At 39.5% G+C, this 104,871-nt stretch carries 96 protein-coding genes (1 of these 96 running past the window's edge); 68 read left to right on the forward strand and 28 right to left on the reverse strand.

The features are described 5' to 3' along the window. Positions 1-2,721, reverse strand: the 5' portion of a protein-coding gene (rne, locus tag PSH41_RS10325; RefSeq protein WP_273589728.1) for a ribonuclease E. 564 nt of this gene lie to the left of the window's left edge; only the first 2,721 of its 3,285 coding nucleotides appear in the window; the start codon lies at positions 2,719-2,721; the stop codon falls past the left edge of the window. Between the two features lie 756 nt (positions 2,722-3,477). On the opposite strand from rne, the gene rluC reads away from it, so the two are divergent. Together rluC and PSH41_RS10335 are read left to right on the forward strand one after the other, a co-directional pair. Continuing rightward, positions 3,478-4,437: a 23S rRNA pseudouridine(955/2504/2580) synthase RluC gene (gene rluC / locus PSH41_RS10330; protein WP_004587682.1), complete on the forward strand. Its 960-nt coding sequence runs from the start codon at positions 3,478-3,480 to the stop codon at positions 4,435-4,437. Beyond that, positions 4,437-5,096, forward strand: a complete 660-nt coding sequence (locus tag PSH41_RS10335; protein WP_273589727.1) for an HAD-IA family hydrolase — start codon at positions 4,437-4,439, stop codon at positions 5,094-5,096. The genes rluC and PSH41_RS10335 overlap by 1 nt, the downstream gene beginning before the upstream one ends. Here the strand turns inward: PSH41_RS10335 and PSH41_RS10340 are convergent. Beyond that, complete coding sequence (locus tag PSH41_RS10340; protein WP_273589726.1) at positions 5,093-5,686, reverse strand: Maf family protein; 594 nt, start codon at positions 5,684-5,686, stop codon at positions 5,093-5,095. The two genes, PSH41_RS10335 and PSH41_RS10340, sit on opposite strands and share 4 nt — an antisense overlap. A 131-nt stretch (positions 5,687-5,817) precedes the next feature. Here PSH41_RS10340 and yceD point away from each other — a divergent pair, with 131 nt between their 5' ends. The 14 genes from yceD (at position 5,818) to PSH41_RS10410 (ending at position 18,060) form a co-directional block, all read left to right on the forward strand. Then, positions 5,818-6,342: a 23S rRNA accumulation protein YceD gene (gene yceD / locus PSH41_RS10345; protein WP_004587685.1), complete on the forward strand. Its 525-nt coding sequence runs from the start codon at positions 5,818-5,820 to the stop codon at positions 6,340-6,342. Between the two features lie 10 nt (positions 6,343-6,352). After that, entirely contained in the window at positions 6,353-6,523 is a 171-nt protein-coding gene (gene rpmF / locus PSH41_RS10350) for a 50S ribosomal protein L32 (protein ID WP_004587686.1), read from the forward strand. 11 nt (positions 6,524-6,534) lie between these two features. Continuing rightward, complete coding sequence (gene plsX / locus PSH41_RS10355; RefSeq protein ID WP_273589725.1) at positions 6,535-7,572, forward strand: phosphate acyltransferase PlsX; 1,038 nt, start codon at positions 6,535-6,537, stop codon at positions 7,570-7,572. A gap of 53 nt (positions 7,573-7,625) precedes the next feature. After that, the gene (gene fabD / locus PSH41_RS10360) at positions 7,626-8,552 is read left to right on the forward strand and encodes an ACP S-malonyltransferase (RefSeq protein ID WP_054982359.1); all 927 of its coding nucleotides are present in this window, start codon (positions 7,626-7,628) and stop codon (positions 8,550-8,552) included. Positions 8,553-8,563: 11 nt separating this feature from the next. Beyond that, a complete protein-coding gene (gene fabG, locus PSH41_RS10365; RefSeq protein ID WP_004587689.1) occupies positions 8,564-9,310 on the forward strand; it encodes a 3-oxoacyl-ACP reductase FabG in 747 nt (248 codons plus the stop codon). A gap of 250 nt (positions 9,311-9,560) precedes the next feature. After that, positions 9,561-9,797: an acyl carrier protein gene (gene acpP, locus PSH41_RS10370; protein WP_004587690.1), complete on the forward strand. Its 237-nt coding sequence runs from the start codon at positions 9,561-9,563 to the stop codon at positions 9,795-9,797. A gap of 272 nt (positions 9,798-10,069) precedes the next feature. Continuing rightward, positions 10,070-11,308, forward strand: a complete 1,239-nt coding sequence (gene fabF, locus PSH41_RS10375; protein ID WP_273589724.1) for a beta-ketoacyl-ACP synthase II — start codon at positions 10,070-10,072, stop codon at positions 11,306-11,308. Positions 11,309-11,381: 73 nt separating this feature from the next. Next, positions 11,382-12,185, forward strand: coding sequence for an aminodeoxychorismate lyase (pabC, locus tag PSH41_RS10380; RefSeq protein WP_273589723.1), 804 nt, complete (start codon positions 11,382-11,384; stop codon positions 12,183-12,185). Then, positions 12,179-13,165: an endolytic transglycosylase MltG gene (gene mltG / locus PSH41_RS10385; protein ID WP_273589722.1), complete on the forward strand. Its 987-nt coding sequence runs from the start codon at positions 12,179-12,181 to the stop codon at positions 13,163-13,165. The genes pabC and mltG overlap by 7 nt, the downstream gene beginning before the upstream one ends. Before the next feature lie 7 nt (positions 13,166-13,172). Next, positions 13,173-13,799, forward strand: coding sequence for a dTMP kinase (gene tmk, locus PSH41_RS10390; RefSeq protein ID WP_004587694.1), 627 nt, complete (start codon positions 13,173-13,175; stop codon positions 13,797-13,799). A 1-nt stretch (position 13,800) separates the two neighbouring features. Then, positions 13,801-14,715: a DNA polymerase III subunit gene (locus tag PSH41_RS10395; protein ID WP_273589721.1), complete on the forward strand. Its 915-nt coding sequence runs from the start codon at positions 13,801-13,803 to the stop codon at positions 14,713-14,715. A gap of 11 nt (positions 14,716-14,726) precedes the next feature. Beyond that, entirely contained in the window at positions 14,727-15,053 is a 327-nt protein-coding gene (locus PSH41_RS10400) for a PilZ domain-containing protein (protein ID WP_004587696.1), read from the forward strand. Between the two features lie 364 nt (positions 15,054-15,417). Continuing rightward, complete coding sequence (locus PSH41_RS10405; RefSeq protein WP_273589720.1) at positions 15,418-16,197, forward strand: TatD family hydrolase; 780 nt, start codon at positions 15,418-15,420, stop codon at positions 16,195-16,197. Positions 16,198-16,200: 3 nt separating this feature from the next. Next, positions 16,201-18,060, forward strand: coding sequence for an alkaline phosphatase D family protein (locus tag PSH41_RS10410; protein ID WP_273589719.1), 1,860 nt, complete (start codon positions 16,201-16,203; stop codon positions 18,058-18,060). 160 nt (positions 18,061-18,220) lie between these two features. On the opposite strand, the gene PSH41_RS10415 is transcribed toward PSH41_RS10410, so the two are convergent. The 4 genes from PSH41_RS10415 to PSH41_RS10430 all read right to left on the reverse strand — a co-directional run bounded on the left by PSH41_RS10415 (position 18,221) and on the right by PSH41_RS10430 (position 22,842). Further along, positions 18,221-19,528: an O-antigen ligase family protein gene (locus PSH41_RS10415; protein ID WP_273589718.1), complete on the reverse strand. Its 1,308-nt coding sequence runs from the start codon at positions 19,526-19,528 to the stop codon at positions 18,221-18,223. Positions 19,529-19,624: 96 nt separating this feature from the next. Beyond that, on the reverse strand, positions 19,625-20,134 hold the full coding sequence (locus PSH41_RS10420; protein ID WP_273589717.1) for a hypothetical protein: 510 nt from the start codon (positions 20,132-20,134) through the stop codon (positions 19,625-19,627). A 22-nt stretch (positions 20,135-20,156) separates the two neighbouring features. Then, entirely contained in the window at positions 20,157-22,160 is a 2,004-nt protein-coding gene (locus PSH41_RS10425; protein ID WP_273589716.1) for a bifunctional diguanylate cyclase/phosphodiesterase, read from the reverse strand. 25 nt (positions 22,161-22,185) lie between these two features. Beyond that, positions 22,186-22,842: a transglutaminase-like cysteine peptidase gene (locus PSH41_RS10430; protein ID WP_273589715.1), complete on the reverse strand. Its 657-nt coding sequence runs from the start codon at positions 22,840-22,842 to the stop codon at positions 22,186-22,188. A 299-nt stretch (positions 22,843-23,141) separates the two neighbouring features. Here PSH41_RS10430 and galU point away from each other — a divergent pair, with 299 nt between their 5' ends. The 18 genes from galU to PSH41_RS10520 all read left to right on the forward strand — a co-directional run bounded on the left by galU (position 23,142) and on the right by PSH41_RS10520 (position 43,929). Next, positions 23,142-24,032 carry a UTP--glucose-1-phosphate uridylyltransferase GalU gene (gene galU, locus PSH41_RS10435; RefSeq protein ID WP_273589714.1) on the forward strand — a complete coding sequence of 297 codons (891 nt, stop codon included), beginning with the start codon at positions 23,142-23,144 and terminating at the stop codon, positions 24,030-24,032. A 41-nt stretch (positions 24,033-24,073) separates the two neighbouring features. Next, the gene (locus PSH41_RS10440) at positions 24,074-25,126 is read left to right on the forward strand and encodes a glycosyltransferase (protein ID WP_273589713.1); all 1,053 of its coding nucleotides are present in this window, start codon (positions 24,074-24,076) and stop codon (positions 25,124-25,126) included. Positions 25,127-25,410: 284 nt separating this feature from the next. Continuing rightward, a complete protein-coding gene (locus PSH41_RS10445) occupies positions 25,411-26,631 on the forward strand; it encodes an O-antigen ligase family protein (protein ID WP_273589712.1) in 1,221 nt (406 codons plus the stop codon). Further along, a complete protein-coding gene (locus PSH41_RS10450; protein WP_273589711.1) occupies positions 26,624-27,682 on the forward strand; it encodes an acyltransferase family protein in 1,059 nt (352 codons plus the stop codon). The genes PSH41_RS10445 and PSH41_RS10450 overlap by 8 nt, the downstream gene beginning before the upstream one ends. Further along, a complete protein-coding gene (locus PSH41_RS10455; protein ID WP_273589710.1) occupies positions 27,679-28,791 on the forward strand; it encodes a glycosyltransferase family 4 protein in 1,113 nt (370 codons plus the stop codon). The genes PSH41_RS10450 and PSH41_RS10455 overlap by 4 nt, the downstream gene beginning before the upstream one ends. Beyond that, positions 28,791-29,954 (forward strand): glycosyltransferase, encoded by a 1,164-nt coding sequence (locus PSH41_RS10460; protein ID WP_273589709.1) that lies wholly within the window; start codon positions 28,791-28,793, stop codon positions 29,952-29,954. Before PSH41_RS10455 ends, PSH41_RS10460 begins: the two co-directional genes overlap by 1 nt. Further along, positions 29,951-31,000, forward strand: a complete 1,050-nt coding sequence (locus tag PSH41_RS10465; RefSeq protein ID WP_273589708.1) for an acyltransferase family protein — start codon at positions 29,951-29,953, stop codon at positions 30,998-31,000. The genes PSH41_RS10460 and PSH41_RS10465 overlap by 4 nt, the downstream gene beginning before the upstream one ends. A gap of 212 nt (positions 31,001-31,212) precedes the next feature. Next, positions 31,213-32,208, forward strand: a complete 996-nt coding sequence (locus PSH41_RS10470) for a glycosyltransferase (protein WP_273589707.1) — start codon at positions 31,213-31,215, stop codon at positions 32,206-32,208. Positions 32,209-32,211: 3 nt separating this feature from the next. Continuing rightward, on the forward strand, positions 32,212-33,669 hold the full coding sequence (locus PSH41_RS10475; RefSeq protein ID WP_273589706.1) for an oligosaccharide flippase family protein: 1,458 nt from the start codon (positions 32,212-32,214) through the stop codon (positions 33,667-33,669). A 1-nt stretch (position 33,670) separates the two neighbouring features. Continuing rightward, positions 33,671-35,074 carry a mannose-1-phosphate guanylyltransferase/mannose-6-phosphate isomerase gene (locus PSH41_RS10480; RefSeq protein WP_273589705.1) on the forward strand — a complete coding sequence of 468 codons (1,404 nt, stop codon included), beginning with the start codon at positions 33,671-33,673 and terminating at the stop codon, positions 35,072-35,074. Positions 35,075-35,109: 35 nt separating this feature from the next. Next, positions 35,110-36,522, forward strand: coding sequence for a phosphomannomutase (locus tag PSH41_RS10485; protein ID WP_337940110.1), 1,413 nt, complete (start codon positions 35,110-35,112; stop codon positions 36,520-36,522). Between the two features lie 26 nt (positions 36,523-36,548). Then, entirely contained in the window at positions 36,549-36,947 is a 399-nt protein-coding gene (locus PSH41_RS10490; RefSeq protein ID WP_273589704.1) for a 3-phosphoshikimate 1-carboxyvinyltransferase, read from the forward strand. 202 nt (positions 36,948-37,149) lie between these two features. After that, positions 37,150-38,553, forward strand: a complete 1,404-nt coding sequence (locus tag PSH41_RS10495) for an undecaprenyl-phosphate glucose phosphotransferase (RefSeq protein ID WP_273589703.1) — start codon at positions 37,150-37,152, stop codon at positions 38,551-38,553. After that, positions 38,537-39,751, forward strand: coding sequence for an outer membrane beta-barrel protein (locus PSH41_RS10500; RefSeq protein ID WP_273589702.1), 1,215 nt, complete (start codon positions 38,537-38,539; stop codon positions 39,749-39,751). The genes PSH41_RS10495 and PSH41_RS10500 overlap by 17 nt, the downstream gene beginning before the upstream one ends. Next, positions 39,751-40,269, forward strand: coding sequence for a polysaccharide biosynthesis/export family protein (locus PSH41_RS10505; RefSeq protein ID WP_138685184.1), 519 nt, complete (start codon positions 39,751-39,753; stop codon positions 40,267-40,269). Before PSH41_RS10500 ends, PSH41_RS10505 begins: the two co-directional genes overlap by 1 nt. A gap of 22 nt (positions 40,270-40,291) precedes the next feature. Beyond that, positions 40,292-42,499, forward strand: a complete 2,208-nt coding sequence (locus PSH41_RS10510; RefSeq protein ID WP_273589701.1) for a GumC family protein — start codon at positions 40,292-40,294, stop codon at positions 42,497-42,499. A 13-nt stretch (positions 42,500-42,512) separates the two neighbouring features. Next, positions 42,513-43,241: a tyrosine-protein phosphatase gene (locus PSH41_RS10515; protein WP_273589700.1), complete on the forward strand. Its 729-nt coding sequence runs from the start codon at positions 42,513-42,515 to the stop codon at positions 43,239-43,241. Beyond that, positions 43,234-43,929, forward strand: a complete 696-nt coding sequence (locus PSH41_RS10520; protein WP_273589699.1) for a VpsP family polysaccharide biosynthesis protein — start codon at positions 43,234-43,236, stop codon at positions 43,927-43,929. The genes PSH41_RS10515 and PSH41_RS10520 overlap by 8 nt, the downstream gene beginning before the upstream one ends. A 695-nt stretch (positions 43,930-44,624) precedes the next feature. Here PSH41_RS10520 and rsmF read toward each other — a convergent pair. Then, positions 44,625-46,076: a 16S rRNA (cytosine(1407)-C(5))-methyltransferase RsmF gene (gene rsmF / locus PSH41_RS10525; RefSeq protein WP_273589698.1), complete on the reverse strand. Its 1,452-nt coding sequence runs from the start codon at positions 46,074-46,076 to the stop codon at positions 44,625-44,627. Between the two features lie 265 nt (positions 46,077-46,341). On the opposite strand from rsmF, the gene PSH41_RS10530 reads away from it, so the two are divergent. From PSH41_RS10530 to PSH41_RS10565, 8 genes are all read left to right on the forward strand, one after another. Continuing rightward, entirely contained in the window at positions 46,342-47,028 is a 687-nt protein-coding gene (locus tag PSH41_RS10530; RefSeq protein WP_024032638.1) for a GntR family transcriptional regulator, read from the forward strand. A gap of 269 nt (positions 47,029-47,297) precedes the next feature. Beyond that, on the forward strand, positions 47,298-48,176 hold the full coding sequence (gene prpB / locus PSH41_RS10535; protein ID WP_004587734.1) for a methylisocitrate lyase: 879 nt from the start codon (positions 47,298-47,300) through the stop codon (positions 48,174-48,176). Between the two features lie 47 nt (positions 48,177-48,223). Further along, the gene (gene prpC, locus PSH41_RS10540; protein WP_273589697.1) at positions 48,224-49,351 is read left to right on the forward strand and encodes a bifunctional 2-methylcitrate synthase/citrate synthase; all 1,128 of its coding nucleotides are present in this window, start codon (positions 48,224-48,226) and stop codon (positions 49,349-49,351) included. A gap of 116 nt (positions 49,352-49,467) precedes the next feature. Further along, positions 49,468-52,077: a Fe/S-dependent 2-methylisocitrate dehydratase AcnD gene (gene acnD, locus PSH41_RS10545; protein WP_273589696.1), complete on the forward strand. Its 2,610-nt coding sequence runs from the start codon at positions 49,468-49,470 to the stop codon at positions 52,075-52,077. A gap of 12 nt (positions 52,078-52,089) precedes the next feature. Next, on the forward strand, positions 52,090-53,256 hold the full coding sequence (gene prpF / locus PSH41_RS10550; protein WP_273589695.1) for a 2-methylaconitate cis-trans isomerase PrpF: 1,167 nt from the start codon (positions 52,090-52,092) through the stop codon (positions 53,254-53,256). Between the two features lie 524 nt (positions 53,257-53,780). Next, complete coding sequence (locus tag PSH41_RS10555) at positions 53,781-56,804, forward strand: hypothetical protein (protein WP_273589694.1); 3,024 nt, start codon at positions 53,781-53,783, stop codon at positions 56,802-56,804. Positions 56,805-56,868: 64 nt separating this feature from the next. Next, complete coding sequence (locus PSH41_RS10560) at positions 56,869-57,960, forward strand: hypothetical protein (protein ID WP_273589693.1); 1,092 nt, start codon at positions 56,869-56,871, stop codon at positions 57,958-57,960. A gap of 9 nt (positions 57,961-57,969) precedes the next feature. Continuing rightward, a complete protein-coding gene (locus tag PSH41_RS10565) occupies positions 57,970-59,847 on the forward strand; it encodes a hypothetical protein (protein ID WP_273589692.1) in 1,878 nt (625 codons plus the stop codon). A 103-nt stretch (positions 59,848-59,950) separates the two neighbouring features. On the opposite strand, the gene moeA is transcribed toward PSH41_RS10565, so the two are convergent. After that, entirely contained in the window at positions 59,951-61,165 is a 1,215-nt protein-coding gene (moeA, locus tag PSH41_RS10570; protein ID WP_273589691.1) for a molybdopterin molybdotransferase MoeA, read from the reverse strand. Positions 61,166-61,212: 47 nt separating this feature from the next. On the opposite strand from moeA, the gene modA reads away from it, so the two are divergent. From modA to PSH41_RS10585, 3 genes are read left to right on the forward strand one after another with little or no spacing between them, the layout of a single operon-like run. Next, positions 61,213-61,965 carry a molybdate ABC transporter substrate-binding protein gene (gene modA, locus PSH41_RS10575; protein WP_273589690.1) on the forward strand — a complete coding sequence of 251 codons (753 nt, stop codon included), beginning with the start codon at positions 61,213-61,215 and terminating at the stop codon, positions 61,963-61,965. Next, positions 61,952-62,638: a molybdate ABC transporter permease subunit gene (gene modB / locus PSH41_RS10580; protein WP_273589689.1), complete on the forward strand. Its 687-nt coding sequence runs from the start codon at positions 61,952-61,954 to the stop codon at positions 62,636-62,638. The genes modA and modB overlap by 14 nt, the downstream gene beginning before the upstream one ends. Continuing rightward, complete coding sequence (locus tag PSH41_RS10585; RefSeq protein WP_273589688.1) at positions 62,631-63,668, forward strand: ATP-binding cassette domain-containing protein; 1,038 nt, start codon at positions 62,631-62,633, stop codon at positions 63,666-63,668. The genes modB and PSH41_RS10585 overlap by 8 nt, the downstream gene beginning before the upstream one ends. 37 nt (positions 63,669-63,705) lie before the next feature. Here PSH41_RS10585 and PSH41_RS10590 read toward each other — a convergent pair whose 3' ends face one another. Beyond that, positions 63,706-64,464: a HesA/MoeB/ThiF family protein gene (locus tag PSH41_RS10590; protein ID WP_273589687.1), complete on the reverse strand. Its 759-nt coding sequence runs from the start codon at positions 64,462-64,464 to the stop codon at positions 63,706-63,708. A 286-nt stretch (positions 64,465-64,750) separates the two neighbouring features. Between PSH41_RS10590 and PSH41_RS10595 the strand changes: the two genes are divergently transcribed. From PSH41_RS10595 to PSH41_RS10655, 13 genes are all read left to right on the forward strand, one after another. After that, positions 64,751-66,220 (forward strand): NarK family nitrate/nitrite MFS transporter, encoded by a 1,470-nt coding sequence (locus PSH41_RS10595; protein ID WP_273589686.1) that lies wholly within the window; start codon positions 64,751-64,753, stop codon positions 66,218-66,220. A 13-nt stretch (positions 66,221-66,233) separates the two neighbouring features. Further along, complete coding sequence (locus tag PSH41_RS10600) at positions 66,234-67,973, forward strand: bifunctional protein-serine/threonine kinase/phosphatase (protein ID WP_273589685.1); 1,740 nt, start codon at positions 66,234-66,236, stop codon at positions 67,971-67,973. 9 nt (positions 67,974-67,982) lie between these two features. Continuing rightward, entirely contained in the window at positions 67,983-69,176 is a 1,194-nt protein-coding gene (locus PSH41_RS10605; RefSeq protein ID WP_273589684.1) for an alginate export family protein, read from the forward strand. A 228-nt stretch (positions 69,177-69,404) separates the two neighbouring features. Then, positions 69,405-70,931, forward strand: a complete 1,527-nt coding sequence (locus PSH41_RS10610; protein WP_273589683.1) for an FAD-dependent oxidoreductase — start codon at positions 69,405-69,407, stop codon at positions 70,929-70,931. A 21-nt stretch (positions 70,932-70,952) separates the two neighbouring features. Beyond that, entirely contained in the window at positions 70,953-73,643 is a 2,691-nt protein-coding gene (locus tag PSH41_RS10615; RefSeq protein WP_273589682.1) for a nitrate reductase, read from the forward strand. Between the two features lie 16 nt (positions 73,644-73,659). Continuing rightward, positions 73,660-74,631, forward strand: coding sequence for a GTP 3',8-cyclase MoaA (moaA, locus tag PSH41_RS10620; protein ID WP_273589681.1), 972 nt, complete (start codon positions 73,660-73,662; stop codon positions 74,629-74,631). A 2-nt stretch (positions 74,632-74,633) separates the two neighbouring features. Continuing rightward, positions 74,634-75,260, forward strand: coding sequence for a molybdenum cofactor guanylyltransferase (locus tag PSH41_RS10625; RefSeq protein WP_273589680.1), 627 nt, complete (start codon positions 74,634-74,636; stop codon positions 75,258-75,260). Further along, the gene (gene moaB, locus PSH41_RS10630; RefSeq protein ID WP_004587753.1) at positions 75,257-75,796 is read left to right on the forward strand and encodes a molybdenum cofactor biosynthesis protein B; all 540 of its coding nucleotides are present in this window, start codon (positions 75,257-75,259) and stop codon (positions 75,794-75,796) included. The genes PSH41_RS10625 and moaB overlap by 4 nt, the downstream gene beginning before the upstream one ends. A 1-nt stretch (position 75,797) precedes the next feature. Beyond that, complete coding sequence (gene moaC, locus PSH41_RS10635; protein ID WP_273589679.1) at positions 75,798-76,268, forward strand: cyclic pyranopterin monophosphate synthase MoaC; 471 nt, start codon at positions 75,798-75,800, stop codon at positions 76,266-76,268. Next, positions 76,246-76,545, forward strand: a complete 300-nt coding sequence (locus PSH41_RS10640; RefSeq protein ID WP_273589678.1) for a MoaD/ThiS family protein — start codon at positions 76,246-76,248, stop codon at positions 76,543-76,545. Before moaC ends, PSH41_RS10640 begins: the two co-directional genes overlap by 23 nt. Further along, positions 76,545-77,003 (forward strand): molybdopterin synthase catalytic subunit MoaE, encoded by a 459-nt coding sequence (moaE, locus tag PSH41_RS10645; protein WP_055253242.1) that lies wholly within the window; start codon positions 76,545-76,547, stop codon positions 77,001-77,003. Before PSH41_RS10640 ends, moaE begins: the two co-directional genes overlap by 1 nt. Positions 77,004-77,042: 39 nt before the next feature. Continuing rightward, a complete protein-coding gene (locus PSH41_RS10650; protein WP_055253245.1) occupies positions 77,043-77,408 on the forward strand; it encodes a hypothetical protein in 366 nt (121 codons plus the stop codon). 76 nt (positions 77,409-77,484) lie between these two features. After that, on the forward strand, positions 77,485-78,129 hold the full coding sequence (locus tag PSH41_RS10655) for an MOSC domain-containing protein (protein ID WP_273589677.1): 645 nt from the start codon (positions 77,485-77,487) through the stop codon (positions 78,127-78,129). Between the two features lie 57 nt (positions 78,130-78,186). Here the strand turns inward: PSH41_RS10655 and PSH41_RS10660 are convergent, their stop codons facing one another. Both PSH41_RS10660 and metG read right to left on the reverse strand, forming a co-directional pair. Next, on the reverse strand, positions 78,187-78,843 hold the full coding sequence (locus PSH41_RS10660) for a bifunctional 4-hydroxy-2-oxoglutarate aldolase/2-dehydro-3-deoxy-phosphogluconate aldolase (RefSeq protein WP_273589676.1): 657 nt from the start codon (positions 78,841-78,843) through the stop codon (positions 78,187-78,189). Positions 78,844-79,100: 257 nt separating this feature from the next. Beyond that, entirely contained in the window at positions 79,101-81,122 is a 2,022-nt protein-coding gene (gene metG, locus PSH41_RS10665; RefSeq protein ID WP_064385641.1) for a methionine--tRNA ligase, read from the reverse strand. 187 nt (positions 81,123-81,309) lie between these two features. On the opposite strand from metG, the gene apbC reads away from it, so the two are divergent. Both apbC and dcd read left to right on the forward strand, forming a co-directional pair. Then, positions 81,310-82,386, forward strand: a complete 1,077-nt coding sequence (gene apbC / locus PSH41_RS10670) for an iron-sulfur cluster carrier protein ApbC (protein ID WP_273589675.1) — start codon at positions 81,310-81,312, stop codon at positions 82,384-82,386. Positions 82,387-82,392: 6 nt separating this feature from the next. After that, positions 82,393-82,980, forward strand: a complete 588-nt coding sequence (gene dcd / locus PSH41_RS10675) for a dCTP deaminase (RefSeq protein WP_004587761.1) — start codon at positions 82,393-82,395, stop codon at positions 82,978-82,980. Positions 82,981-83,073: 93 nt separating this feature from the next. On the opposite strand, the gene PSH41_RS10680 is transcribed toward dcd, so the two are convergent. From PSH41_RS10680 to PSH41_RS10690, 3 genes are all read right to left on the reverse strand, one after another. Next, a complete protein-coding gene (locus PSH41_RS10680) occupies positions 83,074-83,733 on the reverse strand; it encodes a type IV pili methyl-accepting chemotaxis transducer N-terminal domain-containing protein (RefSeq protein WP_273589674.1) in 660 nt (219 codons plus the stop codon). Between the two features lie 98 nt (positions 83,734-83,831). Continuing rightward, a complete protein-coding gene (locus tag PSH41_RS10685) occupies positions 83,832-84,614 on the reverse strand; it encodes a CLCA_X family protein (protein ID WP_055253256.1) in 783 nt (260 codons plus the stop codon). A 16-nt stretch (positions 84,615-84,630) separates the two neighbouring features. Continuing rightward, positions 84,631-85,227, reverse strand: a complete 597-nt coding sequence (locus PSH41_RS10690; protein WP_273589673.1) for a tRNA-uridine aminocarboxypropyltransferase — start codon at positions 85,225-85,227, stop codon at positions 84,631-84,633. A gap of 137 nt (positions 85,228-85,364) precedes the next feature. Between PSH41_RS10690 and PSH41_RS10695 the strand changes: the two genes are divergently transcribed. Next, complete coding sequence (locus PSH41_RS10695; RefSeq protein ID WP_004587765.1) at positions 85,365-85,709, forward strand: Hpt domain-containing protein; 345 nt, start codon at positions 85,365-85,367, stop codon at positions 85,707-85,709. A 264-nt stretch (positions 85,710-85,973) separates the two neighbouring features. Then, complete coding sequence (locus PSH41_RS10700; RefSeq protein WP_004587766.1) at positions 85,974-87,191, forward strand: pyridoxal phosphate-dependent aminotransferase; 1,218 nt, start codon at positions 85,974-85,976, stop codon at positions 87,189-87,191. Between the two features lie 82 nt (positions 87,192-87,273). On the opposite strand, the gene PSH41_RS10705 is transcribed toward PSH41_RS10700, so the two are convergent. The 4 genes from PSH41_RS10705 to PSH41_RS10720 form a co-directional block, all read right to left on the reverse strand. Then, positions 87,274-87,741 (reverse strand): glycine zipper 2TM domain-containing protein, encoded by a 468-nt coding sequence (locus PSH41_RS10705; RefSeq protein WP_004587767.1) that lies wholly within the window; start codon positions 87,739-87,741, stop codon positions 87,274-87,276. Positions 87,742-87,958: 217 nt separating this feature from the next. Beyond that, entirely contained in the window at positions 87,959-88,576 is a 618-nt protein-coding gene (gene lpoB, locus PSH41_RS10710; protein ID WP_024032666.1) for a penicillin-binding protein activator LpoB, read from the reverse strand. Positions 88,577-88,587: 11 nt separating this feature from the next. After that, complete coding sequence (locus tag PSH41_RS10715; protein WP_024032667.1) at positions 88,588-89,013, reverse strand: YcfL family protein; 426 nt, start codon at positions 89,011-89,013, stop codon at positions 88,588-88,590. An 8-nt stretch (positions 89,014-89,021) separates the two neighbouring features. Next, entirely contained in the window at positions 89,022-90,386 is a 1,365-nt protein-coding gene (locus PSH41_RS10720) for a COG3014 family protein (protein WP_273589672.1), read from the reverse strand. 383 nt (positions 90,387-90,769) lie between these two features. On the opposite strand from PSH41_RS10720, the gene PSH41_RS10725 reads away from it, so the two are divergent. Beyond that, entirely contained in the window at positions 90,770-91,642 is an 873-nt protein-coding gene (locus tag PSH41_RS10725; protein WP_138611151.1) for a DMT family transporter, read from the forward strand. A 64-nt stretch (positions 91,643-91,706) separates the two neighbouring features. Here PSH41_RS10725 and PSH41_RS10730 read toward each other — a convergent pair whose 3' ends face one another. The 7 genes from PSH41_RS10730 to PSH41_RS10760 form a co-directional block, all read right to left on the reverse strand. Then, positions 91,707-92,393 (reverse strand): M15 family metallopeptidase, encoded by a 687-nt coding sequence (locus PSH41_RS10730; protein WP_273589671.1) that lies wholly within the window; start codon positions 92,391-92,393, stop codon positions 91,707-91,709. After that, positions 92,393-93,523 (reverse strand): succinyl-diaminopimelate desuccinylase, encoded by a 1,131-nt coding sequence (dapE, locus tag PSH41_RS10735; protein ID WP_273589670.1) that lies wholly within the window; start codon positions 93,521-93,523, stop codon positions 92,393-92,395. Before dapE ends, PSH41_RS10730 begins: the two co-directional genes overlap by 1 nt. Next, on the reverse strand, positions 93,523-93,867 hold the full coding sequence (locus PSH41_RS10740; protein WP_054982397.1) for an ArsC family reductase: 345 nt from the start codon (positions 93,865-93,867) through the stop codon (positions 93,523-93,525). Before PSH41_RS10740 ends, dapE begins: the two co-directional genes overlap by 1 nt. Before the next feature lie 4 nt (positions 93,868-93,871). Beyond that, positions 93,872-94,369, reverse strand: coding sequence for a PTS glucose transporter subunit IIA (locus PSH41_RS10745; RefSeq protein ID WP_273589669.1), 498 nt, complete (start codon positions 94,367-94,369; stop codon positions 93,872-93,874). Then, the gene (locus tag PSH41_RS10750) at positions 94,370-94,759 is read right to left on the reverse strand and encodes an ACT domain-containing protein (RefSeq protein ID WP_004587776.1); all 390 of its coding nucleotides are present in this window, start codon (positions 94,757-94,759) and stop codon (positions 94,370-94,372) included. 226 nt (positions 94,760-94,985) lie between these two features. Further along, the gene (pta, locus tag PSH41_RS10755; protein ID WP_004587777.1) at positions 94,986-97,145 is read right to left on the reverse strand and encodes a phosphate acetyltransferase; all 2,160 of its coding nucleotides are present in this window, start codon (positions 97,143-97,145) and stop codon (positions 94,986-94,988) included. 2 nt (positions 97,146-97,147) lie between these two features. Next, complete coding sequence (locus PSH41_RS10760) at positions 97,148-98,362, reverse strand: acetate kinase (RefSeq protein ID WP_273589730.1); 1,215 nt, start codon at positions 98,360-98,362, stop codon at positions 97,148-97,150. Between the two features lie 300 nt (positions 98,363-98,662). Here PSH41_RS10760 and yfbV point away from each other — a divergent pair, with 300 nt between their 5' ends. After that, complete coding sequence (gene yfbV / locus PSH41_RS10765; protein ID WP_273589729.1) at positions 98,663-99,109, forward strand: terminus macrodomain insulation protein YfbV; 447 nt, start codon at positions 98,663-98,665, stop codon at positions 99,107-99,109. A gap of 132 nt (positions 99,110-99,241) precedes the next feature. On the opposite strand, the gene PSH41_RS10770 is transcribed toward yfbV, so the two are convergent. The 3 genes from PSH41_RS10770 to xthA are packed head-to-tail and all read right to left on the reverse strand — an operon-like array spanning position 99,242 to position 101,498. Next, entirely contained in the window at positions 99,242-100,042 is an 801-nt protein-coding gene (locus PSH41_RS10770; RefSeq protein WP_121637386.1) for a putative RNA methyltransferase, read from the reverse strand. Further along, entirely contained in the window at positions 100,039-100,686 is a 648-nt protein-coding gene (locus PSH41_RS10775) for an energy-coupling factor ABC transporter permease (RefSeq protein WP_273589668.1), read from the reverse strand. The genes PSH41_RS10770 and PSH41_RS10775 overlap by 4 nt, the downstream gene beginning before the upstream one ends. A 5-nt stretch (positions 100,687-100,691) precedes the next feature. Continuing rightward, complete coding sequence (gene xthA / locus PSH41_RS10780; protein WP_024034029.1) at positions 100,692-101,498, reverse strand: exodeoxyribonuclease III; 807 nt, start codon at positions 101,496-101,498, stop codon at positions 100,692-100,694. 241 nt (positions 101,499-101,739) lie between these two features. Here xthA and PSH41_RS10785 point away from each other — a divergent pair, with 241 nt between their 5' ends. The 4 genes from PSH41_RS10785 to rluB all read left to right on the forward strand — a co-directional run bounded on the left by PSH41_RS10785 (position 101,740) and on the right by rluB (position 104,522). After that, positions 101,740-102,171, forward strand: coding sequence for a hypothetical protein (locus tag PSH41_RS10785; protein WP_004587783.1), 432 nt, complete (start codon positions 101,740-101,742; stop codon positions 102,169-102,171). A 221-nt stretch (positions 102,172-102,392) separates the two neighbouring features. Continuing rightward, positions 102,393-102,914, forward strand: coding sequence for an EF-hand domain-containing protein (locus PSH41_RS10790; protein WP_004587784.1), 522 nt, complete (start codon positions 102,393-102,395; stop codon positions 102,912-102,914). Positions 102,915-103,065: 151 nt separating this feature from the next. Continuing rightward, on the forward strand, positions 103,066-103,656 hold the full coding sequence (gene scpB, locus PSH41_RS10795; RefSeq protein WP_273589667.1) for an SMC-Scp complex subunit ScpB: 591 nt from the start codon (positions 103,066-103,068) through the stop codon (positions 103,654-103,656). Beyond that, positions 103,653-104,522 (forward strand): 23S rRNA pseudouridine(2605) synthase RluB, encoded by an 870-nt coding sequence (gene rluB / locus PSH41_RS10800; RefSeq protein ID WP_004587786.1) that lies wholly within the window; start codon positions 103,653-103,655, stop codon positions 104,520-104,522. The genes scpB and rluB overlap by 4 nt, the downstream gene beginning before the upstream one ends. The last annotated feature ends 349 nt before the right edge of the window (positions 104,523-104,871 follow it).

The raw sequence follows: 104,871 nt of genomic DNA on the forward strand, positions 1-104,871 counted from the left end.
AACAACAACTGGCTCTTCAGCTGTTTCAGGATCAACAGTTTGTACTGCATCGTCATTGGCTGTTGGTTGCTCTGCTTTAGGAGCAGCTTCAACTTTAGCTAAGTCTTCTACAGCTAACGCTTGCTCAACATTTTCTGATGCATCGTTTGAGGTTGGCTGTTCAGCTTTTGCTTTTAGCTCTGCCTCATACTCAGCGGCAGCTTGATCTGCTACTGGCACAAATGCCGGAGCTTCATCTGCTTTTTCTTCTGTAGCTTCACCTTGTTCAGGACGACGGCGACGCTGGCCCGAAGCACGAAGGTGACGAGGAGAACGGCGTGAACGCGTACGTGTTTGCCCTTGCTCATCTTCAGAGTTTGCTTCGTCAGTTGACGCTGCAGCTATTGGCTTTTCTTCTTGCTCAGGTTGTGCCTTAGGCGCTTGCTCTTTCACAGGTGCAGGTTTTGTTTGCTCTGACTTTTGCTCATTTGCAGTTTGCTTTGCTGCTGGCGCTTGCTCTTGCGCTTTAGGCTGCTCTACTTTAGCTGTTTCAGTGCTTTGTTGCGCTTGCTCAGTAGTATCAGATGCTTTTACTTGCTCGGTATTTTCATCTTGGATACGTACTTTTTTGCGAACATTACGACGTTGACGGCGAACTTTTGGCTTTTGCTCTTTAGGCTCAGTGCTTTGCTTAGCCTCAGTTTCATTCGCTTTTACGTCTGTTTTAACTTGCTCTTTGTCTGCAGTACGACTGTCGTTATTACGGTTATCGTTACGCTTACGCGAGTTAGGATTGCGACGGCGCTTATTGCGGTTCTCGTTTTTCTCTTGGCTTTCGTTCGCGGTAGATTCAGTTTTCACTTCTTCTTCAGCAGGGCGTTCACCACGAGGTTTAGAGCGTGAGTTATTACGACGACGCTGGTTGTTATTGCGGCGACGGTTGTCACTGTTACCACGGCGATTGTTATTACGTGTTTGCTGTTGCTTTTCTTGCTCAGCTTTTTCTTTTGCTTGCTTTTCTTCTTCGCTTTCACCAGCAAATAACGACTTAAACCAATTACCAATAGCAGCCAATAGGCCACCTTCTACCTTAGGTACAGCAACAGGCGCTGCTGGTTTGTCTACTTTAGCTTGTGGCGCTGGCGTTGAAGGCATAACAACACCTTTAAGCATCGGCTCTTCACGAACAGGCGCAGCTGCTGGTTTAGCCATTTCGAACGATTCTGGCTCAGGTGCAACAACTTGCTCGTAACTTACTGTTTCTAGTGTTTCGTCTTTACGTAAACGCATCACTTCGTAGTGCGGTGTTTCCATGTGTTGATTAGGAATAATAACCACATCACATTTATGATGTTTTTCAATACGATGAACGCTTCTGCGCTGCTCGTTTAATAAATAAGCGGCAACCGCTACAGGCACTTGTGCATTTACTTGTGCTGTGTTGTCTTTAATTGCTTCTTCTTCAATTAAACGCAAAATAGACAAGGCGATAGACTCGTTAGAACGAATAGTACCTTGGCCACTACAACGCGGACATGGGCCTTGGCTTGCTTCACCTAGTGAAGGACGCAAACGCTGGCGCGACATTTCAAGTAAACCAAAGCGCGAAATTTTACCAATTTGTACACGCGCACGATCTGGACGAGCGGCATCTTTTAAGCGGTTTTCTACTTCACGCTGATGGCGTGGTGGAGTCATATCGATAAAGTCGATAACAATTAAGCCACCTAAGTCGCGAAGACGTAATTGACGGGCAATTTCATCAGCCGCTTCTAAGTTAGTATTCAGTGCTGTTTCTTCGATATCTCCGCCTTTTGTTGCTTTAGACGAGTTGATATCAATAGAGGTAAGCGCTTCTGTTGGGTCAATTACAATTGAACCACCTGAAGGCAAACGTACTTCACGTTGGAACGCAGACTCAATTTGGCTTTCAATTTGGTAATGCGTAAATAATGGCGTGTCGCCTTGATAAAGCTTTACGCGGCTCATAAAGTCAGGGCGAAAACGCTCAATGTGCGCTTTAGCTTCTTCAAATACACGTGGTTTATCAATTAATATTTCACCAATATCACGACGTAAATAATCGCGAATAGCGCGGAAAATCACATTGCTTTCTTGGTGAATCAAAAACGGTGCTTTAGCACTGTCGGCTGCTTGTTGAATTGCATCCCAATGGACTAAAAGTGCTTTTAAATCGTAGTTTAATTCTTCAAACGATTTGCCAACACCTGCTGTACGTACAATTAAGCCCATACCTTTAGGAAGTTCTAATCGGCTAAGTGCTTCTTTAAGGTCTGTACGCTCATCGCCTTCAATACGACGAGAAATACCGCCTGCACGAGGGTTGTTTGGCATTAGCACTAAGTAGCTACCCGCTACGCTGATAAAGGTAGTAAGTGCTGCGCCTTTTTGGCCGCGCTCTTCTTTATCAACTTGTACAATTACTTCTTGGCCTTCTTTAATCACGTCGCGAATATTTGGGCGTCCATGAAAAGTGTAACCTTGTGGGAAGTAAGTACGGGCAATTTCTTTTAAAGGAAGGAAACCATGACGATCGGCGCCGTAATCTACGAAAGCCGCTTCTAAAGAGGGTTCAATGCGTGTGATTTTGCCTTTATAAATATTGGCTTTTTTCTGTTCGTGACCTGGGCTTTCTATATCTAAATCATATAGGCGCTGGCCGTCAACCAGTGCTACGCGCATTTCTTCTTGCTGCGTTGCATTGATTAGCATACGTTTCATATTGTTACTCTACTTATTTTTTGTCGCTGACATGACGAAACGTGTTCGCCTGTTCAGTTGTTCCTTTTTTTAGAATGTGCAGCCTCACGACTGGGTCTGTAACGGAACGCTCTGTAATGTGTATGCAGTATTTTTTAAATGCTGGCTAACAATAACGTACGCTTACGTTATTAAATTCTTTATGGTGCTAAAACTGTCGGCTCTTACGCTCTTTACAAGTTTTACCCAGAAGTTGGCCTGTCATATCAATCTTTTTAGTACGTTTATGTTAGGCGCGTAGGGCTCGTTAAGTAACTTAAATACGATGAGTATTTTCTAAGTACTTGCGAGCAAAGTTCGCTGCCGAATGTTAATAAACGCTTATTTGCTAGATTTTTAGTTCTAAATAAGCTGCTATACGGTACTACGTGTGAGCAAATGCTGAACAACGTTTTTACGTCGTCACTATCAAGCAAATTATTTGTTCATTGCTTTTATTTTTACATTAAATGTAAATTCATGTTCAAACTTAACCAGTAATATATTACGCGCATTACTGTTGGTTGATCGCACGTGTTAACTGAGTAGGCATAAAAGCTTTGGAAAACTTAACTCGGATCTGTATGATCGGCTACCCAGAATGTGCATCACGAATGTTTTAATGTGTTAAAAAGCACCGTTGTTATTTGCAAATACTAAATATTTGCGCTGCTGATTATCCCACTATTATAACCGTGTTAGCAACTAAATTATTTTACTTAAATCAGTGATTAGGCAATGTCAGAAAAAACCGGCTTACAAGTAACTTTTGTCACAATCAACGAAGACCATTTAGGTCAGCGAATTGATAACTTTCTTATTACCCATTTAAAAGGGGTGCCTAAAAGCGCTGTTTATAAAATTTTACGCAAAGGCGAGGTGCGCGTTAATAAAAAGCGTATTAAGCCAGTTTACAAGTTACAGCTTGATGATGTAGTGCGTATCCCGCCAATTAAAGTAGCAGAGCGCGAAGAGTTTGTGCCTAAAAAGCTCGATAAAGTAAAGCAATTAGAAGACGCAATACTCTTTGAAGATAAATACCTTATTGTAATTAATAAGCCCTCGGGTATGGCTGTACATGGCGGCAGTGGCTTAAGCTACGGTTTAATAGAAGCACTACGCGTATTACGCCCAGATGAGCGCAGTTTAGAGCTAGTACACAGGCTTGATAGAGACACATCGGGGTGTTTATTAATTTCAAAGCGTCGCTCGGTACTTACCGCATTGCATGAGCAGCTGCGTGAAAAAACAATGGAAAAAAATTACTGGGCGTTGGTAACAGGGCAGTGGGATTCGTCGGTTAAAAATGTGACCGAAGGGCTGCGTAAAAACACCCTCAAGTCGGGCGAGCGAGTAGTGCGTGTAGACAATAACGAAGGTAAACCTTCACATACTCGCTTTAGAGTACTTGAGCGTTTTAACGAGTGTTCGTTAGTGCAAGCCTCACCTGTGACTGGACGTACTCACCAAATTCGTGTTCATACACAGTGTAAAGGCCACCCTATTGCATGCGATGATAAATACGGCGACCAAGGATTTGATGTATCAATGCGCAAAATAGGCTTAAACCGCTTATTTTTACACGCCCACGATTTAAGCTTTTATCACCCTAAAAACGAAACTACCATGCGCGTAGAGGCGCCGCTTGATAACGCACTTAAAAGTTGTATTTTAAAATTAAGAGATGCTAAAGCGTAATGACCACCGCTGTTTTAAAAAAATATAAACTGGTTATTTTTGATTGGGATGGCACTGTAATGGACTCAATTAGCAAAATTGTTAATTGTATTCGTCACAGTGCGCTGGCGCTTAATATTGAGCCGCCGAGCGACACTGCAATTAAAAATATTATTGGTATGTCGCTTGAACTTGCTATTGAGGTGCTATTTCCTGACGATATAGCGCACCATCCCGCATTAGTTAACGGCTATAAACAGCAATACCGTGTTGATACGACTGCCACCCCTGTATTTGATAATGTAGAAAATGTACTAAGTGCGTTAAAAGCACAAGGGGTTATTTTAGCGATTGCCACCGGTAAAGGGCGTGCTGGTTTAATGCGTTTATTAGAGCAAACTCAGTTAGGGCATTATTTTAGTGCCACGCGCACAAGTGATGAAGCACGCTCTAAACCTTCTCCCGATATGCTTGAACAACTATTAGCTGAATTAGCAATAAATGCCGACGAAGCACTCATGATTGGGGATACCAAAATAGATATGGCCATGGCACAGACAGCCAACATAGATAGAATTGGCGTTACCATGGGCGTACACAGTGCAGCGCAGTTAAGTGAGTTTAGCCCCGTTGCAACCGTTAATAATTACCAGCAGCTGCAACGCATACTACTTGGCTAAGGTTGAGCGGCGAGTATGTCGAGATTAAACTCAGCCAATAGCTGGCTGAGTTTAATAAGAGGCAAGCCTATTAAGCTATTAGGATCGTCTCCGTTTAATTTTTCAAATAAGCAAATCCCTAATCCTTCACTTTTAAAACTCCCAGCACAGTTATAAGGCTGCTCTGCATCGCAGTAGGCTTCTATTTGCTCTTTGGTGAGTGTTCTAAATACTACTTCAAAAGGCTCTATTAACGTTTTTGCTTTATCGTTAGCAATATCGTAAACACATAGGCCAGTTAAAAACGTAACAGTTTGGCCGCTAAACATAGAAAGCTGCTTTATGGCGTTTTCTTTATTATGAGGTTTACCAAGTATTTGCCCATCAAATACGGCCACTTGGTCGGAGCCGATTGCAAGGCCTTTAACAAAATGATCGCAAGCGGCACGCGCTTTACGCTCGCTTAGGCGCTTCACAAGTTGCTCTGGGGTTTCATTTGGTATGGCGGTTTCGTCAATATCAGGCGAAAAAGTCCTAAATGGCAGATTAAATTTTTGCAATAAAGACTGCCTAAATGGCGAGCTTGACGCTAATATAAGCGGGTGCTTCATAAATTATTATCCTAATTAAAATTAGTTTGAGTTAGGATAAATCAGATCCGTAATGAAAACACGTGAAAAACCATGTAAAAATGCTTTTTTGCTTTGACTAACCAATTAACTATCTATATGATGCAGCCCCTATGCAAAAGGTAAAAATTCCCATCACTCTTCATCCTGGGAAAGCAGCGCAACACCGTTTAACTTACGATGGTATTGTACCGCTTGAAAAACTTGCTCGTTTACGAGGTGTTGTACAGGAAGAAGTAGGTGAAATAGCGGTAAAAATTCAGTGCAAAACCGATGAGCAAGGTTTAGTTGTGATTAGTGGCAATTTGTCTACACACGTAACTGTAACTTGTCAGCGTTGTAATGATGATTTAGGGTTGGATTTGGATCAAGACTTTATGTATTCGCCTGTTGGTTTGGATGCTGAGTCAGATGATCTTCCTGAAGTCTACGATGAAGTAGCGCTTGATGAAAACGGTGAAATTAACGTGTTTGAGTTAATCGAAGACGAGCTAATTTTAGCAGTGCCATTAGTGCCTACACACAACGAAGCTTCGTGCAATTACTCATCAAAGCCTGCTAGCTTTGGTGTACTAAAGGCGGAAGATGATAAACCAAATCCATTTGATATTTTGAAACAACTTAAGAAAGATTCTTAGGAGAAGACTAATGGCTGTACAAAAAAGCAAAAAGTCTCGTGCAAGACGCGGCATGCGCCGTTCACACGATGCGATCAACGGTCCAACTTTAACAGTTGACCAAACTTCAGGTGAGACTCATCGTCGTCACCATGTAACTGCTGACGGTTACTACAAAGGCGTTCAAGTAATTTCTAACTAAGAGATTGCTTTATGCCGACTAATCTAACCATAGCGTTAGATATGATGGGGGGCGATTATGGCCCCCGTTCATCTATCCCCGCTGCCGTTTGCGCAGTAAATGCTCATGCCAATTTAACACTCATTTTATGTGGCAACGAGCAAGTAATTACTAATCAATTAGAATCCCTCGATTCACTTTCACACCCACGTTTAATTATTCGCCATTGCAGCGAAGTTGTCACTAATGCTTGCGAACCCGCTTTAGCTGTGCGTTCAAAAAAAGACTCCTCTATGCGTGTCGCCCTTGATTTAGTTAAATCGGGTGAAGCACAAGCCTGTGTAAGCTCGGGTAACACCGGCGCTTTATTTTTTATGGCTCATTACGTATTAAAAATGCTGCCTGGCGTTAAACGCCCCGCATTAATATCGGCCGTTCCTACAGAGCGAAAAAATCCAGTTTATCTGCTTGATTTAGGCGCTAATGTGCATTGTGATTCAGAAATACTTTATCAATTTGGCATTATGGGCTCGGTAGTAGCAGGCCAAGCTCTTGGCTGCGACAACCCTAAAGTGAGCTTACTTAATATTGGCTCTGAAGACATAAAAGGCCATGAAGGCATAAAGCAAGCAGCGCAGCTTATGCAGCAAAGCCCTTATATTAATTACACGGGTTACAGTGAAGGCAGTGATATTTTTTCGGGGAAAGCCGATGTCATTGTGTGTGAAGGGTTTGTCGGAAACGTTGCATTAAAAACCTGCGAAGGCATTGCTAAACTGATCATGAAAAAGTTTACAAGCGCCCTAGAAAAGCACTTAATTTACAAATGCATGGCGTTTATTTTAAGTCCTATCATAAAAAAACTCTATAATCGGGTGAACCCCGACCAGTATAACGGCGCTTCTCTGGTAGGATTGCGCGGTATTGTCGTTAAAAGCCATGGAAATGCATCAGCAAAAGCATTTCAAGCAGCAATCGATGAAGCGGTAAAAGAGGTTGAACGTCAACTTCCAGATAAAATAGCCGCTATTTTCGAAAAAACACATTCTAAAAACTCGGCGGCCGAATAACGTTTAGGTGCCGTAGTTACACTAAATTTTTGTTTAATTAAAAAGAGCAAAGTATGGCACAAAAAATTGCACTTCTATTTCCTGGTCAGGGCTCACAAAGCGTTGGCATGTTAAGCGAGCTACTAGAGAGCTCTGACATTGTAAAAGCAACCTTTAGCGAAGCGTCAAGCGCACTTGGCTACGATTTAGCAGCGCTTGTACTAAATGGCCCAGAAGAAGAACTTAATCAAACTCACCGCACTCAACCTGCTTTATTAACAGCAAGCGTGGCAATTTACCGCCACTGGTTAGCTGCAAACCCAGATGTGGATGTGGTTATGGCAGGTCACAGCTTAGGTGAATACTCTGCATTGGTATGTAGTGAGGTTATTAGCCTAGGTGAAGCGGTAAAACTTGTTGAAAACCGTGGCTTATACATGCAAGAAGCTGTGCCTGCGGGCGTAGGCTCTATGGCTGCCATTATTGGTTTAGGCGATGAGCAAATAAAAACAGCATGTGAAGAGTCTGCACAAGGCGAGGTTGTTTCACCGGTAAATTATAACTCACCAGGGCAAGTTGTTATTGCTGGGCATAAAGCTGCTGTTGATAGAGCTTCACAAGCGTGTAAAGATGCCGGCGCAAAACGTGCCTTACCACTGAGTGTAAGCGTGCCTTCACATTGTGAACTAATGAAACCAGCGGCTGAAAAACTTGCCAACGATTTAGCCGCTTTAACATTTAATACACCTAAGTGTGATGTAATTAATAATGTTGATGTAAAAGCACAAAGCTCGGCTGATGCAATTAAAGATGCATTGGTACGTCAACTATACAGCCCAGTTCGTTGGACAGAAACAGTACAGGCTTTAGTTGCTCAAGGCATTACGCAAAGCTACGAATTTGGCCCAGGTAAAGTATTAACTGGACTTGCAAAACGAATTGATAAAGCAATGGTATGTGGCTCAGTAAATGACGCTGCCGCTATCGACGCTGCAAAATAAGAGAATATAAAATGACTAATTTATTTTCATTAGAGGGCAAAGTTGTCCTAATTACTGGCGCAAGCCGTGGTATTGGTAAAGCAATTGCAAACACTTTAGTAGCGCAAGGCGCAAAAGTAGCAGGTACTGCTACGAGTGAGTCAGGCGCGGCTAAAATTAGCGATTACTTAGGTGATAACGGTAAGGGTTATGCTTTAAACGTAACCGATCCTGCATCGATTGAGGCTACATTAGCAGCAATAAAAGCCGACTTAGGCGATGTTGACGTACTTGTAAATAACGCAGGTATTACCCGTGATAATTTATTAATGCGTATGAAAGACGGTGAGTGGGACGATATTATCGACACTAACTTAAGCTCTATCTTCCGTTTATCTAAAGCGGTATTACGCCCAATGATGAAGAAAAAGAACGGCCGTATTATTAATATTGGCTCAGTTGTGGGCACTATGGGTAATGCAGGCCAAGCTAACTACGCGGCGGCTAAAGCGGGTGTTATTGGCTTTTCTAAATCGCTTGCACGCGAAGTTGCATCACGCGGCATTACAGTAAATGTAGTAGCCCCTGGTTTTATTCAAACTGATATGACCGATGAGCTAACAGAAGATCAAAAAGCGGCCACCCTTGCTAATGTACCAGCAGGTCGATTAGGTCAGCCTGACGAAATAGCAGCGGCAGTGTGTTATTTAGCATCTGACGCGGCTGCGTATGTATCTGGCGAGACTTTGCATGTAAATGGCGCGATGTACATGGTTTAACCGCCATTGTTATAAGCAAATGCTAAAAATAACTTAAGTAAGTGACCTCAAAAACATTGAAATTTTTATGATCTTGCTTTAAACATACTTGAAATCGCTGTGAAAATAAGCGATAAAAGACAAAACAAACACTCAGAGGTTTGACCAGACAATTATTTATGGTCAAATCATTGAATCAGAGAATTATGCGGCGTAAACTACGCCGCAATCTGAAAATAACGCATTGGCGTTTTTAATAAAGGAAAGAAGAATGAGCGATATCCAAGAACGCGTAAAAAAAATTATCATCGAACAGCTAGGTGTTAAAGAAGAAGAAGTTAAAAACGAAGCTTCTTTCGTAGACGACCTAGGTGCAGATTCTCTTGATACTGTTGAACTAGTTATGGCTCTTGAAGAAGAGTTTGATACTGAGATCCCAGATGAAGAAGCTGAAAAGATCACTACAGTACAATCTGCAATCGATTACGTATCAGCTCACGCTGAGTAATTAATCGCATATTAAAGGCAGCATTCGCTGCCTTTAATCTATATATCCAAACCACCTCAAAGTTCATGATTCAAATTCACCCGCTTTTACTCTCTACTGCATTCATTTGTAATAGCACATCTTTAGTTGAATTTGAGACTCGCACTTTGAGGTCGCTTGGGTATGAATTCCCTTTGTAATGCCAATAGATTTAAACTTAGTGAGTTAAACGGCTTACTAAAATAATACTATTTTAATCAATTGGTTTAAATATCCCTTATTGGAGGCAAACCGTGGCTAAACGTCGAGTCGTCGTAACTGGCTTAGGAATGTTGACGCCGCTAGGTAATGATGTGCAATCTACCTGGCAAGGCTTATTAGATGGTAAAAGTGGTATACAAAATATAACCCACTTTGATACCTCAAAATTTGGTACTAAATTCGCTGGACTCATAAATGACTTTGATGCAACTGCATACATGTCAGCGAAAGATACTAAAAAAATGGACTTATTTATTCAGTACGGCATTGCAGCGGGTGTTCAAGCCTTTCAAGACTCAGGTCTTGAAGTTACTGAACAAAACGCAACACGTATTGGTGTTGCTGTAGGCTCAGGCATTGGTGGATTGACCTTAATTGAAGAAAACCACATAAAGCTACTTAACAGTGGCCCACGTAAGCTTTCTCCATTTTATGTGCCATCAACCATTATTAATATGATCTCGGGCCATTTATCAATGATGCATGGTTTACGTGGTCCTAATATTTCTATTGTGACGGCATGTACTACAGGCCTGCACAATATTGGCCATGCAGCGCGTATGATTGCTTACGGCGATGCCGATGCGATGGTTGCCGGTGGCGCAGAAAAAGCCTGTACACCTATTGGTATGGGTGGCTTTAATGCTGCACGTGCGCTTTCTACCCGTAACGACGACCCACAAGCTGCGTCGCGTCCGTGGGATAAAGACCGCGATGGTTTTGTACTATCTGATGGAGCAGGTGTTGTTGTAGTAGAAGAGTATGAACATGCTAAAGCCCGTGGCGCTAAAATTTATGCTGAGCTTGTTGGCTTTGGTATGAGCGGTGATGCGTATCACATGACCTCGCCACCGGAAGACGGTACAGGTGCGGCACTTGCTATGCAAAATGCATTAAACGATGCACAAGTAAATGCAGACCAAGTTGGTTACATTAACGCACACGGTACATCAACTAATGCAGGCGACAAAGCCGAAACGCAAGCTGTTAAAACTATTTTTGGCAGTGCAGCGCAAGATGTAATGGTAGGCTCGTCTAAATCGATGATGGGTCACCTATTAGGTGCAGCGGGTTCAGTAGAGTCTATTATTTCTATTTTATCGCTGGCCGATCAAAAAGTATCGCCCACCATTAACCTAGACAACCCAGATGAAGGATGCGACTTAGATTACATAGCCCACACTGCACGTGATGCAAAACTCGATTTTGCACTGTGTAACTCATTTGGTTTTGGTGGGACTAATGGCTCGTTGCTATTTAAAAAGGTATAATCCTTTTTAACAACGAACCACATTATAAGAGCTCAGTTGTTTAACTGGGCTTTTTTTATGCAAGCCATTCAATATGCAAACAATAATAACAACCGATGATACAAGTTCGATTAATACACGCGATAGAGGCCTTAACTACGGTGATGGTTTTTTTACCACAGCCAAAGTAATTGCTGGGCAGGTAGAGCATTGGCAGTACCATAAAGCACGTTTGGTAGAATGCGCAGAACGCTTAGCGTTTCCTGCTATTAACTTTACTGAGCTTGAGCAACATATTGCAAAAGCGATTACTGGCTTCCAATTAAATGTGATTAAAATAGTGATCACCCGCGGAGAAGGTGGGCGAGGCTATGGGTTGCCGCAACACACCCATTTAACCATTTTAATTACCGTGTTAGGGTTTCCACAAAGCTACCCAGCATTATCTAAAACAGGGGTGAGTTTAGCCCTAAGCCCAATAAAATTAGCAGCCCAACCTTTATTAGCCGGTTTAAAAACACTTAACCGACTAGAACAAGTGCTGATTAAAAATGCCATGGCAAAACAGCAATGTGACGATGTTTTAGTACTCGATCATCAAAACAATGTGATTGAAGCCTCGGCAGCTAATATTTTTGCTATTCGTGATAATAAGGTATATACGCCAAGCCTTGAGCAATGCGGTATTAAAGGGGTTTATCTGCAATCGTTATGTGATAAATTAGCGGTTGAATTTAAGCAAGTAAGCCTAAATGAATTAACCCAAGCTAGTGCTGTATTTATTTGTAATAGCTTAATGGGCGCTGTGCCCGTTAGTAGTATAGAACAACATACATTTAATGTTGAGCAAAGCATGTGTTTATTAAATGAATTATTAGCCAAGGAGGCTAAGTGTTAAAAGTTATTTTATCGGTATTATTGTTAGCTTTAGTTACAACGCTAGTAGGGTATCAGCAATTACAAGCAACAATAACTAGCCCGCTAAATATAACAACGCCTACCCAGTTTGAAGTTAAAAAAGGCATGGGCTTTAACCAGCTATGTAAACAATGGCAAGCTAATAATTGGTTAAAAAGCTGCTGGCGTTACCAAGTAATTGCAAAGCTTGACCCAACACTAACCGACTTAAAAGCCGGCTTGTACGAGCTAACGAATACAAGCGTTATTAATAATATAAAAAAAATAAACAACGGCGAGCAAATCAGTTTTAGCTTTACTATTATTGAAGGGCAAAACTTACGCGAAGTGATAGCAGCCATTAGTAGTGCGCCGCATTTAACTAATAACTTAAATACAGAGCAACTGGCGCAGCAAATAGTAGGTGAAGAAAGCCATTTAGAAGGGTGGCTGTTTCCAGATACGTATCATTATCACAGCGGTGATACTGCCAGTAGTTTATTAAAACGTGCAGCCGTTAAAATGCAGCAAACACTTGAGCAAGCATGGCCACAACGTGCAGAAAACCTACCATATAAAAACGCATATGACGCACTTATCATGGCCTCTATTATCGAAAAAGAAACAGGCCTTGCCAGTGAGCGCCCCTTAATAGCCGCCGTATTTATAAATAGATTAAACGCAAATATGCGCCTACAAACCGATCCCACCGTAATATATGGCCTAGGGGAGAGTTTTGACGGTGACATTAAACGAAAAGATTTACGCGATTACACACCTTATAATACGTATCGCATTAAAGGGCTGCCGCCAACACCCATTGCCATGCCCTCAAAAGCGGCTATTTTAGCAGCGCTTAATCCGCCTAAAACACAGTATGTTTATTTTGTGGCGAAGGGCGATGGCAGTCACCAATTTTCAACCACGTTAAAGCAACACAACGCGGCAGTTAAAACGTATATATTAAATAAAACGAATTAAACTTTATATGAAACCAAAATTTATTGTTATTGAAGGCCTTGAAGGCGCAGGTAAATCAACGGCTATTTCGTTATGCCAAGACTTTTTAAATAAAAAACAAATAGACTTTATTAACGTACGCGAGCCCGGCGGGACACCGCTTGCCGAGTCTTTACGTACTTTAGTAAAAGCCGAGCATGAAGAAGACATAGCCTTTGAAACCGAACTACTTATTATGTACGCAGCTCGCTCGCAGCTTATGCATAATGTAATTAATCCGGCGCTTGATAAAGGGCAGTGGGTATTAGCAGATCGCCACGATTTATCATCTCAAGCGTATCAAGGTGGCGGGCGCGGCATAAGCGCTAATACGTTATCGTCTTTGTCGTCTATGGTATTAAAAGGGTTAAAACCTGATTTAACCATTTACCTAGATATAGACCCCGTAATAGGCCTTGAGCGTGCTAAAGGCCGTGGAGAGCTTGATAGAATTGAGCAAGAAGCCATTGAGTTTTTTCAGCGCACGCGCATGCGTTATGTTGAGCTGGCAAATGACGATAGCTCAATTAAAACCGTAGATGCCAACCAAAGTATTGATAAAGTACACCGCGATATAACCAATGTACTACGCACCTTTTTTGAAGGGTTAAAATAACATGGCATTGCCGTGGCTTAATAACGTAGAGCAACAGCTTGCGCAAAGTTATAAAGCGCAGCGTTTTCATCATGCGCAGTTGTTATGCGGGGCAAAAGGCGTTGGTAAGTTTGAGCTAAGCGAGCAATTAGCTAATAGCTTATTATGTCAAAATATTAATACCCATATGCAAAGCGAAGGTAGCAAGTTAGCCCCGTGCGGCCAGTGTAAAAGTTGCTCATTAACACTTGCGGGTAACCACCCTGATAAACGGCTAACGCAAGTTGAAGGGCAAAGCATTGGTGTTGACGATATTCGTGCGATAAGCGATTTTATGAACCACTCTGCTGCACAAAATGGCAATAAAGTGGCCATTATTGAAAACTGCGAAAAAATGACCACGGCAGCAGCAAACGCGTTATTAAAAACCTTAGAAGAGCCCAGCAATAGCCGCTTTTTAATTTTAACCACAAGCCACACTGCGCAGTTACCTGCCACCATTTTAAGCCGCTGTGCCAAAACAGACATTAAAGTCGCAAACCCAGAAGCGGCTAAAACCTGGTTAGCCGATTTAAATATTAGTGACTATGTGTGGCTGCCTTTGTTTTATACGCAACCACTTTTAATTAAACAGTGGCAAGCGCAAGAGCAGCTGCAACATATTGATACTTTATATAAATTTGCAACTGAGTTTAAACAAAGCCATAATTTTAGTCCGCTTGTAAATATTATAAACAAACAACCTGAGCTAATACGCATTTTTACATTATTTTTAAGCGAGCAGTTAAAACAGCAGCTTATAATGGGTTTAAGTTTTGACGCGTACCAAAGTGCTCAGCAAGCGTTAAATGAATTTTTACAAAATAGCACAGAGGTACTCGGGCTAAATTTACCTCTAGCAGTGTCGCGTTTAGCGCATGCCCTGCGTAACATTTAATAGGAATACATATGCAAGAGCTTTTAGTTGATGTAGATAACCTTGACGAACTTTATCGCTGCTACATGCCTTATTTAAAAAAGGGCGGTCTATTTGTACGTACCAATATGCGTTACGAAATCGGCTACTCTTTAGCGCTTAGAGTGACTTTACCTGATGCGCTAGAAGATGACGTGGTAACGGGTAAAGTTGCCTGGATCACACCACAAGGCGCACAAAGCTCTAACCCACCAGGTATAGGCATTAGCTTTTTAGATGATAAAACAAATTTAAACGCTAAAATCGAAAAGCTATTAGGCACTATGTTAAACTCTGGTAATCCTACATATACCATGTAGTTTTAAACGCATTTGCTTAATAGTGATATGCATAAAGCAGCCGGTTAGCGAGCGCTTAGCTCTCGTTAACTTGCAATACTAACTTGTTTATATCAACTCGTTTAATACCCATTCGCTTACTTAAGTGATTTACTTTAAGGCTGGAAAAACGTGTTGATAGCTAGGTAAAAAATTCGCTATTTAGTTATGCTCGGCAATTGCTCCTGCATTGCTCTGAATCCATGCAGTCGTAAATAAGAATTTTTTAACGCAGGTAGCGACACGTTTAGCCCCGCAAAATGATTAGGTATTATTGCAAATTGGTACAACTAGGTATTTTTGCAGGTTAGTATAATTTAACACCCAAAACCATACAGGCCGTATAGTGATTGTAGATTCTCATTGCCATTTAGATCGTCTTGATTTTGACAAACTAGATTTAAACCTAGATCAAGTACTCGACAACGCCCGCGCAAAGCAAGTAGAGCACTTTTTATGTGTAAGTGTAACGCTTGATCAATTCCCAAGCATGCTTGAAAAAATTAAACATTACGACGATGTATCGGCATCGTGTGGCGTGCATCCGCTTGATCAAAAAGACGCCCTTAATAAACAGCAACTCATTGATTTAGCGTCGCATGAAAAAGTAGTCGCGATTGGCGAGACAGGCCTAGATTACTATTATTCAAAAGACACGCACGCAGTACAACAAGCCAGTTTTGTTGGCCATATTGAAGTAGCAAACGAACTACAAAAGCCACTGATTATTCATACTCGTGATGCCAGAGCCGATACCATTAACTTGATGCGTGAGCACAAAGCAGAAAACTGCGGTGGCGTACTGCATTGTTTTACCGAAGATTGGGATATGGCCAAAAAAGCGATTGATATGGGATTTTATATCTCTATTTCAGGCATTGTTACCTTTAAAAATGCCGTAGAGCTTAAAGAAGTTGTAAAACAAATCCCACTTGATAAATTACTCATCGAAACAGATTCGCCTTATTTAGCACCTGTGCCGTACCGTGGAAAAACAAATCAGCCTGCGTATGTAGAAGATGTTGCCTACTATATTAGTGAGCTTAAAGGCATAAGCTTTAACGAGCTTGCAAAAGCAACGACTGATAACTTTTATTCACTTTTTAAATTAGCAGCAAAAGGCTAACACATGACTACTCAATCGGCGCAACTCCCACTTTTATTAATGGGGCCTATGGTGCGCCGAGCTGAGCAAAGTGGTATATGTATACAGTTTGCTACTTCACGCCCTGGCAATTGCCAAATCACACTTGAAAACCAACAAAGCTACAGCGAGCAGCAAAGCATTGCATTAGGTAAACACCTTTACCTGCATTTTATAATTATAAAACCTGTTGATAGCCAGTTTCCGCTCGACACATTATTAGCGTATACATTGCATATTAACGAGCAAAAAATTGACTTAACTCCTTGGTGCTTTGAAGGGCAAACGGCGCCTTCGTTTGCAATTGCCAATAAGCTTACGCATATTTTGCATGGCTCGTGTCGCAACGCCCATCACCCAGCAAAAGACAGCTTAGTATCAGCAAGTGAATGGCAAAACACCCAGCGCAGTAATAAACTGCAGGGCGCACAGCTTTTACTCCTTAGCGGAGACCAAGTTTACGCCGATGATGTAGCCGGCCCTATGCTACTGGCTATTCATCAGCTAATAGATGCATTGGGTATTTATAAAGAGCAACCGCTTGAGCTCAATTTACCAGCAGATATAAATGAGCAGCTTTTTAACCGCCATCATTACTTACCAAAAACGCCATGGCAAAAGCGTTCAAAATTGGGCGTTGGATACTGGCTAAAAAAAGACGAGCCTCATTTTTCTAGCGTAAAAGCGCATAATCATTTAATTCACTTTGAAGAATTTATAGCGCTGTATTTACTTAACTTTAGTGCCGCCGCGTGGCAATGCGTTGATATTAAAAATTGCCATTACACACAAGGCAATGAAAAAAATAACACCATTTTTAACGCCGAAAAAAAGGCCTTAATTGACTACGCAAAAGGCTTAAACAGCGTAGAGCGTTTATTTGCTAATGTATCTACCTTGATGATGTTTGACGATCACGATGTTACCGATGATTGGAACTTAACAGCAGGGTGGGAGCAAGCTATAAATCAAAACCCAAGTAGTAAACGCATCATTAATAATGGGCTAATAAGCTATTGGCTATTTCAAGGGCTCGGTAACGACGCGCTACATAAAACCGGCGCGCTTATAGATGATTTTAAACAAAGCCGTAGCGCCAATAATATTTGGCAGTTTAAAGCCTTTGATAAGCCTCTGAACGAATTTAACTATTGGCATTATGAGCTTACCACCACGCCTAAAGTAGTTGTGCTTGATACCCGCACGCACCGCTGGCGTAACGAAAGTAACTTTAATGAACCCTCAGGCTTACTTGATTGGGAGCGCTTAACAGAGCTTGAAGAAAGCCTGCTGAGCCACAGCAAAGTAATTATTGTATCGCCAGCGCCAGTGTTTGGCGTTAAATCAATAGAAGCAATACAGGCGGCGTTTAATATGTGCGGCCAGCCGCTTATGGTTGATGTAGAAAACTGGATGGCACACGAAGGCTCGGCCAAAAAACTGCTTGATACCTTTAGGCGTACAGACACACCTAACGAAACGCTTATTCTATCGGGTGATGTGCATTATTCTTTTTGTTTTTCGGTGCAAAAGCGTTTTGGCGATCACCCAAACCGAATATGGCAGCTCACCGCCAGCGGGATCAAAAACGAATTTCCGCGTAAGCTAATTAATGTACTCGATAAGCTAGACTCAATATTATACGGCCCCAAAAGCCCGCTTAACTTTTTCACCAAACGCTGGCACATGGAAGTAGATAAACACCAAACCAAAGGTGAAGGCCAAAAGTACCTAGTAAGCGACTCCGCAATAAGCCTAATAACGTTAGATAGCGGCGACCTATCCCGCTACCAACTCATCCACGGCGACGGCCACACCACCGAGTTTGATTTAGAAGAGCAGTAAAGCCGCGAAAAATTTGTTGAGTGAATTAAAACCTTAATTGCACAAAGAGAAGAAAATGAGGAGTAAATGAGAAGACATAACCAATCTTGGCATTTTATTTATCACTACTCTAAAGCGCAGCGTCTCTAAACCTCTTTGTGCAAATATTTTTAACAAGTAGCTATTTAAAATCACGCCCTCGCTTAACAACTATTTTATTACTTAAAATCGCCAAACATAATATAGCCATAAACAACATTGAGTTAGCGCCAGCTTGGAGCGAGTAATCTACAGAAGAATGCAATAACATATCTATAATCGCAATTGCACAGCCGAATGCGACTCCTTGATATAAGGCTGTTTTACGTTTTCGCATTGTCTGAATACATAACCATAAGCAATATAAAATAAGCGCTCCTAAAGCTGATGTTACGGGTATACCTAGCTCTACAGCAAATTGAATATAGTCGTTATGAGCATTATCGTAATAACCAGAGTATGGCTCAGATTGATACGCAGGGAAGGCTGTATAAAACGTACCGCCACCTGAACCCAATAAAGGCTTGTCGAGTATTAACGGAATTGAATCACGAACTACTTCATCACGTGTTTCAGATTGAATACTGGTTTCGCTTATACGTTGCTTTACTTTTTCTACATCAAATATTGCACCAATAATGATCAAATCAATTATAAAAAAACTAATAATAAGTAACTTAAACGCTTTAGGTTTTTTATTGTAAACAAACAAAGCCAACAAGCTAACAGCCATCAGTGCTATAAAAAAGGCTGAATTACCCATTCGACTGCGCGTTAAAATTAGCGCAATAATTATAATAATTAACGATATACGCAAAATTATTTTTGAGCTTAATAGTATTTCTGTCCAAGCGCGCAAAGTTTGTTTAAATGTAAGGTCACTTGCATGATTACCTCGCTTTAATTCACTCACTAATACACCAATACCCAAACATAAACATAGCGCTAAATAGTTAGCTAAAAAGTTAGAGTAAGTAAACGTACCTATGGCGCGTTGCGTGTGCCTATATCCAAAAATAGGGCTGAGCATGTCAGGCGACAGATTTAGGTAAGTTGCATACAAAGCCTGAAAAACACCCGCTGCAATAATGGTATAAATAAGCTTTTTTATACGCTCACTATTATTGCAATAAATAAATATAAGCCAACAAAAGCAAACCATAAAGCTCGTTTTCAACAGCATTTGTTTTGTTTGAAAGGGGTCTAAACTCACAGTAAAAAATTGCAAAGTACACATAGTGCATACTAATAATAAAGCAGAAATAATGGGTAAAGAATAGCGAGGAGGGTACAACGTTTGGTTATTTACAGCGCTATTAAACAGGTGAAAAACAAAGGTTATACAAATTAAAATACCCATTGCCATAATGGCCCAGGGTCGGTAGCTACCTAAAGGAAGGGGCAGCAAAAAAACAATTGCACACAGCAAAAAAAATATAAGACGATTCACAGCTTTCTCAAAAAAACGAGCTAATAGTTAAACAATAGTGTTTAAAGTAAAAACGCAGCCATTAGGCTGCGTTTGTATTATAAAACTAATTATTATTTAGTTGCCAACTTCAGAAATACCAGCGTCACCACCGGTACCGCCAGCGCCTTGAGGAACGGTTGTTGTAGGCAAGGTTACAATTACAGGGCCAGCTGGTGAGGTAGGCTCTGTAGGACCAGCTGCTGTTGCTTCTGATGCAATAGTTGCATCGACCCCAGCTGTTATTGCAGCAAGCGTTACAGCATCGCTATCAACACCTGCAGCAACAAGCGCAGCTAAAAAGTCAGCAATTAGCGGGCTTTCTGCACCAATTGCATCTACAACTACCGTCATCATAGAATCAACTTGTGCGGGGGTACAGTCGGTACATACACCGTTTATAGCAGTAACTAAGTTGGCTTTTAATTGTTCAGGCGCTGTTTCCGCAGTGGCATTATTTAAAACGTTAACTAAATTAGCCATGCCTTCAGTTTGAACTACTGCATCTGTGTCCGTTTGTGCATAAGCAGGTAAAACTGTAAGTGCTGATGCGCCAGCAAATAAGCTAGCTAAAATAAGTGATTTCATCTCTGATCCCTTGGTTGAATATCTAATTACAAAATTTTAGCGTATCGGTGCAAAAAGTAAACTCTTTATTTGCGCCATTATTACTAGTTTTAATGACTTTAGAAGGCGGCATAATTAAATTGCCTTGTACACCATCGCAGCCCAAGCTTTCAAGTACCTTTAATGTTTCAGGTTTTTCTATTAAACAGGCTAAAACTTTAATACCAAAGCCATGGCAAATATTATTAACTGTTTGAATAAAAAATTGGCTTTGGCTGTTATCTAATAAGTCTTGTATGTAGCTACCGTCTATTTTTACATACTCAATATCTAGCCCTTGTAAATACCTAAAGGAGGTAAGGCTAGTACCAAAATGTTCAATACACACATTAATGCCTATGTCTTTTATTATGTCTATATGTTGCGAGGCAATATGAACATTATAAAGCAAGCTAATCTCGTGTAGTTCTAATAACAAGTTAGTTTTTATAACAGGCTTTGTATGTGAATAAAGCGTTAGCCATTCAATAAAATCAGTTGAATACAAAGACGCCTTACTCAAGTTAAGTGCAAATACATCGTTTGGGTGTTGTTCTTTTACATTAACAAAATTACGTATTATTTTTTTATCAAGCTCTTCAGTTAAATTTAGCTTTTCAGCCATAGCAAATAAATGCCCATTATTAACTTTTTCTCCTTCAAAAATAAAATGAGCAAACACCTCAAAATAACATTGTTTATTTTGTGAGTTAGCACGCTTCACTGGTTGGACTGAAAAACTCACCTCGCCAGAGGCCAAAATAGACTGAATAAGTGAGCGCCACTGATTAACACTAAATAAAGTGTCTTTATCTATTTTATTATTGTTTGTGTCACCAATTGTACAGCCCGTGTCTAACGCTGATAATACGCGACCTACAGGCATTCCTTTTTCTACACTTACTAACGCAAAGTTAGCAAAGCCATTAACATGCAAACTATTTTTTTGCTGGCTAAATGCATCAGTAATTTCAAGGCGAGTTCTATTTAAAAAATCACTATCGTAGGGCGCAAGGGCAATAAAAGTACTGCCATTTAACCTAAACACTTTTGCATTAGTAAGCTCGCCAAACGTGGTTTTGAGTATGTTTGCCACTTCGTTTACGTGCTCATCACCGTCTTGGTAGCTTACCGTTTTATTAATGTTTGCAAGCGAGGGCAGGGTAATCATCATTGCGGTAATGGGAGTTTCATCGCTAATAGAATCAACTACCGAGCTAAAATGGTTATCAAATGACTTTCGGTTACCTAAACCAGTTAAAGGGTCTATATATACTTCTTCGGTAAGGGCTTGTGTTTGCTTAGTAAGTGAGTCAAACGTACTTTGCAGGTTCATAACCATATTATTAATTGCTTTTGTAACGGTGCGCAGCTCGCGGGCAACAGGTATTTCATCGTTGAGTGTAAAGCGTTTACGTGTAACTAAGTGGGCTTGGTTTTCTACAGCTTTTAATGGTTTAAACACCGCGCGTAGTATTAAAAATGCAACAGCCAGTGATGCTATTAATAACAAAAACGACCCATAAAAACTGCGTTTAGTATGTTCCCAAAGGGTTAGATACGATTGCCCAACATGGCTTGTTACTTCAAGCGTACCTGCCATGATCCAACCATTGTTTAACTCAGATTGCCTCGTTGGCGCGTTTAGTTTAACTGCACTTATAAACCAATTAGGCACCGATTCAACACGCTTAGGGTTTACAAGTTCAAAAATTACCTCTGCTTGGGCATTAGTAAACTTTATTTGCTTATAATAACCCGAATCAAAAATGGCCGTTGCCATTGTTTGAGCAATCATTATGCTGTCTTCTTCAAGGTAGGGGGAAATAGAAAGCCCTAAACTTGTAGCAGTGTCTTGGGCATGGCTGCCCATTTGCGTTTGTAAATACTGGCGAGTGGTATCTACATCGGTAAGTACCCGAACACAAAATGAAATCAATGAAATGACTATAATTAACCCATAAACTTGCGTTTTTAAGCTCAAGCCATTTTTAAAAAAAGACGACATAACTAATAATTCCTTTAACGTTATTCTATATGGGAGCAAGCTCACCTTGTTCAATTCGCTCTAGCATGGTGTTCCAAGCTGATACACCACGGCTGTTTTTTACTTTATTACCCAGGCCTTTCGATTTTGCTAGCCACAAACCTTGGCCATTAAAGCTATAAATAGGGGTTAAATCGCGGCGTTTGTTGGCGGGCAGTAGTTTAGTATTAAAGTTACCTAAAACATAAGGAATTTGATTGGGGTTTTCAATGTATATAAGAACCATATGAGGTTGATTAACCGTTTTTTGCCTAACATACATTAATCGTATTTTATCCTCAGGAACACCCAATGCCATTAAAGTAAAATATTTGGCTATTACGTAGTCTTCACAATCACCCATGCCAATACCCAAACTTTCGAGCGGGGTCGCCCAATAGTCTTTTTGATGCCATAGGTCGTCGTCGGTTTTATACTTAATATGTTTATTAAAAAAATCATTAACTAAATGAATTTTTTGCCATTCACTTTTTTCTGCAGATTCATCTATAAAATTTAACCAATTTTTTATACGTGTATGGCCTTCACTGCCATATTGTTTTTGCGCACGAGCAATTATATCGCTGTTGCGTAAATACATAAGCATATCTTGCGCGCATACAAAAAACGAAATCACTAATACTATGCAAAGCCCTAAACGCACACACGTTCCTTTAATTAAGTATTCCCTGATAATAAAACAAGCCTAGTATAGTATTGTTAGCATTAAAAAGGTAGATCACATAAAAGCATGAGAAGCACTAAAATAGTGCGATTCAGGCTAACTTGGTGCAACATAAATTTAACAAAAAAACAATATTAAAGGACGCTTTTTTTATTGAGTACATTGTTGTGGTGTGTATAATAATAAACTCACACGGTAAGTGAAGTACGCTAAACGGAATTAGGCTTTTTCTTGTTCTTTTTTACGTATTTTACAAAATAATTAAAAAAGGACTTAAAGTGAAAGTTTTAAAAGCAGTATTACCTGTTGCTGGCCTTGGTACGCGTATGCTACCAGCCACAAAAGCTATTCCTAAAGAAATGCTACCTTTGGTAGACAAGCCTCTCATTCAATACGTAGTCAACGAAGCCGTTGCGGCAGGTATTAAAGAAATAGTACTGGTTACTCACGCCTCTAAAAATTCAATAGAAAACCACTTTGATACCAGCTTTGAGCTAGAAGCCACGTTAGAAGCACGTGTTAAGCGTAGTCTCTTAGAGGAAGTACGCTCAATAGTACCAAAAGATGTTACTGTTATTTCTGTTCGCCAATCAGCACCACTAGGTTTAGGGCACGCAGTACTTGCAGCGCGCCCTATAGTCGGCAATAACCCGTTTGCGGTAATGTTACCCGACGTAATAATTGATAAATATAAGTCAAATCCAAAAACCGACAATTTAAGCCAAATGATCGAACGCTTTGATAAAACAGGCCATAACCAGGTGATGGTAGAGCCCGTTCCGCAAGAGCAGGTGCATCAATACGGTGTAGTAGATTTAGCCGGTAAAAAAATTAACGCAGGCGAAAATGCGGCCATTACAAACATGGTCGAGAAACCAAATAACGATGAAGCACCAAGCAATTTAGCCATAACTGGCCGCTATGTGGTGTCTCCAACTATCTGGGATTTGCTTGAATACACACCACCAGGTGCAGGCGGCGAAATACAGCTAACCGACGCGCTACTTCAACTTCGTCACCTAGAAACACTCGAAGCTTACCACTTAAAAGGTAAATCTCACGACTGTGGCTCTAAATTAGGTTACATGCTAGCAAATGTTGAATACGCAATGCAGTCTAGCCAAATGGGCGAAGAATTTAAATCCCGTGTAGTTAAAATGCTTTCTTAATTAATTTAACTTAATTCTAATCATATATTATAGGGTGTAAATTGAAAGTATTAGCATTCCCAGCATTTAAAAATAAGAAATCAAATCCTTACAATTACCTATTATATACGGGTATGAAGGGAGCTGATGTTTCTGAGTTTAGCTTTAGTGAAGCACTAAAATTAAATTATGATGTTATACATATACATTGGCCTGAGTGGTATTTAAATAGTAATTTTTTAATAAAGGCTTTTTTTTATTCTTTTACATTAATATTTGTACTTTCATATGCGAAATTATTTGGGAAAAAAATAATCTGGACTGTTCATAATTTAAAGCCTCATAAAGTAAAATATAAGGTTTTAAATAGAGTTTTTTGGAAGTTGTACATACCTCTTGTAGATGGGATTGTTTCTTTATCAAATACAAATGAAATTGTTGCAACCGAACATTTTGCACTGCCTAAAAAAATTAAAAAAACAGTGGTATACCATGGCTTGTATAGTAAAATTTATGAAAACGAATCGTCAAAATATGAAGCAAGAAATAAGTTAGGGATTTGTGAAGATAAGAGAGTTTTTCTTTTTTTAGGGCAGATCAAAAAATACAAAAATTTGACTGAGTTAATTAATGTATTTAACGAGTCAGATAAATTAAAAAACGACGTGTTATTAATTGCCGGTAAATTCGAATCAGAAAGTTATTATCAAGAGGTTTTAACCCTTAAAGGCAGTAATGAAAATATAATTATTTATAATAAGTTTATAGAAGATAGTGATTTACAGTATTTTTTTAATGCATCAGATTTGTCTATATTGCCATTCAAAGAGATCTTTAACTCAGGGAGTGCTTTACTATCTATAACCTTTAATACACCTGTTATTTTACCTGAAAGTAATAATTTTTTAGAGTATGGGGAGCTGTTTAATAAAAGTATCATTCATACATACAAAAATAAAATTACCGCTGACTTTATAATAGAAGCATCTGATCTGTATCATCTTTATTTTAAAAAAGGCGGAAAATATGAATTACCTGAAAAACTTGATTGGTCTATCTCGCAAAATAAGCTCGTAGAGTTTTATTTCGAAGTGAAACAAGTCAAAAAATTGTAAACTCATTTTTTGAATAGGTTTTATAGTGGTGGGATAGAAATTGAATGAAAGATTTTTGATGAAAATAGCTTAAAACTCACTATACAGATATGCAATAAGATAAGGTTAAGTCAAAAAAGTTATGTTTACAAATAAAGCCAGTCTTAGAATGTTTTTTCTTTATTCATTACTAATCTGTCTGTAAAGGGAAATTTATATTAAAATATTATTAATGATGTTAGATAAAATCAAAGTGTTTTCTTATTTAATTAACACTTATAATGTTGATTTATCCGGGGAAAGTTGTGAATAATTTTATTGATTTTGTTAATAAGTACGGTTTTTTATTAGTTCTCATTTTTTGTTTTGGTGGTTTTTCTCCCGCGCTATATCCTAAAGTAGGAATGATGGATTTAGATTTAACTAGTCGTATAGATAGTAAGTCTGGAAACAATATGTTCAAGCAGCTTTTTTGGATTTCACTATTTTTCGTTTATCTTCTAAATTTTTATTATGATAAACGTAGAATATTTATAAAAAAACATTTTAATAATGCTGTAATAGTATTTAGTTTGATTATATCAATTTCATTTGTTTCAATGCTTTGGTCATCGTTTCCTAGTTACGTTTTTAAACGTACTTTTTTTCAGCTGATTTTTATAACTGTGTGTATACTTTCTTTTTATTTTAGTTATAAGAAAAACAATGTTGGTCAGTGTATAGAGTTATGCCTATATTACATGTTATTTCTTATCCTGTTGACTTTAATAATGGGCTGGGGATTAACAGCTGATCTCTCGTTAGCCGGATATGAGAAAGGTAAAAATATATTAGGTATAAACTTAGTTGTTATTTTTATTTTGTACACTTATTTTTGCAATGCTAAGTCAGCTAAAAATAGATTTGTTATTTTTTCTACTTTATTGACACTAGTAATTCTAACTCAAAGCAAGACATGTTTATTATTGCTTATTGTTTTTTTTATATTTACTCAAATAAAGAAAAAATATATAAGAATAATTAATCTTTCACTATTATGTTTACTCGCTTTTATTTTTATAGTTGTTCCATGCGTGACTTATTATGCAAATTCTTATATGCATATAGGGCTTTATGTAGAGCCAGAATTTATTACTGGTAGGGGGTATATATGGGATACTATCTACTATGATTTAAAATTTTATAAAAATATATTTTTAGGTTATGGATATGCAAGTTATTTTGGTACTCCAGAAATCCCATATTTTTTTGATGACTCTCATAGTTTTCTTAGGTATATAACTTCTTCACATAACGGCTACTTGGATTTGCTTATTCAGTTTGGGGTTCTATCTATTCCGGTCACTTTATTATTTGCTTATATAGCTAAATATATTGAGGGACGAGTGGGGAATGCTGCGATAACAATAATTATTTTTCACAATGTTACAGAAGCATCATTTTATAGAGATAATACGGTTGTTTGGATGCTTTTTTTGATAGTAGTAGCCTTCTCTATGGTTAAAAAGGTAAAAATAAGTGAATAGAATAACATGGTTAGATACATCCAGAGGTTTAGCAATTGTTTTGTTAATACTTGTTCATTACGTGGGTGCATTGGAAACCCGTGGTTTTATATCTTATGAAGCTATGAATCTAGTAAAAGCTTTTCTGAGAGTTGCGACGCCATACTTTATAATGATTTTTGGGTTTACTTTTGCAGTTGCATATAAAACAAAAATTAATAACTTCAGAGATGTATTAGTTATACAAAAGAGGTTAAGAAAAAATTTATTGTTGGTATTTATAGCAAGAGAAATTATTGCTGTGACTGCGGTTTTTAGATATGGAGACTATAAAACAGATCTAATTGATGTGCTCTTATACAAAAACTTTTCACAATCAGGAGAAATCTTAACTTTTTATTTTTTTGCTATATTACTAGCTCCATTAGCAATGCTGCTTATTAATAAAGTAAAGAGTTCAATATTTTTATTCAGTGCATTCTCTTTATATATAATTAGTTATACTATCGGTTATAACTTTAGTAGCTCTGAGAGTGGCTTATTATTTAGGTTTCTATTTTTCGATGTATATGCATTTTTCCCTTTTTTCTCTTTAGCAATGGTTTCAATGTATTTATATACTTTGTACTCTTCTTTGAATAACAATTATCAACGTGTTAAAACGTTTTTAATAATTGGTTCTACGTTATTTACAATTAGTGTCATTTTATTATTTGGACTATATGAAGATGTAGTAGTTGCATTAGCTACAGCAAAACTGAAGTCACCACCTCAAATCTTGTATATGGCTTTATATTCAGGAGAAGCAATATTATTAACGATTTTTGTTTGTGCTTTAAAGTATAACAACCTTCTATCAATTATAAATAACCGTTTATTGCCGTTATTAGGCAGAAACTCTCTTTTAGCTTACGTAGGGCATTATTTTTTGTTTTTAGCAGGTCCTATCGCTATTACAGTTTTAGATGAGCGATCAGCTATAGGTGAGCTAATAATTTTCTTATCTCTTGTTACTTTACTTATAACCGTTATAACAACCAGAGATAATTTTAAAACTAAAGGATTAAAATGAAAGTTGCAATAATACATGATTGGTTAGTCGTAAACGGTGGAGCTGAAAAAGTTCTAAAGGAGTTAATAGATATATACCCACAAGCTAATATTTATACTTTGGTTGACTTTTTACCTGAAGAAGATAGAGATTGGCTTGGCAATACTAATGTTACGACATCATTTATTCAGCGCCTACCATTTGCTCACAAAAGGTATAGAAACTATTTCCCTTTGTTTCCAATTGCTATTGAGCAGTTTGATTTATCGGGTTATGACTTGGTTATTTCTTCTAGTTACTCTGCTGCAAAAGGTGTGATTACCGGGCCTGAACAGCTACACGTTAGTTATTGCCACTCTCCAGCTCGCTATGCGTGGGATATGCAAGAGCAGTATTTAAGAGAAAGTGGTATGAGTAGTGGTGTTAAGTCTATTATTGCACGTTATTTTTTGCATAAATTTAGAATTTGGGATGTGAGAACAGCGAATGGCGTTGATAAATTTGTAGCCAATTCATCATTTATAAAAAAGCGTATTAATAAATGCTACAGAAGAGAAGCTGATGTTATTTATCCCCCAGTAGATATTAAAAAGTTTACACTAGAAAAAAATAAAGAGGATTTTTATTTAGCCGCTTCACGTTTAGTACCTTATAAGCGCTTGGATTTAATTGCAGAAGCTTTCGTTAAAATGCCATCAAAAAAATTAAGAATTATTGGCGATGGTCCACAAATGCAAAAAATTAAAGAAATTGTAGGCAATGCAGAAAATATCGAATTGCTGGGCTATCAATCTGATGAAGTTATGTTACACAGCATGCAAAAAGCAAAGGCTTTTGTATTCGCAGCAGAGGAAGATTTCGGAATTATACCTGTGGAAGCACAAGCTTGTGGTACCCCTGTAATTGCTTTTGGAAAGGGCGGGTGCTTAGAAACTGTTAAAAACAACGTGAGTGGTATCCACTTTAAGGAACAATCAGCGAGCTGTATAATTGACGCTGTAACTGAGTTCGAATCACAGATAGAGCAATTCTCAGCAGAAGAAGTAAGGTTAAACGCAGAAAAGTTTTCCTGTTCAGCTTTTAAAATGAATGTAAAAAGCTTGATAGAAAAAGCGATGTTGGATTTGTAATGAAGATATTGCATGTTCATCAAGATTACCCCGATGGAAGAAATTACCCATCTACTTTAGCAGTATCAAACTTGCTAGAGGGGGTAAAAAAATCCGAACCAAGTGTAGAGCATTATGTACTTTCTATTAATAGAACCTCAAACCCTTTTAAAGTTTCTATAAAAAAGTTTGATCAGGGTCTATCAGTTATTTATTGGGCATTACCAATAGCATTTTTTTATAGGCCCATAATTTATTTTTGGTCTTTGATTCTCTTTTACTTTATTAAAAAAAATAAATTTAGTTTAGTGCATGGCCATAAACTTACCACAGAAGGAATGTTTACCTATTATCTAGCCGATAAATTTAAAATACCCTATGTGCTATCTGTTAGGGGGGGATCCGATACACACAATATAAAAAGGTTGCCTGATTGTAAGACTACATTTTCGAAAATTTATAGAAACTCAAAAATAATTTTTTATGTAAGTCCTTGGTGTAAAGGGTTTGTCGAAAGTGAGCTTAGATATAAGCACCCAACTACGTTAGATTTACCTAATATTTGTCAGTTTAGCTTACATACTTCTAATTCTATTGATGTATGCTCTAGGAAGGGCTACGTAACCATTTTAAGTTTTCATCAATATAAAAGAAAAGGGCTTGAGCAACTGCTAACCGCAATAAAAAAATTAAAAGATGGAGGAGTAGCTCTAAATTTAACTGTTATAGGTAGTGGTGATAACGAATATGTTGAAAAAGTAAAGAAGCTCATTAATAGCTTATCTCTAGCGAATGAAGTTAGTCTGACAGGCTCTATAAATCAAAAAGATGTATTGAAAATACTAAAGCAATCAAAAGCTTTTTTACTACCATCTAAAAATGAAACTTTTGGAATGACTTATGTTGAATCGCTCGCTAGTGGCTGTCCTATTCTTTATTTAGAAAATACTGGAATAGACGGACATTTAGAATCCGTAACCGCAGGGATCAAAATACCAGATAACGATGTTGTTAACATTGAAGAGTCTCTTTTTAAGTTTGAAAACGAATATTCATCGATAAAAAAAGGGGTGGAATTAATATTAGATAGCCACTATCTAAAGAAATTTACAGAAGAAAAAATTTCTGAAAATTATACACACGTTTTAAGAAACATCACCGAGTTAAAAAGGGAGTTCCTATGAAAGGTAAAATGGAGTTTTTACAAAATTTAAGAGGCTGCGCTGCACTATTAGTGTTAATAGGCCACTTTTTGGATATGTATGTAAAGCATAACAATTCCACTATTTATTTCTCTGGTATAACGAGTTTTGTTAATTCATTTGAATTAGGGCGAGTAGGTGTAATTGTATTTTTTTTAATTACGGGGTTTGTTGTACCTTTTAGCCTACAGAGTAAACAGGGAAATTTTGTCATAAGACAATTTTTAAAACGTATAGCTTTTAGGTTATACCCAGCATTTTGGTTTTCTATTTTTGTTGCTTTGACTGTTGCATATGGGGTTGGTATTAATATTGACTCTTTAGAGCAGGTAGTAGCTAACTTTACTATGATCCCAAAGTACTTAGGGTATGAAAGTGTTCAAGGTGCGTATTGGACGCTTCACTTATTAGTCGTCTTTTATATGGGTACTGCAGCACTATATTACCTTGGTTATCTTAAATGCTTAAAGGTAAGATCCTTTGTTTTAATTGCCTTTTGTTTAGTTGCCGTGTTTTTTGCGTTTTTACGATTTAATTTAGGTGTTCGGGTACCTATAGTAATGCCACTAGGCCTTGCTACTATGGTGCTTGGGTCAATTATGCGCTCTCACTTTGAAAGTGAAGGTATTAATTTAAAAAATTTAGCAATAGTTTGCTGTGTTTATTTTATATGTTTATACCTAGCACAAATTATGTATTACAAAGAAGGGTGGGTACGTTGGTTTTTTCCATATTTTTTTGGTGTTGTGCTTTTTGCAGCCTTTATTTATAAAATTAGGTTTTCTAACTCCTTTTTAAATTTTTTTGGAAAGATTAGTTACTCTTGTTATTTATTACATATGTTAGCGCTAGCTTTAGTATTTAATTTTATGAAAAATAGCGCTTATAGTTTCACTGGAATTGTTTATTCTTTTATTTTAAGTCTTCTACTTACATTGTTTTTATCTTTTCTTTCTTATTATTTTTTTGAAAAACTCCCAGGGGAACTTCAAAAAAAACTGTATAAGTATAAGCAAGGAGCTTTATAATTATGAAATCTCCCCCCCCCTCTAAAGCTTGTTTTTCTGAGGGTGATAAATTTAAATCTGTAATAATTGATTTATATACTTAAATAGCTCTACCTCAAACTACTTGTGTGTTTGAGCCTCTATAGGTAACTACTTCGCTTCTGGACCGCGCCATTTTCTTCGGGCGTAACAATTATGGGGCTGATTAATAATAGTATGGTTAAAGGATTGTCATGAATAAAAAAGTTTTAGTTATAGCTTCAGCAGGTGGGCACTTAACACAAGCTATGTGTGCTACAAGCCAGTGTGATGAAATAGTACTTGTTTCAAATAAAGTAAATATTAAAAAAGATAATATTTCAAAAATATATAAAATTATAGACACGCAAAAAAATATTTTTATACACATTTTTAATGTTTTTTTTGCTCTGTACGTTTTATTGAAAGAAAGGCCAGCTGCAGTGTTTAGTACTGGGGGGCCTATCGCGTTACCTTTTGCATTGGTTTGTAAAGTTTCTTCTTTAAAATTTATATACTTAGATACATTATCTCGAGTTGTCGAACTTTCTAATACTGGCAAGTTAATAAAAAAATATCATTTGTATGATGAATTTTATAGTCAATGGAAGAACGTAGCGTCTAAAAGTAATACTAAGTATATAGGTAAGTGCTTTGATATATTATCTGAAAATAATTATAAACCAGTAACCGAAGCGGTTGAAGGCAGGCCAATTATTTTGGTAACCGTAGGTACAAGCCAGTACGACTTTGATCGTTTGTTCGAAATGCTTTACAAGCAACCCTTGTACAACAATGACCAAGTGCGTTGGGTTATTCAGGCTGGGCACAATAAATTAAAGCACTCACCTGCAAAAGGTAAAGTTGTTGATATGATCACTCGTTCTGAGATGGAGCAACTAGTAAAAAGTGCCAGTTTGGTGATTAGCCACTGTGGTATTGGTAGTATTAATCAGATGCTTGCGTATCAAAAAAAGGTGCTGTTTGTACCAAGAGTAAGTAAGTTTAATGAGTTTTCAGACGACCATCAATTGCAGATAGCAAATGAGATAAGCAATAAAATTTTTACAGTACTGATGCCTGAACAAGATATGCCTACAATTAAATTGAATGAATTGCTTGATAGAAAAATTGTTACATCTCCTGTCGATACGACAAACTATAAAATGGCTAATGAATTAAAGAATGTACTTTTTGAGCTTAAGTCATAATTTATGAGTAATTTGAGCAATAAGTTAAATCAGGCGATACTAAAAAGCTTAGCAGGGAAATATAGTTTATATATTTTTCAGATAATTTCTTTAGCTATATTATCAAGGCTTTATACTCCTCAAATGTTTGGTGTTTTAGCGGCTGTAACAGTATTAATCTTATTTTTTCAGTTGATTGCTACTTCAGGCCTCGGTCCAGCGGTGATATATGCTAAGAGTATTTCAATTGACCAGCGCGATGGTATTTTCACTGCTAGCTTTATTATAGGTACCGTTGGAGCTTTACTTTTTTATATTTTTACGCCCTATCTAATGGGCTGGTTAGAAATTGAAAATTTATCCTATATTAATCTAGTTTTGGCGTTTAATATTTTGTTTTCTGCGTTATCAATGCTCCCATTAGCTAGCTTACAAAAAGATACACAGTTTTTATTAATTGCAAGAGCTGAAATATTAGCTGAATTGCTATCATTAGCTGTGGCTGTGGTTATGTATTTCCAAGGATTTGGTGTTTTAGGTTTAATAAGTAAGCTGATGGTTGTACCTGTTATAAGGTTTGTTTTTTATCATTTTTCTTCTACAAAATCTTCAATTGGCAAAGCTCATTTTGGGAAAGATATAAAAGCGATATGTACATTGTTTGCAGTAGCTAAGTACCAGTTGGCATTTAATATTCTTAACTTTTTTTCTCGTAATTTAGACACCATACTTATAACGAAATATTTTGGTGCGGTTGCCGTAGGGTTTTATGAAAAATCTTATCAGGTAATGCGTTATCCATTGCAATTATTTACCTTTGCTATTACACCCGCTTTACAGCCCATTTTGACGGAGCATAAGGATAATCCTTTTATTGTAATGAGGGAGTTTTACCGTATAGCTATTAAACTAGCTTGCCTAGGGCTTTTTACCTCTATGGTATTGTATTGGTCTGCTGCAGATATAGTATTAATACTTTTTGGCCCACAGTGGGAGAGTACAGTTTATATCTTAAAAGTTTTGTCTGTTACCATACCATTACAAATGGTATTAAGTACTACTGGTGGTATATTTCAAGCTTTTGGCGCAACAAAAGAAATGTTTTATTGTGGTCTTTTTTCATCCTCAGCAAATGTTTGCGCTATTGTATTAGGTGTTCTTTTCGGCGATTTGCTTACCCTATGTACATTTTTAGCAGTCTCTTTTGCATTAAATTATTTACAATGTTTTTATGTGCTTCATAAGTATTTATTTAAAAGTTACCCTATTAAACAATTTTTAATTCTGACGACTCTAATTATAACTTGCTACTTGAATTTGTTGGATGATGCGACTTTAAGTAATGCATTAGGTATAGGTTACATTGATGCTTTTATAAATTGTTTAATTACAAGCCTATTATTTTTTACCGTTGTTACTTTACTATTTTTAACTATTTCAAAATTAGGTCTGCTTGAAGTAAGACCGTCAAATAAGGACTAAGATGATTTTACCTATAATTATGGCCGGAGGCTCAGGCACGCGTTTATGGCCACTTTCTCGCGGGAACTACCCTAAGCAATTTTTATCATTAAATGGTGATAAAACTATGTTACAAGACACACTTGCCCGTTTAGATGGGATAAGTCATTCTCCTGCAATGCTTATATGTAACGAAGAGCATAGATTTATTGCTGCAGAGCAAGTTCGTCAGTTAGGCGCAGAACACTCAGGGATTTTTTTAGAGCCAGTAGGGCGCAATACTGCTCCTGCTATAGCTTTGGCTGCTTTTAAAGCAGTTGAAAACAATGAGGACCCTCTATTGCTTGTTTTGGCCGCTGATCACGTTATAGAAGATATTTCAGCTTTTCAAGCAAGTGTAGAGCAGGCATCGATACTTGCTGAGCAAGGTAAGCTAGTTACATTTGGTATTACAGGTAACAAACCTGAAACAGGATATGGTTATATTAAACGAGGTGCTCCCCACCAAACCGGTTTTGTTGTTGATAGTTTTGTTGAAAAACCAGATTTAGCTACTGCTAAAACTTATATAGAAAGTGGTGAGTATTACTGGAATAGCGGCATGTTTTTATTTAAAGCTAGCCGATATTTAAATGAGTTAAAGGCATTTAGACCAGACATTTTTAGCGCATGTGAACAAGCTATGCAGGTACAAAACGATGATATGGACTTCGTTCGTGTAGATAAAAAAGCATTTGAATCGTGCCCTGATGAATCCATTGATTATGCCGTAATGGAGCAAACTAAAGACGCTGTGGTCGTTCCTATGGATGCGGGTTGGAGTGATGTGGGCGGGTTTGCCGCTTTATGGGAAGTTTCTGACCAAGATGAAAATGGTAATGCATTCAATGGCGATGTAAAAGCTGTAGATACAACAAACACTTTAGTATTTGCTGATGAGAAATTAGTAGCTACTGTAGGTGTTGAAGACTTAGTTATTATTAATACTAAAGACGCAGTTTTAGTGGCTCATAAAAATGAATCTCAAAAAGTTAAAGAGATAGTCAATAAGTTAAAAAATGAAAACAGATCTGAGGTTACATTTCATCGTGAAGTTTTTAGACCTTGGGGTAAATACGACTCTGTAGATTTTGGAGAACGTTTTCAGGTTAAACGTATTACGGTAAAGCCTGGTGCTAAATTATCAGTACAAATGCATCATCATAGAGCTGAACACTGGATTGTAGTTTCTGGTACTGCAAAGGTTCACTTGGATGGTACGGAGCAGTACCTAACTGAAAATGAGTCTGTGTATATTCCTATTACATCTGTTCATGCATTAGAAAACCCAGGGAAGGTCGATTTAGAATTAATTGAAGTTCAATCCGGCTCATACTTAGGTGAAGATGATATTGTTCGTTTTGAAGACCGCTATGGTCGTTCTTAACATACAAGAAATAGTATTTAGGTTAAGAGGGTATAATGGATAGTTCTACAATTATTAAACAAAGCGGGATTGAATTTGGTACATCAGGCGCTAGGGGCTTAGTTACAAGCTTTACTAATGAGGTCTGTTTTGCATTCACTTTGGCTTTCATAAATACGCAAAATGACGTTAAACGCATAGCTATTGCTATAGATAATCGCCCTAGTAGTTCAGCCATGGCGAGAGCTTGTATAAGTGCAGCCAAATCAGCAGGTGTTGAGGTAGAATATTATGGGGTTTTGCCAACACCTGCACTAGCTTTCTCAGCTCAATGCGCAAAAATACCTGCGATAATGGTAACAGGTAGTCACATTCCTTTTGATAGGAATGGGCTTAAATTTTATACAAAGCAGGGCGAAATAACCAAACAAGATGAAGTTGCAATAACAACATGTTCAACCCAAGTTGATAAAATTGAATTGCAACCACTGCCCTTAGTTGATACTTCTGCTTTTGATAGTTATATAGCTCGATACTTACATGTTTTCTCAAGCAATTTATTGAGTAATAAGAGGATTGGCATTTATCAGCATTCAAGCGCCGGCAGAAAGTTATATCCTCAGTTATTTAGTGCGTTAGGAGCTGAGGTGGTTTGCCTTGGTTATAGCGACGAATTTGTGCCAATAGATACAGAAGCTGTAGCTGAATCTGATAGAGAGCAAGCAAAAAAATGGGCAGCAGAATTTAATTTAGATGCTATTTTTTCTACGGATGGTGATGGAGATCGCCCTCTTTTAGCTGATGAAAATGGTGTGTACTTTACTGGTGATATTTTATGTATGTTAGCAGCCAAAAGTCTAGGTGTAGAGGCTTTGGCAGTTCCTGTAAGTTGTACCACTAGTATTGAGCAATCACACTTTTTTAAAAAGGTGGAACGCACTAAAATTGGCTCACCATATGTTATAGCGGCATTTAGTGGGCTCACCACTAAATTTAACGCCGTAGCAGGCTTTGAGGCGAATGGTGGTTTTTTACTTGCTTCATCTATTTATATTGAAGGAAATGAACTATTAGCTTTACCTACACGGGATGCTCTATTACCAGTATTAGCTGTGCTTAAATTAGCTGAGAGCTTACCACTATCTGAATTATATAATGGATTGCCTTCACGAGTTACGTTTAGTGATAGATTGAAGAATATAGAGAGACCAGTAAGTAATTCAATTATTGAAAATGGTAAATTAAACCCTAATAAATTAGTTGAGGAATTAAATCTAGAGTTTTTACATTTAGATTCACACGATGATACAGATGGTTTACGCCTAACTTTTAGCAATGAAGATGTTGTTCACTTAAGGCCATCCGGAAATGCGCCAGAGCTACGTTGCTATACAGAAAGTACAACTTTAGCTAAAGCAAAAAAATTATGTGAACTTACTTTAAAGTCAATTTCTTCACGTATCGCATAATAAACGGATAGTCGGGAGTTGATACTATGGCTAAAATAACAAGTGATCCTGCTGTACGCAGTTTACTGAACAGAATGCCTGAGGAAGTACAGAAAAGCTTTACTGAAGAACAATTAGTTCATCTAAAAGTTGCTATAGGAGCTAGGCAATGGGGGCGCCATTCCATAGACTCTAGAGGTGTGGTTAAGTTTTTTAAATATAGGTATTACTTTGTTTTTTTAGCCGGTAGAAATAGACGTGAACTTAATGAAAACGAAAAAAAGGTTGCATGGATCTTTCAAGTAGTTTTCATCACTATATTAACTCTTATATTTATTATTGTAATGGCTTTAATTCTGTACCTAATTAAATCTGCTTTAGGTATTAATCTATTTGATGATTTCTCTTTAGGCATATGGCATTCATTTAAAAGCTTATTTGTTTAATTAAACGGTTATGCTTAATAAAGTTTACACGCGTTTGCATTTGTTTATTTGTAGTTATTAACTGGTTAGATAATGTTTTGTTGTTTAAAATTAAAATACAGGTATTGCGAACTAGGTTGAATGAACTTAGAGGCTAAGGTAGAATTACCTTAGTTTAGTGATACTAAATTTATATATAAAGATATCTATAGGGATACATAGTATGACATCTTCACGGACGTTTAAGCCAACAGGCTCGTCTGATGCGAATTTTTATCGATTGTTTGATATTTTTGCGTTGTTTATAGCCTTTCAGTGTTCTGCTTTATTTTACAATTTAAATTTGACCCCAATTTATATGGTCTCTGTTTTAACAGTTGGGCTAAGCTTTTTGTATTGTGCAGAAATATTTTCTGCTTATCGCTCTTGGCGTGCTGGTAAATTTAGAACCATGGTTTTGTGTGCTTGGGGAGCTTTATTTGCTGCCTTCGCTGTTTTATTTTGTGTGTCGTTTGTTTTTAAGTTTACGGGTGAGCTTTCTCGTATTGGTTTAGGTTTATGGTTTTTACTTAGCTTTGCTTTTATGTATAGCTGGAGGCTAGTTACTTATTTATTTAAACGAAATAGAAGAAAGCTTGGAATAAACTTACGAAATGTTGCCATTGTTGGTGCAACAGAGTCTGCTGTTCATTTATACAACGAAATTAATAAAAATGATGAGTTGGGGTTTAAGTTTTTAGGCTTTTATGACGACCGTAAACCAGAACGATTATTCGAAAATTCAACCAAACATGATGTTGCAGGTAAAATTCAGGACGCTGTTAATGCTGCCCGAAAAGGGGAAATTGGCGTTTTATATATTGCCCTACCTATGAAAGCGGATAAGCGCATTGCTGAAATATTATTACAATTGGGTGATACTACAGTAGATGTACATATTATCCCAGACTTTTTAATGTCTAACCTAATACACGCACGAATAGAGCACGTTGGAGAACTTGATACGCTAAGCGTATTTGAATCCCCATTTATTGGTGCACGAGAATTTATAAAGCGCACTGAGGATGTAATTGTTGCCTCTTTAATCTTAATGTTGATTTCGCCCATTTTAATTGCTATTGCATTTGCTGTTAAATTTACATCTAAAGGACCTGTTATTTTTAAACAAGACAGGTATGGCCTTGATGGACGTAAAATTAAGGTATGGAAGTTTCGTTCAATGACCGTTACTGAAAACAGTGCGGTTGTGACTCAAGCTAAAAAGAATGATGCACGTATTACTCCTTTAGGCGGTTTTTTGCGACGTACTAGCCTTGATGAATTACCGCAATTTATAAATGTTTTAAAAGGCGATATGTCGATAGTTGGACCAAGGCCTCACGCTGTTGCACATAATGAAGAATACCGTAAAAAAGTAGAGTTTTATATGTTACGCCATAAAGCTAAACCAGGTATTACTGGTTGGGCACAAATTAATGGCTGGCGTGGCGAAACCGATACATTGGACAAAATGGAAAAACGTGTAGAGTTTGACCTGCATTATATTAAACATTGGTCGTTGTGGTTTGATGTTAAAATTATTTTTATGACAATTTTTAAGGGATTTAAAAATGCAAATGCATACTAAAAAACTTGTACCACTTAGCGCTTTACTTAGCGTTGTTATAGCTGCCCCTGCAGCTGCTAATTTAAAGCCTGGTAGTATTATGACTAAAGATGGGGCTGAAATCACCCCCACTTTGCAAACTGGTATTAGTAGTAACAATAACTTTTTTAGCACCCCCGATGATGAAGAGTCGCGATTAATTTGGACAATTACTCCTAATGTTAAAGCGGTAATTGATGATGGCCCAGATAGCTATAGCTTAGATTTGGGTACTAGTAGCTCGTTACACAATAAAGATGCTACAGATAACTTTACGCAAGTTAATATAGGTGCGGGTGTTCATAAAGAATTTACAAGCCAACATAGGTTAGATGTTAATGGTGACGCCGATTGGCTATATGAACCACGTGGCAGTGGCATAACTGAAGGCCTTGGGGATGTAGTTAACGAACTTGTAAAGTATCAACAACAAAATGTTTTAGCGCGTTATGAATATGGCGCACAAAGTTCAAAAGCGCAAGTGGCTTTAAGTGCTGGTTTTTTTAGTAAAAAATACCAAAGTTTTAGAGAAGTATCTCAGTACCGAGACTATGATAAATCGTTAATAGGGGTAACAGGTTATTATAATACCCAAGCTGCCACTCGTACCTTTTTGGAAGTTAAACAAGAGAATTATCGTTACGATGTATTAGCTAGTAGTGGTATTTCGCGTGACAGCGATGATGTAAAAGTACTAGCAGGTATGGAGTGGGAGGCAACGGCTGTTACTTCTGGTTCGTTTAAAGTGGGTTATCAAAGCAAAGACTTTGAATCGAGTCAGCGTGAAAATTTTAGTGGTATAAGCTGGGAAGCAGCGATTAATTGGCAGCCGCTTAGTTACTCTACAGTTCAGTTTATGACTAGTCGCGCAGCAAAAGACCCGTTAGTACAGGGCGATTACATTAAAGAAAGTGTTTATGGTGTTAATTGGACTCATAACTGGAGTGAATACTTAAGTTCGCTTGCGAGTGCAAGTTACACAGATGAGCAATATACAGGTGACGTTGGCCGTAAAGATAAAACTAAAAACTTACGTTTGGGGCTTAACTACGTGGCTAGTAATTTCGGTATGGTTTCTACGTATGTAGATTTTATGGATAAAAACTCTACACAAGATGCAATTGAGTTTGACCGTGTAATAGTCGGTGTTAACTTTACTTTTGCGTTAAAGGCTAATTAATGAAGTATATTTTTAGTTTAACGCTGCTTGTATTTAGCAGTATTTGTTTTGCTCAATCTGCGCAAAGTTATGTATTAGGAGCAGGTGATAAGGTTGAAATTAAAGTATTTGGTCAACCAGATTTAGAAGTTACTGCATTACTAGGTAATAGTGGTGAGGTTAATTACCCATTTTTAGGTAAAGTTAAACTTGCAGGTTTAAACACCTCAGAGGTTGAACAGGTCATCACTGAGGGGCTAAAGCCCGATTATTTAGTAAACCCTAATGTTTATGTACAAGTTATAGAATACAGACCTTTTTACATACATGGCGAGGTTGAAAACCCTGGGGCTTATCCTTACCAACCCGCGATGACAGTTAACCAAGCTATAGCTCTTGCTGGCGGTTTAACTGAGCGAGCATCTGTAGATAAAATTTTTATATTTAAAGAGCAAACAAAACAGCAGCAACAAAAAGGTAGTTTAAATAGCCAAATTGCAGCGGGCGATACTATAAAAATTGAACAACGCTTGTTTTAAGCAGTTTACAAGGCAGTATTTAATGAACCAAATGAACGATAACATAAACAATAATGAAGAAATAATAGACTTTAGTGCCTACCTTAATGTGCTTAAACGTGCTAAGTGGCGCATATTAGGTTTTGCAACCGTGGTTACTTTATTAACTATTATGGTTACCCTTACTTTAGTGCCTAAGTATGTTGCAACAGCTACATTACTTATAGAAGCAGAGCAAGCTAAAGCAGTTAGTTTTGAGGAAATATACGGATTAGACTCTAACCAAAAAGAGTATTACTTGACCCAGTTTGAGGTAATTAAGTCTGATAGCATAGCTCGTGAGGTGATCAGAAAACTTGACTTAAGAAGTCATACGGATTTTATTGCTAAACCTTCTCCTGTCAGTGAAGTGAAAACGGCAATTAAATCGTACTTGCCTTTTTTAAATAAAAAAGAAACGGCGGTATATTCTGCTGAAGAAAAAGCTGAGCGTGAAATGCTTGGCTTATTATCTGCTTTTAAATCTCGACTTTCAGTTTCACCCATTCGTAAAACCCAATTAGTTAGGGTGAGCTTTGAATCGAGCGACCCAAAATTAGCTGCACTTGTAGCAAATACAGTAGGCGAAGTTTACATAGAAAGCCAAATGCGTGCAAAAATGGGTATAACGCAACAAGCATCTAGCTGGTTAAATACGCGTTTATCTCAGCTTCGTGTTCAGTTAGATGACTCTGAAGTACGCTTGCAAGCCTACCGTGAACAGCAAAAATTAGTTGATATTGAAGGGATAGCGGGTCTAGCAACACAAGAGCTTGAGCAGATATCACAACAGTTAGTAGTAGCACGTAACGAAAAAAATAACCTTGAAAGCATTAACCGTGTTATCAGTGAGTATGGTAATAACAATTTAGAACTTTTAGGCAGTATGCCAGAAATCACTTCCCATAAAGTGATACAGGATGTAAAGCGTGAGGTAATACTCGTTGAACGTAAATTAAGTGACTTGAGTGAAGTTTATGGTCCTAAACACCCTAAAATAATTTCTGCGAAGGCTGAACTTGCTACTGTAAAAAATAATTTAAATAAGCAAATAAAAGGCCTTATTACCGGCATCGAAAAAGAGTTAAACCGTATAACACGTACTGTGACTGCGCTCGAACGTGATTTGGCTAAAATACGTGCTGAGTATCAAGATATTACGCGTAAAGAAACTAAATATAATCAGCTTAAACGTGAAGTTGAAACTAATCGTAATATATTTAATACGTTCTTATCACGTTCTAAAGAAACCGAAGTAACAAGTGACTTTAGTTCTGCAGCTGCACGCTTTACTGATCGTGCATTTGCTCCTAAAGATCCAGCTAAGCCAAATAAAAAGCTGATAATTGTACTTGCTTTTGTTGTAAGTTTTGGTTTTGCAGTTGTAATGAGCTTTGTATTTGATGCTTTAAACGATACCGTTAAAACTAAAAACGATGTAGAGGGTAAGCTTGCACAGCGCATGCTAGGCTTATTACCTAATGTGCCGATGCCGAAAAAGAGCGTATTTCCTATACATGCTTACCTTGACGATAACTACAGGCGTTTTGCAGAGTCTGTTCGTACATTCCGTACTAGTTTATTATTAACGCAATTAGATCGCGATCATAAAGTTATTGCAGTTACATCAAGCTCTCCAGGTGAAGGTAAAACGACTACTTCAGCTAATTTAGCTATGTCGCTTGCTCAAATGGGTAAGGTATTATTAATTGATGCAGATTTGCGTAAACCAAGCATAGCAAAGCGCTTTGATATACCTGTGTTCCACCCTGGGCTAAGTAATTTAATTATAGGTACTGAGCAGTTTAGTGAGTGTGTTCATGTAGATGGGCAGTCTGGTGTTGCTATTATGCCTAGTGGGCAAATTCCTGGTAACCCGTTAGAGCTCTTATCTAGCTCACGCTTTAACGAAGTGCTCGATGTTTTAAAAACGAAGTACGATCATATAATAATTGATACCCCTCCAACTCAGGCTGTGAGTGATGCACTTGTTATTTCACAAGGTGCTGACTCAGTTATTTATGTAGTTAAATCGGACGTTACCCGTATTAAACCAATAAAAGCCGGAATAGAGCGACTCTTTGAGTCTAAGGCGCATGTAGCAGGTATTGTACTTAATAAAGTTGATATGAGTAAAAGTAAGGATGAGCACAGTCACGGATACTATGATTATTACGATTACTCTCAAAAGCCTGAGCAACCAACTTCTTAGTTGCTAATAACCTATGTTTGATATTCATTCACACATTTTGCCAGGTATTGATGATGGCGCTAAAGATTTAAGCGAGTCTTTAGCGCTATTAAAAATGGCGCAAGATGATGGAATAACACATATTGTTGCAACTCCTCATATTCATATAGGTCGATTTAATAATTCCGCAAAAATGCTTGCTCAAGGCATTATTTCATTAAAGGATGAGGCTTTGGCTGCAGGTATTAATTTAAAGCTTGCAGTAGCTGCTGAGGTTAGGCTCGATATTGAATTAATGGCGTTAATCATGTCTGACCAATTGCCCTTTATTGGGGCTTCTGGCTCAACTAAATACTTATTACTAGAGCTACCTCATTCGCATGTACCGCAAGGTTACGACAAGTTTATAAATTGGCTATCTAATCGAAATATAAAAGTGATAGTACCTCATCCTGAACGTAACAGAGATATTCAAGCAAATCCTTTCTACATAGAGCGCTTAAAACAATTAGGTTGTGATTTTCAATTAACAGCCTCAAGTATAGAAGGGGCCTGGGGTGATACTGCAAAAGCAATTAGTATTGATATGTTACAAAAAGGATTGGTTAGTTATGTTGCAAGCGATGCCCACTCAGTTAAACGTAGGCCTCCTATATTAAGCAATGCAAAAAAGTTAGTTGCAGATTTAATTGGTGAGTTTGAGGCAGAAAAATTATTTGTTAACAATCCACAGCGTTTAACAGAGTCTTTGTTTGATGAGTGATTTAAAAAAGATAACTCAAATTACATTGCTTGCAATTATTACTTTGTTTATTAGCTTTGAAAGCATACAAAGTATGCGTGCTAATGCATGGTATTTTAATGCATTAAATACGCTAAAACAGCCTAGTGATTTACTAACTCCTCAAGAGCTAAACCTGGCAAACAAGGCAATAACACTCGCCACACAACTTGAGCCTCTCCAAGCGCATTATTGGCAGCTAAGTGCGTACATAAAAATGCTTAGCCTAACTAAAAATAATGTAAACGTTGAAAGCGCTCCTAAAGTATATGAGCAAGTAGAGTCTTCTCTTTTAAATTCGTTAAAGTACAGGACATCGTGGGCCGAAACATGGATAGACTTAGCTAAAGTAACAAGTTATCAAGAGGGACCAAGTGATCGTGTAATTGGTTATATTCAGCAGGCTAAAAAAGCAGGCCCTTTTAAAATAGATGTTCATTTAGGTGTTATTGAAATAGCGCTTGTTAACTGGCAGCAACTCCCTCCAAAATATAAAGCTTTGTATGTTAGCGAGCTTAGGCTTGCAGCCAAGCATGGTTATAAGTTTTCACGTGCGTTTGAGATAGCTAAACAAGTAGATGCATTGCCTATTTTATGTTTATCTCTTAAGTTTGGCGCGCAGTTTAAATCTGCCAGAAATAGCTGGATGTTTAAAAAACATTGTAATTAGTTTTTATAAACCTAGTTTTTGTATGTATTTGAACTCTTTTTACTTAATCACTAGTTAACTTCTCTAAAGCGCAGCGCCTCTAAACCTCTTTGTGAATATTTAACTAATTTTTAATAGCTTGCGTGAGCAAGCTTCACGCCTACAAGTAAAACCCATATCTACACCTTCGCAGTAGATGTAGAGCATGCTCACGTGAAAAGCGAAAGCTTTTAATTGCTAAAATAAAACACTGCTCACAAAGAGAAGCAAATGAGGAGTAAATGAGAAGACACAACCAATCGATACATTTTACTTTTTTGTTACTACTCTAAAGCGGAGCGTCTCTAAACCTCTTTGTGATTTAAATAACTAAAATTTCACTGAGAGAAATAAATGAGAATACATAACCAATCTAAACATTTTACTTTGTTGGTCAGTCCTCTAAAGCGCAGTATGTCTAACTATCTTTAAACAAATCACTTAACCTAGTTGCATAAAAAACCCAGAGCCATTGTATAAGCTCTGGGCTACAAATGGCTCTTAGTTGAGCCTTGCGCTAACTAAATACACTTTCGCAATTCTTAGGGAGAAGAAGAAAGTACCTTTAATTGTAGTTAACTAATTTGCAAAACTCTAAATTTTGTTTGTTTATTAACCGTAAATAATAACAAAGACTTAATAATATTGTGCACAGGTTACCCTTTGTGTTGAGTGCTTTATGCCCAGCTTATTAACTGGGTATTTTGCACAAGATCGCGTGGCAAAGAGTTTTTGATCTTATTCTTTTGCCATTTACCTAGTCCTATCGGGCAGCCACATAAGGTTAGTACTACTTCGCCGCTGGCTTTTGTAACGTCTTCTAGGCGTATATCTTTACCATTAAAGTAGTCGTTTGCTTGCTCGTTTGTTAAAGCATACGTATTGCTTTTGCATTCATTACCAAACACGGTAGCAAACTCGTGAGTTAGCCTTACTCCGTTTTTATGAATAATACCTAGTTGAATACCTAAACGCGCGTATTTTATTTTGTTTTGAACGGCTTCAAACCCGTCAGGGAATAACCACAGCTCTTTATCGCGCTGCATTAACTTACCTGGCAGCGCTTTTAAGCCAAACTGTTTTTTAAGCTCGCTCATAAAAGAAGTGGTTTGTTGTTTATCAAACTCGTTAAACGGAAACGCACCTTTTTTAACGCTTTGGGTTGGGTTATTGCAGCTTGCGAGTTTTTTAAACTTAGCGATAAAAAAACCTTCACTGTCGAATGTTTGCGGCCACACATGTAAATAGCCCTCGGCGGTTGTGGCTTTTTCTGCCCCTTCAAATAAATCACTTAGCGATTGCGGCTCAATATAGTCGCCAAATTCATTTAGTAGGTAGTTGCATACTTGTTGGTTTTCGAGCGGGGTAAGCGTACAGGTTGAATACACCAGTGTACCGCCTGGTTTTAATGCGTAAAAAGCGCTTTCAATTAAATCTTTTTGAACTTGAGCAATTTCTATATTTGATTCTATTGACCAGTTTTTAAGTGCATCGGCGTCTTTACGTACGGTACCTTCGCCAGAGCAGGGTGCATCAAGCAAAATGCTATCAAAGCATTCAAACATATAGTTACCAAATATGACGCCATCAAAGTGCGAAAGCGCACAGTTACCAACGCCCATACGTTTAAGCGTAGCGCTAAGGACCTTTAAGCGTGATGACGAAAGCTCGTTGGCAACAAGTACGCCTTGATTATTCATTATTGCGGCAAGTTGCGAAGTTTTAGAGCCAGGCGCTGATGCCATATCAAGTACGTAATTATCTTGTAAATCTGAGTTTTCAATACTTTGTTTTAGTGCCATAGGTGGCAGCATTGAGCTTGCCTCTTGCACGTACATGGCGCCGCTTAAATGTAAGTCGGTATTGCCTAATGCTAAGTTTTGCTCTTCATCGCTTGGGCGCTCTAGCCAAAAACCCTCACTACACCAAGGTATGGGTGTAAGTTGCCATTTTTTTTGCTCTGCACGGTGTTTAAATTCAGCAACGCTAATTTTTAATGTATTTACACGAATAGATTTTCTGAGAGGGCGACGGCACGCGTTTATAAAGTCGTCTAAATTGAGGTGCGCAGGTAAATAGGTTTTTACGTCGTCAATAAAATGCTCAGGAATAAAAGTGTTGGCGTTCACGCGTTGGCTCGTACATTAAAAAATAAAGCGCGATATTAGCACTTTTAACGCACTATTTCAGTGTTAAATAGCGGCTTTATAATTTGTTGGTGTGTCGACATATTGTGTTTTTAGTTTAATTTTAAAGCAACTTTATACGACTTTAGATTAACAGTGTCGACAATGAGTGTGTTTTTTGCTCATTTTTACCCTAGGTGGGGTTGACATGTTTTTTTATTAAGCACATAGTTAACCCATCAATTGTCGACAATTTATTTATAAAGCCATGACGCAACCTTTTTTAAACGATACACCTATTACTACAGCATCTGATCAAGTGTTTGTTGATATGCGCCGTGAAATAGTAGAAGGCAGCATACAGCAGGGTAGCAAAATATCGGAGCCTGAGCTTGCAAAGCGCTACGGTGTAAGCCGTGCGACGCTTAGAGAAGCGCTTAATCGCTTAGAAAGCTGTTACTTAGTGGAGCGTAAAGCCAATGTAGGTTGCCGAGTAGTGGCGCTAACCGCAGAGCGTTTAATTGAAGTGTACCAAGTACGCAGCTCGCTTGAAGGCTTAGCATGTAGGCTTGCTGCCGACAATATGGCAGCTGACGAAGTTAAAGGCTTAAAGCAATTACTTAATCAGCATTTGCAAACGCAGCGTGTTAAAGAGGGGGAGTCGTACTATCAAGAAGCGGGCGATTTAGACTTTCACTATCGCATTATTAAAGGCAGTAAAAACGCCCATTTAATCCATTTGTTATGTAACGAGCTTTACCAATTAATACGTATGTACCGTGTACAAATGGGCATGGTAGGTCCGCGCGTATCAAAAGCGTTTGACGAGCACTTAGCCATTATTAACGCGATAGAAAACCACGATGGTGAACTTGCCGAAATGCTGATGAAACGACACATCAGCGCATCGCAAGCAAATATTCAAACCAAATTTGATGTATACCAATCAATATGAGTATTCGAACAATTTAACTGATTAAATCGCTCTATAACGTCGTTAAGAATTTTTTATTTAGAACCACTAAACATAAAAATTATTGCCTAGTTACAGAACGATTTTCTTAGCGTTAAATAGACCTCATACACATACAGATTGGTATTTGTCATAAACAAAAACTTTATAAAAGCTAATAGCTAAAAGCTAGTAACAGTTAAACAGTCACAATGTAAGATTAAAAATATAAGTTACTCCATGTAGCAACCGTTCAAAGTGAGGAGAAAATAATGTCAGCAGGATTAAAATTTAAACAGGCCATTGCGAATAACCGCCCATTACAAGTAGTGGGTACTATTAATGCCTACACAGCCATGATGGCTGAAAAAATGGGCCACCAAGCTATTTATCTCTCCGGTGCTGGTGTGGCAAATGCCTCTTTTGGTATGCCAGATTTAGGCATGACCAGCCTTGATAATGTACTTGAAGATATTCGCCGTATTACTGGTGCCAGCGATTTGCCACTATTGGTAGATGCCGATACAGGCTGGGGCGGGGCGTTTAATATTGCGCGTACCGTTAAAGAAATGACCAAAGCAGGCGCAGCGGGTTTTCATATTGAAGACCAAGTGGCACAAAAGCGTTGCGGTCATCGCCCTAATAAAGAAATTGTAAGCCAAGGTGAAATGGTTGACCGTATTAAAGCCGCGGTTGATGCTAAAACCGATAGTGATTTTTACATTATGGCGCGTACCGATGCGTTTCAAAAAGAAGGTTTAAGCGCCGCGATTGACCGCGCAGCTGCGTGTGTTGAAGCGGGCGCAGATGCTATTTTTGCAGAAGCCGTGCACGACCTTGCCGATTACCAAGCATTTGCAAAGGCGATTAATGTACCAATTTTAGCTAATATTACAGAGTTTGGCCAAACGCCTATTTACACCAAGGAGCAGTTAAGTGAAGTAGGTGTCGAAATGGTGCTTTATCCACTTAGCGCCTTTAGAGCAATGAATAAAGCTGCGCTTAATGTGTACTCTGCCATTTTAAATGAAGGCTCGCAGCAAAGCGAAATTGAGAACATGCAAACACGCGCCGAGCTTTACGAATTTTTAGATTACCACACATACGAAAACACACTCGATAACCTTTTTTCATCAAAATCTGACAAATAATAACTATTAAAATAGATAACACACACAAATTTAGATAGGAGAAGATCATGGTAGATAAAGCATTAGGCGGAGCAGGTTTACGCGGGCAAGTTGCAGGGCAAACAGCATTATGTACAGTAGGGCAAACAGGCTCAGGTTTAACGTATTGTGGGTACGATATTAGCGAACTTGCCGAAAAAGCACAGTTTGAAGAAGTGTCTTTTTTACTTTCACGTGGCGAACTACCTACAGCCAATGAACTAGCCGAGTATAAAGCTAAATTAAAAAGCTTACGCGGCCTGCCAGATGCACTAAAAACCGTACTTGAAAATATTCCTAAAGACGCGCATCCAATGGATGTTATGCGTACCGGTTGCTCAATGCTGGGTAACCTAGAAATGGAACTTGATTTTAGCCAAGCAAACGATGCGATTGACCGCATGGTTGCAGTGTTCCCAAGTATTATTTGTTACTGGTACCGCTTTACTCACGATGGCGTACGCATTGAAACACAAACTGATGACGACTCAGTGGGCGCGCACTTTTTAACTCTATTACACGACAAAGCACCGAGCGAGCTTTTTGCGCAAGTAATGAATGTGTCGCTAATTTTATACGCAGAGCATGAATTTAATGCCTCTACATTTACTGGGCGCGTGTGTGCATCAACGCTTTCTGATATTCATTCTTGTGTAACGGGTGCTATTGGTACGCTACGTGGGCCACTGCATGGTGGTGCAAACGAAGCCGCTATGGATATGATTCAGGGCTTTACAAGTGCAGATCACGCTGAGCAAGAAATTATGGGTATGCTAGAGCGCAAAGATAAAATAATGGGCTTTGGACACGCTATTTACCGTGAGTCAGACCCACGTAACGTTATTATTAAAAAGTTCTCTGAAAAACTAGCTAAAGAGGTGGGCGATGATGTGCTTTACCCTGTGTCGGTTAGGTGTGAAGAAGTAATGTGGCGCGAGAAAAAACTTTTTTGTAATGCTGATTTTTTCCATGCATCGGCGTACCACTTTATGGGGATCCCAACTAAGTTATTTACGCCAATATTTGTGATGAGCCGGGTTACCGGCTGGACTGCACATGTTAAAGAGCAGCGTGCTAATAACCGTATTATTCGCCCAAGTGCAGATTACACAGGACCAGAGGCGCGCAGCTACACGCCAATTGAATCAAGAGGCTAATTAGTTACACATAATACCAATCCGTAACAATACTTAATTAAGCTGATTGGTATAGGGTGAGCAATACGCTCACCTCTTGCCTTTTATCTCCCGTCACCTATTAGCGAACAGATATTATGACCATAATTAATAACACCCAATACCGAAAACCATTGCCCGGCTCAAATGTGGATTACTATGATACGCAAGAAGCCGTTGATGCAATAAAGCCTGGTGCTTATGCCACATTGCCTTACACATCACGCGTACTTGCCGAAAACTTAGTGCGCCGCTGTGAGCCTGATATGCTAACCGATGCGCTTAATCAGCTTATTGAGCGTAAGCAAGATTTAGACTTTCCGTGGTATCCGGCGCGCGTGGTGTGCCACGATATTTTAGGCCAAACTGCATTAGTTGATTTAGCAGGCCTGCGCGACGCAATAGCTGCAAAAGGTGGTGATCCAGCAAAAGTGAATCCGGTTGTGCCTACACAGCTAATTGTTGATCACTCATTAGCGGTTGAGCATGCAGGCTTTGACCCTGAAGCGTTTGAAAAAAACCGTGCAATAGAAGATAGACGCAACGACGACCGTTTTCATTTTATAAACTGGACTAAAACCGCCTTTAAAAATATTGATGTTATTCCGCCTGGTAACGGCATTATGCATCAAATTAACCTTGAAAAAATGTCGCCTGTTATTCAAAACCGCGATGGCATTGCATTCCCCGATACCTTAGTTGGTACCGACAGCCACACCCCGCATGTGGATGCACTTGGCGTAATTGCTGTAGGTGTTGGTGGGCTTGAAGCCGAAAGCGTAATGCTTGGCCGCGCCTCGTACATGCGCCTGCCTGATATAGTAGGTGTTGAGCTTACAGGCACTCGCCAGCCTGGCATTACTGCAACCGACATAGTGCTGGCTATTACCGAATTTTTACGCGCTCAGCGTGTTGTATCGACCTATTTAGAATTTTACGGCGAAGGCGCTGATGCACTAACCCTTGGCGATAGAGCAACTATTTCAAACATGACGCCAGAATTTGGTGCCACTGCAGCCATGTTTTATATAGACGATAAAACAATTGATTATTTGCGTTTAACAGGGCGTGATGAAGAGCAAATAGCACTTGTAGAAAACTACGCTAAAACGGCTGGCCTTTGGAGCGATAGTTTAAAAACCGTAAAATATGAGCGCGTCCTTAAATTTGATTTATCGAGTGTTGGGCGCAATATTGCTGGGCCTTCAAACCCACATCGTCGTGTATCCACGAGCGATTTAGCCAAAGAAGGTATATCTGGCGTTGTTGAAAACGAAGAAGGCTTAATGCCAGATGGCGCGTGTATTATTGCTGCTATTACCAGTTGTACTAACACCAGTAATCCGCGCAACGTAATTGCTGCCGGCTTACTTGCGCGTAATGCAAATGCCAAAGGGTTAATGCGTAAACCCTGGGTTAAAACGTCATTAGCACCGGGTTCAAAAGCGGTGCAATCATACCTAGAAGAAGCAAAATTACTCCCTGAACTTGAAAAACTTGGCTTTGGTATTGTGGGTTTTGCTTGCACTACCTGTAACGGCATGAGTGGCGCGCTTGACCCTGTAATTCAACAAGAAGTGATAGATCGCGACTTATACGCAACAGCGGTACTTTCGGGCAACCGTAACTTTGATGGGCGCATACATCCGTATGCTAAGCAAGCCTTTTTAGCGTCACCGCCATTAGTGGTGGCTTACGCTATTGCCGGCACTATTCGTTTTGATATTGAAAAAGGTGTACTAGGGAAAGATCAGAATGGTAACGATATAACGCTAAAAGACTTATGGCCAAGCGATGAAGAAATAGATGAAGTAATCAAACAAAGCGTAAAGCCAGAGCAATTTAAAAAAGTGTACGAACCTATGTTTGATTTAACCGTAGATTACGGTGAAGACAACGACCCGCTATACAACTGGCGCGAGCAAAGTACCTATATTCGCCGCCCGCCATACTGGGAAGGCGCCCTTGCAGGTGAGCGAACCATGACCGGCATGCGCGCCCTTGCTGTACTTGGCGATAACATTACAACGGATCATTTATCGCCTTCAAACGCTATTATGGCAAGCAGTGCTGCGGGTGAATACTTAACTAAAATGAACGTCCCTGAAGAGGACTTTAACTCGTACGCAACGCACCGAGGGGATCACTTAACAGCGCAGCGCGCTACATTTGCAAACCCTAAATTGTTAAACGAAATGGTGCGTGATGAAAACGGCGAAGTTAAACAAGGTTCATACGCACGATTAGAGCCACAAGGTACTAACACACGTATGTGGGAAGCAATCGAAGCTTATATGCAGCGTAAACAACCACTCATTATTGTAGCCGGTGCCGATTATGGGCAAGGCTCATCGCGTGATTGGGCTGCAAAAGGGGTAAGGCTTGCAGGCGTTGAGGTTATAGCTGCAGAGGGCTTTGAGCGTATTCACCGTACTAACTTAATTGGCATGGGTGTATTACCGCTTGAATTTAAACCAGGCACTACCCGCAAAACGCTTAACATTGATGGCAGCGAAAGCTTTGATGTAAAAGGCGAGCCAACACCAGGTGCAACGCTTGATTTAGTGATTACACGTAAAAACGGTGAGGTACTAACAGTACCTATGAAATGCAGATTGGATACCCAAGAAGAACTTTCTATTTATGCCGCTGGTGGTGTATTACAGCGCTTTACGCAAGACTTTTTAGAAGCTACGCAATCAGCATAAGGGGCGTGCATTATGTTTAAACCACAAATTAAAGTACCAGCAACTTATATGCGCGGCGGCACCAGTAAAGGTGTATTTTTTAAGTTAACCGACTTACCCAAACCTGCCCAAGTGACAGGTGAGGCGCGCGACAATTTACTGTTACGCATAATTGGTAGCCCCGACCCATATGGCAAACAAACCGATGGCATGGGCGGTGCAACATCAAGTACTAGTAAAACGGTTATTTTAAGTAAAAGCGAGCAACCTAACCACGATGTAGATTATTTATTTGGCCAAGTGGCAATAGATAAACCTTTTATAGATTGGAGCGGCAATTGCGGTAATTTAACCAGCGCAGTAGGTGCGTTTGCTATAACGAACGGCTTAGTTGATAAAAGCACAGTACCCGACAACGGTGTAGCCGTGGTGCGAGTATGGCAGGCTAATATTAAAAAAAGCATTTTAGTTCATGTGCCTATCACCAATGGCGAAGTGCAAGAAACTGGCGATTTTGAACTTGATGGCGTGACCTTTGCTGCTGCCGAGGTAAAGCTAGAGTTTTTAAGCCCCGCTGATGGTGAAGGGGCGTTATTCCCTACAGGCAATGTAGTAGATGACTTAGAAGTACCAGGTGTTGGTACTTTAAAAGCCACTATGATAAACGCGGGTATTCCTACTGTATTTATTAATGCCGCGGATATTGGCTATAGTGGCACTGAGCTGCAAAGCGATATTAATAACGATACTGACGCACTTAAAAAGCTTGAAACTATTCGTGCCTATGGCGCAGTCAAAATGGGGTTAATAGCTAATATTAACGAAGCGCAAACACGCCAACACACACCTAAAGTAGCCTTTGTGGCAGCGCCATTAGATTACAACGCGTCAAGTGGTAAGTTTATTGAAGCTACAACAATTGATTTATTGGTACGTGCTATGTCTATGGGCAAGCTTCATCACGCTATGATGGGCACAGCCGCAGTCGCTATTGGCGCAGCCGCGGCTATTGAAGGTACGCTTGTTAATGTGGCCGCAGGTGGCGGGACATTGAACGAAGTTAACTTTGGCCACCCCTCTGGCACGCTAAAAGTAGGCGCAGAAGCTAAAAAAGTAGCTGGTGTTTGGCAAGTTACCAAAGCAAGTATGAGCCGCAGTGCTCGTGTGCTTATGGAGGGCGTAGTTAGGGCTTTGCAATAAGCTGATATTAACGTTTTATATTGAGTCAATAACGCTACCCTTAGTCGTTATTGACTCTTAAAATGTTTAGTTTTAAAACTAAACAAAGTAAACATTGTGTTTAAGAATTCCCCTTCCAAAAAGCCTACAAAACTAATTCTTTTTCATTATATCAGCACATAGATGGTTTTTTTTTAACGTATCTGACGCATTTACTTGAAGAATATTATTAACAAACTAAATTAAATGTAATATTCACTTAATATAGTGGATATATGGTACGCCAGAGCGATGCTTCTTAATGGTTTTAACATATGTTATTGAAAAATAGTAAAGCCTATGAAGAAGCGTCGTTTAAATTTAGGTAAAAAATTGTACTTAAAAAGTATAAAAATGTAGCAAAAACTCATTGCTTAATGTTACTTTAATCAATAAGTAACAAAGGTTGTTATTGTGTGTCTGTTTGTGTTTTTTTGTAAACTTTCACACGTATATTTAATAAAATAATTTTCTGATACTCATTGCAGGCTATCAAGGAGAAATAAATGGCACAGCGTATGACTAAAATTACCCCAATTGCAGCATCTGTTGCACTTACACTAGGTTTAGCGGGTTGTGGTTCAGACAACGACAGAAACACTTACGTTCCTCCAGTTGAATCTGTTACTTCATCTGATGACGCTCAATTTAACGTAGAAATAACAGGTAAAGCTGTTAAAGGTGCAATGAAAGGTGCCGTTGTTAGCGTGATGACACTTGATGAAACAGGGCAAAGTGTTCCAGTTGCATTTAGATTAGAAGCATCAGCAGAAGCTGAAACGTTTACCGGCGAAGCAACTTCTCAAGATGCGGCAGATGCTGCAGTAGAAGCTAGCAAAATAGCAGGTAACCCAGATGCGCTAGTAACCGGCGATAATGGTAGCTACAGCATTTACCTTGAAGATGACTTTACAGGCCCTGTATATATTACAGTTACTACTGCTGAAGAAGGCGATGATAGCTTCTTACGTTGTGATGCTTACGTTGGTTGTGGAACTTACGATGATGCGCCAGAAGCAGATGATGTAAACGATGGCGATACTAACATTGAGTTTGGTGAATGGTACAAAGCCGACCTAGAGCTTTCTGTTGTTAAATATGTAGCTGCAGCAGAAGCCGACTCATCTGATACTAGCGGCGCAGCAGGCGATGCAAACGTAGCACGTTCGTTTAAAGCGAATGTAACCTTTTTAACTACGCTGGTTGCTCAAGCTCTACTTGAAGCCGAAGGTGACGTTGACGCTGATGCTATTGCATCAACAAGCTTAAATACAGTGATCCAAGTTTTTGGACCAGATGCAGCGGTATTATTGTCAGCGCTTATTGGTGACTTATCAAACGGTGGTGCAGTAGATTTAAGTGATGTAGACGGTGAAGAAAGCCTTTCACAAGGCGTGTTGATGATTGCGCAGCTGTCGTCTTCGGTTCAAGGTTTACCATCGATTTCTGATACTATAGCGAGCATTAAAGCTGGTATTGCAACAGGTACTTTAAGTACAACTGATATTGCAGCAACCTTACAAACAGCCGTTTCTAGTACTGCAAGCGTGTTTGTAGCTATTGCAACGGGTGATGAAGATGCTATTAAAGCGGCATTAGAAGCAGCCTACTTAGCAAATAACCCTAATGCATCAGCTGCTGAGATTAATGCATTTGCAGAAAACTCTGCTGGTATTGCTGCTAAAGCAAAAGAAGCAAAAGACAACGCAGTTAAAAATGGCGCAGCAACCGATGCAGAGCTGGCAGAACTTGCAGGTACTGTGCAAGAAGCTCTAGAAGAGCTGGGTTGTACTGGCGATGAGTGTGTTGCAGGCGATGACTTTTTTGCAGATTTAGCAGTTGCGTTATCAGCGCAAATTGATGCATCTTCTACTGAACTTTCTGCTCTTCAAACATCTATAGATACTGCTGAAGAAATGCTTGCTGATGTTGAAGAAATGGGTGATGCCGTAACTGACGCAGCTACTGCAATTGAATTTGTTGCGGCTGTAGCTGCACTTGAAAATGAAGCTGAAGCAGCGGATTTATCAACGGCAACAAATAAGGTTTATGTGCAAGCACAAGGCTATGTTAGCACTGCGTCTTTACTTGTAGCTCAAAGCTCTGACTACCAAGGCATACTAGATACTGCAATTGATTTACAAGACGCTGCTTTAGAAGAAGTAGAAAACGTAAGCACATACGATTTAGCACTTGCGCAGTTAGTACTTGATGCAGAAGCCGCTATTACTGAGTATGAGATTGAAGTAGAAGCCGCTAAAGAAATTGCTTTGAATACTGCAGATGTTGCAGATGAAAAGAAAGCCGCTGCAGATACAGCAGAAGCCGCTTCAACAAGTGCACTTGCTGATGCGCAAGCTGCTGTTGACTCGGGTGACGATGCACAAGCAACTGTTGAATTAGTTGATGCTGCGGTAATTGCGGCGTCAGATTTTTCTGCTGCTGTAGATGCACTAGAGCTTGCGATTGAACAAGCACTAGAAGCAGCAACTGAATATGAAGCTGTAGCAGTAACTGAAGCTGATATGGCTGAAGCTGCAGATTTAGTTGAAAGTGCAGAAATGATGGCCGAAGCTGCTGAAACTCAGGCTGAACTTGCAAACGAGCAACTTGTAACTGCGCTTAGCCTTCAAGCAGAAGCAGAGCTGGCGGTTGCAACGGCATCTGTTAAAGAAACATCAGAATCTCTTTCTACAATGACAGTATTAACAAGTACCGGTGGAGATGCACTTTACGACACAGCTGAAGTGTTATTTGATGTATTTGAAGAGCTTGCCGATATGGGTAACTCTGGTGAAGGTACTTCAACAACGCATCCTGAATGGGAATACGACTACAGCTTAGACGATTTAACGCTAATACTTACAAACTCGACTACAGATAGCATGATCACAGCGTCTGCAGCGTATCAAGATAACCAATTGGTTGTTGCTTGGGGCGGTATGCTAAATACCGAAACCGATGCAACTGTTGAGCTTGTTACAGGTGATGTAGCCGCAGATGCACTTGAAGAGTGTCAAGCATTTGCTGATGGTACAATTACTGACTCTACGCAAATTGATTCGTGTTTAGTATTTACGTTTGACGGTGATGTGAGTGCAGATACCGTTGATGACGCTGAGCTTACGATGACGCAAGCGTGGAACCGTGTTGAAATTATGGACGGTGACTCAGACTTTATGGGGACACTTAACTTAAGCGGCATGGAAGAGACAGACATGGCTATGCTAGAACTAGCAGGTATGTCTGGCGACTTAGACTTTAGCGTTATGTCTGAAGTGGATAGCAGTGGTGATGAAGACATGACCATGCTTGAAATTAAAGTAAATGGCGACGCTGCAATGGGTTACACGCTGTCTATGTCGGGTACTGAATCAGCTGGTTACATGGGCGATGTTAAAGCTATGTACGATGGCATGATGATGACCTTTGGTACAGCAACTAAGGTAACAAATGGTGTTTCAATTACTTACATTGATGATGAAGTAATTGATTACACAGATGTGACTTTAATTGACTCATCTAACTAATACTTAAACTATAAAAGGGAAAAGCTGTGTGCTTTTCCCTTTTTTTATAGAAAGCGATTAAATTATGAAAAAAAAAATTCTCTTGTTAGGATTTTCAACTGCTCTACTTTCACCTCTAGCTTCTGCAAATAATCAATTTCAAATATTCACTCACTTTGACGCCGAAATTTACACTGAGGCACAGCCAGTACAAGCATTTGTAGATGATTTTGACGAGCCTATTAAGTCTGGCGACAGTGCATTTACTTATAATATTTTTGAGATTGGCGTGGGTTACAACAATTTTAAAGTTGGTTTGCAGAGCCGTTATGACTACGTACTTAATTTTGATCCCGATACTGCACTTTATACTTATTTAGAAAAAAACGATTTACCCTTTGAAGAACGTTTTTACACGTATCAGCTAAATGCTAAGCAAGTGACCTCTAATGGGGTGTTTGTTTCATACGATTTTAAATTTTTAGATAAAAACGCGCTAACTATTACACCAAAAGTGTCTGTTTTTGCCAGTACACATTTTCAAGATGCCTCTGTAGATGGGCGAGTGTTTAGTGACGATGTAGAAGGCAGCATTACTGCTGATTATAATTTTTCGAAAGATATTTTATTTAAAAAATTTACTCCCTCGCAAAACCCTGAAGGCCTAGGCTATAGCTTAGATATTTTTGCTGATTGGCAAGTAAATGACGATTTAAAAGTAGGGCTAAGTATAAAAGATCTGCTTTATAAAACTGACTTTGATGATACCGGCGCGGTAAAAGGGCAAACAACAGAAATCCCTTTCAGTGAAGATGAGAGTGGTAATGTTACCTCTACGCCGACTGTTTCTCTTCAAACATCTGCTTTTGGTAATACCCAGTCACACACACTTGATATGGAAATGCGTATTACCGCCTTTGCCGATTATCAAATCAACCGCCGATATTCAACGGCGCTTACAATCAAGCAGTACGATGAAGATACATTTAGTCAGCTAAAAGGGCGTATTCATTTTTGGGATCATTGGAAAGTACAAGCTGGCTATGAAACAAAAAGTGAAGCGTTTTTAGTCGGTATTGAAAACGAGTACTTTGGTCTTAATTTACAAACCGACAGCTTAGATTTAGATAAAGCTTATTATGCGAATGTAAATTGGTACATGAACATTAAGTTTTAAGGAATGAAGATGTTAAAAAAACTTTTACCTTTGTCAGTTGCTCTAGCGCTTAGTGGCTGCGGTGGCTCTTCAAATGACAGTAGTGACGAAGCGGTTGAAATAAGCGTAGCATCTGCCTCTACCGTAAACTTTTATGTACCTCAGTGGCAATCAGCCAAAGGTACGCTTAATCAATTAGACAGCCAAGGCAATGTGGTTGAGTCTGTCTCGGTCGAAAACATAAATACCGCCAGCGTGAGCGTATCGCCTCTTAATTTTTATACATTTGAATTTATACCTGACGATAGCGCCTTGCCGTGCCCACGCTTTACAGGCTGCGGCAGAACGCTTCGCGGCGATGTAAACGATATAAACGAAAACCGTTTAATTGATTTTGAAGAGATAACCGGCGTTAATTTAAACTATGCCGCCCGTGCCTATGTTGCGCCAGGCGTTAATGAGGTGTTTTTCTCGCCATTGAGCACCGCAATTACGAATGCAAATGTTGACGCGACCCTTGCAAGTTTATCTGCGAGTCCTTTTTATCAGCTTACACATAGTAGCTTGAGTAATACACTAGAGGCAGAAATTGTTGCTAACGCATTTACGTATAGCGCTATCATCGCTGGTGTGTCTGTTGAAGGCTTTGATTTAGCCACTGCATTTGATGATTTTATCACCCAGCAGGATGATACAAGTGCTTGGCAAACTTACAGCAGTTTAGCTGATCAATACATCGCAGATAACCTTTACAGTGAACAAGGTAATGGTTTAATTCAAAGTGTAGCTGGGCAGGTTAAGCAAACTATTGCGAGCGTGACTAGTTATAACAATTGGCAACAAAAAGTTGAAACTGAGCAAGCATTAGAGTCACGCGAATTACTCGAAAATATAAGAGATGCGCTAGGTGTTATTCGCTTACAGGACACAACCTACGCTGATGATTTAGACGCGAAGCTTGAACAACTAGAAAGCGCACTTGATGATGATACGCAGCAAACTATTACCGTACTTGCAGAAGTAATTAATGAGGTACTTATTAATTACTCTCCACTTGCAGAAGTATCTGCGAGCGAAGGGCAGTACACGTTACGTAATCTTGATATTAGCTATTCAACCTCACCCTACGAATGGCTAATTACCGGTACCTATGATGGCTTGCCAGTAAATATAGACATGTCTATCCCCACATTTAGAATAAGCGGTGTACTTGGTGATAAAATAGAAGGGGTAATGAGCGCTTCTGTTATTAATGGCGATACGCGCTTAGATGTTGATGTAAGTGAACTGCTGGTGGAATTTGATGGGGTAAGTGAGCAAAGTGAATTATTACCCGATGCACAAACAGGCATTGCTAATATTACCACTGACGTAGTTATTGCTAAGCAATCAGGCGAGCTTACTGGTGAGATATCATTAGATCTAAATCGATTTGTTACTGCGTTTGCACAGGAAGTTACGTCTTTATCTGCCTTTGATTTTGCTGGCCAATATCAAAGTGATATTCAAACTACGCCTTTTCATATTACAGCATTAGAAGCTTCGCCACTGACGGGTGAGGAAAACGATGATTTAATGTTTGGCCTAGAACTGGCTCTGCCATTAGGAGGTGCGAGTGACTTTAGCTTAGCGTATGTAGGTGATGTTATTGATTTATCGCAGCTTACCAGTAGTGATGTATTTATTAGCGTAAAACAAAAAGCCTTAGATTTACGCATTAGAGAAGTAAATAGCAATATTAGTTTAACCGCAAAAGGTGAAAACGGTCGCTGGCTTGATGTAAAACAAGCTGGCAGCAACTACAGCGGTGGCTTGTATTTAGGCGATACAAAAATTGCGGATGTAACCGCAGTACGTGGTATTCCTGGGGTATTATTTCCTAATGGTGATTTTGAGTCGTTATTTTAATAGCGGTTTAAACCTAAACTTAAGCCCAGCAAGTTGCACATACTTGCTGGGCTTTTTTATTACTCGTGCTTATATACTACCTAACTAAGCAAATTGGTATAAGTTATAGTAGTTCTATTTCTACGGTTTCGTCTTTTCCAATATTGCCACTTTCTGCGGGCACCACAATAAGGCAATTTGCGTGGCTAAGCGATGAGAGTACCCCTGAGCCTTGCTTATTTATAGGCGTTACCAGTAGGTTATTGTCTTCGTCGGTGCTGGCAATACCGCGTTGAAAGTCGGTACGGCCGGGGCGCTTTTTAATCAGCGCTGTGGTGGTTGCTTTTAAACGTAACTTAGCAGTATGTTCATTTCCTGAAAGCTTTGTAAGGGCTGGCTTTACAAGTCGCTCAAGCGTAACGGCTGCCGATACGGGGTTACCTGGTAACCCAAAAAAGTAGCTGTTAGGTAATTTACCAAAAGCAAAGGGTTTACCCGGTTTCATGGCAATTTTCCAAAAATGGATATCGCCAATTTCATTTAATACTTCTTTAGTAAAATCGGCTTCGCCAACCGATACACCACCAGAGCTTATTACGGCATCGGCTTGCTCGTTTGCTTTTAAAAATGTGTTTTTAATGAGCGTTTTATCATCGGCAATTATCCCAAAATCAATCACTTCTATATTGTTATCATTAAGCTCGCTTAATATAACAGCGCGATTACTTTCATAAATAGCACCTGCAGGAAGCGCATTGCCAGGCTCTATAAGTTCATCCCCTGTAGAAAAAACCGCGACCTTTAGTGTTTCATATACACTTACTTGGTTAATACCAATAGAGGCAAGTAAGCCTACATCGACTGCTTTTAGTTTTCTGCCCGCTTTAAAAACAACACTATTTTTTGCAATGTCTTCACCTGCAAAGCGAACATTATTATTGAGCTCAATATGACCTGTAAATGTTATTTTGTCGTTATCTACGCTGGCGTTTTCTTGCATAACTACCGCATTAGCGCCAGGGGGCAGGGCAGCGCCGGTCATAATTCTAACGCATTGCCCAGGTGTTAAGATGTTTTTAAAGGTTTGCCCAGCAAATACACTGCCTACTTGCTGATAAGTTGTTAGCCCTTCGCTTAGGCAAAGTGCATAGCCATCCATTGCCGAATTATCGTGAGTAGGCACATTTATATTGGATTTAATATCGTTTGCTAAAACACGGCCAACACTGTGCATTATTGAAATAGTTTCTGCTGCTTTATTAAAGTTAATAGCGCTTAGCATGTTACTAATTGCGGTTTCTACTGGTAATAAACCAGGTGCATTGCATACATCGTTCATATATATTGTTTTTTATAATGTGTCTGATTTTTAAAACAATACTTATAATGTTAAAGCTTTACAATACATGGTGTGGTTATTTGTTATTACTGTTAGTGGTATTTAGCAATCCTCTTAACGCAAAAGAAACGCTGCACATAGCCGTTGCGAGCAATTTTAAGCCTGTGCTGCAAACGCTGGTAACTAACCCAGCCTTGAAAAATATTAATATTAAAATATCAGCTGCTTCTAGCGGCGTATTACACTCACAAATTATGCACGGTGCACCGTACGATATATTTTTATCAGCCGACGCTGCACGCCCACACGCACTGATCAAAGACGGCTTTGCCCTTAAAAATAGCTTAACCACCTATGCGATAGGTTTATTAGCGCTGTGGCAGCCAAGCAACTCAGTTATTAATAATAAATTAGCCATTGCTAATCCGCGGTTTTCGCCATATGGGCAATCATCGACGCATTATGCTAAAAATTATATAAAAACACCGTATGAATTTGTGTATGCAAATAATATTACCCATGCGTTTCAATTTGTAGAAACAGGCAATGCCGCTAAAGGCTTAGTCGCGCTATCTACGTTAAAGTCGGCGTATCGCAAAACTAAAAATAAAAAATATTTAAATTACACGCTTATCGAACCTGAAAAATACCCTGAAATAACGCAGCAAGGCGTTATCATAAGCGCGACTAAGCATTTAACGGCAGCTAAAAAATTTATGGCTTTTTTAAATGACTCCTCAACCGCAAAAACATTATTAGAGCTTGGCTATAAAGTAAAGGAAAGTGATGTTAGCAAGTGATGTGACAGCGCTGTGGCTTACAATTAAACTTGCCTTTATAACGGCTGCTATTTTGTTGATTATATGCATTCCGCTTGCATGGCAGCTAGCCAGTTATAAAGGTAAGTTAAAGCCTATATTAGAAGCACTTATAGCAATGCCTTTGGTGCTGCCGCCTACGCTAATGGGCTTTTATTTATTGGTATTGTTTTCACCTACTCATGCATTTGGGCAGTTTTGGTTTTGGCTAACGGGTACGCAGCTCGCGTTTAGTTTTCAAGGGGTGGTTATTGGCTCGTTATTTTACTCTCTCCCTTTTGTGATGCAGCCGTTACTGGCGGGCTTTAAACAAATAAATACTACTTATAATCAAGCTGCTATTGCCTTGGGGATCAGCCCGTTTAAGCGTTTTATGTATTTAACGTTACCGCTATTAAAGCCAAGCATAGGTAGTGCCTTTGCACTGGGCTTTGCTCATACATTAGGAGAATTTGGTTTAGTGCTAATGATTGGTGGCAATATACAAGGCGAAACCCAAGTGGTGTCTATTGCATTGTACGACCATGTAGAGTCGCTTAATTATGGGGCAGCGCACCAATTGTCGTTGGTATTGCTAGCAATCTCGTTTGCGTGTTTAGTGTTGTTGTTTAAAGTTAATAAAACCGTGATAAACGGAGCTGCTAATCGTGCTTAAAATACAATGTCATCAACGTTTGGACGATTTTGAATTACATGTTGATTTAGCTATAAATCAATTTGATATTTTAGGGGTGTTTGGTCCTTCGGGCTCTGGCAAATCGAGCTTATTACAGGCGATAGCGGGGCTTACGACGGCGCAAAATGTGTGTATAAATAATCATAATATTACCCATTTAAAGCCCGATAAACGCCTACTTACTTTACAGCTGCAGTCGTGCCCGTTATTTCCACATTTAAATGTAATGGGTAATTTACTGTTTACTCACAAGCATTGTAAAAATAAAAGTAATAACCTAACGCCTGATCAGGTAATTGATTTATTAGCACTAAACCCATTACTAAATCGTGATGTGTCGGCGCTTTCGGGCGGGGAGAGCCAGCGTGTAATTTTTGCAAGAACACTACTAAGTGGGCAATCTGTTGTTTTACTTGATGAGCCATTTAGCGCCTTAGATTGGTCAACGCGTTTTACGATGTTGGGGGCTGTTCAACAACTAAATAAATCCCATGGTATTAAATTTATTATTGTTAGCCACTCCTTAAAAGAGCTACTTTATTGCAGCGATACATTACTTCATATAGCGAAAGGCAACGTGCTCCAGTGCGGTGCAACACAAGAAGTGGTGCAAAGTATTTATACAAATAAGAGCCAAACGCCACTTAGTATACTTAGTTATAGTAAGCCTGAATTTAATGATGCTTTTGGTCTATACCAGCTTACTCTTAGTAATAGCCAACAGCATTTATATGCAGTGCCTTCGCTGGTAAAACAAAACCATATGTTAATTATAGAAAGCAGCCAAATAACCTACAGCAAAGTAAAACCAATTAATGAGAGCAGTGCAAACGTGCTAAAAGGTATGCTTGAAAATGCCCAGCAGCTTGATGAGCAATGGCTGCTAACTGTTAATGTAGATACGCAATTACTGTATTGCGCGCTGTCTAAAAGGCAATGGCAGCAAAGTGCTGTAAGCCTAGGCGAGCAGATTTATTTGACAATAAATAACCTAGAAACGCTAAGTTAGGATCTCAAAAACAGTCATGTATTTACCATGTACTAAATTAAGCGCTGCAAACAGTGCAGTGCTTATTTTTAACAATGTTAAAACGGTTAAACTCCATACTCAAACCATCTACAAGTAATAGCTGCTCGGTGAGTTTACTAGGCAGTCCTGCAATAATTTTAAGTGCTTCAGTCGCTTGAATACTACCAATAAGCCCCACAATAGGAGAGAGCACGCCTGACTCTGAACAGCTTTGAGTTTGTTCGCCAAAAAGCTGTGACACACACCCGTAGCAATGGCTATTAGGCGCCATTGTAAAGCAAGCTACTTGTCCCTCTAACCTTATGGCGGAGCCCGAAACCAAGGGCGTACGGATGTTATAGCAGGCGCTGTTGAGTAAATTACGTGTTGCTAAGTTATCAGTGCAGTCAATAACTACATCTACTTTGCTAAGTAATTGTTCAAGGTGCGAGTTTTCATTTAAAAATTCATCAATAGTGTGGATCTCTATTTCATCATTTAACTGAGTTAACTGTTTTTTTGCACTGTGGGTTTTTAAGCTCCCAACATCACTTTGTTTATAGAGCACCTGCCTTTGCAAGTTAGTTGCATCAACCACATCGTTATCTACAAGCGTTAAAGTACCTACGCCCGATGCCGCTAAGTACTGCGCAACTGGGCAACCTAATCCACCTAACCCCACAATAAGAGCATGACTTTGCCATATTTTTTCTTGTCCATCTATATCTAGCTGAGGAAGCATAATATGGCGAGAATAGCGTAATTGCTGCTGATACGTTAAAGGGGGTTTTTGCATTAATGAGTTCTCGTAATTTTTTTTAACAATACCAATTAGTTAAAACCTAGAGCAAGTAAAGCTTAAAAATTCTTTGCACTGTTTACGCCCAACAAAGCTGCTTAAATAGTGCAAAGCGAAATAAATATTAATTCCCAAAAATATAAGTAACTGAAAAACCTACCTATTAATTGTTGGCTTAGTAATTGCTGAAAGCGGTTAACTTTAATTTAACAATCATCGCAGTGTTATTACTACCAAAGTCGTACTCACTGCTTAAAATAATAATCGTTACAAGGAAAAAAACATGCAACCGAGTTCTGGGTTTAATCTCATATCGTTTAGCGGAAAAATGAAAATACTACATTTAAGCTGGATGGTTTTTTTTATCTCTTTTTTTGTATGGTTTAACCATGCTCCATTACTAGGGGCAATAGCGGGCTCGCTAGGTATAACTATGGCACAGGTAAAAACGCTGCTCATTTTAAATGTGGCCTTAACCATTCCGGCGCGTGTTGTTGTTGGCATGCTGACAGATAAATTTGGCCCGCGTATTGTTTATGCCGCTTTACTTATTTTATGTAGCATACCGTGTTTTATGTTTGCTATGGCCACCACATTTGAGCAAGCCGCTATCGCGCGTTTTGCACTAGGTTTTATTGGAGCAGGCTTTGTAGTGGGCATTCGTATGGTGAGCGAGTGGTTCCCGGCTAATGAGCTTGGTACAGCAGAAGGTATTTATGGTGGCTGGGGTAATTTTGGATCGGCTGCCGCTGCTATGTTACTACCTGTATTAGCCCTTATGTTTGGCGGCGACGATGGCTGGCGCTATGCCGTTGGTTTAACGGGCGCACTTAGCGTTATTTTTGGTGTTATTTGGTACATAAACGTAACCGATACACCAAAAGGGGGGACGTACTTTAAGCCTAAAAAAGTAGGCGCAATGGAAGTAACCAGTAAAGGTGACTTTGTATTATTGCTTATTATGAAATTACCTATGTATGGCGCACTGGCTTTACTTACTTGGAAGTTGTCTCCTACAGGCGCTAATTTAATTTCTGCCAATTTTGTTTTAGCCGTTTATGCATTTTTAGTGCTGTTATACGCCTACGAGGTATATAAAACCTTTGATATAAACGGACATATCTTTAAACAACCCGTGCCAGAATCGCACCGCTACGAATTTAAACAAGTAGCTGTACTTAATATTTTATATTTTACCACCTTTGGCTCAGAGCTGGCCGTTGTATCTATGCTGCCATTATTTTTTATGGAAGTGTTTGGCCTAGATATGGTGTACGCAGGTTTACTGGCCTCTGCTTATGCGTTTATGAATTTAGCCTCGCGCCCGGGTGGTGGTTGGATCTCAGATAGAATGGGTCGTCGTAAAACACTTATTATTCTTACCTCAGGGTTAGCTGTTGGCTACTTTGTTATGGGCTTAGTTGACGCTAGCTGGCCACTTTGGCTTGCAGTAGCTGCTGCCATGGCGTGTTCGTTCTTTGTGCAAGCTGGTGAGGGAGCGGTTTTTGCTGCTGTGCCACTTATTAAACGCCGCTTAACAGGGCAAATTGCAGGTATGACAGGCGCTTACGGTAACGTAGGTGCGGTGGTGTATTTAACGGCGCTCTCATTAGTGGATTACCAAACTTTCTTTATGATCATTGCTGCCAGTGCATTGTTAGGATTAGGGGCGTTATTTTTCATGAAAGAGCCAGATGGGCACATCACAGAAGTAAACGAAGATGGCTCTGTTGAACTTATTTCAGTGACTTAAGGCAGCGTTAACCATGTTTGATGAAACCCAACACGCTCAAGTTAGTAATAATACGCTAGATGTTTCTTTTGGTGGGCACAGTGCCGCGGGCATAAAAGATGAAAATCAAGATGCGTTTGCTGCTTTAAATACTGAGCACGAACAACAAGAAACAAAAGGCGCTATTGCGTGCTTAGCAGATGGGTGTTCATCGGCTAAAAATGCCAAACAAGCATCGCAGCTCAGTGTTACTCATTTTATAAATGAATATTTAAATACACCCGACAGTTGGGCGGTCAAAAAATCGGTTTCTAAGGTTTTAGCTAGCTTAAATCAGTGGTTATATTCGCAATCAGTCAACTATAACCACTTAGGGCAACGCCAAGCAGATTGGATGACCACCTTTACGGCGCTTATATTAAAATCAGCTACGGGGTATATATTTCATTTAGGGGATACTCGCATTACGCGTTTACGCGATAATCAAATGGAAGCGATAACGCGGGATCATAAAGTAAATGATACGCTCACTCGTGCTTTAGGCGCGCAGTCACATCAAGAAATTGATGTTTACGAAGTTGACCTAAAAGCCGGCGATATTTACATACTGACTTGCGATGGTGTGCATGATGTATTGCCCTATAGTGAAATTGCCAACGAAATAAACGCCCATAACAACTTAGAGCAGGCAGCAAGTGCCATTACCTCACGCGCTATAGCACAAGGCAGTGATGATAATGTGAGTTGTTTATTAGTGAAGGTAAATAGCATTGCGCAGCAAAATCTAGATGAGCTTTATCAATCGTTAACGCAGCGCAAAATACCACCCGCATTAGAAGTTGGCCAAATAATTGATGGATATACGGTTATTCGTAAAATCAACGAAAGCAGCCGATCGCACATTTATTTGGTACAGCAAGCACCTGATGCACCTCCCGTTGTATTAAAGGCACCCTCGGTTAATTTTGAAGACGATATACATTACCTTCAAGGCTTTATACGCGAAGGGTGGGTAGGACAACGTATTAATCATCCTAATGTAATGAAGGTTTTAAATACGCAATCGCAAAGCCGATTTTTATATCATATTTGCGAGTACATGGACGGACAAACCCTCAGTGACTATAAGCACGACGTCCCTTATTTAGAAATAGCTCTAGTGCGCAGTATTGTAGAGCAAATAGTGCATGCGCTAAGGGCATTTCAGCGATTAGATATGGTACATCGTGATTTAAAACTCGATAACGTGATGATAGATGCTCACGGTAAAGTTACGTTAATTGATTACGGTACTGTAAGTGTTGCGGCTATGGATGAGTCGGTTAAGCAAATAGCCGATGACTGCCCGCAAGGGACTATAGATTATACGGCTCCTGAAACACTTATTTCGCTGCACGCCGATTTTAAAAGCGATATGTTTTCGCTTGGGGTGATTGCTTATGAGTTATTGTGCTCGAAGCTGCCTTATAAAACATTACCGGCAAGTCATACCCCTATTGATTACAGCCACTGGCAATACACAAGTATTCGCAAGTACCGAGCCGATATACCCTTTTGGTTAGATCAGGCTTTAATGAAAGCACTTGCGCCAAAACCAGCGCTCAGATACCACGCATTTTCTGAGTTTTTAACAGATATTAGTAAACCTAATCCACATTTACAGAGCTCAGCCAACAAAATTTCAATAATGAAACGCGATCCTGTATTACTCTGGAAGAGCATTTCGCTGTGTTTATTTATCATTTTATTGTGCGTGCTCATAATTAAAAACTAAGAGACCAACATGTTAAATTATAAAAATAACTTACCTATTATTTTAATGATAGGGTGCATTGCTGCGCCTTCAATTAGTGTTGCAGCGCAAACCGACCTTAATTTTAGGTTGCGTTATGAAAGTGCAGAGCAAGATAACGCACTAAAAGATGCCAGTAGCTTAACGCTGCGTACACGCCTTACTCATAAAACGGATGAAGTGAATGGCTTTTCTGCTTTATTAGAGGTCGAAGATAGCCGAAGCCTATTAGGTGTAGACGATTACAACAATACGCTGGGTAAAAATACTAATTACTCAGTAATAGCCGACCCTGAAACCACAGAGATAGATCAGGCTTTTGTTAAATATGCAAAAGATGCTTTATCAATTAAAGTAGGTAGGCAAGTAATAGCGCTTGATGGACAGCGTTTTGTAGGTCACGTTGGCTTTAGGCAAGACAGGCAAACCTTTGATGCTACAACAGTAAATTACACCTTTAATGATATTAACTTGCACTATAGCTACATAAGTAAGCGCAACCGTATATTTGCCGATAGCAAAGATATTGATGCATCCGATCACCTTATCAATGCAAGCTTTAAAACAAGCCTAGGTAAGGTGGTTTTATACAGCTATTTATTAAGTGACGACGCAATAGATAATGACAGTTTAGATACTTATGGTGTGTCTTTTAATGGTAATAAAACGCTCAGCGATATTAAATTTTACTATAAAGCACAGTACGCCACGCAATCTGCATCAACGAGCATGAGTGATTTTGACGCTGATTATTATGCATTTGAAGGAGGGATAGATTTAGGCGGTTTAGGCATTGAAACCGTTACATTAAAAGCTGGTATTGAGTCACTGGGTTCTGATAACGGTGATTATGGTTTTGCCACGCCGCTTGCCACAATGCATAAATTTAATGGCTGGGCCGATACGTTTTTAGCAACCCCAGCACAAGGGCTTGATGACACTTATGTAAGTTTAAATGGTAAAGCTTACGGCGGTAAATGGCTGTTTGCGTATCACAGCTTTGATGCCAACGATAGCGCCAATGGCGTTGATGATTTAGGCACAGAGCTAAACGTACAATACGTAAAGCCTATTAACAAAACCTATGCCGTAGGTGCAAAATATGCCGATTATTCAGCAGGTGATAGCGCTGCAGGCAAAGTTGATACCCAAAAACTGTGGGTATGGGTAAGCGCTAAATTTTAAGTATTTAACCTAAACCCTCGTTATTTAATTTAAAGCGTTACAAGTTGGTGCAATAGCGCCAGCTTGTGGTGCTTTCACTTCTTTTTTACTGCATTAACTTAGTTAAGCTATTGAAATATATTAATTATATATCTGGCTTGCATATTGCTATAACCAACACATAATAAATTATACATTTAAAGTACCCATCTAAAGTTAAGTGTATTTTAAATCAAACAGGTGATTTTAATGCCAAGCAAGCAGCGTGTTGTAGTTGTCGGAAATGGAATGGTTGGCCATCATTTTGTACAACAGCTAGTATCACAACAAGGTGATACTCAAAATATGGAGATTACCGTACTCAGCGGTGAAGACCGACTCGCTTATGATCGCGTACAGCTTTCGTCTTTTTTTAAAGGTAAAACCGAAGACGATTTAGCACTTACCTGCAGTAAAACCTATCAAGATTGGCAAGTGTGCTTTCATACTCATTCTAAAGTGGTTGATATAAACCGCGATGCAAAAACAGTCACTACTGCAAAAGGCAAAACATTTGAATACGACAAGTTAATATTGGCTACCGGTTCATTTGCATTTGTACCACCGATTCCTGGAAAAGACCGTGAGCATTGCCTAGTTTACAGAACCATTAACGATTTACACGCCATAAAAAATTCTGCACAGGCCAGCAAAGTGGGCGTAGTAATTGGCGGCGGTTTATTAGGGCTTGAAGCAGCCAACGCGTTAAAGCAGCTTGGCTTGCAAACCCATGTAATAGAATTTGCACCACAACTTATGGGCGTACAAATAGATGGTGCTGGTGGTCGATTGCTTAAAAATAAAATTACCGAGCTGGGCGTTATAGTGCATACATCAGTGGCGACAGAGCAAATTATAGAGGGTGAAAACAGCCGTTATAAAATGTGCTTTAAAGGGGGGCAAATCCTAGAAACCGACATGATTGTATTTTCGGCCGGTATTCGCCCATACGATAACCTAGCTCGTGAGTTTAATTTAGAAATAGGTGAGCGCGGCGGCATCGTAATAAACAACCATTGCCAAACGAATGATAAAAACATATACGCCATAGGCGAATGCGCTCTTTGGAATAACTTTATTTTTGGCCTTGTAGCACCGGGCTACGCGATGGCAAAAGTAGCGGCGGGGCATGTTTTACAACAGCTGTCTTCAAACAAAGCTTTACACACTACCTCAAACAATTCCTTAAATAGTGCTGATGAATTTAGCGGTGCCGATATGAGCACCAAGCTTAAATTAATGGGTGTTGAAGTAGGCTCAATTGGTGATGCCCATGCACGCAGTGAAGGCGCAATTAGCTATTACTTTGAAGATCAACTAAGCGGTATTTACAAAAAAGTAGTCACTAATGAGCAAGGCAATAAGCTTATAGGTGCTGTACTGGTTGGCGATACCAGTGATTACGATAATTTATTGCAGTATCACTTAAATGGCATTGAGCTTAGTGTGCCCGCAGAGTCATTAATAATGCCGCTTGCAGGTGACGCGGGCGAGCTAAACGTTGATGATTTACCAAGTGATGCCATTATTTGTGTGTGCCACAAAGTGACAAAACACACTATTGAACAAGCGGTTATACAAGGTTGTAGCGATTTAAATAAAGTGCAGCAAGCCACTAAAGCAAGTACGGGTTGTGGAGGCTGTGAAAAACTAGTGCAAAGCGTTATTAGCAGTGCGCTTAATAATAAAATAGCTACGCTAACCCCATTAGATGAGCCAGTATCACAGAGCGCTTAACGCAAATAATAAGAGAGCAGTATGGAAACATTAAACACATGTTCAAACACACCTTTGCTTAAACAAACCACCTGCGCTTATTGTGGTGTAGGCTGTGGGGTTGATATTTCATTATTAAATAATACCCCAACAAAACTTGAAGGCACGCGCGAGCACCCCGCTAATTTTGGCCGTTTATGTGTTAAAGGCACGCACTTGCTTGACACCATCGGCACTGATAATCGCTTAACATCGCCCCTTATTGATAACGAACCCGCCAGCTGGGATACGGCAACTGATTACGTTGCCAACAAATTTAACGCCATTATTAAAGAGCATGGACCGGAGTCGGTTGCGTTTTATGTATCGGGGCAGTTACTTACTGAAGATTACTACGTTGCCAATAAATTAATGAAAGGCTACATAGGCTCAGGCAATATAGATACAAACTCAAGGCTGTGTATGTCATCGGCGGTTGCCGGTTATAAACGTGCGTTTGGTGAGGACGTAGTACCATGTACCTACGACGATTTAGAGCAAACGGAGCTACTTATTTTAATTGGCTCAAATGCGGCGTGGACTCACCCGGTGCTTTACCAGCGTATGGAGCGCGCAAAAAAGCTTAATCCAAACATGAAAGTAGTGGTTATCGACCCGCGAAAAACCGATACAGCCGAACTTGCCGATACCTTTTTAAATATAAAACCAGGCAGCGACGGGGCTCTTTATAACGGCTTACTTAATTATTTAAGTGAACATAACTATTTAGATACGCAATTTATAAACGCGCATACAAACGGCTTTGAAACAGCGCTTGCAGAGGCTAAAAAGTGGAGTGTAAAAGCGGTCAGTGATTTTTGTGATATCGACGCGCAGCTAGTCAGTGACTTTTACGCCTTATTTGCACAAAGCCCAACCGCTATTAGTTTTTATTCAATGGGTATTAACCAATCAAGCTCAGGGGTCGATAAGTGTAATGCCATTATAAATGCGCATTTAGCGTCGGGCAAATTGTTAAAGCCTGGCTGTGGCCCGTTTTCAATAACGGGGCAGCCTAATGCTATGGGCGGGCGTGAAGTAGGGGGCTTGGCAAATCAATTAGCAGCACATTTAGACATTGAAAACGACGCTCATCAACAGTTAGTGCAACGTTTTTGGCAATCGCCAACAATAGCTAAAAAAGCAGGGTGTAATGCGATTGATATGTTTGATGAAATCGCCAAAGGGAAAATAAAAGCTATTTGGGTAATGGCAACCAACCCGATGGTGAGCCTACCTAATAACGCAGCCATACAAAATGCACTTGAGCAATGTGAGCTGGTGGTTGTGTCTGACTGTATTGCTAAAAGTGATACGCTAAAATTTGCTAATGTGGCGTTCCCATCAACCGGATGGGGCGAAAAAAACGGCACAGTGACTAATTCAGAGCGAAGAATATCGAGGCAGCGCCCTCTAGTTGAGCCATTTTCGGGGGCTAAAAACGATTGGCAAATAATGTGTTTAGTTGCTCAAAAAATGGGTTTTGAAGGATTTGATTTTACAGACCCCAGTGGCATTTTTGAAGAATGGGCACAACTGACTGATTTTGAAAATAACGGTGATAGGCTATTAAATTTATCAGCCTTAGTGGGGCTTTCGCAGCAGCAATACGATAACTTAAAACCGGTTATGTGGCCGGTACTAAAAAATGAGCCATATAAAAACGGGCAGGTTTTTGTTAATAATCAATTTAGCACCGCAGATAAAAAAGCCCGCTTTATACCTATAACGCCCAAACTTCCTGTGCAGCAAACATCAAGCGATTACCCTATTGTAATGAACTCAGGGCGAATACGCGACCAATGGCATACAATGAGCCGCACCGGAAAAAGTACAGCCCTTTCTACTCATATAACGCGCCCATATATTGAAATAAACCCCACTGATGCCTGCAAATTAAACATAAAAGCAAACGATTTAATAACTGCCAATGCTAAAACTGGGCAAGTGACGGCTCATGCAAAAGTGACGAAGGCCGTGCGAAAAGGCGAATGTTTTATGCCTATTCACTGGAACAAGCAATTTGCCTCATCCGCTACGGTAAGTGGGCTCTATCAATCGGTTGTAGACCCTATTTCGGGCCAGGCTGAGTGTAAGCATGGTGCTGTTGATTTAGTTAAAGCGCAGTTTGCTCAGTACATGCAAATTTTTAGCAAAACAGAGCTTAATATTAACAGTGATTTTTGGCTTAAAGTTAACGCAAGTAATTGTGTTAACTACCAGTTAGCGCTCAATGAGCCGCAAAATGATTTGCTTTATTATTGCCAAACACTGACCGGGTTACAAGGGCAGTGGTCGGCAATGGGCAGTGCAAAAGCGATGCATGTTCAATGTATTCAAAACGAGCAGTTAGTGTTTGTTGCAGTTATTTCGTCGGCTCAAAAAGACATATCACTTGAATGGATAAATCATTTATTTGCAGAGCCTTTAATAACCTTTAGCCAATTACAGTCATTGTTGTATGCCACGCCCGATGAAGAATTTACCCAAGGCGCGCAAGTATGTAGTTGCTTTAAAGTACGTGAGCAACCCATTATAAACGCCATTAAAAGTGGTGAAAATACAGTAGAACAATTGGGGTCTAAACTAAAATGCGGCACTAACTGTGGGTCGTGTAAAACCCAGTTAAGCCAATTAATAAAGCAGCATACTACGCAAAACGCTAACAGTATTGATGTTGCAGTTGAAATGTAAATAAACAAGGAAGCATATGCTTAATGATCAATTTGGTCGGCAGTTTAACTATTTGCGCCTCTCAATTACCGATGTGTGTAATTTTAGTTGCACCTATTGTTTACCAAACGGGTATCAGTGCGATACCCCGCGTAACTTTTTAAATAAAAGCGAAATAAACACCTTAGTAAATGCGTTTGCGCAATTAGGCACAAAAAAAGTGCGCATTACAGGCGGTGAGCCGTGTTTACGCAGTGATGTAACCGACATTATAAAGCAATGTAAAAATACTCCAGGTATAGAAAAAGTCGCCATAACAACGAATGGTTTTAACTTATTTAATAAAATTGATGAGTTTTACAGTGCTGGCCTTGATGCGCTAAACATTAGTATAGATAGCTTAAACCCGAGCATGTTTAAATTAATTACAGGACACGACAAGCTAACTCATATTTTAAAAGGAATAGACAGAGCAATTGAGCTGGGTATAAAAGATATAAAAATAAATGCAGTGCTGGCTAAGCAATTTAATAAAAACCAATTAAATGATTTTTTAGACTGGGTAAAACATAAAAAAGTAACGGTACGCTTTATCGAATTAATGGAAACAGGTAATGGAGCCACCTTTTTTGAACAAAACCATGTAAGCGGGCTAAGTGTTAAAACACAGCTTTTAGCACAAGGTTGGTTACAGGTAGTAAGAGGTAAATTAAACGGCCCTGCAGAGGAGTTTTGTCATCCCGATTTTGAGGGGCGCATTGGCTTAATTATGCCCTACAGTAAAGATTTTTGTAAAAGCTGTAACCGATTAAGAGTATCGTCATTAGGCAAATTACATTTGTGCTTGTTTGCCGAGCGGGGAATAGATTTACGTCCGCATTTAAATGCGCAAGATACGCCAGCCACTGTAAACGCTATTCAAGCGGCAATGGGCAACAAAACCATTAGCCATGAGCTCGACAAACGCTTAACGGGCGCCACAACTCATTTAGCTATGTTAGGCGGCTAAATATGAGCAGTAAAGCCGTGTTTACAGGGGTTGTACTCGCTGGAGGGCAATCATCAAGAATGGGCAGCGATAAAGCCAATCTCATTTTAAAAAATAAAACCTTACTGCAAAATGCATGTGAGTTATTAACAGCAGCAGGAGCAAGTGATGTACTTATAAGCCGTAATGTACAAAGCGCTACTGTGCAATACATAGCTGATATATACCCAGATTCTGGCCCGCTTGGCGGGATTTATTCAACCTTAATAGCAACAGAGCAAGATATACTTGTAACCGCTGTTGATATGCCATTGCTTACTTGCACTTTATTATCGCAAATTGTATCTGCAGCAAGCGATAACCCCCACTTTCAAACAAATCAGCCACAAATACATGCGTGGCACTTTGAAAATGAACCGTTACCCCTGTATATTCGTAACACCCAAAGCGTTAAACGTCATTTAAAACAATTACTCGTAAACGCAAATAGTCATAAATCAATTAAACAGTTTACCCGTAGTATTGGTGTGCAAACGCTAAAATGTAATAAAGCGCATGCACTTGTTAATACCAACACACCGGCGCAATTTAAAGCTGTTAACGAGCAATTTGACCAACACAAACCTAATTTATTGAGAAGAACCCTATGAGCCACACAACTGAGTCACAAATCGCATTAAACATTGCCGTAATGACAGTAAGCGATACACGCGATGAAATTACGGATACTTCAGGCCATTATTTAATTAAAGCCCTTACTGAAGCAGGCCATCACTTAGCTGATAAAGACATAGTTAAAGATGATGTTTACCAAATGCGAGCGGTTGCATCGCAGTGGATTGCCGATGACACCATTCACGCTATTTTAGTAACCGGTGGTACGGGCTTTACCGAGCGTGACTCAACACCAGAGGCATTTGCACCGCTGTTTGATAAAAGCGTAGATGGATTTGGAGAGCTATTTAGACATATTTCGTATGGCGAAATTGGTAACTCAACTATTCAATCGCGTGCGTTGGCGGGCCTTGCCAATAACACCGTTATTTTTTGTATGCCTGGCTCTACGGGCGCATGTAAAACAGCCTGGACAGGTATTATAAAAGATCAGTTAGACTCAATGCACAAGCCATGTAACTTTGCCCCGCATATTACTATTGGTAAAAAATGCGAATCGCGAGAGCAATAATATGCTGAGCCACGTAGATGAAAACGGCCAAGCAAACATGGTTGATGTATCGCTAAAAGAGGTCACTCTGCGCGATGCATCTGCCGAGGCCTACATTAAAATGAGCAAACAGGCTTTTGAGCAAGTGTTGCTTAATCAAAATAAAAAAGGTGACGTGCTAGGCGTAGCCCGAATTGCGGGTATTCAGGGCGCTAAAAAGTGCGCTGATTTAATTCCGCTTTGTCACCCGCTGGCACTGAGTAAAGTAGCCGTTGATTTTGAACTTGATGAAGCAAATTGCCAAATTAAAGTTACTAGCTACTGTAAATTGGCGGGCAAAACGGGCGTTGAAATGGAAGCACTCACCGCTGTATCTGTGGCGACCCTTACACTATTTGATATGTGTAAAGCTGCCGATCCGCTTATGGAAATACACGGTATGCGTGTAACGCAAAAAGCAGGAGGCAAGCATGGCAGCTGGCAGCGAGACTAATTTAAATGATACTGATGCAGCGGCAGGGCATGTAAACGTACTGTTTTTTGGCCAACTAAAAGAGCGCCTAAAGTGCGATAAGTTAACCGTTGATATAGCGTATACCCTTAGCATTAAAGCGTTTAAACACATGCTGGTTGAGCAAAACCCGCACTGGCAGGCATGGCTTGAAGAGCGTGATGTATTGTGTGCGCTTAATCAAACTATGTCATCAAGCGATGAGCTTGTAAAAGCAGGGGATGAACTTGCTTTTTTCCCACCAGTGACAGGTGGCTAATGAGTATAAGCATTAAAGTACAAACGCAGGATTTTTCAGTAGGCGAGCAACATGACGCACTTTGCAGTAATAACAAAAGTGATGGTGCCGTAGTTACTTTTACAGGGCTTGTGCGAGAATTTAGTAGCGGCGATAACGTAATCGCGCTTGAGCTTGAACACTACCCAGGTATGACTGAGCAACTACTGCAATCGATAGCCGAGCAAGCGCAAACACGCTGGCAACTTGCCCGTATAAGCATTATTCATCGAGTCGGCTATTTAGCCCTTGGTGAGCAAATTGTATTTGTTGGCGTAACCTCCCGCCACCGCCAAGCCGCGTTTGAAGGCGCACAATTTATAATGGATTACTTAAAAAACCACGCCACGTTTTGGAAAAAAGAGCATTTTAAAGACTCCTCAAACTGGGTTGAGTTTAAACAAAGCGACAAGCAAGCGTTAAACAAGTGGGAAAAGTAGGTCTGTGTAAGCCTATATAAATGCGTTTATATAATATTAATGAAAAAATTTATCTCAAAAAGAGAATCAATAGAGTCAGCTTACCTTTGGATAGCGGCTCTACTTATTTTTATAATTATGTTAGAGCTATTAACTGGCTGGTCAATTGGGTCCAAAAGCTCTCCGAGTCAATCTTTAAATATTAATCCGGAGCAGTTTTGGCTGGAAATAAAACTTCAATGCGGTTTTGTTTCATGGGCAATTTTTAGAGCTTTTATTACATTCCCACTTTTTAGAGCGACTTACAATGGTATGCTTCGCTTTAGAGAAAAACACAAAACCATAGCAAATATCCTTTTCTATGTACTTACCCCTGTATTTGTAGTGTTTCTTATTTTAACTTTGTTATATATTTTTGACTTATAATCTTACTTTGTTGATCATCAAGGATGAATGATGAAACTTACGCACTCTTACTTTTAGCTATAATCAAAGGTTTAAGATGAAAATAATCTCTACCAACATCTCTAAAATAAAAACGGTTGAGCATAACGGCAAAGCCATTAAAACAGGTATATTTAAAACACCAACCAAAGAGCCGGTTGTTATTGAAAAGCTAAATATAATAGGAGATGAGCAAGCCGATTTAGTCAATCATGGCGGGGTGGATAAAGCGGTTTATGCGTTTTCGCACAATCATTACGATTATTGGAAGCGCACCCTTAAAAATGATGATTTAGCAGTCGGAGCCTTTGGCGAAAATTTCACAATTTCAGACCTTGATGAGCAAAACATTCACATAGGGGATCGTATTCGTTTAGGTACTGCACTGCTTGAGGTAAGCCAGCCCCGTGTGCCGTGCTTTAAATTGGCTATTGCACTTAATAATAAACAAAGCCTAAAACTTTTCACTCAGTATTACCACACAGGTGTTTATTTTAGAGTGCTTGAGCAAGGTGTTGCTAAAACGGGCGATGCAGTGACTATTGAACATAAAGCTGAGCATAACATTTCGGTTAAAACGTTGTTTCAGGCCTTTTTTGATAAACAATACCCAGATTATGAAAGCGTATTATTAGCAGCACTTGAACTACCCGAGCTTGCACTTGAGTGGCAAACTAAAATCAAAAAGAAATTGGGGAGTTAAAAGAGCGCTATTAAAGCTGTATTACCCTTAATAAAAGCTCACTTTTAGCTGTATTATTTAGTTTGTTAAGTGAGCGACCGCTGATAAGTATTTGCACACCAATTGGCTTAATGTCTCGTATTGCTGTTTGTTATTTACCGGCTTACTAAAATCACTACTTACCGCCACTGCGCATGCCCCCGCTGCAAACCAATGTGTTAGGTTGTCTAAATTAATGCCGCCTACGGGCATTAATGGCACATCAGAAAAAGGCCCCGTTAGCGCTTTAAAGTAATTAATCCCCATACTGCCTGCCGGAAAAACTTTAATAATATCGGCGTTATACTCTATTGCATTGGCAACATCGGTAGGAGTGAGTGCGCCCATTAACACAGGTAAACCATGGCGGTGAGCAAGCTCTACCACGGCTTGATTAGTATTTGGTGTAACTATAAATTGCGCACCGGCATCAATCGCTTGTTGCGCAAGGGCGGTGTTAATTATTGTGCCAGCGCCAATGAGAGTATTTTTATAAGCAGCGCGTGCTTTTGCTATTTCTTGCTCAAAGCCAGGTGTATTTGAGGTGATTTCTAGCGCGTTAATGCCTGTATTAACTAAGCAATTAATTAAGGGGGCTACATCGCTTTGTTGCTTTAAGCGAAGTATAGCAACTAACTTATGTTGCTTTATTTGGTTGCTTATTTTTATTCTGTTGGCATTTAAAATTTGGCTCATAATGTCACTTCACTTTATTTAATCCAGAGTCACACGTGTAACAGCAATCGGCAATAATACTTAATTATTTTGGGGCTAAACGCGTTAAAAAGCTCTCATTTTTATCATTTTGAATAACTAAATAGCGAATTTTTTGTCTAGTTATCAACACGCTTTTGCACCCTCAAAATAGAACACTTAACAAAACGAATTGGTATAAACGTTTTTTTCTCATAAAAAAACCGCTGAAATATCAGCGGTTTTTTATAAGTAATAAATTACATTACACGCATGCCTGGCTCTGAGCCATCGTCTGGGTTAAGAATGTAAATTTCTTTACCGCCAGGGCCTGCAGCTAATACCATACCCTCTGACATACCAAAGCGCATTTTACGAGGTTTAAGGTTTGCAACCATTACAGTCAGTTTGCCTTCAATGTCTTCTGGTGCGTAAGCCGATTTAATACCAGCAAACACTTGGCGTGTTTCGCCGCCTAAATCCAGCGTAAGTTTAAGTAGCTTATCGGCGCCTTCAACATGCTCTGCTTTTGCAATTTTAGCAACGCGTAAGTCTACTTTTGCAAAGTCATCAAATTCAATTTCATCCGCAATTGGCTCTTTTGCAAGTGGGCTATTAGGGTCAATTGTTACTTTTGATTCTAGGCTTTCTTTTGATTCTTCAACCATTTTGTTCACTTTATCCATTTCTACACGTTGCATGAGCGGCTTAAATTTATTGATAGGGTGTGCAACAAGTGCATTTTGAACGCCATCCCATGCTAAGTCGTCATTTAAAAAGGCTTCTACGTTTGCAGCCATACCTGGTAATACAGGTTTTAAATAGGTAATTAAAACACGGAACAAGTTAAGGCCAAGCGAGCACACTTCGTGCGCTTCTTGCTGTTTTGCTTCGTCTTTAATGAGTACCCATGGCGCTGCGGCATCAATAAATTGGTTGGCTTTGTCGGCTAGGGCCATAATTTCACGAATTGCGCGGCTGTATTCACGGTTTTCATAATGGGCGGTAATGCTCGGTGCAGCAGCTTGAAATTCTTCAAGTAGTTCAGGCTGCATAATTGTGCTACTTAATTTACCGTCAAACTTTTTAGTAATAAAGCCTGCACAGCGGCTTGCTATGTTTACTACTTTACCTACTAGGTCTGAATTTACACGTTGTGCAAAGTCTTCTAGGTTTAAATCAAGGTCAATAATACCGCTGTTTAATTTAGCTGCGTAGTAATAACGTAAGTACTCTGGGTCTAGGTTATCAAGGTAAGTACGTGCTTTTATAAACGTACCCTTTGATTTAGACATTTTTTCGCCATTGACGGTTACAAAGCCATGTGCAAACACGTTAGTTGGCTTTCTAAAATTAGCGCCCTCTAGCATGGCTGGCCAAAATAAGCTGTGGAAGTAAATAATGTCTTTACCAATAAAGTGATAAAGCTCAGCATCAGACCCTTCAGCCCAAAATGCATCAAAGTCGAGGCCTTTTTCGTCACATAGATTTTTAAAGCTTGCCATGTAGCCAATTGGCGCATCTAGCCATACGTAAAAGTATTTGCCCGGTGCATTTGGAATTTCAAAACCAAAGTAAGGCGCATCGCGGCTAATATCCCACTGTTGCAGGCCATCGGTAAACCACTCATCTAACTTATTCGCCATTTCTTGCTGAATAGAGCCCGAGTGTAGCCACTCTTTAAGCATGCCTTCAAATGCTGGCAGGTCAAAAAAGTAATGCTCTGAATCTTTTAAAATTGGCTCTGCACCTGACATTACCGAGCGCGGGTTTATTAATTCGGTTGGGCTGTAAGTTGCGCCACACGAGTCACAGCTATCGCCATTTTGGTTTTCAGACTTACACGTTGGGCAAGTGCCTGTTACAAAGCGATCTGGTAAAAATATGCCTTTTTCAGGGTCGAATAACTGTGAAATAGTGTGCTTTTTAATATGACCCGCATCATTAAGGCGGTTATAAATAAGCTCACTCAGCTCTTTATTTTCTGAGCTGTGGGTGCTGTGGTATTTATCAAACTTGATGTTAAAGTCGGCAAAGTCGCGCTGGCGTTCAATGCTTACATTTTTAACCATTTCTTCAGGCGTGATCCCTTGCTTTTGCGCATTAAGCATAATTGGCGTGCCGTGAGCATCGTCGGCGCAAACATAATAAGCTTCGTGGCCTTGTAGCTTTTGAAAACGTGACCAAATATCAGTTTGAATATATTCCAATAAATGGCCTAAGTGAGTAGGGCCATTTGCATAAGGTAATGCGCTGGTAATGAGGATCTTTCGCTGCGTCATAATCATTCCGAATTGAGGATAAATCACCATTTTTACTACAAAAAAGGCGGTTATCATTAATTTATCCATAAGCTTTGGACTAACGGTACGCGCAGCTTATGGATTTTTGTTAATTGACTGGTGTTAATGCCCTGAATGTTACATAATTCTGTGGCACTTTTCATCAAAGAAACGCTATTTAATTGCTATGTTTGGACTGTCGAAACTATTCTCCTCTAAATCGGTGCAAAAACAACCGATTATTACTGCCTTAGCGGCGTATCGAAGCGCGGCATTTGCCGTAGGTATTGATGAAAGTTTTATTGATACCATTTCGCAAAATGACGATAAATCAATACACATTAAAATAACGCTGCCATTTGCGGCTCAATCAGAAATGCCGTTAGTTGAGCAGCACGTAAGTGAAAGTATAAATACACCGGTTACCATAGACTCTGTGGTGACTATAAAAGAGCCTGCAAAATTTAAAGCCATTAAACACATTGTGCTGATTGCCTCAGGTAAAGGGGGGGTAGGAAAATCCACGACCGCTGTAAATTTAGCCGGGGCGCTTAAAAGCGAAGGCGCTAAAGTAGGGATTTTAGATGCTGATATTTACGGGCCTTCTATTCCTATGCTTTTAGGGCTTGTGGGTGCAGAGCCACAAACCAAAGATAACAAACTGCTTCAGCCATTTGATGCCAACGGCATTAAAGCGCAATCAATCGGCTTTTTAGTGCCAAGTGATGACGCAACGGTATGGCGAGGGCCAATGGCATCGGGAGCGCTCAACCAATTATTAAACGAAACTGATTGGGGCGAACTTGATTACTTAATTGTTGATATGCCACCGGGTACGGGCGATATACAGCTAACAATGAGCCAAAAAGTGCCTGCCAGCGGCACTGTTATTGTGACGACACCGCAAGATTTAGCCCTTGCCGATGCGCAAAAAGGCATTGCAATGTTTAATAAAGTTAACGTACCTGTGCTTGGGCTTATAGAAAATATGAGTCACTACATTTGTAGCCACTGCGGTGAAGCCAACCATGTGTTTGGCAAAGATGGCGCAGAAAAACTTGCCCATAAACACGGCGTACCGGTGTTAAGCCATATTCCACTTGCCATAGATATTCGTGAATACTCAGAGCAAGGTAAATTAATCGCCAGCGATACCAGCGCGGCTATTAGCAACACATACAGCGCAGCGGCAAGACTGATTGCCAGCACGCTTTTTTATCAGCAGCACCATCACAGTGTTGAGATAGTGATAACGCAGGACTAAGAAAAAATGAGACTCTCAGATACCCATATTAAAGAATATTTAAGCGATGGCCGCATAGTGATTGAGCCTGCGCCGACTAACGAAATGATTTCGGGTGTGACAGCCGATTTGCGTTTAGGGAACAAATTTAGAACCTTTAACGCACATAACGCAGCTTACGTAGATTTAAGTGGCCCTAAAGATCAGTTAAATAAGGCTATGGAATCAATCATGAGTGAAGAGATTGAGCTTGCCGACGGCGAAGCTTTCTTTTTACACCCAGGTGAGCTGGCATTGGCCATTACGCATGAAAAAGTTACACTTCCTGCCGACATAGTAGGCTGGTTAGATGGTCGTTCATCACTTGCCCGCTTAGGTTTAATGGTGCATGTAACAGCGCACAGAATCGACCCAGGTTGGAGTGGTAATATTGTTTTAGAATTTTACAATTCAGGTAAGTTGCCACTAGCGCTGCGCCCAATGATGAAAATTGGTGCAATGAGCTTTGAAATGCTTTCAGGACCCTGCGAAAACCCATACAACATTCGTAAAGACGCAAAATATAAAGATCAAAGTAGTGCGGTAGCAAGCCGCATTAGCGACGATAACCTATAACAATATAAAACTATTAAGCGTTTAAATGGCTTTGTTTTGCTAGCTTAAACGCTTAATAACTTATATCAATGTGCATTATTGCTTACACTGATATTAAATGTGTTTTTTATTTCTGGCTTTATAAACGAGTAAAAACTCGACTAATATAGATAATAAAATAACTATAATTACAATGCCTTGAATAGTGTGTAGCCTTTTAACCCTGTCAACACTCTCTTTTTCGTACTGCATAACCACCGTATTAAACGCTTTTAAAAGCGGCTCTTTTGCTAAAGAAAAAAAGCTTTCTTGCGCTGTATTTAAATTAAGTGTTTGTGTTTTTAACTTTAGTACTTCTTCAACTCTATCTGAAAACATACTTAATTTTTTATCGACATTAATAGGCTCTTTAAAATACATTGCTAACAACTCCTTAGATAGCGGGCTTTCATCGCCTAATACTTGCGCCCCATAATGCTCACTTAATAAGTATTTATGATTATTTTTTAAAGAGTTTAAAGCATTAATGGCCAGTAATTTAGAATCCTGCGAGCCATACATTAAGTACTCTAAAGTAAACATGCTCACCCGTTGCGAAAGCATTCTTTGTTGACCACTTACATTTACGAGTTTTCCAGTATCGGTTTGCGCTTCAATGACTTCATCAAGCATAAAGTGAATACAGATAGATAAAATTGCAATTACAGTTAAGGGAACAATATAAACAAAAGAGATAGCGCCATGCTTTTTATTTGAAAAATCAGTATTTACCATTTAATTGCTACTTATTTTAAAATTATTAATGCTTTAGGATAGGATAGATTAAATATAAGATTTTTCACGTAATTAAAGTTTACAAGGTAGTTTGTGGCTTATTGAGATTTATGAAGTGCATAACCTAGTAGTTCAAAATACTTATTAAGCGCTTCATTTGCTTTATTAATATGCTGAGCACTTGGGTATATCAAGTTACTGCTTTTTAAGCCACTAACCAAAAAGCTATTTTGAATAGTGCTGTGAGCATCTATACAGGCTTCAAAGCAGCGCGCGGCTAACTCCTCAGGCATACTCATGTAGTTCATGTTATGCGCTTGGTCGTGTTTTATGCACGTTTGTACAAATTCATTCGCATCTTCCCCATCAAAATCTAAAAACACGTTTTTGTAAAAATCGTTTAGCGCACTATTAAGTGGGTGAGATAAATTTGGCGTATTTGAAAGCCACAGCTTTGAAGCAAAACCAAAGCGAGGTTTTGCATTAAATAAATGCTCGCTTATATGGTGATCAAACGCATGAAACCATTCGTGAGCCAATGCGCCACCGCCCGCATTTTTAGCTAAAGCAAGGGTTTGTGAAGCTGCGTTATAATGCGCTTGTACGCCTTTTTGACCACCATGCCCAAAGGCAAAATTTAGTTTGCCGCGCAGGCCAATAGCTTTGGGCGGTAAATGTAATATTTGAGCAAGGTCGGCGAGGGCATCGTAAATTAAGTTTGCACTAATAAAATGCTCTTCTTTGGTCACCCATTTTCCTACAACCATAGATCTAAAGCCAAAGGTGTCTCTAATATCGCTAAAGTCAACTTGGTCGTCAAAGCGGTAGTCTGGCCCTTTACGAGTGAATCCGCGTTTTAATCTGTTTGGGTAATTACGCATTTACATTTAATGGTGGCTAATTTAAGTAACGTGCTTTTACGTGTTCGGGCATGTGTTGGGTTTGTTTTTGTATTAATTCGTCTAATAAATTGTAAAGTGGAGCAGGGTTTAACTGCTCTATTAACAACAAACTATGTGCAACGGCCTCAAGCGTAGAAAGACTGTCGGCTCTGGGAGCTTTTCTAATAGCGTAACGGTTTTGCGGTAACTGCTTAAAGCTCACTGTTTTAAATTTAGTGAGTAGCGGGGTCAGCTGCAAAATTTTATAGGCTTTTTTCCAGGTGCCATCAATCACGATTAAATGCGTAATGTTACTTAAGGCTGGCTTTGGGTTTGTATCATCTAAGTAGGTGGCGTGCTCATTAGGGTAGAGCAGTACAGTGGAATCCAAAGGTAAAGAGTTGAGCATGGCAAAGTCGGTGTTATTTTCCCCTTTGATTATTTTGCAGTCAGTTAGGCTCAAATTAAGCAATTTTGCCGTGTTTTTCGCTATTTTTTCTTCATTGGGGTGTTGTAGAATAACCACGCTAACTTTATTTGTTAAACGTTTAATGGCCCCGCATATACAGGTAGAGGGCGTAAACAAACAGCGTTCACAAACTTGGCGAGTCATTAATTAAACTTTTTATTGCGAGTGTATTTTGATAATTATACATTTATAAAGTAATAAAGTTGGATTTTTTTACGCATAGATATACAGTAATACTATTAATTATAAAATGACACGGAATGTTTAGAAGGGCTTAAAATATGACAGAAGTACAAATAGATGAGGCTGCTCTAGAAAGTATGCAGTCGTTACTTGGTGAGCAGTTTAAAGATACACTTGAATTTTGCTGCAGTGAATTTGAGCGCCTTGGTAATGAAGTAATTGCAACCATTGGTAACGATAAAGAAGCGGCGATTCGTCATGCCCATAGTTTAAAGTCGAACGCGGCTCAGTTTGGTGCCACGAGTTTATCTGATGTAGCCCGTGATATTGAGCTTAATCTCAATCAAGATAACTTAGCGCAAGCTGTAACGGCATCTACAGATTTATTGGCGCAAGTAAGTGGTTCGCAGGCCCAATTAAGAGCCTGGGTAGAGTCTAATTAATATTATTTGTTAACGTGAATTTATTTCAGTATTAAGCAACTAATTACGCTGGCATTTTACGCCTTTACTAGGGTAGTCTTAGACTTTACTAGGGCGTGTTTGGCCTCTCGATAATAAATTTGATCACGCATTGCCCAAGGACCACCCTTGGGCTAGTAACACAATTTTACCGAGCCCATTAGGTTATAACCCTCACATTGAATAAAACCCACTCCTAGTTAATTATTTTTTTCCATAAAGCCAGTTCGCCCCAAAGAGGTAAAAATGTCAGATATTAAAAAGAGTCACAAATTAGAAGGTGTATGTTATGACATTCGTGGACCGGTTTTAGCGCAAGCCAAAAAAATGGAAGACGAAGGTCAAAAGGTACTAAAGCTTAATATTGGTAACCCTGCGGCGTTTGGTTTTGATATGCCAGAGGACATGCACCGCGATATTATTCGTAATTTGTATTCGGCCCAAGGCTACTGCGACTCTAAGGGGTTATATTCAGCCCGTGTAGCGGTTTATCAGCATTACCAGCAACGAGGTTTACATAACCTAGACGTAGATAATATTTATATTGGTAATGGGGTGAGCGAGCTTATCCAAATGATCACCCAAGCGTTATTAAATAACGATGATGAAGTGCTTATTCCTGCGCCTGATTACCCACTGTGGACCGCGTCAGTTAAATTAGCAGGCGGCAACCCTGTTCATTATTTATGTGATGAAGAGCAAGATTGGTTTCCGGATATTGCTGATATAAAAAGTAAAATTACGTCTAAAACAAAAGCGCTTGTACTAATTAACCCTAATAACCCAACCGGGGCGGTTTATAGTGACGATTTACTTTTAGAGTTAATTAATGTGGCGCGCGAGCATAAGCTGTTACTGCTTAGCGATGAAATTTACGAAAAGATTTTATACGATGGCATCACTCACACCTCAATTGGTGCGCTATGCGATGATGTGCCCATTATTACTTTTAATGGCTTAGCTAAAACTTACCGTGCAGCGGGTATTCGTATGGGCTGGATGGTACTAAGCGGGCGTACTTCTGCAATGGAAGATTTACGCAAAGGGCTAGATATTTTATCGTCTATGCGTTTGTGTGCCAATGTACCCGCGCAATATGCGATACAACAAGCGCTAGGGGGCGTGCAATCAATAGACAGCTTAATCGACCCAGGCGGGCGATTATATGTTCAGCGCGATATTGCTTGGCGTGGGCTTAATGCTATTGAAGGGATAAGCTGTAAAAAGCCAAAAGGGGCGCTTTACGCCTTTGCTAAGGTAGATACGGCTCATTTTAATGTCACTGATGATGAAAAAATGATGTTTGATTTACTAAAAGCAGAAAAAATATTATTAGTGCATGGGCGTGCATTTAATTGGCCAGAGCCTGATCACTTTAGGTTAGTGTTTTTACCTAACAAAGACGATTTATCGAGTGCGATGCTTAAAATGCAGCGCTTTTTTAAAGACTATCGCCAAGTTTAGTTAATTCCAACTAATGCGCTGTAAAATAAAAAACGAGCTTAAATAGCTCGTTTTTTTACGTGATACTGCTGATACGGGCTTATTAGTACGCGCGGTCAACTCTTACGGTATTATCACTTAAATAGACCAACCGTACGTTATCACCTTTACTAAAGCGCATTGACTGGTCTTGGTCTTGTACCACCATGTATTGATCGCCGTTTTCTACCTGAATCAATAACTCTACTAGGTGTGTTTGCTTATAATAGCTTTTTTGCTGATTATTATGCGCCACGCTTCCGCCAATGACTGAGCCTAAAATAGTGGCGACGGTACGACCGCTCCCACCACCAAATTGATTACCGACAACACCCCCGAGTAGGGCGCCGCCAAAGGTTTTCCAGCCATTGTTTTTGTCTTGCACAAGCTCTTGTTCGGTAATTTTACGTACAGATTTTACATCGCCAAATAAAACCTGTTGTACAGGCACGGCTTTGTTTCGCTCATAGTTAGCAAAACTTGGTGCACTGAGTGTAAGCAATGCACACATTGCTATGGTTAAGGCTTTCATAGATGTCTCCTGTTGGTGTTACGCAAAGGCGATATTTTGCCTTTGCGTGGAAATGTATACCAATGCGCAAAAATACTTAAATATTTTGGGGCTAAACGTGTCGCTAACTAAGTTAAAAATTCTCATTTAAAAACAAACTAAATAGTATTTTCTGCCGAACTCTCAACGCGTTTATCCAGCCTCAAAATAGATAAGTTAATTAAGCTAATTGGTACTATTACCAACCAAATGTCGATTTTTCTTTCGTTTTACGAATTTCAGTTTCGTCTGCCCACTCGACTAGACCGCTTTGCATATCCATTAAGCGCATTGTAAATTTGTAATACACATCTGATTTATCAGCATTTGATTTAACAATGCTCGATAAGTTGCCGTACAACATGTATTGCGCACCAATTTGTTTACCAAAGGCAACTGCGGTGGCTGGATTTACAAGGGCATCTTCGTTTTGAAAGTTAAGCTGCTCACGTACTGATTCAACACGGGTCATGTCAACAAAACGAAACTTACCGCTGCGCAACAGTTGCGTAGAGATTGAGTCGGTAATAGATTCAGTGTCTATGTGTTCACTGGTTTTATTTTTAATGCGCTCAACAAATACCACAGGGCGTTTGTTTTGGGTCATTGTACCAATAACCGGCGAGCTAAGTAGTGAGTCGGTCATTTGGCTGGCTACTTTTTGTAAATCGGTAGAGCCAAAGTTTATATCGGTGGTTTCTACTGCTTGCGCGTCGCCATAACTAACTACGGCTTTATTGGCACAACCGCTTAAAATGAGTGCGCTGAGGCCAATAACTGCATAACTCGATAACGTTTTAAATTGTGTAGTGATCATTTTTATAACCCTTATTCTTTAAATTCTTGTGCGTCGGTAGACACTTCTCTTACAGCGAGCGAAAATGTAACCGCATCCGGTGTTGGCGCTAAGCCGGGTAATTGTGTTTTAGAAAAACCAAACAGTGTTAAGGCTTGCCAAGGTGAGTGGTTTCCTTTAATTACAAACCCGTCTTTGTCGTACCAATTAAACTGATACTGCAAATACTGCGACTTTTTATATTGGCTGCTTAGTGTTACTACCACGTCGGTTAACTGGTTTGTTTGGCGTGTTTTAACATCGGTAATGGCAAGCTTTTCACCTAGAGCAGGATTATCAACATGTAACTGCTCGTTAAATGTATTTTTGCTTTGCTCAACCGAAATGCCTGATGTATCAGGTTGGCTTGCACATGCCCCAAGCATTAATGCAGCCACTAATGGCAAAGTATATTTCATGATGACTCCTAAAGTTGAACCACATGGTAGTTAAAATAGTTATTAATAGAGGTTAGGTAAATTAAGGTTAACCCTTGCTTACTAACGGTAAAATTAATAGGCGCATGATTGCCTATTAAAAGTGTATGCGACCCTGCATTTAAACTGCTACGAGCCATGCTTATTTGATTAGGTAAAGTAAGCCAGCTGCGTGTATCGGCCTGCTCAGACGCCAAATTATAAATATTAGCAATGATATTGCCTACATCGCCTGTGCTACGTGCAAGCTCTGCGCGCACTTTTTCTTTGGCTACTAAGCGTAATACTTGCCTAGATACGCGAGCCGGTATTTGTTGCTCTAATGTTTTAGCCGCTAATGCTTCTATATGCACTAATGGGTTGAGCTCTAAATTTTGCGAACCTATATTTACGCCATTAATATTAGCTATAAACGCATTATCTTTATAAACCGGCATTGCTAAACTGTAAAAACGCGCATCGCCACCGGAGGTATAAATAGGCAAGCGTAATTTAAATTCATCTTGTTTAGGCACTAAGCCTTGTTCAACCAATATAACCACTTCACCGTGATTAGCACGAAGGGGCTTTAATGGGCTAAAGCGGCGCTCAAACTCTTCTAAATCTTGGTTAAAACCTTGCTTTTTAGCTAATCGCATTACATCTTGCTGTAAGTAGTGATTGTCAGGTTGAATCTCTAATGCTTTTTTATAATCAATGTAGGCATCATCGTATTGTTTATCACTTTGGTACAACAGCGCAGATAAATAAAACGTAAAGGCATTTTGAAAACCATTTTTAATACCGCGTGTCACATTACTCATACTTGGGTAATGCTGTTGTGCTTGCTCTATTGTGTCGTTTATTTGTGTTTGATTATCAGCAAGCGCATCGACTTGTACTTTGTTAGCGCGACGTATTTCAACCAAGGCGCCTTCTAAATCACTGTTGTATACATAATTAAGTGCTTTGTAGCTATGTAGCATGCTCATTTCATATGCCGGTGGTACATAGGTAATGGCAGAGTCGTTAGTAAATAAGGCGTTACTTTGTTCAAGCCCTGCACTTAATTGAATTTTTGCTGCTTCTCGTTTTGTTTGTACCTGGGCGTATACGTTTTCAAATTGTTGTTGTGAAAGACTTTGCTCGTTAGCAAGGTCTTTTAAACGGGCTTGCTCTAATTGGTTAAGTAAATAGCTACTGTGTAACTTACTATTGTTGGTAATAAGTGATTGAGCCTGTTCAATATTGTTATTTTGAATTGCGTTTCTTACAGACGTCATTTGGCTTGCATAGTCGTTAAATAAATCATTAAAGCCTATGGTGCTGCATCCACTTAATATAAAACAAACACTTAAAATTATACTTTGGCGCACTGAGCACTCCTATATAGTTAGGTTTTAAAGATTAACATACTCTGGTTTTGGATTTGTGTGAAATAGTGTAAAAAAGCGTAGCCTACTTTAGGGCATATAGACCTGTGAGGATTTAAAAACTATTCTCCCTAAGGTCTGCGCGAGTTAGTTAAATTACGTGTATTTAAGGTAGGCAAATCATCATGAATAGCTTGTGAATACCAGAGGGTAGACGCGTAATTACAGCAATTTAGCAGTATATAAAGTTATAATGCTGCGAATAAAGTTAAAGTAATTACAACAATGCCGCTTTACAGCTAAATGGCTCAGCTGTTTAAATACAGCGCTGGCTGAGCAAGTCAATTTAAAGCATCTCATTATAAGGTTTTAGTTAAGGAGCGATTTTGAAAGCCACTTTATACACCCTCGTTGCATTAATAGCCTTTGCGGCAAATTCTTTACTTTGTCGTATGGCGTTAGCGCAAGGTTATATTGATGCGTGGAATTTTACAATTATCAGGCTCGTAAGTGGTGCCGTGTGTTTAGGCTTAATTATGGCTATATATACGTATAACCTTAAGCGTAAGGGCGCGCTTAATGACGCTATTTTAAGTGATACCGGAAGTTGGCGAAGCAGTATTAGTTTATTGGTATATGCACTTTGTTTTTCTATTGCTTATATAGAGCTAGATACAGGCACCGGTGCGCTTATTTTATTTTCGGCGGTACAACTTACCATGATTGGTTGGGGCATATATAAAAAAGAGCAGCTGAGTAAATTGCAGTGGGGGGCTTTTTTTGTCGCGTTAGCTGGATTTGTGTATTTAATGTTGCCCTCTGCCGCTGTGCCTTCTTTGTTAGGGGCATCGCTTATGGCGTTAAGTGGTGTTGCATGGGGCGTTTACAGTATACGTGGTAAAGCGTGTGTATCGCCGCTGCGGACCACCGCCTTTAACTTTATAAGAAGCTTAGTGGCTATTCCTGTTTTATTACTTGTAGCAATAGGCTATTTAAAAACAGTAAGTATGCAAGGGGTGTTACTAGCGTGCGCCTCGGGCGCCATTGCATCAGGCATTGGTTACAGTATTTGGTATGTGGCCATGCCGCTACTAAAAAGCACGCAAGCGGCGGTTGTACAGTTATGTGTGCCTGTACTAGCTGCTATTGCAGGTATGTTGTTTTTATCTGAGCAGGTAACAGTGGAGTTTATTATTGCAAGCTCACTAATACTTGGCTCGGTATTGGTGTTTATATTAAATAAGCATACAGCGCGGTAATGCCAATAAAAGTTGCCACGTTTTATCAGTACTGATGCCTTTTAAAGTGAATAAAAGCCCGCTATTAAGGCGGGCTTACATTTGTTATAAAACGTTTATATAGCGCGGGTAAATTATCTAAAATAGCTGACTTACCCTCTAAATCGCTGTTGCTTATACATTCGTAAAGCATCGCTTCGCTCAATGCGTTTACTAACCGCTGAGATTGCTTAATATGGCTAATATGCCAAAGTTCAGGTGCTACGCCGCCTAGATCCTGTTTGTAGGGGCGATAAAAACCATATTTAGCTAGATTTTTATCAAGCCACTGGCTGAGTGGCGCAAATGGCCCCCCATGTTGGTATTCATCAGGGGTAAGTTGCAGCTTATATTCATCGCTAATTGCAGCAGTATCATACACATCAAGGTCGGTTCCTAAATGATGCCGACTAGCACCTGGCATGGCAGAGTAGAGCATAATTGCCGTGCATTTTTCCAGCTCATTTAGTTGGCTTAAATCCACTATCTGTTGCTGTTTATTAAAAACTGGGCGTATACCTAAAAACTTGTTATTCCAAATCATAGCTTGACGATTAAAATCGCGAAAACTTGAGGCAATAGTCAGCTCAAAACCAGCATTTTTAGCGCCATTTTGCAGGGCTAAAAAGTCATCAATAATATCAGTATGTAACCGATGCGATTGAATCTCAGTGAGGTGTGTATCACTTTGTCCAGTGATACACATTGCTAATGTATTGGTATCGAGTGCCATTAGGTTAACAATTGCTCTAAAATTTGCTCGTAAATATCAGCTAAAGCGATTAAATCATCGGTGCTTACACATTCATCTACTTTATGAATAGTGGCGTTGCGCGGGCCTAGTTCAATCACTTTTGCGCCTGTTTGCGCTATAAAGCGCCCATCTGACGTACCCCCGGTGGTTTCGAGGTTAGTGGTTAAGCCCGTGACAGATTTAATCGAATTAACGGTGGCATCAACTAACGGGCCATGCTCGGTTATAAACGGCAAGCCGTTTACTATCCAGCTTAATTCGTAGTTTAAGTCATGCGTTTGTAAAATAGCATTAACCCGTTCTTGCAGTTGCTGATGAGTTACTTCGGTACTAAATCTAAAATTAAATTGCACCTCAAGCTCGCCCGGTATGACATTACCGGCTCCCGTGCCACCATTTATATTTGATACCTGGAAGCTGGTTGCGGGGAAAAATTCATTGCCGTTGTCCCACACTGTTTGGCTAAGTTCAGTAATGGCGGGGGCAGCCAAATGAATTGGGTTTTGTGCTAAGTGGGGGTAGGCTACATGGCCTTGCACACCTTTTACTTTTAAAAAGCCAGTAAGGGAGCCGCGACGGCCATTTTTTACTACATCACCGAGTACATCTCGCGATGAAGGCTCACCCACTAAGCACATATCAATTTTTTCGCCGCGTGCTTCAAGCGTATCTATTACTTTGGTTGTACCGTTGATAAAGGGGCCTTCTTCATCAGAGGTAATTAAAAATGAGATAGAGCCTTTGTGAGCAGGATTTTTAGCCACAAAACGCTCAGTAGCAACAAGCATTGCTGCCAGAGAGCCCTTCATATCAGCTGCGCCTCGGCCATGCAGCAAACCATCTTCAATTAAGCCTGAAAATGGCGGGTGCTGCCAGTTTTGTGCAGGGCCTGTAGGGACAACATCGGTATGGCCTGCAAAACAAAAGTGTGGCGACTCGTTTCCTTTTCGGGCCCATGTATTGAGTGTATCGGTAAAAAACAACGACTCGATATTAAAGCCTAGGGCTTTTAAACGCTCGTTCATCATTGATTGGCAACCCGCATCTTCAGGGGTTACCGACTCGCGCTGAATAAGCGCTTGTGCAAGTGCAAGTACTTCATGTGTCATTATTTAAATATCTCATCGTATTGCGCAGCTTTAAAGCCTAAGTGGTAGCTGTTGTTATTAACAAGCACTGGGCGCTTGATCATAGCTGGTTGCTCTACAAGTAATGTTATAGCAGTGTCTTTGCTTAGGTTTTGCTTTTGCTCATCACAGAGTGCGCGATAGGTTGTGCCACGCTTATTAACTAATTGTTCCCAGTCAATATGCTCAGCAAATTCGCTTACAAGCTGCTCGTTTACACCGTCTTTTCGGTAATCGTGAAAGGTAAAATCTATGTTGTTGTCGGCGAGGTATTTTTTGGCTTTTTTAATGGTGTCGCAATTACTAATGCCGTAAAGAGTGATCATAGGTTTAGTTCTTCTTAATAATAGTTAAAAGGGGGTCTACACCCGCATTTACTTGCGTGTGTGAATAATGAAAAGTGCCTAAATTATGGCCATTTAATAGCACCAAGCTGGCCAGTAAGGGCGATTTAAGTTCGCGTAAATCAAAGTAAGCTAAGCGCTGCCCTTTACTTATTTTGCTGCCATTTAGCTGTGCAATATGTGTGTGTGTAATAGGCTGCAGCGCCGGTAGTGACAAGTTAATGAGAACCTTTAAACCGTTATTTGCTTGGAGAATAAATTCACATCCTGCATTTTTAACCTGCACTAGAGTGCCATCAAAGGGCGCTAAAATTTTATGATTACTTAGTGCAACCAACATAGTTGGCCCAAGGGTAGAAAATTTAAAAAAGGGCTCAGGGTGCAGGTTCAAATCAATGACTTTGCCGCTAAAGGGGCTGGTAATTTTTAATGCGCTGGCGGGGAGCTTATTTTGCGCTAAAAACTCGATAGAGGCTGCTCTCATTTATTGATCTACTACTAAATTGTAGCCATCGTTTTTAAGTGCAGTGATGGCTTGCTGCGCAGTGTGTTTTTTTACCAAAATATAATCTGTGTCGTAGGTTGAGATAGAAAAAATAGAAATATTAGCCTTTGCAAGCACGCCAGATATATTGGCCATAATCCCCGTTAAAGAAAACCCCAACGGGCCAACTACTTCAAGTGCTTGCCAATCAGGCTCTGTATCTAAACACTCAATAGCAAAATGACTAGGGCAAACAATAGAAAGCTCATCGTGAGTTTTAGAAATAAAAAATAGGGGTAATTTTAATAGCGCTACAGGAATGTCTGCATCCACTTCTAAACTATGAATTGACAACAGCGTGCTGTGTAATTGTAATGTTTGTTTTGACATTAATAACCTGCAAACAGCGTATAGAGTCAGTTAATAGTATAGATTATTGGCTATAAATTAAAGGTGTAACAGCCACTAAAATAAAGGCTGTGTGGCTGTGGGTAATAAGGATTTAAAACTTACCCACAATTTCTGTGGATAAGTATGGGAATTGGTAGGTATAAATAGCCTAACTAACTAATTAATAAGTAAATATTAGCTAGGCTATAAAAAGCACTAGTTTAATTTAGGCGTTTTCGAGCGCTTCAACTTGAGCTGCTTGAATAGCTGTAAGTGCAATGGTGTACACTATGTCATCGACTAATGCGCCACGGCTTAAATCGTTAACGGGCTTTCGCATACCTTGTAACATAGGCCCTATGCTGATTAGATCGGCACTACGTTGTACGGCTTTGTAGGTTGTGTTACCGGTATTAAGGTCTGGGAAAATAAATACCGTAGCTTTACCGGCTACTGGGCTATTTGGTGCTTTTTTAAGAGCAACATTTTCCATAATCGCAGCGTCGTATTGCAATGGCCCATCAATAATTAAATCAGGACGTTTTTGTTGAGCAATTTGCGTGGCTTCACGCACTTTTTCAACATCGGCGCCAGAGCCAGAAGTACCTGTGCTGTAGCTTATCATGGCAACACGTGGCTCTATGCCAAACGCAGCTGCAGAATCGGCTGACTGAATAGCGATATCTGCTAATTGTTCTGCATTAGGGTCAGGGTTAATTGCACAGTCGCCGTATACCAGTACTTGGTCGGGCAGCAGCATAAAAAACACAGACGATACAAGTGATGACCCTGGAGCGGTTTTAATTAACTGCAGCGGTGGGCGAATTGTATTAGCTGTTGTGTTAACAGCGCCAGATACTAAGCCATCGACTTTACCTTGCTCAAGCATCATAGTGCCCAGTACAACATTATCTTGTAATTGCTCTTGTGCTACGACTTCTGTTAAGCCTTTGCTTTTACGAATTTCGACCATAGGTGCAACATAGTCGTTAATCACCGATTTTGGCTCAACAATACTTACATGTTCGTTAAGCTCAATACCTTGTTGCTCGGCAATACGCATTATTTCATCGCGATCGCCAAGTAATACTGTTTTGGCAATACCACGTTGTCCACAAATAGCCGCGGCTTTAATAGTACGCGGCTCATTTCCTTCAGGAAGCACCACTGTTTTAGCCGCTTTACGGGCTTTATCAGTAAGTAAATAACGAAACGCAGGAGGAGAGAGCTTACGTGTTTTGCCAACATTTTTTGCAAGCGTATCGAGCCAATCAGAATCGATATATTCTGCGTTGTGATCTTTTACTTTTTCAATACGTTGGTCATCATCGCTTGGTACTTCCATATTAAAATTATGCAGTAGTAATGATGTACGCCAAGTATCGGCCTCTGTGGCTAAAATAGGCAAGCCTGTTTGCATTGCTTGTTCACACAGCGCCATTATACGCGGCTCTGGTTCAAAGCCACCGGTAAGTAAAATAGCACCAATTTTAGTGCCGTTCATGGCCGACAAACACGCAGCGACCAAAATATCTGAACGATCGCCGGGGGTGACTAATAATGCGCCCGGTGTAAAGTGGTTCAAAATGTTTGATACAGTACGCGCACAAAATGTAATACGGCGTAAGCGACGGTGTAGCATGTCGCCTTCGTTAATTATGGTGGCTTTTAAATACGCGCTTAAATCTTTAACGCGCGGCGCAACTAAATCAAAGTCCCACGGGATGGCGCCTAACAGCATAAATGGGTTTTTTCTAAAAATAGGTAAAGAAGCTAAACGGTTTAATTCGTTATCGAGCTCTTCTGCTTTGTATGAATCGACCAAATCAGCGCGGGCGCGGCCTTCTTCATCAAGCGGGGCATTCACTTTGTTAAAAATACAGCCTAAAACCCGCGGGTGATCAATGCCACCATAATACCCAGCAGCAATTTCTAAACGGTCTTCAATTTGCGTAATGGTGTAATTACCAGGGGTTAATACAAATACAATATCGGCACCCAGAGTTTGGGCTATTTCGCGGTTTACACGCCCTGCATAAGGTTGGCGGCGAGTAGGCACCATACCTTCAATAATAGCCACTTCGTCATCGTTAATTTTACTTTCAAAGCGCTCTACTATTTCTTCAAGTAAATCATCGCCCTTACCATCGCCAATCATTTGCTCTGCATAGCTTAATGCAAAGGGAGTTGGTGGGGTAATTGATGAGCCTTGCATAATAATTTGAGTTGACTTTTCAGGGCCTGTTTCACCCGTACGTGGCTGGGCAATTGGCTTGAAAAAGTTAACTTTCACGGTTTTTTGCTCAAGCGCACGCACTAACCCGACAGAAACAGATGTTAAACCAACACCCGTAGAAACCGGAATTAACATAATACGACGTGCCATAATTAAAGCTCCTTCACAATGTTAGCGGCATCAAGGGCTATTACCCATTCTTCATTAGTTGGCATTACAACCGCTTTAGTGATCGCGTTGTCAGAGCTAATAATGCCTTCATTACCAAATCGCGCATCTAAGTTGGCTTTTTTATCGCAATCTAAGCCTAAAAACGCCAGTTGTGTGATCACTTTTTCGCGGATAATATCTGAGTTTTCGCCTATACCACCGGTAAAAATAAGCGCATCTAACTGCTGTAATGGCACTATGTAGGCGGCAATTTGTTTAGCAAGGCGGTAGCAAAAAATGTCAAGTGCAAGGGCGGCTTTTTCATGGCCAGCTACAGCAGCTTCTTCTATGGTTCTGCAGTCGTTAGACAGTTCACTAATACCTAACAAACCACTTTCTTTATTAAGTAAGTTGTCGATTTGTTTTGCATCATAATTAAGTTGTGTTGTTAAAAAGTTAAATAAACCAGGGTCGATATCACCACTGCGGGTGCCCATTACTAACCCTGCAAGCGGGGTTAAGCCCATGCTAGTATCTACACTTTTACCGCCTTTAATTGCACACACAGAACAACCATTACCTAAATGCGCACTAATAAAATTGCTTTGCTCAACAGGCTTATTAATTAATTTAGCGGTTTGGCCTGCTACATAATAGTGGCTTGTGCCGTGCATACCGTAACGGCGAACACCGTGCTCTGTGTATAGCTTGTAAGGGAGTGCATATAAGTAGGCTACTTTATCCATGGTTTGATGAAATGCAGTGTCAAAAACAGCAACCTGTGGCAAACCAGCAAACGAAGCCTGCGCTGATGAAATACCCAGTAAGTTTGCATGGCCATGTAAAGGGGCAAGGCTTGAAGCATCTGAAATACCCGCAATGACTTTTTCATCTACTAATGCAGATTGAGTAAAGTGCTCACCACCGTGTACAACACGATGGCCTACGGCAATTAAATGCTCATCTAAGTGGTGATCTTTAATTAGGCTCACAAGCGTATTAATAGCTTCACCATGCGCTTGATTAGCAGCTAAGGTGATAACGGTTTTATCACCTTGGTATTTATATTTAATAGATGGATTTTCTGAACCTAGGCGTTCAGCTAAGCCAGAAATAATTTCATGCCCGTTATCAGCATCAATAATGGCAAATTTTAAACTCGAACTACCACAGTTTAATACTAAAACGTGTTGTGATTTAGAGGGCGTAGTTGGCATAGATACAGTTTCCATAAACAATAAATTTAGTAAGTGTACGTTAAGATATGAACAATACACTTAAGGTGCAAATTAAAGGTAAACTTAGCCACCATATAGGTGATAAAAAAGCGACTAAAGTCTAATTTATAAGATGCGTATTTTAACCCAGTTAATAAATTTAGTTTAGTGTTTAGTTGCTTATATATACAAAAACAATAACTTTTACTGTTAAAGTGTGAAGCTATTTATTTGTGTTACACTTACAGGCAGTGGCAAGCAGGCGCTACGGGTTTAAAAGTTTAGATGTGAGGAGTCATGATGCAAAAAAGTGTGATGTCACAATTACAAACGGGTAGGGCATATGCAAAAAAATGGCCTATGCGTAAAGAGTTAGCACCGTTGTTTAACGAATTTAAAGTAATTAAGGCAACCGAGCTGGCAATTACTGTAATGCCAATATTAGCCATGCTTACGTTATTTTTTCAGCTTAACTATTTAGGCCCCGATTTTTTACCGCAAGCGATTGCCAGTGCATTGTTTTTTTTATCGTTGCCGTTGCAAGGCTTGTTTTGGTTAGGTAAGCGAGCCGAAACACCATTAGAACCGAGCATGCAAAAATGGTACAACGAGTTATATACCAAAATGGTGGCAAATGGCTATCAAGCCCAAATAAGCGAAAGCAAGCCCCGTTATATGGAGCTTGCACACTTATTAAAAGACATGTTTGATAAAATGGATAAAGCGTTTACTAAAGAGCAATTTTAGAGCGCATTTAATTATAAGTGTATGAGCAGAGCGCACGCTTTGCTCCATTTATTTATAACACTCCCTCTGGCATATGAGCTAACTCAATTTACCCTATCAGTAATTTCCTCACTAACACTTGTTATTAAAACATCAATCGGCTTTACTAAACTCAGTAATGTAAAACGATAGGGTGACGCTTTGGGCGCCTTTTTCTTCAAGAGTTTGCCAATGTTCAGGTCTAAATTTCCACGCAAATGGTGTCATCATTATTAAATTTTTAATATCTGAAAAATTAAGCGTAACCTGCTCTGTAATGAGCTTTTGATCTGCTTTTATAAAGCCGCTTGGCGTGTCAATTTCAGTGTGTTTTGCTACATCTGCATAAATATATTCTTTAAGCTCTTTTAAATGCCACGGCCCAGGGCTTGCAACTACTAATGTGGCATTTGGCGCTGCTAAACGCGCCAGCTCTTGCTCAAACAAAGGCGCAAAAACACTCAGCAATACGTCAGCAGTGCCTGACTTAAAAGGCGCTTGGCTAATTGATGCAACGCTAAAATGACATTGTGGGTATCGCTTTGCTGCATATTTTACGGCTGATTTAGAAATATCGACGCCGTATACCTGCGCCTCTATTTTATCGGCAATGGCATGAGTATAAAATCCTTCGCCGCAGCCTAAATCTATTAGTACGCTTGGTTTACGCTCACTAATCATATTACTTAATGCGCGCTGTAAAAATGCGTAAAAGCCTTGCTCTAAAAAAGCACGCCTTGCTTGTACCATTTCGAGCGAATCACCCGGTTGCTTTGAGTTTTTGTGTTGCACCGGTAATAAATTTACATAGCCTTCTTTGGCAAAGTCGAAGGTGTGATTATTGTCACATCGAAGTGATGAATTATGTTTTAAAAGTGCGTGGTTACATAAAGGGCATTGGTATTGCAGACTCATGAGTCTAGGTAGTCCTTATCATAAAAAGTTTTGACCCAGTGTGGCCGATAAGTGATCAAAAGCGTAATGGCCATACCGTTAAGCATTGCCTCAGGAAACCAAATGATAGCACTTAGGTATACGTAATTATCTGCCAATTCTTGCCAATTATATTGCCCTATAAGCAAATAAAACAAAGCCCCTAAGCTTATTTTTAGACATGCAATAAAGCCTGCCAATATAAAAGAGCACACAAAAATATAAACAAAAAAGTGACGCGGTAAATACTGATAACTCATTATAAAGCCAAGGTAGCTTAATAATGTAGGAATAAATGCACCAAATAGTATTTGCATGGGCAAAAGATTAAGATCAATGTTTGCAAAAGCCGCCAATAGGACACTGGCTAGCAGGCTACTTAAAATAGCAAGGCGCCACCCTAAAATTAGCGTTGCGGCAGTTACACCTAAAATGTGTAAATCAAGGCCGCTTAAAATACCCGCTTTAATTTGCCATAACATGGCAAATACTAACGCACACGCAAGTACCCCTATTTGCCGTGCAGGCGTTTTATAAAGTGCTTTATAGGTATTTTTTTCTACGCTTATAAAGGTAATAATTAAAACAAGGGCCCAAAGTAGCCCTTGCATTTTAAGCGTTAACATAGCAATTATTTAAAGGTTGACCAAATAGGGGCATGGTCAGAGGGCTTTTCTATACCGCGTAATTCGTAATCTATACCGGTATCAATACAGCGCTCGGCAAGGGCATGGGTAGCAAGTACAACATCAATGCGTAGGCCACGATTATCCACAAACCCTTTAGAGCGATAATCAAACCACGAGTATTTGTCGCTTGTATCAGGGTTTTGCTCTCTGAAGGTATCTTTAAAGCCCCAATTTAATAATTTAGCAAGCCATTCGCGCTCCTCTGGTTGAAACGAGCATTTACCTGTTTTAAGCCAGCGTTTAGCGTTTACTTCACCAATACCAATATCTAAATCGGTAGGCGAAATATTGATATCGCCCATAACTATAACATCTTCATCGGGCGTGTGGTTTGTTTCTAAATGGGTCATTAAATCTTTGTAAAACTGGCGCTTATAAGGGAATTTTATTTCGTGATTTATATTATCGCCTTGTGGGAAATAACCATTCATTACTGTTAGGTCGCGGCCATTTTCTTGCTCAACTGTCACACTTATCATGCGTTTTTGTGCTTCTTCAGTGTCGCTGGCAAAACCTTTTAAGACCGATTTAGGCTCATTTTTGCATAACATTGCCACACCGTAGTGCGCTTTTTGACCATGAAAATAAACGTGGTAACCCATTTTTTGTACGTCCTCGAGAGGGAACGCCTCATCATGAACTTTAATTTCTTGCAAACCAATAATGTCTGGCTGGTGTTTATCTATAATTGCTTGTAACTGGTGTAAGCGAGCTCGCAGACCATTGATATTGAAAGAAATAACCTTCATAAAATTTACCTTTAATTAGACTCTGTTTTTATAACTAAATTGTATCAGTAAATAAGCCTACATAACATGATCGAAATGAGAAAATAGCTGCGCAAATGTTGATCAATTGGTGCGTAAAGTTTAAACATTGTAAATGCTTTATTAATTATTTAAATAAATAAAAAATTCAATTGATCTCGTGATTATTGAATATATAATGCGCAAAAATTACTTGTTTAGTCGTTCAAATAGGATCTCTCTCATGAAAACACAATTACTTTTAGCTACTGCTTTATTAGCCTCTGCGTCTGTATCAGCAAAAAGCAACACTTACTTTAGCCAAGATAATAAACTTGAATCTAAATTATGTGTATTAAGTGCAAATGAAGGCTTTAGCGCAGCGCGTAAAGAAGCAGCACAACACGGTGTATACTTATCGCGTTTTTCTAAAAGTGTTTTATGTAATGGTCAAGATATTCGCGACATTGCTAAAAAAGTAACGTCTAACCAAGCTGCTGAATCAAAAGTTGAAGTGTTTGCAAAAGATGCACACCAAGAAACACAGTTATGTATCACAGCGTTAAAGCAAGGCCTTGCGCCTGTTCGCCAAAAAATTGGTAACTTAAACTCGTTAAAGTGTAACGGACAAAACGTAACTGAATTTGTAAAGCGTTACCAAAACGCAGCAATCTAATTGCGCGGTAACATGTAGATTAAAATAATGCCCAGTTTGTACTGGGTATTTTTTTGCAAAAATTACAAGGTATGCAGCAATCATTGCAAAGCTAAGTAATTGATTAATTTATATAAAACAAGCTAAATACACGTAACTTATTGATTGTTGGCGGCTTGTGCACTTTGGCATTGGACTTGTATTAGTTAAAGTGACATTTACTAACTACAAGGATACGTCTTATGAAAAAGTTAACACTCGCAACAACTATTTTAGCTTCTTTAAGTTTAGCCGCTTGTGCCTCAAACCAAGGCCTTGAAAAAATCGATAGCGATTTTGCAAGTTTAGATAACGACAGTGATGGTTATATTTCAAAAGTAGAAGCAGATGACGATAGCATCTGGGGCCACTTTTCAAATATTGATACCAATATGGATAACGAGATCAGTCGTAAAGAATTTAACACTTACATGCAGTTAAATACCGGTAAGGTAGCGACTGACAGCGAAGTAAGTGAGTCGGCATTTAAAGCTAAAATAGCTAAATTTGATAAAATCGAAAATGATTTTAGAAGTTTAGATAACGACAAAAATGGTTACATCTCAGTAGAAGAAGCTGACGATGATGATATTTCAAACCATTTTGGTTACATGGATGGCAACAATGATAAACGCATCAGTAAAGGTGAGTTTAAAGGCTACATTAGCAAATACGGTAAAGCCGTTGCTGAAGATGATGCACTAAAGCATTATAAAAACAGCTAATATTAGCTAAATACGCTACACATAAGAGCCAGCATTAATTGCTGGCTTTTTTGTGCATTTAATTTGTTTTAAAAGCAGATATATTTTCCCCCTTTTGCGATGTTCTGTCATAATAGATGGCTACGTATTTTAAAGGGCAAAGCAAAATATTATGGCGGGTCGTCGAATTAGTGATGAACAATTAATTGAGATCATTGAAGCGGCTATATTTGTCGCAGACAAACCTGTTAGCAAACGCCACTTAAAAGATACTGTACTTGCTGATTTAGCTATTTCTATGTCACGAATTAGCACTGCCATAGATGCTATACATACCCACTACCAAACACGTGGCATCAAGCTAGTTGAAGTAGGCAGTGGCTATCGCTTTCAAGCGTGTAGTAGTTTAAGCCCTTGGCTTAGTAATTTATGGCAAGAACGGGCACCTAAGTACTCTCGCGCACTACTAGAAACATTGTCGTTAATTGCCTACAGGCAACCAATAACGCGTGGTGAAATAGAGCAAGTACGAGGTGTAACAACCGGATCAGCAATTATTAAAACCCTCCTTGAGCGAGAGTGGGTTAAAGTAGTAGGGCATAAAGAAGTACCTGGTAAACCAGCGCTTTATGCAACAACAAAATTATTTTTAGATTATTTTTCGTTAACCGGTCTAGATGAACTCCCTGCATTGCCAGCGCAACAGGAAAGTAAAATAAACCAGTTATTAAGTGATCCTTCTGTGAGAGAACCATCCGAATGAGTATTCAAGGTGAAAAGTTACAAAAAGTCCTAGCCCGTGCAGGGGTAGGCTCACGACGTGAAATGGAAAAATACATTGATGCAAACCGCGTTAGTGTTAATGGTAAAGTGGCTAAATTAGGTGACCGTGTTGAGGAAACAGACTTAATACGTGTTGATGGCCACAGCGTAAAAATTGAAGAAAAAGCCGACCGTATTTGTCGTGTAATTATGTACAACAAGCCAGAAGGGGAGTTAAGTACACGTAAAGACCCAGAAGGACGTCGTACTGTTTTTGACCGTTTACCACGCATAGACGGTGAGCGTTGGATTGCTGTTGGTCGACTAGATATTAACACGGCAGGTTTAATGTTATTTACCAATGATGGTGAGCTAGCGAACCGCTTAATGCACCCAAGTTATGAAGTTGAGCGTGAATATTCAGCCCGTGTATTTGGTGAAGTGACCAATGAAACCATTAAAAACCTAACGCGTGGCGTAGAGCTTGAAGATGGGCCGGCTAAGTTTTTAACGGTTAAATCTTTGGGTGGTGAAGGGATTAACCGTTGGTACAATGTAACGCTAAACGAAGGACGTAACCGCGAAGTTCGCCGCTTATGGCAATCGCAGGATGTAGAAGTATCGCGCCTTATTCGTATTCGTTATGGAAAATTAGAGCTAGATAAGCGCCTTCCCCAAGGTGGCTGGGCTGAACTTGATTTAGAAACCGTTAACTATTTACGTAAAACCGTTAAATTAGGCCGCGAAACACAAACTAAACTGTCGGTTATGCCTGAAAAACGCAAAGACAAGCGTGCTAAAATTAACCAAATTCGTAAAGCGGTTAAAAAGCATAACCAACGTGTTAAGCAAACTAAGCGTAAGTAATACCAATCCGTAATAATACTTAATCATTTTGCGGGGCTAAACGTGTCGCTACCGAGGTAAAAAAATGCTCATTTAGAACAGCTAAATAGCGAATTTTTTGCCAAGCGAACAACACGTTTTTCTAGCCTTAAAATAGATAATTTAATTAAGCGAATTGGTATAATTACCAAAAATTACCGACAAAAAAGCCGCAATGTATGCGGCTTTTTTTATAATTAAAAATGTCTTGTCCTGAAATGTGTTTACACATTTAGGACTTATTTTATGAAAACCACTAAAACTAAAGACGTTAAGCGTACTCAGCGAGATTATACATTAGGCTTTAAATTATCTATTGTTGAGCAAGTAG

This window comes from Pseudoalteromonas sp. CST2, assembly GCF_028599385.1.
Lineage (GTDB): Bacteria > Pseudomonadota > Gammaproteobacteria > Enterobacterales > Alteromonadaceae > Pseudoalteromonas > Pseudoalteromonas atlantica.

Excerpts from the sequence above, each read along its gene's own strand:
- rluC (WP_004587682.1), top strand. The coding sequence starts at position 3,478 with ATGTCAGAAAAAACCGGCTTACAAGTAACTTTTGTCACAATCAACGAA.
- PSH41_RS10335 (WP_273589727.1), top strand. The coding sequence starts at position 4,437 with ATGACCACCGCTGTTTTAAAAAAATATAAACTGGTTATTTTTGATTGG.
- PSH41_RS10340 (WP_273589726.1), bottom strand. The coding sequence starts at position 5,686 with ATGAAGCACCCGCTTATATTAGCGTCAAGCTCGCCATTTAGGCAGTCT.
- yceD (WP_004587685.1), top strand. The coding sequence starts at position 5,818 with ATGCAAAAGGTAAAAATTCCCATCACTCTTCATCCTGGGAAAGCAGCG.
- rpmF (WP_004587686.1), top strand. The coding sequence starts at position 6,353 with ATGGCTGTACAAAAAAGCAAAAAGTCTCGTGCAAGACGCGGCATGCGC.
- plsX (WP_273589725.1), top strand. The coding sequence starts at position 6,535 with ATGCCGACTAATCTAACCATAGCGTTAGATATGATGGGGGGCGATTAT.
- fabD (WP_054982359.1), top strand. The coding sequence starts at position 7,626 with ATGGCACAAAAAATTGCACTTCTATTTCCTGGTCAGGGCTCACAAAGC.
- fabG (WP_004587689.1), top strand. The coding sequence starts at position 8,564 with ATGACTAATTTATTTTCATTAGAGGGCAAAGTTGTCCTAATTACTGGC.
- acpP (WP_004587690.1), top strand. The coding sequence starts at position 9,561 with ATGAGCGATATCCAAGAACGCGTAAAAAAAATTATCATCGAACAGCTA.
- pabC (WP_273589723.1), top strand. The coding sequence starts at position 11,382 with ATGCAAACAATAATAACAACCGATGATACAAGTTCGATTAATACACGC.
- tmk (WP_004587694.1), top strand. The coding sequence starts at position 13,173 with ATGAAACCAAAATTTATTGTTATTGAAGGCCTTGAAGGCGCAGGTAAA.
- PSH41_RS10395 (WP_273589721.1), top strand. The coding sequence starts at position 13,801 with ATGGCATTGCCGTGGCTTAATAACGTAGAGCAACAGCTTGCGCAAAGT.
- PSH41_RS10400 (WP_004587696.1), top strand. The coding sequence starts at position 14,727 with ATGCAAGAGCTTTTAGTTGATGTAGATAACCTTGACGAACTTTATCGC.
- PSH41_RS10410 (WP_273589719.1), top strand. The coding sequence starts at position 16,201 with ATGACTACTCAATCGGCGCAACTCCCACTTTTATTAATGGGGCCTATG.
- PSH41_RS10420 (WP_273589717.1), bottom strand. The coding sequence starts at position 20,134 with ATGAAATCACTTATTTTAGCTAGCTTATTTGCTGGCGCATCAGCACTT.
- PSH41_RS10425 (WP_273589716.1), bottom strand. The coding sequence starts at position 22,160 with ATGTCGTCTTTTTTTAAAAATGGCTTGAGCTTAAAAACGCAAGTTTAT.
- PSH41_RS10455 (WP_273589710.1), top strand. The coding sequence starts at position 27,679 with ATGAAAGTTGCAATAATACATGATTGGTTAGTCGTAAACGGTGGAGCT.
- PSH41_RS10460 (WP_273589709.1), top strand. The coding sequence starts at position 28,791 with ATGAAGATATTGCATGTTCATCAAGATTACCCCGATGGAAGAAATTAC.
- PSH41_RS10465 (WP_273589708.1), top strand. The coding sequence starts at position 29,951 with ATGAAAGGTAAAATGGAGTTTTTACAAAATTTAAGAGGCTGCGCTGCA.
- PSH41_RS10470 (WP_273589707.1), top strand. The coding sequence starts at position 31,213 with ATGAATAAAAAAGTTTTAGTTATAGCTTCAGCAGGTGGGCACTTAACA.
- PSH41_RS10475 (WP_273589706.1), top strand. The coding sequence starts at position 32,212 with ATGAGTAATTTGAGCAATAAGTTAAATCAGGCGATACTAAAAAGCTTA.
- PSH41_RS10480 (WP_273589705.1), top strand. The coding sequence starts at position 33,671 with ATGATTTTACCTATAATTATGGCCGGAGGCTCAGGCACGCGTTTATGG.
- PSH41_RS10485 (WP_337940110.1), top strand. The coding sequence starts at position 35,110 with ATGGATAGTTCTACAATTATTAAACAAAGCGGGATTGAATTTGGTACA.
- PSH41_RS10490 (WP_273589704.1), top strand. The coding sequence starts at position 36,549 with ATGGCTAAAATAACAAGTGATCCTGCTGTACGCAGTTTACTGAACAGA.
- PSH41_RS10495 (WP_273589703.1), top strand. The coding sequence starts at position 37,150 with ATGACATCTTCACGGACGTTTAAGCCAACAGGCTCGTCTGATGCGAAT.
- PSH41_RS10500 (WP_273589702.1), top strand. The coding sequence starts at position 38,537 with ATGCAAATGCATACTAAAAAACTTGTACCACTTAGCGCTTTACTTAGC.
- PSH41_RS10505 (WP_138685184.1), top strand. The coding sequence starts at position 39,751 with ATGAAGTATATTTTTAGTTTAACGCTGCTTGTATTTAGCAGTATTTGT.
- PSH41_RS10510 (WP_273589701.1), top strand. The coding sequence starts at position 40,292 with ATGAACCAAATGAACGATAACATAAACAATAATGAAGAAATAATAGAC.
- PSH41_RS10515 (WP_273589700.1), top strand. The coding sequence starts at position 42,513 with ATGTTTGATATTCATTCACACATTTTGCCAGGTATTGATGATGGCGCT.
- PSH41_RS10520 (WP_273589699.1), top strand. The coding sequence starts at position 43,234 with ATGAGTGATTTAAAAAAGATAACTCAAATTACATTGCTTGCAATTATT.
- PSH41_RS10530 (WP_024032638.1), top strand. The coding sequence starts at position 46,342 with ATGACGCAACCTTTTTTAAACGATACACCTATTACTACAGCATCTGAT.
- prpB (WP_004587734.1), top strand. The coding sequence starts at position 47,298 with ATGTCAGCAGGATTAAAATTTAAACAGGCCATTGCGAATAACCGCCCA.
- prpC (WP_273589697.1), top strand. The coding sequence starts at position 48,224 with ATGGTAGATAAAGCATTAGGCGGAGCAGGTTTACGCGGGCAAGTTGCA.
- acnD (WP_273589696.1), top strand. The coding sequence starts at position 49,468 with ATGACCATAATTAATAACACCCAATACCGAAAACCATTGCCCGGCTCA.
- prpF (WP_273589695.1), top strand. The coding sequence starts at position 52,090 with ATGTTTAAACCACAAATTAAAGTACCAGCAACTTATATGCGCGGCGGC.
- PSH41_RS10555 (WP_273589694.1), top strand. The coding sequence starts at position 53,781 with ATGGCACAGCGTATGACTAAAATTACCCCAATTGCAGCATCTGTTGCA.
- PSH41_RS10560 (WP_273589693.1), top strand. The coding sequence starts at position 56,869 with ATGAAAAAAAAAATTCTCTTGTTAGGATTTTCAACTGCTCTACTTTCA.
- PSH41_RS10565 (WP_273589692.1), top strand. The coding sequence starts at position 57,970 with ATGTTAAAAAAACTTTTACCTTTGTCAGTTGCTCTAGCGCTTAGTGGC.
- moeA (WP_273589691.1), bottom strand. The coding sequence starts at position 61,165 with ATGAACGATGTATGCAATGCACCTGGTTTATTACCAGTAGAAACCGCA.
- modA (WP_273589690.1), top strand. The coding sequence starts at position 61,213 with ATGTTAAAGCTTTACAATACATGGTGTGGTTATTTGTTATTACTGTTA.
- modB (WP_273589689.1), top strand. The coding sequence starts at position 61,952 with ATGTTAGCAAGTGATGTGACAGCGCTGTGGCTTACAATTAAACTTGCC.
- PSH41_RS10590 (WP_273589687.1), bottom strand. The coding sequence starts at position 64,464 with ATGCAAAAACCCCCTTTAACGTATCAGCAGCAATTACGCTATTCTCGC.
- PSH41_RS10595 (WP_273589686.1), top strand. The coding sequence starts at position 64,751 with ATGCAACCGAGTTCTGGGTTTAATCTCATATCGTTTAGCGGAAAAATG.
- PSH41_RS10600 (WP_273589685.1), top strand. The coding sequence starts at position 66,234 with ATGTTTGATGAAACCCAACACGCTCAAGTTAGTAATAATACGCTAGAT.
- PSH41_RS10605 (WP_273589684.1), top strand. The coding sequence starts at position 67,983 with ATGTTAAATTATAAAAATAACTTACCTATTATTTTAATGATAGGGTGC.
- PSH41_RS10610 (WP_273589683.1), top strand. The coding sequence starts at position 69,405 with ATGCCAAGCAAGCAGCGTGTTGTAGTTGTCGGAAATGGAATGGTTGGC.
- PSH41_RS10615 (WP_273589682.1), top strand. The coding sequence starts at position 70,953 with ATGGAAACATTAAACACATGTTCAAACACACCTTTGCTTAAACAAACC.
- moaA (WP_273589681.1), top strand. The coding sequence starts at position 73,660 with ATGCTTAATGATCAATTTGGTCGGCAGTTTAACTATTTGCGCCTCTCA.
- PSH41_RS10625 (WP_273589680.1), top strand. The coding sequence starts at position 74,634 with ATGAGCAGTAAAGCCGTGTTTACAGGGGTTGTACTCGCTGGAGGGCAA.
- moaB (WP_004587753.1), top strand. The coding sequence starts at position 75,257 with ATGAGCCACACAACTGAGTCACAAATCGCATTAAACATTGCCGTAATG.
- moaC (WP_273589679.1), top strand. The coding sequence starts at position 75,798 with ATGCTGAGCCACGTAGATGAAAACGGCCAAGCAAACATGGTTGATGTA.
- PSH41_RS10640 (WP_273589678.1), top strand. The coding sequence starts at position 76,246 with ATGGCAGCTGGCAGCGAGACTAATTTAAATGATACTGATGCAGCGGCA.
- moaE (WP_055253242.1), top strand. The coding sequence starts at position 76,545 with ATGAGTATAAGCATTAAAGTACAAACGCAGGATTTTTCAGTAGGCGAG.
- PSH41_RS10650 (WP_055253245.1), top strand. The coding sequence starts at position 77,043 with ATGAAAAAATTTATCTCAAAAAGAGAATCAATAGAGTCAGCTTACCTT.
- PSH41_RS10655 (WP_273589677.1), top strand. The coding sequence starts at position 77,485 with ATGAAAATAATCTCTACCAACATCTCTAAAATAAAAACGGTTGAGCAT.
- PSH41_RS10660 (WP_273589676.1), bottom strand. The coding sequence starts at position 78,843 with ATGAGCCAAATTTTAAATGCCAACAGAATAAAAATAAGCAACCAAATA.
- metG (WP_064385641.1), bottom strand. The coding sequence starts at position 81,122 with ATGACGCAGCGAAAGATCCTCATTACCAGCGCATTACCTTATGCAAAT.
- apbC (WP_273589675.1), top strand. The coding sequence starts at position 81,310 with ATGTTTGGACTGTCGAAACTATTCTCCTCTAAATCGGTGCAAAAACAA.
- dcd (WP_004587761.1), top strand. The coding sequence starts at position 82,393 with ATGAGACTCTCAGATACCCATATTAAAGAATATTTAAGCGATGGCCGC.
- PSH41_RS10680 (WP_273589674.1), bottom strand. The coding sequence starts at position 83,733 with ATGGTAAATACTGATTTTTCAAATAAAAAGCATGGCGCTATCTCTTTT.
- PSH41_RS10685 (WP_055253256.1), bottom strand. The coding sequence starts at position 84,614 with ATGCGTAATTACCCAAACAGATTAAAACGCGGATTCACTCGTAAAGGG.
- PSH41_RS10690 (WP_273589673.1), bottom strand. The coding sequence starts at position 85,227 with ATGACTCGCCAAGTTTGTGAACGCTGTTTGTTTACGCCCTCTACCTGT.
- PSH41_RS10695 (WP_004587765.1), top strand. The coding sequence starts at position 85,365 with ATGACAGAAGTACAAATAGATGAGGCTGCTCTAGAAAGTATGCAGTCG.
- PSH41_RS10700 (WP_004587766.1), top strand. The coding sequence starts at position 85,974 with ATGTCAGATATTAAAAAGAGTCACAAATTAGAAGGTGTATGTTATGAC.
- PSH41_RS10705 (WP_004587767.1), bottom strand. The coding sequence starts at position 87,741 with ATGAAAGCCTTAACCATAGCAATGTGTGCATTGCTTACACTCAGTGCA.
- lpoB (WP_024032666.1), bottom strand. The coding sequence starts at position 88,576 with ATGATCACTACACAATTTAAAACGTTATCGAGTTATGCAGTTATTGGC.
- PSH41_RS10715 (WP_024032667.1), bottom strand. The coding sequence starts at position 89,013 with ATGAAATATACTTTGCCATTAGTGGCTGCATTAATGCTTGGGGCATGT.
- PSH41_RS10730 (WP_273589671.1), bottom strand. The coding sequence starts at position 92,393 with ATGGCACTCGATACCAATACATTAGCAATGTGTATCACTGGACAAAGT.
- dapE (WP_273589670.1), bottom strand. The coding sequence starts at position 93,523 with ATGACACATGAAGTACTTGCACTTGCACAAGCGCTTATTCAGCGCGAG.
- PSH41_RS10740 (WP_054982397.1), bottom strand. The coding sequence starts at position 93,867 with ATGATCACTCTTTACGGCATTAGTAATTGCGACACCATTAAAAAAGCC.
- PSH41_RS10745 (WP_273589669.1), bottom strand. The coding sequence starts at position 94,369 with ATGAGAGCAGCCTCTATCGAGTTTTTAGCGCAAAATAAGCTCCCCGCC.
- PSH41_RS10750 (WP_004587776.1), bottom strand. The coding sequence starts at position 94,759 with ATGTCAAAACAAACATTACAATTACACAGCACGCTGTTGTCAATTCAT.
- pta (WP_004587777.1), bottom strand. The coding sequence starts at position 97,145 with ATGGCACGTCGTATTATGTTAATTCCGGTTTCTACGGGTGTTGGTTTA.
- PSH41_RS10760 (WP_273589730.1), bottom strand. The coding sequence starts at position 98,362 with ATGCCAACTACGCCCTCTAAATCACAACACGTTTTAGTATTAAACTGT.
- yfbV (WP_273589729.1), top strand. The coding sequence starts at position 98,663 with ATGCAAAAAAGTGTGATGTCACAATTACAAACGGGTAGGGCATATGCA.
- PSH41_RS10770 (WP_121637386.1), bottom strand. The coding sequence starts at position 100,042 with ATGAGTCTGCAATACCAATGCCCTTTATGTAACCACGCACTTTTAAAA.
- PSH41_RS10775 (WP_273589668.1), bottom strand. The coding sequence starts at position 100,686 with ATGTTAACGCTTAAAATGCAAGGGCTACTTTGGGCCCTTGTTTTAATT.
- xthA (WP_024034029.1), bottom strand. The coding sequence starts at position 101,498 with ATGAAGGTTATTTCTTTCAATATCAATGGTCTGCGAGCTCGCTTACAC.
- PSH41_RS10785 (WP_004587783.1), top strand. The coding sequence starts at position 101,740 with ATGAAAACACAATTACTTTTAGCTACTGCTTTATTAGCCTCTGCGTCT.
- PSH41_RS10790 (WP_004587784.1), top strand. The coding sequence starts at position 102,393 with ATGAAAAAGTTAACACTCGCAACAACTATTTTAGCTTCTTTAAGTTTA.
- scpB (WP_273589667.1), top strand. The coding sequence starts at position 103,066 with ATGGCGGGTCGTCGAATTAGTGATGAACAATTAATTGAGATCATTGAA.
- rluB (WP_004587786.1), top strand. The coding sequence starts at position 103,653 with ATGAGTATTCAAGGTGAAAAGTTACAAAAAGTCCTAGCCCGTGCAGGG.